Below are 115,343 nucleotides of genomic sequence, written 5' to 3' on the forward strand. Positions count from 1 at the left end.
CGCTACGGCGCTATTTGGGAGCGCGCGTCCGGGCGGCTTTGCTCCACCGAGCTACACCACCTCCGGGGACACGACCGGCAGTTGCGTGAGCAACTTGACTTCATCTGCGCCAAACCTAAGCCACAGGAGTTGGGCCATCACCCCCGAACACGCCAAACCGCGATTTTGGACGAGGATGCGAGTCCCAATGGCTCGAGAAATTCAGGAACTTCGCCTCGATCCAACAATGATTCTAAGCCATCCGGAGCGCGCTCAATAACGTTACGATTTGGAGATGTCCGACACGTGACCACATAATCGACGTGGTAATCTCGTAGCATCTGATGCGCGACCGGCGCTGGCGCAAGCATGAGCTTGAGCATCGCGAGATTGCCATCGTTGTTCCGGTGGTATGGGGCCGCAAACACGGCGTGTTTCGTCGCAGCCAATATGGCCGGGCCGAGATCGATCGGCGCCATGACGCTTCCTCTTGCCAATAGCCCCATAGGCTCGGCATCCGAAACACTTTGGCATCGGGACTCGTCAGGTTCAAATACCATTTCAGTCGGCTCTACCATCGAATCGATCAGTGGTTTCGCGCAATTTCCAAGTACTGCGAACATGACCGGAGACACGACGAACGCCACCAAAACGAGGCTGCTTGTCTGGGCAAGCGATGGCCAGATGAAGACAGCGGCTGCGGCGAATATTGGCGCTGCCGCCATGGCAGCCCCGCCTGTTCCGCGCATTTCCCACACGCTGATCGCAATCAACGTCGCGAGGGTAGCGACACCAACACCCCACCGAAATCGATCAACCGGGTTGGCTCGCAAAAATGCCGCTGCCGCAATTGCCATTGTTATAAGAGGAAACGCGTAAAAGCCGAGTACTTCCTCTGGACCGATCCGGATCATCTTCGCCAGGGATACGGTCTCCTGAACATGATCGAGCCATAGAGAAACGACCAGCGGATCAAGCTGCGAATACGGCAACACCAGCGATCCCGCAAAAAGCAGGACGAACGCACCGAGCAAGGCGATCACGGTTCCAGTCGCGGTAACAACACGCAGCCATAGCGCGGATCGGTAACGCTCAATTCCAACCATCAGCACCAGGCCAACGCCCCCGCCCACGGTCAACAAAAGCAGCGGGCCTCCGAGCGCGTCAAGCACGGGCAACGTTAGTTCCTCTGCCGGAACCAACGCAAATCCGAGAGCCGCCGATGATGCGGCTAGCGCGAGAGCAAAGGCCGAGACTTCGCGCGCAACCTCTCCACCACGCCAGACGAAAAGACCCGCCATGGCACCGCCTATCGTGACGATCACCGGCAAGATCTCAACCCCGATTGCGAGCGACACAGATCCGGTCAGCCCTGCGAGCGCAGCCCTGGTCGCGCTTCGATCGGCCTGGATCGCAAAGAGAAGCATCAGGAGCAATAGGTCGATTTGCACGTTGTGATGATCGATCGCGCCCGGCTTGAAGTGAATCAATGCTGGCGCTGCCAGCATAGCCAGCACAGCTGCGCCCAGCGGTGAGGCCGCGACGCCTTTGCTCATACGGTAGGCAATCGTCCCGACGAGCACGAGAGCCACAGCAAGCAGAAGTATTGGCCAGACGAACAGCGTTACCGCTTCCGCATGGAGCGGACCGACCAAAGGTTTCAGTGTCAGGATCGATATGGCTAGTGGCAGATCGACAATCCGCGACCAATGCATGAGCACGCCGGATGGACCCAGGCGGTATTGCCGGAGATCCCACCATGCCTGGCCGTCGAGAAAATCCCGGATTTCGACAAGACGCATCGTATCATCGGTCGACATGGCGTCGAAAACGCCGCCCCTGATCGAGAGCAGCTTGAACGCCATCGCCGCAGTAAGCCCCAGCACCAGGATCAGAACGCCGACGGCTCTTGCTCTGCCCTGGCTTGCAACCGAGCTTGAACCCGAAACGGCGTCTGACATGGTGAGCCCACTGGTTTCCGCAGCATCAACAACCGAGTTTAACTGGAGCAGCACGCACCGCGTCGAACTGCCCAACGTCTGCACAGCACTGAGCCCATCGGGTTCAAGTGTTCCGCGAGCTGCAGATATCGAGCCGATTCGTCGCTCCCGCCGGCCCCAACGCGGCCCATCTGGCAGCGCCACCAAGATGTGACCCGGATTTACTCCGACGAAGATCCTGCGTTTGGCACGTTTGGCATAGCGGACGGCCAATAAGCGGGCCATTGCGTGCGGCGCTGTGACCTGACAAATACAGATCTCAAGAAGTGCTTGACCATCACGATAGACCCGCCAGCCACAGCGGCGCCTCCGATGAGGTCGATGATGTAGTGCGCACCGATCAGGGGCGTCGCGGCAACCATCCAGGTATTGAGCGCGATCGACGCCGGCCGCAAAACTCGGATCGGCCACAAAGCCCAGATATAAAGAACTGCCGACGCCGTGTGGAAGCTTGGGAATGATACAATGCCCGCTAGCCTGAGCACGTCGAGCTGTCGTAACGACCCATCTCGTAACGCGAAAATATCCCGGAGCTGCGCCGCGTAATTTGCTGAGTCAACCTTCGGGAACTGCTCGCCCGGCGACAATCCCAGACCGTAGTAAGTCCCTATGGCCGGAATGAAGGCGGACACGACAATCGTTACAGCGAGTGCAACGCTCAACGTCAGCACGAATTGCTGAAGTCGCAAGAACCGCGCTCCCATCACCAAAATGATCGGGATCGCGAGCAGGGGCCACTTGATGAAGCCGTATGCAACTTTCAAGTAGTGCACGATCCAGCTGTGGGTGTTAAAAAACGCTGCAATCCCCTGGGGATCAAACCCAATTGCACGGTCGATCCACAATAGGCTCTGATCCTGTAGGGGCCAATTCATCGCGTTTGCGATATAACTAAGAGGGCCAGCGATCGCCGTGAGCAATATGATCTGAGCTGTGACACCAAACCAGAAGACAAGTTTAGGATCCGCGGAAGCCTGCCTGATGTGGGCATAACCATAGGCAATACTCGCAAGCGAAATCGCAATAGCAACGAGAACTCCGAAACCTATTGGCTCCAAGGAGAAGTCGGAGTACGTCAAGGCACTCAACAGCGCCGCGCCAAACAGAGCGATTGGCAGCCAATTGAGATTGAGTGTTTGCCACGCGAGGCTTTCTTCGTCGGTTTTCATGCCTGCAGGCCACCGTTTCCTTCAGCGAAGCTCTTTTGACGATCGCGAGCGCAACATCTGACGAAAGCACGGAACATTGGATCGCATTCCCAGGGAGCTGATCGCGGCACATCTCTCAAGCAGGGCTCTTTAACCCGGCGGCCAGTGGCCCGCAGATCACCCGATCTCTCACCCCGCAAAATTACGGGACAAAACTTAAGGTAGTGTGAAATGGGAGATCCTGAGATTCACGAGTCACAAACGAGGCGCGTTCTGAAGCCATTTGCAGAGCGGCCGGATTCATGCGAGGGCATTTTGGTAGATCTGGCTGGACACAATTCTCTCACCAGTTGCGTACCATTGTGGAACCTGTGCCGCGGCTTTTGCGCGGGGATATAACGCCGCGCGATCTCTAGGCTACGGCAGCAACGAAACCACGCTTTACAATCGTTTGGCCGGTGAGCGAGAGCCCTGGAATAGATCGGTGAAGCAGAGCGGGCGTTGGTGGAAACCTCGCCGTCAACTTTCTACGCAAATGCGCATGAGCTTCTGCCGCTCCGGGGGATGCAGTACCTGGCGATATCCCTCGGCGCCACGTCAGCGCGCGACAGCGGGCCTGACATAGACACTTTCGTACTTCCCGATATGGTCCTCAGTCCAGCCTCGCTTTCCTACGAGGAACTGCCTCAATTCATCATGCCCCCTAAGCCACAAGACGGCATCGATATGGTACTTCTCGAGCACCTCATCCCAGGCGGCTTCATCGACCTCCCAATGCACGAGCTTGAAGTAGTCGCGGAGCAACTCATCAGGATAAGCCGTGGCCGCTCGGCCGTCGACAAAGAGCCGGACTGATCCATGGGTAAGGAAGATCAGATATCCTCCAACATTCCAATGGTTAAGCACCCGCGCATGCGCAAGATGCTTCTCCAGGTATTCGGCGTCCTGCTCCGACAACATGTTTGGCAATGCCAAAGCCGGCTGTACTCGGATAAAAGTAACCGGAAGGACACATGCGCCAACGAGCGCTGCAGTCAGAAGCGCCCGCTGAATTTGCGGCTTGGGCAGCCGAGTGGGAAGAAGCCGATCGAGATGAAGAGCCACCGGCACCGTCGAAAAGATGAAAAAGAATGACATGTATCGAAACTGGGAAAGTCCGAGCGCGAGAAATGCCCAACACAGAATGCGGTGCTCAGCGCGGATTTTCGCCGTTACGCCGTACCGCAGTTCCAGCGCGATGAACGCAATAATGTAGGCCATTCCGGGAAGGCTGCCCGGAATTTCGACATTGTGAGAATAGGGAAGCCACTCTCCAATATGTCCCTGAACAAAGTGTCCCAAGGTAGCGGCCACGCCTTTGTAGATTTTCCAGCCGAGCGGATTGACGAAGGTAGCGGCTAGGCAGCCGCAACCAGCCACTACGATGGCCCTTAAGTCGTTCCAGTCACCTCGGAGAATGGCCCCGCCACCGAAGACAGCGAGGATCATGAAGCCAAGCACGAATCCACCGTGCAAATTCACCCAGAGCACCATCAGCAAGGGTAGCAACAACAGTTTGGTCGGCCGCAAACACTCCCGGTAGAAAACCACGCTGAATACCATGGTCGCGATGTTGGGAGATGCTGCGAGATAGCTGTTAGGCGCCGTATCGTAGGAGGGATACAGCAGGCAAACCGCAAATGTCCCGATGCAGGCGGCGAACGCGGAAGCGCCACTTCGCAAGCAAGCCGACGTGAGATATCCAGCGATCAGGATTCCGCACACCAAGACGAGGACAACAAGACCTGCGTATCCGCTGAACTTGAAGATTGTGCTGGCAACCACGTCCCATAGCCACGAGAGGTTGAACCACTGTTGGGTCCCGAGGGTGAACGACCAGGGATCCTGGAAGGGGATGCGCTCTTCCGCTCGAATCAAGTCGCCAGCGGCAAGATGCCAGCCAAGGTCGTAATGACTTAGGACGAGTGATGCGTTGGAAAGATAGAAGACGCTCAAAAGAGAGATCAGGAACGCGTAAGTCCCCAAAACCGGCGATGGCAGCCGGTCTGTCGCAGGGGAGTCGGTAAGCACGTCACGCCCGATAACGTTTGATCGTGCATCCTGCACTTCCGCCTCCGAACCATCGCGCACATGTTACTTCATTACCGATGCTGTGCGCGGACCCGTACCCCAATACGGGAAGGCGTCTAAAGCAGAGTAAACAACAAGTTCGTATCGATCCGCTCGGGCGGATAAATGGACGCTGGTTAACAAGCTGCAAACGGCAGCACTGTATGTGCCACGCCGCGCGTCTACGGGTCGCGTGGAACTTTCGGATTATGATGTCAGCTGCCGCCACAAAAAGCGCCAGAGTTGATAACTCGAACCCGCAACGAGTAGACCTGCCGTGCGGCAGGTACGGTTCATAGCGTCCACCGTGCCACCCGCCGGCCCGAGATTGAGGTGTCGGCAATCGCGCCCAGGCACTCCTTGGTGACGTCATCGACGATGTCAAGTTGAAGGCAATGCGCCGCCAACCTGGGGACGAACTTTTGCGCCAATCTGGCATGTACCAGATGCGGCGATCGCGGATGAGGGTTCGCGCGGCTCGTCGACGGCGTGACATGCTGTCCCTGCCGTCCTTGCCCTTCCAGAGGCGATGATCATGCGCTTGCTGTCCATATCGGAGTTATTGAGCGAGACGACCTCATTTGCAGGCGGGTCGGGACCCACAAGAGCGGCCCACGTTCAATGGGCGCGCTCTTGTGACCTCACATCTTTGAGAGTTCTGTGGCCCGGCCCTTAGGTCGTCGTCAGGCGTGCCAAGCCGCAGCTATCGATGCCTGCAATGCCGGGTCGTTAGGCAGGGCCGCATTGCCGGCACTTGTCGGGTCAAAGCCGGGATGGTTGGCCGAGTAACTCGCCATCGCCTGCACTAGCTGCGAGATCTGACTATCGATCTTGAGACCGCCCGAGGTGATCTCTTGCATCTCCCCTGCCGCACCGGAAAACCAGCTGCCGATCGTCACTTGGGTGCTGCTGCCCAATACGTCGATCTCGAGATCATTCCCTTTCTGAACAAACCATAGGTTTTGATCCGTCAGCCCACCAACGAAGTCCAGTTCGTTCCGAGACGGCCCGTAAGAGGGCAGATTAATCGCCGCCTGGGCTGTCGCCGTCGAGACCTGATAGACATTTTTCATCCGCCCGCCATTGGCGACTTCAGAGCCGGCTCCAAACTGGAAGACGTTCAGTCCATAGTCGTTGCCGGTCAGGACCCCGCTCGTCGCGCTGCCGACCCAGGTAAAGGTCTTCACCGCATCGGCAATAGCGGACCTGTTCCAGACCGTTCCATCGGCGAAGTTGATCGTCGTAAGTCCCTGGATCTGGCTTCCGTCACCCCAGAATTGGTAGTTGACCTTGAAAGAGTCTCCCGTCGTGGGGACCGAGATTAGCAGAGCGTCGCCCGATCTGGTGAGGCTCACCTCGTAAGAGTTGATGTTCACCAGCCGCAGCGTGTCGTTCCGGTTGTAGCCGGAGCCTGGATTGGTCAGCGTATCGTGGCCGTCACCTTTGGCAAAGACGATCAGATCGGACCCGTTGCCCGAGACGGTCAACGTATCGTCGCCTGCTCCGCCTGCGACGGTTGCCCCAGTGGCGGGTAAGGTGATCGAGTCATTTCCGGCAGAGCCGCGGATCCAGGCGTTGGCTGCGATTGTCGTTCGATCCCAGATCGTGCCGTCTGCAAAGAGGACCTGCTCAATACCGTTCGTACCATTGAACTGGTTTGTGATCCGCAGCATTTCGCCGGTTGCATTGACTTGAATGATCAGGTCATTGCTGCTTTGGCTGAAGACGACATCCGATGCGTTTAGCCTAGTCAGCCTCACGACATCCGCCCCAGCGTTGCTGCTCAGCTCATTGATCGTATCGTTGCCGGACCCTACGCCATAGACGTACGTATCGCTGCCGGCGCCGCCGGCCAGCACGTCATTGCCGGCCAGACCGTCGATGATGTCGTCGTTTGTCGTACCGTTTATTGTATCATTGCCCGGGGTACCGTAGATTGGTCCCACCGCCAGGATGTTCAGGATGTCCTGCTGACTCCAACTGACACCATCCGAGAACGTGATCGCCTTGAGGGGCCCGCCGTTGGCAAATTCGCGCTGGATGGTGACGCTCTTGCCGGTCGCCAGGACCGTCAACACGATGTCAGCACCACCATTCGGGCGCGATATCACGACACCCGTCGATGCAATGTCGGTAAACTGCAGCGTTCCCTTGAAGTTCTCGCTGTCGGCAACGATATCGTTGCCGCCGGCCGACGAATACACATAGGTATCGTTGCCGCCTTGACCGGCCATGTACTTGTCGCCGAGCCCGGCAACCAGCACGTCGTCGCGGCCGCCGTACCCCCAGATCGAGCCGCCGACGGCGGCGCTCTCCGTGTCCAGCAGGATCTGCTGCAGCTGAGCGTAGCTCCAGGTCACGCCATCGGAGAACGTGATCTGCTTCAGCGGACCGCCATTGGCGTATTCACGCTGCACAGTCACCGTCTTGCCGGTCGCCAGCACCTTGATCACGATATCCGTGCCACCGTTGGGACGCGACACCGTAACCCCGGTGGACGCGATGTCGGTGAACTGCAGTGTGCCCTTCAGGTTCTCGCTATCGGCAACAATATCATTGCCGCCGGCCGACGAATACACATAGGTATCGTTGCCGCCTTGACCGGCCATGTACTTGTCGCCGAGCCCTGCAACCAGCACGTCGTCGCGGCCGCCGTAACCCCAGATCGAGCCGCCAACGGCGGCGCTCTCCGTGTCCAGCAGGATCTGCTGCAGCTGAGCGTAGCTCCAGGTCACGCCATCGGAGAACGTGATCTGCTTCAGCGGACCGCCATTGGCGTATTCACGCTGCACAGTCACCGTCTTGCCGGTCGCCAGCACCTTGATCACGATATCCGTGCCACCGTTGGGACGCGACACCGTAACCCCGGTGGACGCGATGTCGGTGAACTGCAGTGTGCCCTTCAGGTTCTCGCTATCGGCAACAATATCATTGCCGCCGGCCGACGAATACACATAGGTATCGTTGCCGCCTTGCCCATAGAGCGACTTGTCGCCAAGCCCGGCAACGAGCACGTCGTCGCGGCCACCATAGCCCCAGACCGAACCACCAATTGCGGCACTCTCCGTGTCCAGCAGGATCTGCTGCAGCTGAGCATAGGACCAGGTCACACCGTCGGCAAAAACGATCGATTGCATCGAGCCGTCATGTGCGTACTCGCCCCGTACCGTTATGGTCTTACCGGTCAGTTTATTGGTGAACGCGACATCCGTGCCACCGTTCGGGCGCGACACCGATATATCCGTCGAGCGGATTCCGTTGAATACGAGAACTGATACGCCGCCGCCATTATTAGGATCGGTGATGGTTACGTTTCCGCCCGCCGGCGAATAGACATAGAAATCCGCTCCGCCGCTTCCGGAGACGGTTTTGTCGCCGGTCCCGATCAAGATCGCATCAACCGCGCCGGTCGCCCCGACAGTTCCCGTTGCCGCCCCTTCATCGACGATCGAGTTGATCCCATACGAAGCCAACTTGGCCTGGCGCTGCGCGGAACTATCCGTGAAGGCGGCAGCTGAGGCCAAATAGACGGCAGCTTCATTGCGGACCATCTGAGCGATCCCGGCGGCAGGCACCGACGTTCCATCAGCGAATTGAAGGAATTCAACACCGGTGTTGGAACCGAGAAAATGGTCTTTGACCTTGAGCGTTTCGCCACTTGAAAGGATACGGATCAGAAGGTCATTCCCGCTGCGCGTGACATCCACGTCACGTACGTTCAATCCAACCAGCTTTACGACATCATTTCCGCTGTTTGTGCCGGTTTCCTGGATAAGGTCATTTCCAGATCCAACCCGATAGATATAGATATCACCACCGCTCCCACCGTTGAGGATGTCGTCGCCCCCGAGGCCATCGATCGTCTCCGCATTGGGCGTACCGTTGATGCTGTCCACGCCATCGGTGCCGAGAATAAGAGTCTGGCTCGCGACGATATTGAGAATATCCTGCGAGCTCCAGCTAACCCCATCAGCAAAGGTCACAGTGGAAAGTGGGCTGTTGGTAAACTGCCCCTTCACAATGACCGTCTTGCCGGTCGACGTATTCTCGATCACGAGATCCGCGCCATTTCCCGGGCGGCTCAAGGCGACCGCCGTGGAGGCGATATCCTTCATCACGAGCGCATTGTTGCTGGTGCTATCTTCAATGACGTCGTTGCCGCCAGCAGAGCTGTAAATGTAGGTGTCGGCCCCTCCTTGGCCGTTCAGGTAACGATCTCCCAGACCAGCCACAATCGTGTCGGCCGTGTTGAAGCCGTAGATCGATGTGGCATTCGAGTTCGTCATCTGCTGCAGCACCAGCGCCCGCAGATCAGCCTGTTTCCAGACCGTGCCGTCATCGAACTCGACCTGTTCGATACCTTGACTGAACCAATCGTCGAGCGTCTGCTTGATCAGGACAGAGCCGCCATCACCAGCTCCGGGCGCGCTCTCGGCGATCACCAGCGTCAGGTCATTGCCGCTGCGGACGAAGCCGATGTCGGACGGCCGGATGCCGTGCAACTTCAGGGTGTCGTAGCTGGAGGCGTTGCCCACCGTTCCCTCGATGATGGTGTCGTTGCCATCACCGCGGTTGTAGACATAGGTGTCGTCGCCGCTCCCGCCCGACATCACGTCGTCGCCGCGGCCGCCGGTGATGACGTCGTTGGTGTTGAAGCCGTCGATGACGTCGTTGCCCGGCGTCGAATATTGCGCCAGCGCCTTCAGGCGCAGATCGTTCTGCGTCCAAACCGTGCCGTTGTCGAACACGACCCTTTCGATGCCCTGACTGAACCAGTCGTCCAGCGTCTGCTTGATCAGGATCGAGCCGCCGTCACCAGCGCCCGCCGCGCTCTCGGCAATCACCAGCGTGAGGTCGTTACCGTTGCGGACGAAGCTGATCGCTGCGGGATCGATACCCTGAAGTCGCAAGGTGTCGAAACTGGAGAAATTGCCGGCCGGCCCGTCGATAATCGTGTCGTTGCCGTCGCCGCGAGCATAGATATAGGTATCGTCGCCGGCGCCGCCGTTCAGTGTGTCGTTGCCGCGCCCGCCGATCAGGATGTCGTTGGTGTTGAAGCCGTTGATGACGTCGTCACCCGGCGTGAAGGCCTGCGACAGCGCCGTCGTGCGCAGATAATTCTGGTCCCAGGTCGTGCCATCGTCGAACACGATGTTCTCGACACCCTGGCTGAACCAGTCGCCGAGCTCGTCCTTGAGCAGGATCGAGCCGCCGTCATTGGCACCGGTCACACTTTCGTTGATGACGAGCGTGAGGTCGTTGCCGTTGCGGCTGAAAGAGATGCTGGCCGGGCTGATGCCCTTGAGCCTGAGCGTGTCGATCGTGCTGTAGTTGCCGCCGGCGACCTCGGTAATGACGTCGTGGCCGTCGCCGCGGTTGTATATGTAGGTGTCGTCGCCGGCGCCGCCGGCCAGCATGTCGTCGCCCTTGCCCCCCGTTATCACGTCGTTGGTGTTGTAGCCGACGATGATGTCGTTGCCATCGGTCGACGCCTGGGCCAGCAGCTTCAGGCGCAGATCGTTCTGAGTCCACACCGTGCCATCGTCGAACTTGACCTGCTCGATACCTTGCGCGAACCAGTCGTCGAGCTCGGCCTTGAGCAGCACCGAGCCGCCATCACCCGCACCGGCTGCGCTCTCAGCAAACACCAGGGCGACGTCGTTGCCGTTGCGAGCCAGTGAGACGTCAGCCGGGCGGATGCCGTGCAGCACCAGGGTGTCGAACTCCGGCCCTTGCGCATCGGCGAGCTCGTAAATCGTATCGTGACCGTCGCCGCGGTTATAGATGTAGGTATCGTTACCTTGGCCACCGTAAAGATCATCGTCACCCTTTCCGCCCTGTAGCACGTCGTCGTAGCCGAAGCCGTAAATGACGTCGTTACCCTCCGTGCCGGCGGCGGCATCGATCTGTTGCAGAATATCGTGCCAGCCGAGAACGGTGCCATCCGCGAACTTGAAGTTCTCGATCCGGTCGTCCTCGGTCTCGAGCAGGCCGTAGATAATCGAGAACTCACCGAGAATCGTCAGGCTGTCAGTGGTGCCGTTGATGGTGATTCGGAGATCGCTGGTGTTGCCGTCGTGATGGAACGTGAGGTCGCTGGCCGAGATCCCTTCCTTGAATTGGACCGTATCCTCGGCGCCGCTCAAGATCATACCGAGACGGTCCTCGATCGTGTCCGAGCCATCGCCGCGGCCGAACATGTAGGTGTCGTTGCCATTACCGCCGCTGAGAAAATCGTTGCCGGCGCCCCCGTCCAGAACGTCATCGTAGTTGAAGCCGTAGATCGTGTCGTTGCCATCCGTGCCCGCGTTCGCGTCGAGCATTTGGATAACGGATTCCCAGTTCGTGAAGTCGCCGTCGGCAAAACTGAAGATCTCAACCCGATTGACCATGGTATCGAGCCCGCCATAGGCGACGTCGAACTGCCCCTTGATCGTCAGGACATCATCGGTTCCGTTGATCAGGATATCCAGGTCACCCGAATTGCCGGTACGCCGGAACGTCACATCCGAACGCGAGATGCCTGATCCGAAGCGAACGGCATCCGGCGTCTCCATCCAGGTATAGGTCTCGTTCTCCTGGATCGTATCGTGGCCGTAACCGCGGCCGAAGACATAGACATCGCCGCCATCACCACCGCTCAGTGTGATGCCGCCAGCGCCGGCGCCGGGATCGAGGACATCATCGTCAGGGGTTCCGTCAAACTCGGTCGCGCCCGCTGCGAAATGCGAGACCTGCTTGGCGATCTCCTGCTTATCCCACACCACACCGTCGGCAAAGGCGATCTCGGCGACGCCGCGATCCGGGTTGACGTTGCCACCGAGGAGGCCCTGCCGGACGCCGGTGAACTCGCCGAGAATGGTGATGTCACGGTCCTCACCGTTGACATTGGCATGCAAGACAAGGTCGATACCGTTGCGAGTTGCCGTCACGTCGGTGGAGCGCAAGCTGGTCAGACGCAGCAGGTCGGCATTATTCCCCGTACCGCCGCCACCGCTATCGGTGTCGTCGATCGTGACGTGTGTGAACGAGCTGCCGACGAAGTAATTGTCCGCACCGACCCCACCCCGGCCCGTCTGGCTTCCGGACAGGACAATAAAATCAGGGTTGTTCGTCCCATCGACGACGGCTTCTGTTCCCGTGCGGATCACGCCGCTCGGAACACCGAGCGCCTCGCCAGCCTGCACCAGGCTTATCGGCAGGCCCACGGTCTCATAAGCCGCCATCGCGCTGGCGAAGGTCCAGCCATAGCTGACGGTGCCAGTCGCGCGTTCGAGATCTCCCGCAACGATGTTGAGCAGCGACCGCCAGCTCGCCAGCCACGCCGTTGCCCCCGCCGCATCGGCGGGCGCATGACTGAACACCTGCTCGAACATCGGGACGAGCTGGCGGTCGGTCGTGGTGTGGAACTTGTTGGATGCGACATCATAAGTCACGCCGACGAAATACGGCGCAAGCGATCCCTGCATCGCGAGGCGTACGGCCTGGAGGTCGACCGTCGCTGCCGATCCGCTGACGAACGACGCCATCGCGGAAATCATCGCGGCCGGCACTTTGCCGTCCGGTCCCGGGGTCACCGTATCGAAAGGCAGCGGCACGCCGAGATAGCGCTCTGCGAACGCGATCTGCTCGCCGGTCAGGAGCTCCCACTGCCCCTTCGCGCTCTGCTGCGCCAGAATCTGGTCTAGGGTCGGCTGGCCGATGACGTTGCCATTGGTATCCTTGACGTCGTCGCCGCTGGCGAGCTTCCAAAACGTCGCCCCACCCACGGTCACCTGATAAGCAAAGTCGTCGATCGACCCAGGCGAAGACGCCAGGGAGAGATATGCAATGCCTGCGTGCGAAAGCGGCGCCGCCGTGTGCCAGACTCCGTCCGCGTCACGTAGCGGCACGGCCGCGGCCCACGCCGTCAGGATTGGCATCGCCGCGTTGCGGAGGCTCGTCAGGTCTGGGCTGTTGAGGTTGCCGAGATTTGCGTTGACGACATCGATCAGGTGCGGATCGAGCGTCATCGCCACGTGAAGATCTGCAAGCGTGCCAAACCCCTTGAGGTTCGGCAGCGCGGCAGCCGCCTGGCTCACGCTGGCGTCGCCCGTGAACGTCGAATGATAGGGATCGGTGTTGAGCGACACGTCCGCCATCGCGCCGGTCGTGCCGTCGGTCCGGGTGAAGGTCCCGGTCGACAAGATCGAGTTGCCCGCGACGATGTCGGTGCTCGTCTGGCTCTGCAGGCTGATCGAAGCGACGCCTGCATCCGCAAGCGATTCCATTTCGCCCGCATCGACCACCGCATTGCCGTTGCGGTCGCGCCAGACCTGCAGCTGACCGAAGATCGCGTCGCTGGAATCGATCACGCCATCCTTGTTGAGATCATACTGTCCGAGGGCCGCGTAGCCGTCGACATCGCGACCGCCGAACAGCTCGGACGCGTTGTCCACCGCACCATTGCCGTTCTTGTCGTAGACGAGAATTCCGTCACCTCCGGACACCCATCCGGTGCGGACGAGGAAGCCGTCGACGTTCATGTCCAGCACAGGCGAGTCGGAACCGAGCGGCGTGAGCTTCACGCCGTTGCCGTCCAGATCCAGAATGAGCGGATCCCCGCCGAACAGCGGCTTCATGCCATTGACAAACAGGATGGCATTGGCCGCCTTGAAGTTGCCCGCGACCATCTGGTCGAACGTCCGGCCCATATGGAACAGGTCGGAGTAGCGGATTTCGATCGTAGCTACAAAGATGCCACCCGACTGCTGGGAGAAGGGAACGTCCGGTCCTCCCTTGTAGTCGGCGATATACATGATGTCGCCGAGCGAATCCCTGATGCCAAGCTGGCCCTCGGAATTGAGCCCGAACCAAAGGCCGCTCCCGCTAATCCATTGAGACTCGGTGTTAGGCGAACCAAGAGCGCCGTGGATCACCCGACCCGCCTTGTCGACGATGGTGTCGGACGGCTTCAGGCCATTGATGAGAACGTCGTCGGACAAGTAGATCGTCGCATGACCCGAACCGACATTGATCACCGATCCCCTGCCAGCGTGGAAAACTGTGTCGTCGCTTCCCTGCAGATTGATTGTGACGTTGATATTGCCCGACGAGATCCAGTTTTTTCCTCCACCAGTATTGATGGTGTGAAGGTATTCATCAGCATCCTTCGAGATGTCGATTCTGTCATCGCCGGCGCCGAGGTTGAGCGTGGTCATGCCGGTAAAGGAAAGGCCGGTGAATGCGGTCATACTCTTGTTGGAATACAATCCAGCGGCGTGCCCCTCTCCGCCGGAGGATGGCCTCGTCCCTAGATAGACCGCCTGTCCGTATTTGGCAAAATCTAGTGTGTCATTGCTCGAATAGGACGTCGCACCGAGATCGACGGTCGTATCATTTGCTGACGTGCGCTCACCACTACCGGATGATGATGCCTCGACGGCCAAAGTAACGTCGTTCCCGGCGAATTCCAATTTCTCAATCGACTGGAACTCGACCAAGTTTTCGCCGGCCGTAACCAGACCCCCAACCACTCCGTTCAACGATACAAAATTTCTGATTGTGCTCTGATTATAGGCCTGGCCAAATATAGCGCGGTCTACCCCCTCACCTCCTCCAACGAATTCGCGCCCACCACCTAAGTTTATAGTGTCGTTTCCTGTGCCTCCCGCAAGTAGCGCAACACCGGTCGAGGAAACACTTCCCGTGATCTCGTTGGCTTCGCTCCCGCCCCTGATATCAACCTGGACCTCTCCATTTGGCCCAACAACATCGACATTCTGACCGGATGAACCGATCTCCGTGTATTTTTGCGAAGCCGGAACTATGAAATCCCGGAACAGCTTTCCAAATTGCTGTTCCTCAAGATCGTCCAGGTACCCATACTGGTTTGGGTTGGAAGAAGCGTCCGCTGACCTAACAATCTTCCCACCTCGAACACCCACCTTCTCAAGCGGAGTGAAAATCTCCGAAACACCATCAACAACAATTATATTGGCTCCAACAGGATCGTAGTCGTAGAATCCACGAAGAACCCCATCGATAAAAATGCCGTACGGGGCGTTAGGCACAAGTATGGACGAGGTGTCACCCGCCAACGCCTTTTGGGAGAATCCCCCAGCGAGACCTGCGGTAGCTATCGCAAAATACTCAAACGGCGTTATCGCGCCGCCTAAAAGCAAGCTATTTAAAAAGTAGTTTCCAGTTAAGGCCGGAATACTGGCACCGGGCAGTATCTTAAGCGCGAGTTTGCGCTCGTCGTCTGAAGCGACAACAAAATTGTCGCCATGGCTAACTGCGTAGGCAAAGTCTTGAGTAATTGCAATTTCACCTTTGTCCTTTCCGGTCACCAACGGCCGCGTTGGATCCCAGGCCCCCACCTGGACCTGGGAGGAATGGGAATTTATCCAAGCATCGATTCTCGTGGCAGACGCGACTGCAACAGGATTTGATGAACTCAACACATCGGACACAACTTCACTATAAACTTCGTTATTAATAAGAATTTTTCGGTTGGCTCTCAGCAAAAAGTCTAGCATGCCAATGCGATCGAAATTGATCAGCATATTGGCATCAACCATCAAGAATCCGGAAGGACCACTTCCAGTAGTTACGATGTCAAAGGAGGCCGTATTCACAATGCTAGCGTTTGCCATCTGAATCCTCCCCAGAGCTCGTCAGCATTTCCATAAGAATCACGGTTATCCTTGCAGCATCCGCATGCGTTACAGCTGGATCGATCGTCTGCGCGCTTCGTTCTATTTGATCGATAAATTGGCTAGCCAGCTCCTTGTTCTCGGATCCGTGCACTGCCCGAAACTGGCGCACTACGGTTTGATCCTGAACAAGCTGGAGCGCTACAGGCATCAGCTCCTCGCGCGACCGAAGTGCCCTCCGCTGTACAATTTCCTGCCAACGATCCGTCGAATGTTCAGTCGAACCAGCCTCCGGACGGCCAGTCGTTATGTGGAGAACGTATTTTGGTTTTTCTTCTTCGGCCATTACGACCCCCATGTTATTCTAAGGAGCGAACTGATCGACTGCTCTAGCAGTTAAGCATCGGAAGAGAATAGCCCACTTTGAACTAATGGGCTATCTCTCCCTCAAGCTCTCTTGCCGGTACCTCAACAACGGCGACATCACGTACTCGATGATCCGTCTCGTCCCTGTCTTGATCTCCACCGTCACCGCCATGCCTGGTGTCAGCGCGACCATCTTGTCCTCCACCTGCATCTGCTTCTCGTCCAGCGAAACTCGGGCCGAATAGATGAATTCCTGCCCGGCGGGCTCGCTGGTCTCGGTCAGCGCGCCTGCCGTCTTACCACCATTTTGCTTGTCCGCCGGCTTCTCGCGCACGATCGAGTCCTGCGATACGCTCAGCACCTTGCCGTGGACGAGGCCGTAGCGGGTGAAGTTGAAGGTGTCGATCTTGATCTCGGCGGGCTGGCCGACATTGACGAAGCCGATGTCGCGGTTGGAGATCATGACCTCGGTCTCGAGCTGACTGTCGGCGGGGACGATGAGCATGAGTTGTTGCGCCGGTGTGACGACGCCGCCAACGGTGTGGAGTGCGAGCTGCTGCACGGTGCCGTCGATCGGCGCGCGCAGCACCTGCTCAGCGATCTTGCGCTCGGCCTTGACGAGATCCTGGGTGAGCTCGTCGGCCTTCTTCTCGGCGTCAGCAAGATCCGACAGCACTTGGCGCTCGAAGCCGGAGCGCGTCTGCGCGAGCTGCTGCTCCAGCGCAAGCCGCGCGGCCTCGATCTCGACCAGGCGCCGGGTCTGCACGACCCGCTCGTTCTGCTGGTCGATGAGCCGCGACTGCGCATCGATATAGGCGATCTGGTTGCCGTACTGGATCTCCTTGGCGTTGCGGCGGATCTCAGCCGTCTCCTGCAGGAACGGCAGCGTAGCGTCGATCTTCGCGATCGCCGCCTCGATCGACTGAGCCTCGGCGCGCTTCTGCGCGATCTGCTGCAGGTTTGACGCAAGCTTCGACAGCTGCTCGGCGGCCTGGGCCTGCAGCGCGGCGCGGGTCCGCGCAACGTCCGTTGGCGCTGCGCCGTCGGGCACCGCGAGCGGCCGCAGCTCGGCAAGATCAGCAAAGCTGTCACGGAGCACGCTGAGTCGTGCGACGTCGAGCTTCGCCTGCATTAGGCCCTGCGCGACGCGGCGGCGCTCGGCCTCGGTGACGGTGCGGTCGAGCTCGACCAGCACATCGCCGGCACGAACCTTGTCGCCATCCTGGACATGGATCGCCGCGACCACGCCCGCCTCCAGCGGCTGAATCGTCTTGGTGCGGCCGGTCGGCACGATCTTGCCCTGTGCCGAGGCGATGATGTCGACATGGCCCACGATCGACCAGCCGACCGCGATGGCAAAGAACAGGATGATGGTGCCGGCGACGGCGCGGCCCGCGGGCGAGGCCGGCGTCTCCACGATCTCCAGCGCTGCGGGCAGGAACTCGCGCGCGTCGTTGCGGCGCTTGCGGTGAGCGTCCAGCGAGATCGGGGCGTTGTCCTGGCGGTGCGCCTCAGCCGACGACATGGAGCCCCGCCTGGATCTGGTGCAGGGTCGCGTAGCGCCCGGCCCGCTTGATCAGCTCGTCATGGGTGCCGTCCTCGACCAGGCGGCCATTCTCGATCGTGATGATGCGGTCGGCGTTGCGCACGGCGGACAGCCGGTGTGCGATGATGAAGACGGTGCGTCCGGCGCAGATCTTGCGCATGTTGCGCTGGATGATGTTCTCGCTCTCATAATCCAGCGCCGAGGTCGCCTCGTCGAAGATGAGAATGCGCGGATTGGTGACCAGCGCACGCGCGATCGCGATGCGCTGGCGCTGGCCGCCGGAGAGACTCGCGCCGCGCTCGCCGACGACAGTGTCGTAGCCGTCGGGAAGCCCGAGGATGAAGTCATGGGCACCGGCGAGCTCGGCGGCCTGGATCACCCGCTCCATCGCCATGCCGGGATCGGCGAGCGCGATATTGTCGCGGATCGAGCGGTTGAACAGCACGTTCTCCTGCAGCACCGCGCCGATCTGCCGCCGCAGCCAGGTGACGTCGGCAACCGTCAGATCGACGCCGTCGATCAGGATCCGGCCGCTCTCCGGCACGTAGAGCCGCTGGATCAGCTTGGTCAGCGTCGACTTGCCCGAGCCGGAGGGACCGACGATGCCGACCACTTGGCCGACCGGCACCTTCAGGCTGACATCGTGCAGCGCCAGGGGGCCATCGACGCGATAGCGGAAATGGACGTGGTCGAACACGACCTCGCCGCGCACCGGCGGCAGCGCCGCGCGGCCGGGATTGAAGGCCGGCTCCGGCGTGGTGTTGAGGATGTCGCCGAGCCGGGCCACCGACAGCCGCGCCTGGTGGAAATCCTGCCACAGCTGCGCCAACCGCAGCACCGGCTGCGCCACCCGTCCGGCCAGCATGTTGAAGGCGATGAGCTCGCCGACGCTCAGGCTGCCTTCGATCACCAGATGCGCGCCGAAATACAGCGTCAGCGCGGTGACGATCTTGCTGATGAACTGCACCGACTGGCTGGCCCAATTGCCGAGCGACAGCACGTCGAAGCTGGCGCCGACGTAGCCCGCGAGCTGCTCCTCCCAGCGCCGCTGCATCTGCGGCTCGATCGCCATCGCCTTCAATGTCTGGATCGCGGTGACGGTCTCGACCAGGAAGGCCTGGTTCTCGGCGCCGCGGTTGAACTTGACGTCGAGGCGCTTGCGGAACAGCGGCGTCACGCCGGCCGACAGCGCGATGTAGAACGGGAACGAGCCGACCACGATCCAGGACAGGAACGGCGAGTAGTAGAACATCACCCCGAGGAAGACGAAGGTGAAAGCGAGGTCGATGACCAAGGTCAGCGCCGAGCTGGTGATGAAATTCCTGATGTTCTCGAGCTCGCGCACCCGTGCCACCGAGTCGCCCGCCCGCCGCGCCTCGAAATAGGCGATCGGCAGCGCAATAAGGTGGCGGAACAGCCTTGCGCCGAGCTCGACGTCGATGCGGTTGGTGGTGTGCGAGAACACGTACGTTCGAAGACCGCCCAGAGCGGTCTCGAAAATGGTGACGGTGATGAGGCCGAACACCAGCACGTCGAGCGTGGTGTAGCCGCGATGGGTCAGCACCTTGTCGGTGACGACCTGAAAGAACAGCGGCGTCACCAGCCCGAACAGCTGCAGGAAAAATGACGCCAGCAGCACCTCGCCGAGCAGCCCGCGATATTTGTGCATCGCCTGCAGAAACCACGTGATATCGAAGCGCCGCGCCAGATCAGACAGCGAGGCGCGGCGCGCCATCAGCACCACCGTGCCGGTCCAGTTGGCTTCGAACTCGGCGCGCCTGACACTCTGCGGCCGGTTGACGAGCGGATCCTGGATCAGCACGGCGTCAGCCGTGACCTGCCCCAGAATGACGAACGAGCCATCCGCCCGCGCCGCGATAGCCGGTAGCGACAGCTTCGGGAGACTTTCCCACGTCTGCCTGACTGCACGCGCCTTGAGATGTAACTGCTTGGCGCAGCGAAGCATCTCGGTCACGCCGACCGCCTCTCCTGCTAGCTGATGTGCAATCTGCGCCGGATCGACAGCGACCTGATGGAAACGCAGCAGCAATGTCAGGCAGTCAAGCCCCGTATCTCTCTGCCCCGCTTCCATCGCCCCTGCACTACCCTAAGTCGTGCAGGAATAATGTACCACAAGAAACGATTGGACAAGATCTGCCACGTTCCCGCCGAGGAAATTTTTTACCTGCGAGGGATCGCACGTTACATGCATTGCGTGCATTGGGTGCAGGCTTCACGCGTCTGCTGGACTAACCCGACAGCACCTCGCAACGCCCCGGACGGCTGAGGAACGAAGATTCTTGACTTACTCAGCTAGCTCCCTCACGGCAAACGCCTGAACTCCCGCGCGCCTGATGTTCCCCACTACAAACAAAGAACGACACAATCCCCGCGAATCACAAGCATCTGCGCGATGTTCGAGAGCTGGTGAATTCCGAATTGTCGAGGCGATAAACATCCGGCCACCCGAACAACCGACAATTTTGACAGCAAGGTGAAATCCGCACTCAAAACATCGCCGCGCAACGAGCAAGCCTACATAAGGACCCCCGTTGACACCGAAGCTGCGATGTCAGGCGATCATAGGCTCACGGCCAGTAGCTTTTGGACAGCGCAATCCCAGACCGATTCCAAGGGCACATCTCGCGATGCGCTAGAGATCTGTTAAGCATCTCAGCACGGTATCATGTTAAAATACACGTTGAGATTGCTCAGGCTCACGGTTTTTGCGTATGTAGGTACCGACCGAAATAATCTGAAACAGACTGACACGGGAGCGGACATCCATGTTGGAGCCCGCCACAGACACCCTATTGCCCGCATTCTTTCGTCGCCTCCGCTTCCTGATATCCGCAAGGACACAGATCGGGGAGATACACAGACCTAACGGCACGCAATCGCAGGATGGTAATTCGATCACTCCTGCTTCCCAGTCTTCGGGTCGCACGGCTTTCGCCTGGTCTTCTCAGGGAACGCATACGACCGGATATGTGGAAGCGAGCGTATGGGCCATTTGCTTTGTCGCGACCACGTTCGCGGCCTTCCTGACCCAGCGGTCGGCTATCATTGTTGATCTCGGCAGCCTCTTGGTTGCATTGACGATACTGGGCTTCCTCCTCACTGTTCACGTTGTCTATCGACGTTGGCGACCATCGCCGGTGCTCAGCAACTTGTGCGGAGCGCTCCTAGCAATGTTATTATCGGGCGCAGTGGCTGGAATCATCAGCCTTGTCGGGCTTCGGAATAACGCCCCATTCATCGATGCAGATCTTGCAAGATGGGATCGAGCGGCGGGCTTCGACTTGCCTGCTGTCATCGCTTGGGCAGCCGACAACCCCGCCTGGTCCCAGCTCCTGTCGGTCACCTACGACAGCTCATTCCCCCTGCTCTTCGGCCTTTCAGTGCTGCTCGCAATCGTTCGCCGTTTCGAGCATTTATGGATACTGACGTTCGTATTCGCCACCACGATTGTCGCATGCGCGAGCATTTCCGTGATCTGGCCAGCGAAAGGTGCCTTCGCGTTCTTTGGGTACCCAGCCAGCTTGCTTGAGCATCTCCCGACAGGCGCGGGCACGTATCACTTGTCGAAGTTGGAATACTTCCGCAATGAGGCCTCGCCGTTGCTGTCATTCGCCAATCTGCAGGGAGTTGTGACATTTCCGTCGTTCCATTGCTGCCTGGCGCTGATGATCATATCCGCGTCCCGGCACCTCAGGTGGCTATTCCCGATTTCATTGATCTGGAATTCCCTCGTGATCGCATCGACCGTGCCGATCGGTGGACATTATGCGATCGATCTTCCATGCGGCGCGGTCGTGTGGCTGGTCGCAACCGGAACTGCTATCGCCTTGATGTCATTGTCCTCGCGACGGGCGCAGGGATCATCTGGATTGCGAGCCGACGCTTCACACGACCGACTCACGCACGGAATGTGCCAAATCATGACCAGAGCGCAAGTCAGCGAATCCTGACACCGGCCCTGTAGCCCTGGTCTGCGATTTCCCGCGATGGCGTACACGCGTCCGTTCCGACACTAAAACGTACAGCCACCTGCGCCCCCCACTAGATCATAAGCGCCAAGGATATTCACTCTATCTAAAATTGTATTCATAATACTCATCTATTATAAGATGACGTCGGATATCCTTTTCTGGCGTGAAGGTGCGCCGATCTGGCCAACAGCAAAGAGGGTGTAATGCGGGTCAAAATGATGAGGTTCCTGCGTGACGAATCGGGAGCCACTGCAATCGAGTACGGATTGATTGCCGCCGGAATTTCACTTGCGATCATCGCAGCAGTCAACGGTCTGGGCAGCAAGATCAACACCTCGTTTGTCGACATCAATTCCTCCATCAACTAGTTCTGCGCAGTCCAGACGTTGGCGTTCTCAGGAGGCCCGAACCAATGCGTTCGAGTTTCTTGCTTCAAGGCCGCGGCGGCGCGGAATACTGGTCTAAGCTTCTGACGGAGGGTCCCCCGGCCATTTGGTGTTAGGATTGTGGCTGTCGAGTTCTACGTCTCCGATCATCCCGTCGTCCCGCCCGCGCCCTGGAACGTGCCAGGCACCGTATTCACATCGCCGCTGTCGGCCATGCTCGATGGAGTCGATGCATCCGAAAGCGACAGGCGGCGACGTTCCGGACTGCAATTGCAGCTGGCGGGAGAGCCCGTCGGCGTGCCCGAGATGCTTCGCCGTGCCAAGCAGCTGTAGCCGACAGGGCGTGCGGTTCGGGAGCTTGGGAGCTATCAAAGCTCCCGCTGCTCGCCATCGTATCGCGAGCCGACGGCTCCTTCGTCATCCTCGGCAGCTCACGTTGTCGAGCAACGGAAGCGCCCCACCAGATTTGGATTTGAGTGGCTGTAAAATATACCCAGTTGTTGCGGGGCGCGGAACTGCACTTGGCGAGCGACTGCATTCTCGATCTCGCGAGCGACTCCTCTGGCGATCAGAGCGTCAGATTGAGCAGCTCGGCAGCCCCAGTTCTCGGTGCGGCGACTCTTGTTCTTGTCACCATTGGCGATCTGGCACCGCACTATCTCATTCGGCGTTGCCTCCCCTTTTTGTCGGTCTCGCGGCCGATTTTGAGTATCCACCTCCCAGTCGTCGCTCCTTTCACTAGATCAAGGTCGAGGCACTGGAGAGGAAACCGCGCGCAATGGTCACCGGGTCGGGATCGTAGCCTATGATCCGCAAGATCTTAACGTAGACCGCGACGATCAGCGTTTCATTCCTTGGAGAAGGCAATCTAGTGTGGCGCCGAGATCGCCTGCGACGAGCGCCTGGGATGCCTCCGAGCGAAAAGGATCCTTCACTTTGGCCGGACTAGAATTGACCAGCGCCCTCGTCAGGAGGTCAATGACCCCGATGATCGTTCCCAAAGCGTCGACATGGCCTAAGACCCAGAAGCTCCTTGGATTGGAAGGGCTGCGCTTCCTCGCTACCGTCGCCGTGCTGCTGTGGCACTATCAGCACTTTGCCTTCGTCGGCGAGGAGCCGGTCGGTCTCGTGAGGAGCGAGCTGCCGTTCTACCGCGTTCTGTTCCCGTTTTATGAGAAGGGCAAGATTGGGGTCGAGATATTCTGGTGCATCTCCGGCTTCATCTTCTTCTGGAAGTATAGCGCGGCCATCGCCGACCGCACGATCAACGGATGGACCTTCTTCGTCTATCGGCTGGCGCGACTTTACCCGCTCCATCTCGCGACGTTGCTGTTGGTCATGATGCTCCAGCTGATGTATTTCGTTCAGCACAACTACTTCTTCGTCTTTCAACAAAACGACATCCCTCAATTCGTCAAGCAGCTGTTTATGGCCAGCGACTGGCTTCCGCCGCACGGCGTCAGCTTCAACGCACCAATCTGGTCAGTCTCAATCGAGATCGTGGTCTATGCGGCGTTTTTCCTGTCGCTGCGCGTCGTGCGTCCGTCCCCGCTCTTCAATCTAGCGGTGATCGTGATCTCGATCGCGACCGGTACGCTGATGTCAAAATGCTTCGCTTTCTTCTACGCTGGCGGCCTTGCCGCGATGGCAAGACAGGCTGTCGCCGGGGCTCGGCATCGGCCGAAGGTGGAAGCCTTGGCTGCGTGTGCGAGCATCGCGATGCCCGCGGCATTTTGGATGTTCGGCATGGACCTTGAGGCGCTCACTGCACCGCTTCTGCTGATCTATACGCCGATCCTGTTGTTCTGCTGCTCGAAGCCCATAGTCTTGCCGCGGCGCCTGGAGACCCTGGTGGAGACAGCCGGCAATACAACCTATTCCTGCTATCTGCTGCACTTTCCAATTCAACTTGCGATCGCGCTTGCTTTTTCGTCGATGCAGCGGCCCATCCCCTACCTCGATCCTCTGTTCTCGGCGGCTTTCGTGCTGTCCACGCTCGTCACCGCGCGCCTCACCTATTGCTGGTTTGAAGCGCCTGCTCAGCGGCTAGTCCGGACCCTTCTGCTGCGAAGGCAAGAGACTCGGCAGGCGAGTCCGGTCCTGCTTCAATGAAGGCAATCATCATGAAGGCGGAGATCTCGATCTAGTGTGCCTTACCCAACGCCAGTGGCCAATTTGGAAAGTCACAGTGACCGCTTTATCAAGAGCGAACGGCTCGGAGCTGGAGTAAGGCGGCAACCAAATCGCAATTTGTATGCCGATTGATCAATAGGGCTGCTGTCGAAGCGGCAGCTATTGGCCAACGTGCGATTGTCGGACATGAACGATTGTGCGTGTTGGCATCCTAGGCTCCATCTCGAACGCTTGTTTTCCCTTCGCGGCCCAAAGCTTACGTGCCCGTTCGCCCTCACCGCTTTTAAGCTTGTCAGCCATCCAAAGTAGCGCGCCGAAGATCGTGGAATGGTCGTCACCGGTCAGGTCCACGATACCGGCTTTGATCACGAGGCCGCCGAGTTCGATGAGGTGCCGGGTGCGCTTGCGGCGTTCGACCTGCCACGCGCACATGTCATGTCGCGCTTTTGCGGCTTGATGCCGGGTGCGCGCCGCCCGATTGCGCAGGAGCGCCGTCCGTGTTGCGGTCAGCTGCTGGTGCATTTCGCCGCGACCGGCTTTGAAAGAACGCGGCCCCGCGCTTCGCCCATGCCTCCATCTTTCCGGCCTCTTTCGTCTCGGCCAGCACGATCAGCGCACCGGCCAGTTCTTCCGCGGTGAGCGTGTCAGCTCCGGTGGCGATGACCAATTTGCCGAGCTGTCGCACCTTCCCGGTTTTCAGCTCGCGTGCCTTGTCGTCGAGCGCCTTCAGGTCCGCATCGAAGTCTCTTGGTTTGCGCATCGTAGTCTCCATGAGTGTCGATAGAGAAATGATAGGCGAGCACACGGAAGAATGCTGTAAGGTCATCAGGACGGCCTGAGACGGTGCGGTCCCTCCCGAGAATTTTTCGAGGGAGGGCGCGCTTATACGTCGTGCCGACGTACGCTTCGCTGTGTAGATGCTCTGGTCGCGATGGCGATCTATCATCTTCACGTCAAGGTCATCGGCCGGAAGGCCGGAAGCAGTGCGGTGGCATCGGCGGCCTACCGCTCAGCGTCGCGGCTGCGTGACGAGCGGGTGGGCCGTGAGCAGGATTTTTCTGCCAAGCGCGGCGTTGTCCATTCCGAGGTGATACTGCCGGAGAATGCGCCGGAGGCGTGGGGAGACCGCGAACGGCTTTGGAATAATGTCGAAGCACACGAGGTCCGCAAGGACGCGCAGCTGGCCCGCGAGGTGGAGTTTGCGATTCCGCGCGAGCTGAACGAGGCGCAGGGCATTGAGCTCGCCCGGGACTTCGTTCGCGGCGAGTTCGTCGGTCTCGGCATGATCGCCGATCTGAATGTGCATTGGGACATGGCCGAGGACGGACTGCCCAAACCTCATGCCCATGTCATGCTGACCATGCGCTCGGTCGACGAGAATGGCTTTGGCCGGAAGGTGCGGGACTGGAACCGCACCGAGATGGTCGAGCGCTGGCGCGAACGCTGGGCCGAGCTCGCCAATGAGCGGCTAGCCGAGCTCGACATCGATGCGCGGATCGACCATCGGAGTCTGGAGGCCCAGGGCATAGCACTGGAGCCGCAAAGCCAGATCGGCGCGCCCGCCAAACGCATCGAGGTTGGGGGGATTGATGGCGAACGGATGGAAGCCGACCGCGCCGAGATGCACCGCGAGATCGCACGGAACAATGGCGCGCGAATTATCGCCGATCCCTCGCTTGGACTGGACGCCATCACCCAGCAGCAATCGACCTTCACACGCCGCGACCTAGCAAGGTTTGCGCACCGGCACAGTGACGGACTCGACCAGTTCAACCAGGTCATGGGCGCAATGCAGAGAGCGCCGGATCTGGTCGAACTCGGCAGGGACGGCCGCGGCGAGCATCGGTTCACCACTCGCGGAATGATCGAAGCCGAACAGCGGATGCACCGGGCTGCTGAACGGATGGCGGAACGGGAGCGCCATCAGGTTCGCGACGTGAACCGCCGAACCGCTTTGGCGCGAGCGGAAGCGCGCGGCCTGGTGCTTTCGTCCGAGCAGGTCGACGCGCTGGCGCATGTCACAAAGGGACGCGATCTCCGCGTCGTGGTCGGCCATGCCGGGACGGGCAAGAGCGCGATGCTGGGCGTGGCGCGAGAGGCGTGGGAAGCGGCCGGCTTCGAGGTCCGGGGCGTGGCCCTATCCGGCATTGCCGCAGAAAACCTCGAAGGCGGAGCGGGCATTGTGTCGCGCACGATCGCCAGCCTGGAGCATGGCTGGGAACAGGGCCGAGATCTGCTCAGATCCAGTGATGTGCTGGTGATCGACGAGGCGGGGATGGTTGGCACACGCCAGCTCGAGCGCGTGCTGTCGCATGCTGCCGATGCTGGCGCAAAGGTGGTGCTGGTCGGCGATCCGCAACAATTGCAGGCCATCGAGGCGGGCGCGGCGTTCCGCTCCATCCATGAACGTCACGGTGGCGCCGAGATCGGCGAAGTGCGCCGTCAGCGGGAGCACTGGCAGCGCAAGGCCACGCGCGATCTGGCAGCCGGCAAAGTGGGCCATGCGCTCGGAGCCTACCGCGCTCACGGCATGGTGCACGAGGCCCAGACCCGCGAGCAGGCGCGCAGCGATTTGATCGAGCGCTGGGACCGCGACCGGCAGGCGTCGCCGGATCGGAGCCGGATCATCCTCACCCACACCAATGACGAAGTTCGGGCGCTGAACGAGGCCGCGCGCGGGCGGATGCGGGCCGCCGGCGATCTGGGCGATGATGTGAGTGTGGCGGTCGAGCGCGGCGCGAGACGCTTTGCCAGCGGGGACCACGTCATGTTCCTGCAGAACGAGCGCGGCCTTGGCGTGAAGAACGGCACGCTCGGGACGGTCGAACAGGTCAGCGCGCAATCCATGACCGTACAGGTCGACGATGGTCGGTCTGTGCGCTTCGACCTCAAGGATTACGACCGAATCGACCATGGCTATGCCGCGACGATCCACAAGGCACAGGGCATGACGATTGACCGCGTCCATGTGCTGGCGACGCCGGGCATGGACGCCCACAGCAGCTATGTCGCGCTGTCTCGGCACCGCGACAGCGTGGAGCTGCATTATGGCCGTGACGATTTTGCCAGTCAGGACCGGTTCGCCCGCACTCTCTCGCGCGATCGCGCCAAGGACATGGCCTCCGATTACGAGATTGCCGATCCGGTCCGGAACTACGCTGAGCGGCGCGGGATCACCTTCAGCGAGCGCGTGGCCGAGATCGTGCGCAAGATTGTGCCCGAGAAGCTCCGCGACATGTTCGACGGCCTGCGCTCTCCGGCCGATGTGCACGGACTGGACGGCGAACGGAGGCCCGAAGGGGCAACGCCGGAACGGGAAAGCAACGATCCCGCAGCCGACCGGCGTGGAGCCGAAGTGCCGGCCAGGAACGTGACGCAAGATCCCGAAGTGGAAGCGCGTCGCGTCCGGACCCGTGCTCTCGTGCGCCACGCCCGCGCGGTGGACGCGATCTTCGAGGCGCAGAAGACGGACGACAGGACCAGTCCCGAGCAGGTGAAAGAGCTGCAGAAGGCCCGCCAAGCCTTCAATGCGGTGCGCCCGTTTGGCTCGCACGATGCCGAGGCCGCCTACAAGAAGAACCCGGAGCTCGCCCGCGAAGCGGCGGACGGCCGGGTCAATCGCGCCATCCGCGCGCTCCAGCTCGAAACCGAACTCCGCAGCGATCCGGGCCGTCGCGCCGATCACTTCGTTGAGCGATGGCGGGAGCTCGACCAGACCAGCAGGCGCCTATATCAGGCGGGCGACTTGTCCGGCTACAAGGCCACGCGCTCGGCGATGGGCGACATGGCGAAGAGCCTCCAGCGCGACCCGCAACTGGAATCCATCCTTGCCGGCCGCAAGAACGATCTCGGCATTGCATTCGAATCGGGCCGCCGACTCGGCCAGGATCTGGCTTTCGTCCATGGCATCGATCTCGGCAGAGGCCGAGGCCTTGGAATTTGACCCATCCCGTTTGCCGCCGGCTCTACGCCACAGCTGGCAACGCGCGAACTCCTATTGTCCGCCTGCACCTGTTTGGCCTCTGGTCTCGCCGGACGTCAGAAGCAACCAGCGAGGGGCATCACGGCCATGCGCGAGCCAGACCGTATCATCAGGTTGAAAACCGTCCTTGCCAGGACCGGGCTGTCCCGATCCACCATCTACCGCAAGATCGCCGAAGGTACGTTCCCTACCCCACTCAAGATCAGCAGCAACGGAACTGGTTGGCATGAATCCGACATCAACCGGTGGATCGCAGATCCCGTAAGATGGCGTCCGCGGCGCGACCTCGATGAAATCTTGTAAGCTCTATGGCACAACGATCAGGGACGACGTTTCTGGAGGCGCTCTCCTGAACTATCCGACCCCATCCTTTTCTACGCCACGGCATCCCGCTTCAGGGACGGTCCCGCGAGATGCAGACGACGAGTTCGGACCAAGCTACATTGGAAATGCGCTTACGGCAGAGCGCGATGTCAACCGAAGGCGTTCCATGAGCCGGCGCCCCGCTCGATTTACCCAAGGCGAAGTGGAACGAGCGATCCGCGCTGCAAAAGCGGCCGGTGCTTCATCCATACGAATTAAGCCGGACGGCACGATCATCGTCGACCTGGTCAAATACAAGGAAGAGCGGGGCATCGATGAGACGGTTGAGCCCGAAGAGCATTTCGTGCTTTGATTCGCTTCATGCCCCGTCCTCGCAAGCCCTACCTTCACAAGGAAATCAACCGTCATGGCAGGACGGTCTGGTACGTTCGCAACAAGGACGTAGGCGGCAAACGCACTCGCATTCGCGGCGAGTACGGGTCCATAGAATTCAACCGCAACTACGACATCGCTGTAGCCGACATGTTCAATCGGCCACGCCTCGCAATCGATCCAAGCGAAGCCAGGGCGAAGGTCTTTGATGGTAGCCTCAAATGGCTATGGGAAGAATACAAGGCAAAAGCGCCTGATTGGCGCGAGATGAAGGCGAGCACTCACAAGCAGCGCAACAGCCTCATGATTCATGTTCTGGAGGCCAACGGCAACAAACGAGCCGCCGCCATCCAGAAGCAGCACATCCTGGACGGGCTTGGACGTCGCGCTCAGAACCCCTCCGCGGCCCGGCACTTTCTCACCACCATGAGGCGGATGTTCACCTGGGCGGTCGCGCAAAAGATCCTTGCGGCAGATCCAACCGAAGGGATCAAGACACCCAAGCCAGCGAAAACCGAAGGCTTTGTCACCTGGTCTGATGCCGACGTTCGGCGTTACTACAAGCGCTGGCCGCTCGGCACGCGAGAGCGCGTCATGATCGACGTCTACCTCTTCACCGGCTTTCGGCGGGGTGACGCAGCATCGTTCGGCCCTGCCGATGTGACCGAACAGGTGCAAGAGCGGATTGGGCCTGACGGAAAAATCGAGCAGATCTTCGTGCCGATCATCACGAAGCGCCTGGAAAAGGGGAGCGAGACCATTGAGGTCACCTTCCCGATGCTCGATGTCCTGCGCCGGACGTTGGAGGCAGGTCCGATCGGAACCGAGACCTACATCGCGACCCGGCAGGGCAAGCCGATGACCAAGGAGAGCTTAGGCAACGTGTTCAAGGAGAAGTGCGTCGCAGCTGGGTTGGCGAACCGATCAGCGCACGGCCTTCGCAAGGCGGCTGCAACCGTCGCCGCCGAAAACGGAGCAACGGAAGCCGAGCTGGATGCGATCTTCGGTTGGACCGATCGTCGGATGGCAAGCCATTACACGCGGAACGCCAATCGCAAGAAATTGGCGTATGGCGGCGTCGCCAAGCTCGAGCGAATGATCGGCTCCGTGGATCATAGAGCGAACGTCTATTCCCTCACCGACAAGCTAGGTGCGGGAAATCGAACAAAAAGCTCAATGAATTCAGCCGACGTCCGGAGGGGTGGTGGGCACGACAGGGATCGAACCTGTGACCCCTACCATGTCAAGGTAGTGCTCTCCCGCTGAGCTACGTGCCCTAATCCAATATCCGTTCGGGTGGGCGTCCCTATATCGGCTCCCACGCAGGCAGGCAAGGACGCAAAATGCCGAAATTGGGAATAATCCGCCAGTTCCGGAGGTCTGTCCCTGGCGGCTCAGGCCGCCAGCATCTTGTTGACCTCGCTGACGAGTTCGCGCAGGTGCACCGGCTTGGACAGCACCTTGGCGTTCTTAGGCGCCTCCGAATCGGAGTTCAAGGCGACCGCGGCGAAGCCGGTGATGAACATGATCTTGATGTCCGGGTCGAGCTCGGAGGCGCGGCGCGCCAGCTCGATGCCGTCCATCTCCGGCATCACGATGTCGGTCAAGAGCATCTCGAACGGCTCCTCGCGCAGCCGCTGGTAAGCCGACATGCCGTTGTCGTGGGGCGAGACCTGGAACCCGGCATTTTCCAATGCCTTGACCAGGAAGCGGCGCATGTCGTTGTCGTCTTCGGCGAGCAGGATTTTGTGCATGGCGAGGGGTTGTCTGGTCCGGGTGAGAGGCGGAGCGTTGCCGCCACTAAGCCTGACGGGCGGTAAATTTCGGGTGAAAGATTGCGCCTTTTGATCCGACATCGGCAAGGCATTTTGAGGGCTGAAGGTGCGGTCTTCGACCGAAGCAGCACGCCAGCTCAGAGTTGTTCCAAACGCGAGATGAACTTTTTCATTGCTTTTCGCTTGGCAGACCGGCTCGGATTATCGAAGATGCGCGTTGGCAAGAGCAGTGCCTGCGTTGTCCAGAACGACTCGGCCGGAGGATACCGGCGCATCAACGGACGTGACATCGACGCACGTGACCAAGGGGACGGCGCCCAGAGATGACGGACTTTGATGGCGAATTGCCGCCGTTCGAGATCATGGAGCCGACCGAATGGCGCGCGCCCATCATCTTCAATTCCCCTCACTCCGGATCGGCCTACCCCGACGATTTCCTGAGGGCGTCGCGAATCGATCTGCCGGCGCTGCGGCGCTCCGAAGATTCGTTCATGGACGAATTGATCGCCGATCTCCTGTCGCGCGGCTTTCCGGTCGTTCGCGTGCATTTCCCGCGCTGCTATGTCGACGTCAATCGCGAGCCCTATGAGCTCGATCCGCGGATGTTCACCGGGCGGCTGCCGAGCTTTGCCAACACCCGCTCGATGCGGGTGGCCGGCGGCCTCGGCACGATCCCGCGCGTGGTCGGCGACGGCCAGGAGATCTATCGCGACCGGCTGAGCGTCGACGAGGCGCTGCACCGGATCGAGACGCTGTACAAGCCGTATCACCGCGCGCTGCGCCGGCTGATCAACCGCGTGCACCAGCAGTTCGGCACCGTGGTGCTGGTCGACTGTCATTCGATGCCGTCGGTCGGCGTCTCGCGCGACGAGCCGCGCCGGCCCGACATGGTGATCGGCGACCGCTACGGCACGAGCTGCGCGTCGCTGCTGCCGGACCTGGTCGAGGACGTGCTCGGCCGGCTCGGCTATTCGGTCGGCCGCAACAAGCCCTATGCCGGCGGCTTCATCACCGAGCATTACGGCAATCCGGCCACGGGCTTGCATGCGATCCAGATCGAGCTCAACCGCGCGATCTACATGGACGAGCGCCGCAGGGAGCGCGGACCGCGCTTCGCCCAGGTCGCCTCCGATCTCGCCGTGCTCGCCGAGGTGCTGGCGACGGTGCCGCTCGGCGACCTCGGGCCGTTCCAGGCGGCGGCGGAATAGAGGACTGCGCGTTCGGTCCGAGCGATTTCGGCCGGTGGCGTCGGCGCAAAAAAAAGGGCCGCTTGAATGACAAGCGGCCCAAGTCTAGGGAGGAAACGCCCAAGGAGGGCAGCGATAACGCGAAGCGCTACCGCACCGCAACAATATGCAATCGCGCTGCACAAAGCGCAAGAGTTTTTCCGCCTTTCTCCATGCAAAAAAACATAGGCCGGGTTGCGTTCAGCGCGAAACAGCTCTTCTTTTCATCATAGAAGTCAATGGCTTGATTGGAGATTCCAAACGATCGGAGAGGGACGCCGGTTTCGCTTTCAGTTTCACATCAGGGGCCCACGACGGCTCAACCGCGCCCGGCCAGCGCGGCCGGACACCAAACGGTATCCATGATGCCACGCTGGTGTTCCATATCCGGATGCGCCCCCGACCGCTTTGAGCTAGGCATAACCGGCTTATTGCCACCCGATTCCCTCACCCAAGGACGCGTTGTGACGGTCATTGATTTCTCCGCCTTCATCGGTCGTCTGGCGACCGCGTCGGGCGAAACCATCCTGCCGTTCTTCCGGACCTCGCTGCTGGTCGACAACAAGAGCAGCCGGCACGATTTCGATCCGGTGACCGAGGCCGACCGGGCCGCCGAGGCCGTGATGCGCCGCCTGATCAAGGCGAACTTTCCTCAGCACGGCATCGTCGGCGAGGAGTTCGGCAATGAGCGCGAGGACGCCGACTACGTCTGGGTGCTCGATCCGATCGACGGCACCAAATCCTTCATTGCCGGTTTCCCGACCTGGGGCACGCTGATCGCGTTGCTGCACAAGGGCACGCCGGTGTTCGGCATGATGCACCAGCCCTTCATTGGCGAGCGCTTCGCCGGCGACAACGGCTCCGCCAATTACAAGAACGGCGGCGGCGAGCGCCGGCTCTCGGTCCGGCGCTGCGAGCGTCTCGGGGATGCGGTGTGCTATACGACGAGCCCGCTGCTGATGAACGAGGCCGATCGCGCCACCTTTGGCCGGGTCGAGGCCGAGACGCGGCTGTCGCGCTATGGCGGTGACTGCTACTCCTATTGCATGCTGGCCGCCGGCCATCTCGATCTCGTCATCGAGACCGAGCTCAAGCCCTATGACATCGCCGCCCTGATCCCGATCATCAACGGCGCCGGTGGCATCGTCACCGACTGGGAAGGCGGCCCGGCGCAGAACGGCGGCCGGATCGTCGCCGCCGGCGACAAGCGCGTCCACGAAGCGGCGCTGAAGCGGCTGGCTGCGGGCTGAGCCCGCCTCCACCGGCCTGGCTCCCCGCCTCTCGCGCGGAACGGAGACATCCGGCCGGTCGTCGGGCGCCTCACGCGGCGGCCCGGCGCAAATGCTCGACGAGCAGTTTCGCCGGACGCGGCAGCGCCTTGAAGCTGCGGGCGCAGATCACGAGCCGCCGATCGGCCCAGGCGTCGCGCAGCGCGACGAGGCTGATCGGCATCGACCGCGCGCAACGTCGCGCCGCCGCTTCCGGCACGACGGCAATGCCGATCCCGGCCGCCACCATCTGGCAGATCGCGTCGAAATCGCGCAGCCTGGCCCGTACGTGCTGGCGGATCCCGAGCCGCGCGGCGTGCCGGCCGATATGGACGTTGAGCGCCGTCCCCTGCGTGAGGCCGATGAAATCCTCCCCCGCGGTCTCGCTGAAGTCGATCTGTCGGCGCGCTGCGAGCGGGCTGCGCCGTCCGGCCACCAGGATCAGCCGGTCCTCGCCGAAGGCGAAGCGCTCGATCGTCTCGGGCAGCGCGTGCTCCGCCGCAAAGCCGAGATCCGCTCTGCCGGACACGATCGCCTCGGCGATCTCGGTGCTCTCGCGCTCCTCGACATCGACGTTGATGTCGGGATGCTCGCGCAGGAAGGCCGCCAGCGCCTTCGGCAGATGCTCGGCGAGGCCGACCGTGTTGGCGAGCAGCTGCACGTTGGCGCGACGGCCGGATGCGAAGCCCGAGAGCTCGCCCTGCATGGCCTCGGCATTGGCCATGATGATGCGGGCGTGATCGAGCAGGCTCTCGCCCGCCGCGGTCAGCTCCACGCCGCGCCGGCCGCGCTTGAACAGCTCGACGCCAAACGCGTCCTCCAGACCCTTGATCCGCGCGCTCGCCGAGGCCAGCGCCAGATGCGCCCGGTCGGCGCCGCCGGTGATGCTGCGGGCCTCGGCCACGGCAATGAACAGCCTGAGATCGACCAGATCGAAACGCATGGTCATCCTGCCTCAGCCTTGGACGAAGGCTTGCTCCGTAACCTCCACATTGTGTCGTCGGCGCAGTCTGGTCAATGTGCCGACCATGATCGACCCCATCCTCATCTTCATCGCCTTCGCGCTCACTTTGGCCGGCTTCGTCAAGGGCGCGCTCGGCCTCGGCCTGCCGACCATCTCGGTCGGACTGCTCGCGGTCGCCATGCCGCCGGGCCGGGCGCTCGCCATCGTCATCGTACCGGCCGTGATCACCAACATCTGGCAGACCTTCGCCGGCCCCTATCTGCGTGATATCGCCAGGCGCCTGTGGCCGCTGATGCTGGGGACCGCGATCGGCATCTGCCTCAACGCCGGCGCGCTCAGCCATGCCTCGACCCGCTGGGGCAACGTCGCGCTCGGCGTCTTGCTGATGCTCTATGCCCTGCTCGGTCTCACCAAGCTCGCCTTCAAGGTCGCGCCCCCGCACGAGAAATGGGTCGGCGGCATCGTCGGCCTCGTCACCGGGCTGATCTCGGCCGCCACCGGCGTGCAGGTCGTGCCCTCGGTACCGTACATGCAGGCGATCGGGCTCGAGAAGGACGAGCTGGTCCAGGCCCTCGGCGTGTTCTTCACGGTCGCCACGGTCACGCTGGCCTTCAACTTGACGAGCTCCGGCCTGCTCAGCACGGCCACCGCCCTGCCCGGCGCGGTCGCGATGGCCTGCGCCTTTGTCGGCATGTTCGCGGGCCAAGCGGCGCGATCCCGACTGCCGGCCGAGGCGTTCCGCCGTGTGTTCCTGATCGCCATGATCCTGCTCGGCCTGTATCTCGCCGGCACGGCAGTCATCGAGCTGCTCCGGTAAGTCAGCGCGCCTCGAGCATCGCGATCCGGACGCCGAGATAGATCAGCAGCCCGCCGATCGTGCGGTTGAGCCAGAGCAGCGCGGCGGACGAGTCGCGCACGCGGCGCGCTGCACGGGCCGCGACGACGGCGACGCCGAGACACCAGATCGTGCTGTTGACGATGAAGATCGTGCCGAGCAGCAGGAAGGCGATCGCCTTGTGCGGCGCCTCGGCTGCGACGAATTGCGGCAGGAAGGCGAGGAAGAACATCGCGACCTTCGGATTGAGGATGTTGGTGAGCGCGCCCTGCCAGAACGCTTGGCGCAGCGTCACCACCGGCATCGACGTCGCATCACTGGCCCTGGCGGCGTCCGGCCGCCGCGCCAGAAGCTGCGTGATGCCGAGATAGACCAGATAGGCCGCACCGGCCCATTTCACCGTCGCGAAGGCCGTCGCGGAGGCCGTGAGCAGCGCCGACAGCCCGATCGCACTTCCGAACACGTGAACCAGGCAGCCCGTGCTGATGCCGAAGGCGGCAGCGGCCCCGCCGCGCCAGCCCATCTGCGCGCTGCGGCCAACGATGTAGGCGGTGTCGGGACCCGGCGTGATGTTGAGCAGCAGCCCGGAGACGAGAAACAAAGGCAGATCGTGAATGCCGAGCATGATTGAACATTTCCTAACAATAACGGTCTAACCATACCTGGCCTCGGCATTGCCGTCTCGCGCCGCAGAGGCCGGCGCGGGGCCGCATGGCGAGGTGCCGCGATGGGTTCTGGAAAAGCGTTGGATTTGGCCGCCTCGGCCGTGGTATGCGCGAGGCGGGAGCACGATGTGATGGAAAGACGCCTCGCTGCCATCCTTTGCGCCGACGTCGCCGGCTATTCACGCATGATGGGGATTGACGAGGACGGCACGCACGCCGCCTTCAAGGCTCATCGCGGCGCCATCCATCCGATCATCCTCAACCACGCCGGCCGCATCGTCAAACACACCGGCGACGGCTTTCTGCTGGAATTCGCCAACGCCGCCAGCGCCATCCAGTTCGGGATCGAGATGCAGTCCCTGATGGCGGAGCGCAACGCCGATCTGCCGTCCGACCGCAACATGCGCTTCCGGCTGGGAATCCATCAGGGTGAGTTTACGGTCGATGACGGCGAGGCCTTCGGCGACGGCATCAATGTCGCCGTCAATCTGGAATCGATCGCCGTCCCGGGCGGTGTTGCCGTCTCGGCCAAGGCTTATGAGGAGGCCGGCCTGCAACTCCCCGTCAAGCTGACCAGCGCCGGAAGCTTTCAGTTCAAGAACCTGCGGGAGCCGGTGCAGGCGTGGACATGGGAGCCGGGTAGCGAGGCGGCGATCCGGGCCGGGACGAGCGTCACCGGCCTGCCGCCGCAATATCGCACCGCGATCGTCGGCGTGCTGCCATTCGTCAACCTCTCCGACGACGCCGACGCCTATCTCGCCGACGGGCTCGCGGACGACCTGATCCATGCGCTGTCGCTGCAATCGTTCTTTCGTGTCCTGAGCCGCACCTCGACGTTTCGCTTCAGGGACCGCGGCCTCAATCCCCGCCTGGTCGCACGCGAGATCGATGCGACCTACCTGATTCAGGGAACGGTGCGGCGCTCTCGTCACAAGCTCCGCGTGACGGCGGAGCTGATCGCGCCCGAGACCGGCGCTCAATTGTGGACCGGTCGCTATGACGGCGATGTCGGTGATCTCTTCGCGATGCAGGACGAGATCACCACCAGCCTATGCGCGGCGCTGATGCCGGAGATCTATCGTGTCGAAGCCTCGATTCCAGTCCGCGCGCCGGCGACCGACCCGACCGGATGGGACCGCTTCCTGCGCGGTCTGTCGCACTACTACCGACCGACCAAGGCCGACTACGAGATCTCCATCTCGCTGTTTCGGCAAGCCATTGCGCTCGATCCCACGCTCGGCCTCGCGCACGCTTATCTCGCGACCATTCTGATGCAGGGCATCAATTTCGGCTGGATCAAGGGCTCGCGCGAGCTCTGGCAGGAGGCGAAGAATCTGGCCTTGGACAGCGTGCGGCTCGACGCGCGCTCCTCGTTCGCCTATGCGATCCTGGCCTTCGTGCAGGCCATGCAGGGCGACCATGACGACGGCATGAAGGCGGCGCGCAAGGCGACCGAGCTCAATGCCTACGACATGGGCGCACGCGGCGTGCTCGGGCTCTGCCATATGGTCAACGGCGAGCACCAGCAGGCGATCGATCTGTTCTCGATCGCGGCCCAGCGCGGCAACAGCGATCCGCGCTACCAATGGCCGGCGCTGAATGCCTACAGCCACTACCTGCTCGGCCGCTATGAGGCGGCGTTGTCCTGGGCCCGCGAGGAGCTGTTTCTCTACCCGAACCATCTGCAGGCGCTGACGATCCGCGCGGCGACCCTGGCGCAGCTTGGTGCGACCGACCAGGCGGGCGACGCCGTCGACGTGCTGCACGCGCAATACCCCTGGCTCACGCTCGACCGCCACATCAAGAACATCCGATGGAAACGCCGGGACGACATCGACCACTACCGCGACGGACTGATCAAGGCCGGGCTGACCTGAGCCAATCGGGTCCAATGTCGCCGGCCCGCCACATGGCCTACACATTGCTTCCGCAAATTGATTGGATTCGACCGCTGTTGCCGTGGTATCGCCCTGAGTAGGAGCAAAGACGGAATGGAGAGACGGCTGGCCGCGATTGTCTGTGCCGATGTGGTCGGTTACTCGCGGATGATGGGCGCCGACGAGGCGGGAACCCATGCCGCGTTCAAGGCCCATCGCGGCGCCATCCACCCGATCATCCTCAATCACGGCGGCCGCATCGTGAAATACACAGGGGACGGGTTTCTCCTGGAATTTCCGAGCGTCGTCGGCGCCATCGCGGCCTCGGTCGAGGTGCAGAAGCTGATGGCCGAGCGCAATGCTCATTTGCCGGCCGACCGGGTGATGCAGTTTCGCCTCGGCCTCAACATGGGCGACGTCATCTTCGATGAGGACGAGGTGTTCGGCGACGGCGTCAACACCGCGGTGCGGCTTGAAGCCGCAGCACCGCCCGGCGGAATTGCCGTCTCCCACAAGGCCTACCAGGAAGCCAGCAAGCACCTCACGGTCACCTTCGTCGACCGCGGGCCGTTCCGCTTCAAGAACATCGAAGACACCATCAACGTCTGGACCTGGGATCCGTCCTCGCCGGAGAAGAGCCGCGAGCAGCGGTCCGCCACGACCCTGCCGGCGCAATACCGCACCGCCATCGTCGGCGTGCTGCCATTCGCCAATCTCAGCGGCGAGACCGACGAATACTTCTCGGACGGCCTGGCCGAAGACCTCATCCATGCGCTGTCGCTGCAGTCGTTCTTCCGGGTGCTCAGCCGCAACTCCACCTTCGCCTTCAAGCATGCCGGCATGAGTGCCCGCCTGATCGCGCGCGAGATCGATGCGACCTATCTCATCCAGGGCTCGGTGCGGCGCTCCGGCGACAAGATCAGAGTCACCGCCGAGCTGGTCGCGCCGGAGAACGGCGAGCAGCTCTGGGCCGGCCGCTACGACCGCGACATCGGCGACCTGTTTGCAGTGCAGGATGACATCACCGCCAACCTCTGCACCGCGCTGATCCCCGAGATCTATCGCGCCGAGGCGGCGGTGCCGGTGCGGTCCAAGACCACGGACCTCACGGCGTGGGATCGCTTCCTGCGCGGGCTGTCGCACTACTACCAGCCGACCAAGGCCGACTACGAGAGCTCGATCGCGCTGTTCCGCGAGGCGATCAGGATCGACCCAGGTCTTGCGATCGCCCACACCTATCTCGGCACCATCCTGCTGCAGGGCATCCATTTCGGCTGGATCAGGAACTCACGGGAGCTGTGGGACGAGGCAATGGCGCTGGCCGAGGCCGGCGTCCGGCTCGATTCTCGCTCGTCCTTCTCCTATTCGCTGCTGGCCTATGTCCATGCCATGCAGGGCCGGGTCGAGGCCGGGATGGAGGCGGCGCGCAAGTCGCTGCAGCTCAATCCCTATGACATGGGCGCGCGCGGCGTGCTCGGCGTCTGCCATCTCGTCGCCGGCGAGCACCGCCAGGCGATCGAGCTGTTCTCGGTGGCGGCCCAGCGCGGCAACAGCGATCCGCGCTATCAATGGTCGGTGCTGAGCGCGTTCAGCCATTACATGCTCGGCCAGTACGACGCCTCGCTGTCCTGGGCGCGAGAGTCGCACTATCAGAACCCGAACCATCTGCAGTGCCTCGCCATCCGCGCTGCCGCGCTGGCGCAGCTCGGACGCTCGGTCGAAGCCGGCGAGGCCGTGGCGGCGCTGCTGAGCCAACATCCGTGGATGACGATCGAGCGCCTCCTGAGCAACATCCGCTGGCGCAATCCCGCCGACATCGCGCATTATCGCGACGGCCTCACCAAGGCCGGCATCCCGTTGACCAAGCTCACCCTGGTGGACACCAAGGCCAAGTTCGCGGGCGAATAGCGCGATCGCGACTTGAGGTTGACACTTGGGCGGGTTGCGCCAATCATTCACGATTGCATTGTAGCGTTCAGACGGCGGCCGATCCGCCCGTTCCTCGGCGCAATTCGGCGTCGTCCTCGTTTGTTTGCGTGATTTCGTTTTCATCACTCAGGTGCTTTCCAAGGATGTTCTTCGATGCAAGAAGACAGCGCCCGCGCCCGTGACGCCCTGCCCGGACAGCTTCCGGTCTCGTCCGACAACCCGTGTCCCTTCCTGCGCGCGCTCGTCGCCGACGGCTTCGTCGACGGCCACAGCGTCCCCTTGAAGACCATCGGCGACCGGGTCGAGGCGGCGAGCGGCGAGACCGGCTTCAAGAAGCGGCTCGTCGGCATCGAGACCTTTGGCGTTGCGCTGATCGCCAACGGCCTGTCGCCGCTGCGGCTGCTGAAGAGCCTGTGGTCCGGCGCCGATCTCGACCAGTTGCGCAACGGCCCGCTCGACAAACATGGCGGCGGATCGCGCATTCTCGACGCCGAGGCCAAGGTTCATCCCGAGGAGATCGACCGGTTCGCGAGCTTCGGCAGCGACTATCCCGATCCCAACGGGGGCACCGAGCGCGGCCTCAACGCGGCGCAGATCCAGACTTTCATGAAGGCCAATCTGACGCGCGACGGCGACCGAGCGCGCTGGTACTTCCCCATTCTGATGCAGGGCGAATGGCCGGTGCTGCTCAACATCCTCGGCAAGGGCGAGGGCGACGGCCGCTATCTCTCCGTTGCCGAGGTCCGCACGCTGTTCGTCGACCGCCGCCTGCCGCAGCGTATCGCCGCGCGGCTGATGGCCAAGCCCAAGCCCGCGAACATCGTCTGGCACATCGGCAAGGCGCTCGTCGGCACGGCAGTGCTGGCCGGCGCCGCCGTGTTGCTCGCCTGGGTGGCCGCGCCCGACGCCGTCAGCGACAAGCTCGGCAAGGTTCTGCCGAAGAAAGTCGCGGCGTTGATTCCGCCCGCTTTGCCCGAGACCGAGCCGACCAGGGCGGCCTATTGGCTCGATCAGGGCTGGACCACGCAGGACCGGCACTGGTTTCACCACGTGACGCAGGGCACCGCGACCTTTCCGATTCCCTACGCCTGGTTCATGGCGATGGAGCAGCCTTATCTGACGCCGTTCGGCACGCCCGGCCTGATCTCCGACAGCGCCTATCTCGAACGTTTCGGCTTCATCCCGAGCCCGAAGAGCGTCGACGGCGACCCAAGCGTCCTTCGGCCGTTCGGCTACGCCGCGACGGCTGCCAAGACGGAGGTCGCAGCGCCGCTGCCCGCCGGCCTCAAGCCGACCCCGGCCGGCAACGAAGGCGGCCTGCCGGTCGGCTTTGCCCGGCTCACCGGCGCGACCGATCCCGCCACCGGCGCCGCGCAGTCCGACAAGATCGGCCTGACCTGCGCGGCCTGTCACTCCGGCAGCATCCACTACAAGGGTGTGAGCGTACGCTTCGACGGCGGCCCCGGCATGGTCGACCTGCGCAAGCTTGAAGAGGCCATGGGCTTTGCGATGATCTTCACGCAATACGTGCCCGGCCGCTTCACGCGCTTTGCCGATCGCGTGCTCGGGCCGAATGCGTCCGACGCCGATCGCGCGAGCCTGAAGAAGGGCCTGAAGGCCGCGATCGATTTCGCGCTCAACATGCAGGCCAACAACTACAAGACCACGATCGAAGCCAAGGGCCAGACCGAGACGGAGGAAGGCTTCGGCCGGCTCGACGCGCTGAACCGCATCGGCAACCAGGTATTCTACCTCGACATGGCCTCGAGCGGTCTGCCCAACATGCTCGACAACCAGGAGGCCATCGACGCGCCGGTGTCCTATCCGCCGATCTGGACCGTTCCGTGGTTCTCCTGGGCGCAATATGACGGATCGATCGCGCAGCCCCTGATCCGCAATGCCGGCGAGGCGCTCGGCGTCTCCGCACAGATCAACTTCTCGCCGAAGACCGCGAGCGACAGACTGTGGCGCTCGTCGATGGCGATCGATAACCTGCTCTACATCGAGAACATGCTGCGCGGTCCCGATCCGTTCGCGACCACGACGCCCGCGTTCGGCGGGCTGACCTCGCCGAAATGGCCGGAGAAGCTGTTCGCCGGCGACGACGCCTGGAAGATCGATCCGGTCCGCGTCGAACGCGGCCGTAAGCTCTATGCCGCTGTCTGTGTCGAGTGCCATCTCGGCCCGGTCGCCGACACCGTGTTCGACAAGACCTATCCGGACAAGAGCTTCTGGAAGATCAAGCCAGCCGATGACTGGGAGAGCAAGGGCTGGAACGCCAAGGGCCCGATCCTCGACCTCGTGCAGAAGCCCGTCGAGGCGATGCAGACCGACCCCGGACAGGCGAGCATTCTCGCCAACCGCAAGGTCAACGTGGCAGGCTTCCTCGAGGTCGATCCGGCCAAGGACCTGAAGGGCTGCAACCTGCCGCAGGGCTCGACCACGGAGATGCCCTATGCGCTGGCGCTGATGGCCGTCGTGCAGAAGGCCAGCGACAAATGGATGGAGGACCGCAAGATCTCCGAGGCGGAGCGGACCGCATTGTGGGGCGATCGCAGGAACTGCCCCAACCCGGCCGGCAAGAGCTATCGCGCCCGCCCGCTCAACGGCGTGTGGGCGACCGCACCCTATCTGCACAACGGCTCGGTGCCGTCGCTGTACTGGCTGCTGACGCCGGCTGCCGAGCGGCCGACGTCGTTCTGCCAGGGCGCGCGCGACTATGACCCGAAGTCGGTCGGCTTCGCAGTGCCGAAGGGCGGCGAGAGCACGTGCAAGGTCGGACAGACGCTGTTCGTGACCAGCGATTCCAGCGGCAAGCCGATCAAGGGCAACAGCACGCTCGGCCATTCCTTCGAAGGGCCGACGAAGCCCAACAAGGATTATCCGAACGGCATCATCGGCGGTGCCTTCTCGGAGGACGAGCGCTGGGACCTGATCGAGTACCTGAAGACGCTGTGAGGTCACGCGACGGTGCGGCCTGCTAATCATGGGGCGCACCGCAGGCTTCACGCCGCGGTCCAGCCGCCCGGAGGCACGCAACGCCGGATCGCTCCCTGCTCTCCGAGGGAATGCAAGATCACCCAGCCGTTGACGACGAGATCGCGCACGCCCTGGTGACGCTGCAGGACCTCGTCCATGGCGCTCTCCGGCGCGGCGATGAAGACGTTGAGCCTGATGGGTTCGTGGATGAAGCGCGTGCCGTCATGCACCGACTGCCAGGGCAGCCCGACACGCAAGTCGCCGGCGTTGCCCTCGAGCACGCCGAGCTGGCCGACGATGTTGTGCAACACCTTGTTGCCGCTGCCGAAGGCAGCGTTGTTCACGGTCGAGCCGTAATATTGCAGATTGATCCAGCTCGCGACCACCATCGGCGCCGTCATGATCAGCTCGAGGGTGCGATAGCCGTCGTCACGGGCGGCCTCGTAGGAGTGCAGGAAGGCGCGGCCGCCGAGGTCGAGGCCGCGGGTGAAGGCGCGCGGCGCGGCGATGAAGGCGGCGTTGCCGGCGAGCCCCCATTCGGGCCGCACCTGCGACCAGTCGCGGCTCCGGGCGATCACCGCGCCATCGATGTCGGATACGTCCTTGATGCCGAGCAGCGCGCTGCGCTCCTGCCGCGCCAGCCGTGCGGCGTCCGCCAGCCGTACCTTCAGCCGGGACAGATCCGGCGCGAGCGCGGCTGGAACGTCGTCCTCGTCGAACAAGGTCACCGCGTCGGTCGTGGTGTCGTGCAGCGCCCCGATGAACCAGCAATCGGCGGGGATGTCGATGCCCTTGGCGCGCAGACCTTCTCGCACACGCCAGTCGTTGAGAACGGCGGCGGCGACCCGCGCATTGGCCTCGCCGGTATGGCCCCCGCAGGCGCCGCAATCCAACCCCGACGCGTGCGGATTGTTGACGGTGGTGCTGCCGTGACCGGCTAGCAGCACGAGCCGCGCGAACGGCCCGGTCAGCGACATCGCCTTCAACACCGCCTCGGCCATCGCAACGCGCTGCGAATCGGTGAAGCCGGTGGCCCGTCCGCCGAGATCGCCCGGCGTCAGCCGCGGCTGGACGCGCGCGGCGATCTCCGGATCGAGGCCATCGATCACCGGCGACGGCACGGGACGCGTGACACCTGCGCTGTCGGTTGCGATCTTGGCGGCGAAGCCGAGGCCGGCGGTCTCGACGAAGGAGAACGACGAGACGGCCGAGACCTTGAACGACTTCCACGCCTTGGCCGCCCGCCGCCGCAGCAGCCGCAGACCCAGCACCTCGGCCGCCTCGACGTCATCGGCATGCTTGACGGCCTCGCAAACGATAAAGGCGGGCTTGAGCAGCACCGGGCATTGCGCGCCGCCCCTGGTATGGCCGATCGGGACGTATTCGATCGGGAAGCCGAAGAATCCGGCGAAGCCGATCGTCTCGGCTTCCGGATAAGCGGTCTCCAGCGCGCGACGGAAGATCTCCGAGCGCACGTCGATGCAGAACGCCGCCTGCACCGGCGGCCGCGCCGGCAGCCGCGGGATCGCCGCCTGGGTGCCGTGCTTGGCGAGCTGTGCGACGAGCTTGCCGCGGAATGCGATCTCATAAGCCTCGTGCAGGACGAGATCGATCGCAAGCTCCGGCGTCTCGTCGAGCCGCTGATCGGCCGGCAGCTTCGCCGCTTCCGCCATGGCCTCCGCCCAAGCCGCCTTGAAGGCGTCGTCGGTGCGCGCCTGATAGAGCGCGTAGCCCCAGGCGAGCCGGATCGCCAGCAGCTCCAGCAGGGTCTCGTCGCGCCGACCGTCGAGCTGCGCGTTCCAACCGATGTAGCGGGCATAGGCCGACCAGCCGCCGAGATCGAACAGCGCCCGCACCAGATAGTCCTCGACTGCCCGCTCGGGGATGCCGAGCCGGTCGACGATCAGACCGATCGCCTGCACCGGATCGGCCGGCAGCTCCGCGATCGCCTTGCGGAAGCCGGGGAGCCCCATCACCTCGGGATTGCGGTCATAGGCCGCGATCGTCCGCCACGCGGCATAGGGCTTCAGCTTGCGCACCGGGCTTGGCCAGCTCGCCTGGCCTTCGTCGAAATAGGTGGCGCAGAACGCCGAGATCTCGTCGATCATGAAGGCGACCAGCGAGACGTACCGATCGCCCTCGGCGAGCCGGTCGAGCACCTCGGCGACCGTCGCCACGACAGCGGGCGGCGACGACAGCCCGGCCTCGGCGCGCGCCTTCTGCTTGAGCGCGTCGACATCGAGCCCGGTCGAGGGATGCAGCGCGAGCGCCTGCGCCAGCGCTTCATCGTCGATCCGGCCGTCGTCGAGCGCCTGCCGGTAGTAGCCGCGCGGCATCAGCATCCGCGTCCGCACCACGCGCTCGAACGTCGCGGCGGTCGCGGCGAAGCTCTGCGAGGTAAAGCCGAGGAACGGATTGACGGCGACGAAGTGCTTCAGCGGCCACAACGGCGCGACCCGCTGGCAGGCGCTGTCGATGCGGGCCATCAGCCCGGCATCGGCGGTGGTGTCGATCGGGTCGGTCATGGACATGGCAAGGGCAGCCTGGGTCATCTTCATCTCCGGCTCACGGCTTGGACGGAAGGTGCGAGCTCGCGCTTCGCGGCCAAACCGTCAGCACGAGGCGGTTGGCGAGCGTGTTGAGATAGAGGCCGTTGCGCAGGTGGACGTAGGCCGCGATCCAGAACGGCGCGTCGGCGCGGCGCATCATCTGGTTCTGGAACACGGTCACCGCCGCGAACGAGACCACCACGGCCGCCGCGATCAGCATCGGCACGACACCATCGACCGGCCGCGATGCGGGAATGCTGCCGCCGACCAGCCAGGCCGTGCCGGCCTGCAGCGCGAAGTAGACGATCGCGACGCCCGCTGCGGTCACCGCGGCGCGGGCGATGACGAAGGCGTTCGGCCGCTCGTCGATCGCGTTGGCCATCAGGTGCACCAGCCCCATCAGCAGCACCGAGCCGAGCGCGATCTGCGCCGGGTTGCTGCGGAGCGTCATGCCGAAGGCGAGCCCCGTGAGCAGCGCGAGGCCGATTACCGCGACCAAGGCCAGGATCAGTCGTGCCGCGTGCGGCTGGCCGCCGGGGCTCGGCGTCCATGACGCGCGGGCGAGATCGATGATGCTGCCCGACGACAGGAAGGCGTGCGCCTTGTAGAGCGAATGCGCCACGATGTGCAGCAGCGCCGCGGAGAAGGCGCCGAGCCCGCATTGCAGCAGCATGAAGCCCATCTGCGCCACCGTCGAATAAGCGAGCTGAACCTTGACCGAGGTCTGCGTCAGCATCACCAGCGAGCCGAACAGCGCGGTGGCGCCACCGACGACCGCGAGGACGTCGAGCGCGGGCGTGGCCAGCAGCAGCACGTCGCTGAGCCTGAGCACCAGGAAGCCACCGGCATTGATGATGCCGGCATGCAGCAGGGCCGACACCGGGGTCGGCGTCTCCATCACCTCGATAAGCCAGCCATGCAGCGGCAGCTGCGCGGATTTCAGCATCGCGGTCGCGACGATCAGCAGCGCGGCGATCGTGACAATCGCCGATCCCGCCCCTTCTCCGCCGCGGGCCTGCGCAGCGAGGCTGGCGAGCTCCAGCGTGCCGAAGCGGAGGTAGAGAAGCAGCGCCGCGACCGCGAGGAAGGCATCGCCGAGCCGGCTCGCCACGAACTTCTTGCGCGAGGCGCGGACCGCGGCCGGACGGGTGTCGTAGAACAGCAGCAGCTTGCCGAGCGCCAGGCTGGTGCCGATCCAGGCCGCCAGCAGCAGCACCAGGTTTCCGGAGATCAGCAAGGTCAGCACCGCGGCCAGGGTGAGCAGCAGCCAGCGCGTGAACCTGACCTGGCCGGGATCGCCGTCGAGATAGTTGCGGCTGTAGCGCACGACGACGAAGCCGATGAAGCTGACCAGCATGATGAGGATGGCGCCGAGCGTATCGAGCTGCAGCGACAGCCCTAGGCCGTAGCCGCCGAGCAGTGGCGTCCGCCCTGCCCCCATGACCGCTGCGCCGAGGCTCGCGAGAGTGGCAAGGGCGAATGCGAGCGCGGCGGTCGCGATCGCGTTACGTGCGACGGTTCTGGCGCTGCCGCCGGTGCCGGCGAGTGCGACGACCGCGAGCGTGAGCGGCGCAAGCGCCGCAAGACAGGGAAGGAGCTGGTTCATGGCGGCCCGGTCGTTTGATCACAGGGGACGATCTCTCCCTCTTGCTTTACGGGCTGCAGTTCATTCCTAAAATTTCAATCATTGAACCTGATCGTTATAAAATATAGAATGATTGTGTGCCGCATCTGAATTACCACCACCTACGCTACTTCTGGATCATCGCCGGCGAAGGCAGCATGAGCCGCGCCGCGCAGCGCCTCAACGTCTCGCCCTCCTCGCTGTCGGTGCAGGTGAAGGCGCTGGAGGAGCAGCTCGGGCAGAAGCTGTTCGAGCGCATTGGACGCACCCTGCAGCTCACCGAGGCCGGGCGCATCGCGCTCGACTATGCCGGCAGCGTGTTCAAGTCCGGCCATGAGCTGATCGAGACCTTGTCGGGCCTGCGGCCGGGACGGCAGCTGCTGCGGGTCGGCGCCGCGGCGAACCTGTCGCGCAACTTCCAGATCGCGTTCCTGAAGCCCTTGATCGGGCGCGGCGACGTCGAGCTGATCATCCACACCGGTCAGTTCAGCGACCTGTTGGAGCAGCTCGACGCCCACAAGCTCGATCTCGTGCTCGCCAACCATCCGGCGGCGCCAGACATGCGCAGCAATTTCGACAACACGCTGATCGATGAGCAGCGCGTCAGCCTCGTTAGCCGCAAGCCGGCCAAGCCCGCGCGATTCCGATTCCCGCAGGACCTGGCAACGACGCCGGTGATCCTGCCCGGCCGAGGCAGCGCGCTGCGCTCGGCTTTCGATGCGCTGGTCGGATCCAGCGGGATCCGTCCGGTCATCGCCGCCGAGGTCGACGACATGGCGATGCTGCGCCTGATGGCCCGCGAGAGCGGCACCGTCACGTTGGTGCCGTCGATCGTCGTGATCGACGAGCTGCGTACCGGCGTGCTGGTTGAACGCGCCCGCCTGAGCGCGCTGAAGGAGCAGTTCTTCGCCGTGAGCCAGCAGCGCCGCTATCCCAATCCGCTCGTCGCCGAGCTGATCGGATCACGCGACAGGAAGAGCGGTTCACGGCCTGAATGACCTGTCCGTGGCACTTTGTCTTGAAATAGGTTGCAGGCAGCCCGCAAGACATCGGGACGGACCGGTCTTGCGGACCAACTCCCAGTTCGTTCCGAACTGGGGCAAGGTCAGCAGTCGTGAGCCGTCCGATCAGAACATCGCGGGCGGACTGACATTCACCCCGTGCTGGACCAGCACGAGAGAAGCGACCACGCCCGTCAATGAGAACATGGTCACCAGACCAAATCCGGAATTGAGCGCATGGGGACCAACCAGCTTCCGCACAATCATCATCATCAATGTCTCCTCCTGAATGTCGTTAGTGGACTTAACTAGAGGGACGGTGCGTTACCGGGGCGTTTCCAAATTTGGAGAGATCGGCGCGTGGTGAATGCATCCTTGAATGCACAGCATGCCCGGCATGAAGGCCGCTTAACACTGACGGCGGATTTGCAGTTGCATCGAGACGGGGGGAAGCGCCGACGCTCGAAAAAGTTGAATCTTCGTATTAGCTCGCCCTGAACGGAGCACGATGTCGACGACAAGGATGGACGACGGCCGCACGCGAGGCACGGTGGTTCGCGTCGCGCTGAGCGATCGCATCTATGCGCGGCGCGAGCAATTCGACGCTTCCCGTTTCCCAGCGGAAGCACATCGTCACCCCGAATGAAGGGGCCGCAGCCGTCAAGTGACCCTCGGTCATTCGGCTGGCGACATCCGGCTCGGAACGGATCACGAAGACGTTCGCGGTCTGCGTCCTGATATGATCCTACTTCGCCTCATTCATCGCCGTCGCTGCGAGCAGCGCCGCCTCGATCGTGTCCCGGGTCTTGTCGAGATGCGCCATCATGAGCGTCACCGCGCGCTCGGTGTCGCGCGCCAGCGCGGCCTCCATCAGTTCGCGATGCTCACGCGCGGCATCGCGGTTGCCACGATCGGTCTGGCGGGCGAGATCGAGATAGCGCTCGTTGTGTGCAAACAGGAGATCACGCACCCGCATCATCCAGGCGCTGCCACAGGCCTGGGCCAAGGCGGCATGGAATTCGGCATGCGCCAGCATCCAGGCCGGCGAGAAGCTGCCGTCATGGGCCGCGATCGGCGTCGCGGCCAGACGGTGATGCGCGGCAACGACCGCGGTCTCCCAGGCGAGATCACCGTTGGCGATGGCGCGGCGCAGGCACTTGGTCTCGATCTCGACGCGCATGTCGGTCAGATCGCGCAGATCGGCCACCGAGACCGGCGCCACGCGGAAGCCGCGCTGCGGCGTCGCCGTCACCAGCCCTTCCGCCGTGAGCCGCGCCAGCGCCTCGCGGATCGCCCCGGTGCTGACCGAGAAGGCTGATCCGAGCTCGCTGATCTTCAGCTTCTCCTCCGGACGATAGAGGCCGGCGAGCAGGCTGGCACGCAACTGCTCGTAGACGGTCTGGGTGGCGCTGCCGGACATCGACTCACTCTCGCGGGACAATCAATTCACACTAGCAAAGCCTAAAAGTATATTTTCATCAAAAAATATATTTTAATTGCACGGCCTCCGCCATCCCCCTATGCTCAACGCCAAAACGCCGCCGGCAGCGCGGCCCATCAGGGAGGTATCCATGCGAAGCACCATCGCAGCGGCAGGATTGCTCGTCGTCGCGTCCGTCCTCGCCGTACCCGCTCGGGCGGAGGATCAGCCGGGCATCACCGCCAGCGAGATCCGCATTGGACAGACCATGCCCTATAGCGGGCCAGTGTCCGCCTTCGGCATCCTCGGCAAGGGCGAGGTGGCCTATTTCAAGATGGTCAACGACCGCGGCGGCATCAACGGCCGCAAGGTCAACCTGATCTCGCTGGACGACAGCTACGTGCCGCCCAAGACCGTGGAGCAGACGCGACGGCTGGTCGAGAGCGACGAGGTGTCGTTCATCTTCTCGACCATGGGCACCGCGCACAACACCGCGATCGCCAAGTATCTCCAGGGCAAGAAGGTGCCGCAGCTGTTCGTGGCCTCGGGCGCCTCGAAGTTCGGCGACCCTGCGCAATTTCCGCTGGCCTTGATGGGCGTGATGGCGCCGTTCCGCAACGAAGCGCGGATGTATGCGCGCTACGCGCTGCAGAAGAAGCCGGATTCGACCTTTGCCATTCTCGCGCAGAACGACGATTTCGGCCGCGACTATCTCGCCGGGCTGAAGGACGTGCTCGGCGAGCGCTTCGACAGCACGGTGACCGTCGCAAGCTACGAGTCGACCGAGCCGACCATCGACTCGCAGATCGTGAAGCTGAAATCGACCGGCGCCGATGCGCTGATCATCGCCGCGACGCCGAAATTCGCCGCGCAGGCGATCCGCAAGACCTTCGAGATCAACTGGCGGCCGCTGACGTTCCTGACCAACGTCTCGGTGTGGATGTCATCGGTCATGGAGCCGGCGGGACTGGAGGCCGGCACCGGCATCATCTCGACAGCCTACGTCAAGGATCCGTTGGATCCCGCCTGGGCCAACGATGCCGGCGTCAAGGGCTGGCGCGACTATATGGCGAAATACGTGCCCGACGGCGACATCCGCGATTCCAACTACGTCAACGGCTACAACAACGGCATGGTAATGGAGCAAGTGCTGAAGGCGGCCGGCAACGATCTGTCGCGCGAGAACATTTTGCGGCAGGCGCTGTCGATCAAGGATCTCGAACTGCCGATGCTGCTGCCGGGCATCAAGGTCAACACGTCAGAGACCGACCACCTCCCGGTCGAGCAGGTGCAGTTCATGCGTTTCACCGGCAAGCAGTGGGAGCGGTTCGGCGAGGTGCTGTCGACCAAGTAGCGGCGGCTGCTCCGTGGATCGTCGGCGCGGCTCCGCGCTGACGACAGGCGCATGCATGGGCTGGCACGGTATTGGAGGACGGCACCTCTCTCTCGCCACGTAAACAAAATCGCAACAGTCGCCTGCGATGTTTCGTCGCAGGTCAACCGAAATCGCAATCGGCGTCCGCATACATCCACATGTGGTCCCGCGCGCGACGGCGTGACCCTCTGCTCACGGCCGGGGGAGCGGGCGGAGGGCGGGCTCGTGCCCGGTTCTCACCGCAGGTCTCCTTGAAGCAGTCGCGGAGATGATCGCCGCGGGGAACCGCCAACAAGGAAAAGAATACAGGTCCTCACCGCCCCAACGGGATCTTTTGAGGAAGAGCATGACGGACATCAGCCGACCAGCGAGCCGGGCGATCGCCGCCATCGCGCGCTTCTCCCGCGACAGCAAGGCCAATATCGCGGTCACATTCGCGCTGGCGCTGTTGCCGATTCTCACGGCGATCGGATGCGCGACCGACTACTCCATGGCCATGCGCATGAAGATCAGGCTCCAGTCTGCGGCCGATGCCGCGAGCATCGCCTCGATCTCGGTCAACTCGGCAGGCTATACAGCGGCGATGGCGATGACGTCGGACGGAACCGTTACCGCCGGGGTCTCGGAGGCGGACAACATCTTCAAGGGCAACGCCTCTACCTTTCAAGGCTACACATTGACGTCCGAGACCAGCACCGTCACCAAGAGCGGGTCCACACTGACGTCGCAGGTGCAATTCACCGCCAACGTGCCGGCCACGTTCCTGACGGTGATCGGCTATCAGAATCTGACGGTCAGCGGCCAATCGTCCTCCTCCGTCACGTTGCCACTCTATCTCGACTTCTATTTGACGCTGGACGTCTCGGGCTCGATGGGCCTCCCGTCGACATCGTCCGAAGCACAGCGCATGCAGGCCATCAGCCCGGACAACTACAGGCAATACCCCACGGGATGCACGCTGGCGTGCCATTTTTCGCCGCAGAATAGCGCTTGCACCGATTCAGGGACCCAGGGATATCCCACGAACAATTATTGCCTGGGCTATGCGATCTCGCGCGTCAGCCAGAGCGGTTACAAGAACCTGCTGACCACCAACAAGAACTACCCCATGGGCGTTCAACTGCCGTCGTCGATCGTGTCCGGCCTGCCGAACTCACTGTACAAGAACCTGGCGACCGTTGCGAACTGCCCGACCGATGGGACGGATGCATGCATCCAGCTGCGGCTGGATGCCGTGGGCTATGCCGTGAACCAGCTGTTTGTCACAGCGAACAACACCAAGAAGGTCAACAACCAGTTCCGGATCGGCCTCTACCCCTTCATCCGATATCTCTATTCCTACTTTCCGCTCACCAGCAGCATCAACGGCTCGACGACGGATTCGACCACCATCAACTATGCGGCGGCCAACCTTGCGACGCTGCTCGACACCAACACCAACGCATCTCTCGGCTCGGGCGGAACGCATATCGACACGGCCCTGTCCAGCGTCAACAACCTGATCGTCAATGTCGGGAACGGCAGCGCCTCGACCAATACCCTGCCCTACGTGTTCCTGGTCACCGACGGCGCGCAAGACCCGCAAGTGAAGGGCGTGCCCAATGGCTCATGGTCCGGCAGCAATCATGCCACCGTGATCGATCCGAACACCTCCTGCACACCGCTGAAGAACCGCGGCATCATCATCTCAGTTCTCTACATTCCCTATCAGGTGATCAATCCGGTGAACGCATCCTTCGCCGGTGACGAAGACGACTATGCCAACAGCAACATTCCTTCGATTCCGCCGAGCCTGAAGGCCTGCGCCTCGCCGGGATTCTTCTATACGGCGAACGCGCCCGCCGACATCACGTCGGCGCTGAACGCGATGTTCAATCATGCGGTGTCCGAGGCGCATCTGACGAGATAGAGCAGAGACAAGCCCAGGCTCGGCCGTTGGACTTTCGGCGCCGAAGGCGTAGACCTCTACCGTCGACCACGAAAGAGCCGCGGCGCCCATGTCCGAGACTGATCCGCTCACGCTGAAATTTCGCTGTCCGAAGGAGCTGGAAGGCCTCATTCCGCGGCCGGTGCCGGCGCCGATGGGCGTTCCCGACTGGGTCAAGACGATGCCGGCCACCGCGTTCAGCGCGCTCAACCAGGCCGAGGAGCAGACCGTCAAGCGTTGCCCGCCGTTCATCGACGCGATGACGACGGGCTTCCTCATTCCGCTGGTCTGTGACCTCACGGTCGAGGATGGCGGGATCAGTTGGGACAACGAGCTGCCGCCGGGCGGTGCGATCGATTTTCCGCGCTCGCCGATCAGCTTCCACGACGTCGCGCAGGTCACGGGCTCGCCGCTGTTCGAGGCCGACCGCTTCCTGCTCAAGTTTCACAATCTCTGGACGATCGAGGCGCCGGAGGGCTGGGCATTGCTGTTCACGCATCCCGTCAACCGCTTCGACCTGCCCTTCACCACCGTGACCGGACTGGTCGACAGCGACCGCTTTCACGATAGCTTCGTGCATTTTCCGGCGCATTGGCACGACACGTCGTTCCGCGGCGTGCTGCCAAAGGGCACGCCGGTCGCGCAATGCATTCCGGTGAAGCGGCAGGCGTGGACGATGCAGACCTCGGCCTTCACCGAAGAGGAAATCGCGGAGATTCACGAGGTGCGCGAGGCGCTGAAGCGCGAGACCGGCGTCTATCGCAAGCGGTTCAGGGCTTGAGGGCGGCCACGCCGTCGACCTGAAGGAACTTCGCCGCATCGCTCGGCCGGAAAAAGAAGCGGCCATGCGAGCTAACGACCATCGTATAGGCCGCGCGGCTCAACAGATGCGGCCGGCCGCGCACCACCGTGCGCAGCGCCGCCTCGGCCCCGGCGCGGTCGCCCATCTCCATCAGGCACATAGCGAGGTTGGCGCGGGTCTGCGTGTCCTCAGGCCGCAGGCCGAGCGCATGGCGGTAGGTGCCGGCGGCCTCGGCATAGTCGCCGTCGAGGAACTGCACCCAGGCGAGCTCGATCAGGATGTCGGGCCGTCCCGGGGCGGCCTCGCGCGCCGCCAACAGGTGGTTGCGGGCACGAACGCGGTCATTGGCCTGAAGAGAGAGGCGTCCGAGATCGAGCTGGAGGTCGACGCTGTCGGGTGACAGCGTCAGCGCCTCCTCGATCACGGCGATGGCTTCACCAAGCTGTCCCGACTTGGCAAGCCGCCCCGCCAGCTCCTGGAACGCCGGCAGAAAAGCCGGCCGCCGCGCCGCAGTCTTGCGCAACTGCGCGATGCCGTCGGCGGCGCGTCTGGATTCGCACAAGGCAGCGCCGAGCAGTGTCTCGAGGTCCGGATCGCTGCCGCGGAGCGCCGCCTTCTCGAGCGCCGCGATCGCTTCGCTCGCGCGCTGTTGGCCGAGCAGCGCATGGGCCTGGACGAGCAGCGCGGCGCGGTCGGTCCTGGCCGTGCGCAGAATCGAGGCGGCGATCTGCTCGGCGCGCGCGAACTGCCGCGCGCGCAGCGCGTGGATCGCCTCCTGCAGCGCCTGCGCCTGCAATCTGTTCTGCGCCTTGCTCACGACCAGCCGTCACAACGCGAGGGGGTTGGCCGGTAGCTCTAGCCCGCAGGACCCAGGGGTGTCCAGCGGACGGCAGGACGGCTCACCCGAACAGCGGCGTGCCCGGCACGAAGGCGTCGAACGCGGCCCAGAACTGCGAGCGGTAGCGGTCCTGCTCCTGCAGGATCTCGTGCTTGGCACCGGCGATGACGAGATGCGAGCCGGCGCGCAGATGATAGGCGAACTCCTCGATCGCCGCGGTCGACACCACGGTGTCGCTGGACGCCGCCAGCATCAGGATCGGCTGGCGGATCTGGGAGGGATAGGTCATGCCGCGGAAGGTCATCATCGCCGAGAAGGCGGAATCGGCCCAGGCCACCGTCGGCGAGGCGATGCCGAGCGTCGGATCTTCTTCGAGGATCGCGGCGTTGCGGGCATAGCGGACCGGATCGGAGGTCAGAGGATTGTTGACGAACGGCGCCAGCCCGCTGATCTCGTCGTTGCCGCCCGGCACGTAGCGGCCGCCCTGTCCGGCGATGCGCATCGCCCGCAGCAATAGCCGCGCCGGCAGCGCGGTGCGGCTGTCCGGAAGGTCGATCATCGGCGCCGACAGCACGACGCGATCGAACCAGCGCTTGCCGGCATGCGCGAGCCGCAGCAGCACCGTGCCGCCCATCGAATGCGCCAGCGCGAAATAAGGCGGCGGACAATCCGGCAGCACGACTTGCGTGACGAAGGTCTCCACGTCGGTCTCGTAGTCGGAGAACGAGCGCACATAGCCCTTGCGGGAATCGCGCAGGCGCCGCGACGAATGGCCCTGGCCGCGCCAGTCGATGATGGCGACCGCAAAGCCGCGATCGCGCAGATCGCGCACCGTCTCGAAATACTTCTCGATCATCTCGCTGCGGCCGGTGAACACGCACACCGTGCCCTTGCGCCCGGCCGGCGGCGCCCAGCGCGCAAAGCGCAGCTCGGCGCCATCAGGGGTCTTGATGGTGCCGGCAGTGACGTTTTCGGGAACGGGATTGGCGGGAATCGAGACGAGCGTCATGAGGCGCCCATCGAATAGGTGAAAGGCAGCGGGAATCAAGGGGTGGAACGGCAAAAAGAGCAGGTCTTGGGCGCCCTTGAAGGTCGAAACGTCCGGCCCATATCGAGATCGTGCAGGCCGCGTCAGGCTGCACGACAGCCCGGCCCGATGGCGGGCGGGTTTGCCCAACAGTCGCTCAATGGAGGACTTTGACCATGCGTACCTACGACCTCACCCCGTTCTATCGTTCCACCGTCGGTTTCGACCGTCTGTTCTCGCTGCTCGACCAGGCCACCGCCGAGCCCACCCCCGGCTATCCGCCCTACAACATCGAGCGCACCGGTGAGAACGCTTACCGCATCACCGTCGCCGTCTCCGGCTTTGGTAAGGATGAGCTCTCCCTCGTCGCGAAGGAAAACACGCTGACGATCAAGGGCGAGAAGGCCGCCAACGAGAACGGCAAAAAGGCCGAGGTGCTGTATCGCGGCATCGCCGCCCGGGCCTTTGAGCGCTCGTTCCAGCTCGCCGACCACGTGGTGGTGAAGAACGCCAGCCTCGAAAACGGCCTGCTCCACGTCGACCTCGTACGCGAGATTCCGGAAGCGAAGAAGCCCCGCTCGATTCCGATCTCGACCGGCGCGCAGGCCGCCGAGCAGCCGGTGATCGAAGGCTCGGCCGAGAAGGCCGCCGCATAACAGCACATCCTCATTCTGGAATAGGAGCGCCCCGGGCAACCGGGGCGTTTTTTTCATGCCTTGCTGCAGTGCAGTCAAACGATCGTGACCACTGGTAACGGCCTGCTCTCAGCTCGCGAAGACGCCAATGATCGCCTCGCGTCAACCGGGCTTGGAGCCGTGACATGGACCTTCTTCGCACCCTCACCTGCGCCGCCGCGCTGCTGATCTCCGCAGGCCCCGCCCTCGCCGAGCCCGCGCAGCCGCCCAAGGTCCACAACGTCGTGCTGGTGCACGGCGCCTGGGCCGATGGCTCGAGCTGGGCCAAGGTCATCCCCTATCTGCAGGCGGCCGGCCTCAAGGTCACGGCCGTGCAGAATCCGCTGACCTCGCTGGCGGATTCTGCGGCCGCCACCCGCCGCGCCCTGGCCGAGCAGGATGGGCCGGCCGTGCTGGTCGGCCATTCCTGGGGCGGCACGGTCGTGAGCGATGTCGGCACCGATCCAAAGGTCAGCGCGCTGGTCTATGTCGCGGCCCGGGCCCCCGATGCGGGCGAGGATTTCGTCAAGCTCGCCGGGCAATATCCGACACCGCCGGCACGCGCCGGCATCGTCGACCACGACGGCGAGACCAAGCTCAACGAGGACGCCTTCCTGAAGGACTTCGCCAATGGTGTCGATGCGACGACGGCGAAGGAGCTCTATGCGGTGCAATGGCCGACCGCGGCGACGATCTTCGGCAACCGCACCACCCAGGCGGCGTGGCACGACAAGCCGTCATTCTATGCGGTGTCGAAGCAGGACAAGACGATCGATCCGGATTTCGAGCGCTTCCTGGCCCACCGCATGAAGGCGACGACGATCGAGCTGGACGCCGGCACCTGTCGCTGGTGTCGCATCCGAAGGAGATCGCTGATCTGATCCTGAAGGCCGCCGGTCAGCGCGAGTAGTGCGACCGATCGCGCTGGGATCTCATCGGCCGCTCCAAACGACCTGTCATGCCCGCGAAAGCGGGCATCCAGGTCGCCGTGGCAGTCGTGACTGACCGAGATGCCGGGGTTACGTTATCGCCCGGTCGAGCCGGGCGATGACAGCTTTGGTGGTGGCAAGCGGCCGGGCAGACCGTCTGACTGCCTCTATTCCAAACCCTGTACAGCCGGCATCTTTGCCGTCGGCAGGATCTGGGGCACCGGCTTCGCCGTGGGCGCTGCGACGGAGCCGGTCGTCTGCGGCGCGGCCGCGGCCGATTGCACCGGCTTCGGCTCAGAGGGTTTTGCGTCTGAAGCCTTAGCTTCTGAAGCCTTGGCTTCTGAAGGCTTGGCTTCTGAAGGCTTGGCCTCTGAAGCCTTGGCCTCGGCCGGCTTGATGTCCGCGGGGCTGGGCGCGACCGGCTTGACCGCCTCGGCCGGCTTCGGATTGAGCGCGGCGGTCTGCGGTGCCGGAGCACTCGGCCGTGCGGCAGGCGTCGGCACCTTCGGCTGGACCGGCACCGCGGTGGCAACGCGCGGCGCAGCCGGCATCGGCGGCACCAGGCGCGGATCGGCCCGGATCACGCTCGGCGGCGGCAGGCGGTCGAGGCCGCCGCGCGGGCTCGGCTCATAGCGCATCCGCTCGTACTCCTCGCCCCATTGGAACGCCGGCACGAAGCGGAGGATGCGGCCGGAGCGAGCATCGACCACGAGCTTGCCGTCCTCGCCCTGGCGATCGAGCACCGCCACGACCCAGACATTGCCGCGCTGGCGCGGTGCGCCGAGCGGCGAGAAACCGTTGTCGCGCAGAATCGCATAGACCTCATGCACCGGCAGGAACGCCGGTGCATAGCCATACTCCTGCTGGTAGCCGTCCTGACGGTAGACCGGCGCCGGCGGCACATAGCGCTCGTCGCGGTAGCCGTAGTCAGGGCCCGGCCGGTAGCCGTAACGCGGCGGCGGTGCGGGCACGACGGCCGGCGGCGGCAGATCCGAATAAGGCGTATCGAAATCGGAGACCACCGTGTAGGGCGCACGGACGCCCTGTGGCGGCAACGGCTCGGCCTGCGCGGCAAACGGCGCGATCAACGCGGCCGAGACGACTCCAACTAGCAACTTCATGGCTCAAAGCTCCTGCATGCCCCCGCACGTGAAGCCGTTCGCTTCTTCTCAAGTGCCGCGGAAGTTCTGCCGTGATTCCGGCGGTCCTGGGTCGGCGAGAGGGCGGGATCGGGGCGTTAGGTTTCAAAATCGAGCGCGGCGCGTGATCGCCGGCCCGGCCGGATCGATCGGTCAGTGGCAGAAGCGGAAGATTTACCGGGGAATGAGCGTGTGCGGCGCCCGGACCTCAGGACTCCGCAGTGCTTGTGTGATAGGTTAAAGTTTGGCATCTTGCGGTTTAGGACAGAAATGCTGTCTAAAATTTCGTTGCAAAGGTGACCGAGACTTTGCAATGATGTTACGGCGCCTGAGGGCGCTGCGACATGAACAGGCCGCGGTCGTCCAGCGGGGACATGGTCCCCCGGACACTGGCCTGAATTCTGCAAATGCGGCTCGCTGAGAAGGACGAGCGTTGGCTCCGGAGAGGGGCCCGCGCAGCGCCCGGGGTGCGCCGGACGGACTGTACCGGACTGTGGTGAAGGCCCTGACCAATAATTTATGGGGACGGATATGAGCGGATCGAAGGTCGAGCACGGAATTTTGGGCGGCGCGGTGCTGGCTGTGGATTCGCATGAGAAACCGGCCGAGATCACCCGCGAGCTGCATACGTGGCGTCCTGAAGCCGAAGGTCTGTACGACCCGAGCCAGGAGAAGGATTCCTGCGGCGTCGGCTTCATCGCCAACATCAAGGGCCAGAAGTCGCATCAGATCGTCGCGGACGCGCTCAGCATCCTCTGCAATCTGGAGCACCGCGGCGCCGTCGGCGCCGACCCGCGCTTCGGCGACGGCGCCGGCATCCTGGTGCAGATCCCGCACGCCTTCTTTTCGCGCAAGGCGAAGGAGCTCGGCTTCACGCTGCCCGCACCCGGCGAATACGCCATCGGCGCGCTGTTCATGCCGCGCGACGAAGCCTGGCGGAACGTCATCAAGAGCATCATCGCCGACCAGATCGAGGACGAAGGCCTGGTGCTGCTCGGCTGGCGCGACGTGCCGACCGACAACTCCTCGCTGGGGGTGACCGTCAAGCCGACCGAGCCGCGCAGCATGCAGGTGTTCATCGGCCGCAACGGCGCCGCCAAGACCGAGGACGAGTTCGAGCGCAAGCTCTACATCCTCCGCAAGTCGATCTCGCAGGCGATCTATCAGCGCCGCGACCGCGGCATGTCGGGCTATTATCCGTGCTCGATGTCGTGCCGGACCGTGATCTACAAGGGCATGTTCCTGGCCGACCAGCTCGGCAAGTACTACGCCGACCTGCACGAGCCGGACTTCGAGAGCGCGCTGGCGCTGGTGCATCAGCGCTTCTCGACCAACACCTTCCCGACCTGGTCGCTGGCTCACCCGTACCGAATGATCGCGCATAATGGCGAGATCAACACCCTGCGCGGCAACGTCAACTGGATGGCGGCGCGCCAGGCGTCGGTGTCATCGGAGCTGTTCGGCAAGGACATCAGCCGGCTCTGGCCGATCTCCTATGAGGGCCAGTCCGATACCGCCTGCTTCGACAACGCGCTGGAGTTCCTGGTGCAGGGCGGCTACTCGCTGCCGCACGCGGTCATGATGATGATCCCGGAAGCCTGGGCCGGCAATCCGTTGATGAGCGAGGAGCGCCGCTCGTTCTACGAATATCACGCCGCGCTGATGGAGCCGTGGGACGGCCCGGCCGCGATCGCCTTCACCGACGGCCGCCAGATCGGTGCCACGCTCGACCGCAACGGCCTGCGGCCGGCGCGCTATCTCGTCACCAAGGACGACCGCATCGTGATGGCGTCCGAAATGGGCGTCTTGAAGATTCCGGAGGAGCAGATCGTCACCAAATGGCGGCTGCAGCCGGGCAAGATGCTGCTCGTCGATCTCGAGGAGGGTCGCCTGATCCCGGACGACGAGATCAAGGCGCAGCTCGCCGCCAGCCATCCCTACACCGAGTGGCTCGCGCGCACACAGATCCAGGTCGAGAAGCTGCCGGACGCGCCGACCACTGGCGCGCGCACCAACCTGCCGCTGTTGGACCGGCAGCAGGCGTTCGGCTACAGCCAGGAAGACATCGCGATCCTGATGACGCCGATGGCGGCGACCGGCGAGGAGGCCACGGGCTCGATGGGCAACGACACGCCGATCTCGGCGCTGTCGGACAAGCCGAAGCTGCTCTTCACCTACTTCAAGCAGAACTTCGCCCAGGTCACCAACCCGCCGATCGACCCGATCCGCGAGGAGCTGGTGATGAGCCTGGTCTCGATCATCGGTCCGCGGCCGAACCTGTTCGACCTCGAAGGCGTCGCTTCGACCAAGCGGCTCGAGGTGCATCAGCCGATCCTGACCGATGCGGACCTCGAGAAGATCCGCTCGATCTCGCAAGTGTCCGACAGCCACTTCGTCTCGCGCACGCTCGACACCACCTTCGATGCGAGCCTGGGCGCGGCCGGCTTCGAGCAGGTGCTCGACGATCTCTGCGGCCGCGCCGAAGCCGCGGTGCGCGAGGGCGTCAACATCATCATCCTGTCCGACCGCATGGTCTCGGCCGACCGGATTCCGATCCCGTCGCTGCTCGCCTGCGCCGCCGTGCATCATCACCTGATCCGCACCGGCCTGCGCACGTCGGTGGGTCTCGTGGTGGAGTCGGGCGAGCCGCGCGAGGTGCATCACTTCGCCTGCCTGGCCGGCTACGGCGCAGAGGCGATCAATCCTTATCTCGCCTTCGAGACCATCATCGCGCTCAAGGACAAGCTGCCGGGCGCGCTGAGCGACTACGAGGTCGTCAAGCGCTACATCAAGTCGATCGGCAAGGGCCTGCTCAAGGTCATGTCGAAGATGGGCATCTCGACCTACCAGTCCTATTGCGGCGCGCAGATCTTCGACGCGGTCGGCCTGAAGGCCGAGTTCGTGCAGAAGTTCTTCTACGGCACCCACACCCGCATCGAAGGCGTCGGTCTGGCCGAGATCGCCGAGGAGACCACGCGCCGCCACCGCGACGCGTTCGGCGACGCGCTGGTCTACAAGACCGCGCTCGATGTCGGCGGCGAATATGCCTTCCGCACCCGCGGCGAGGACCATGCGTGGACCGCGGAGTCGGTCGCGACGCTGCAGCACGCCGTGCGCGGCAATTCCAGGGAGCGCTACCAGGCGTTCGCGAGGCTGCTCAACGAGCAGTCCGAGCGGCTTCTGACCCTGCGCGGTCTGTTCCGGATCAAGTCGGCCGAGGACGACAAGCGCAAGCCGGTCCCGCTCGACGAGGTCGAGCCGGCCAAGGAGATCGTCAAGCGCTTCGCCACCGGCGCGATGAGCTTCGGCTCGATCTCGCGCGAGGCGCACACCACGCTCGCGATCGCCATGAACCGGATCGGCGGCAAGTCGAACACCGGCGAGGGCGGCGAGGAAGCCGACCGTTTCAAGCCGATGCCGAACGGCGATTCCATGCGCTCGGCGATCAAGCAGGTCGCCTCGGGCCGGTTCGGCGTGACGACGGAATATCTCGTCAACTCCGACATGATGCAGATCAAGATGGCGCAGGGTGCCAAGCCCGGCGAAGGCGGCCAGCTGCCCGGCCACAAGGTCGACGCCACCATCGCCAAGGTGCGTCACTCGACGCCGGGTGTCGGCCTGATCTCGCCGCCGCCGCATCACGACATCTACTCGATCGAGGATCTCGCGCAGCTGATCTACGACCTGAAGAACGTCAATCCCGACGGCCAGGTCTCGGTGAAGCTCGTCTCCGAAGTCGGCGTCGGCACGGTTGCCGCCGGCGTCGCCAAGGCGCGCGCCGACCATGTGACGATCGCCGGCTTCGAGGGCGGCACCGGTGCCTCTCCCCTCACCTCGATCAAGCATGCGGGCTCGCCGTGGGAGATCGGCCTTGCCGAAACGCACCAGACGCTGGTGCGCGAGCGGCTGCGCAGCCGCATCGTGGTCCAGGTCGACGGCGGCTTCCGCACCGGTCGTGACGTCGTCATCGGCGCCCTGCTCGGCGCCGACGAATTCGGCTTCGCCACCGCCCCCTTGATCGCCGCCGGCTGCATCATGATGCGCAAGTGCCATCTCAACACCTGCCCTGTCGGCGTCGCCACCCAGGACCCGGTGCTGCGCAAGCGCTTCACCGGTCAGCCCGAGCACGTGATCAACTTCTTCTTCTTCGTCGCCGAGGAAGTCCGCGAGATCATGGCGAGCCTCGGCTATCGCTCCTTCAATGAGATGGTCGGCCAGACCCAGATGCTCGACCAGTCCCGCCTGGTGGCGCATTGGAAAGCCAAGGGCCTCGACTTCTCCAAGCTGTTCGTCAAGCAGAAGGAGGCGCCGGGCCAGAAGATCCATCACGCCGAGGCGCAGGACCATCACCTCGAGGCCGTGCTCGACCGCAAGCTGATCGAGCAGGCCAAGCCAGCGCTCGACCGTGGCGCGCCGGTCAAGATCGAGGCCGAGATCAACAACACCGACCGTTCGGCGGGCGCGATGCTGTCCGGCGCGGTGGCCAAGATCTACGGCCATGCCGGCCTGCCGCAGGACACCATCCATGTCAGCCTGAAGGGCACCGCCGGCCAGGCCTTCGGCGCCTGGCTCGCCCAAGGCGTCACCTTCGAGCTCGAAGGCGAAGGCAACGACTACGTCGGCAAGGGCCTGTCGGGCGGCCGCATCATCGTCAAGCCGCCGCGCAACTCCGGCATCGTGCCGGAGGAATCGATCATCGTCGGCAACACCGTGATGTACGGCGCGATCTCCGGCGAGTGCTTCTTCCGCGGCATCGCCGGCGAGCGCTTCGCGGTCCGCAACTCCGGCGCGGTCGCCGTGGTCGAGGGCGCGGGCGATCATTGCTGCGAATACATGACCGGCGGCATCGTCGTCGTGCTCGGCAAGACCGGGCGCAACTTCGCGGCCGGCATGTCGGGCGGCGTCGCCTATGTGCTCGATGAGGCCGGTGACTTCGACAAGCACTGCAACATGGCGATGGTCGAGCTCGAGCCGGTGCTGTCCGAGGAGATGATCGCAGAGGACACCTATCACCAGATGGGCGACCTCGAGGCGCATGGCCGGGTCGACGTGTTCAAGAACCTGCTGGCGTCCGACGTCGAGCGGCTGCACGTGCTGATCTCGCGCCACGCCAAGGCGACCGGCTCCAAGCGCGCCGCCGACATCCTGGCGAACTGGAAGGACTATGCGCCGAAGTTCCGCAAGGTGATGCCGGTCGAATACCGCCGTGCCCTGAAGGAGCTCGCCGCCAACGCCGACGCCGAGCCCAAGATCGCGATCGGGGCCTGAGGCGCAGGCCACAACCAAGGCGTCATTGCGAGCGTAGCGACTTGTCCGCCGAAGCCCCTTGGGGCGTAGGCGGAAGCAATCCAGGACCAAAAAGAAAGTCTGGATTGCTTCGTCGCTGACACTCCTCGCAATGACGGAGCGAATGAGAGACGGCGTCATTCCGGGGCGCGCGAAGCGCGAACCCGGAATCTCGCCCCACAACTTCGAGATTCCGGGTCCGGCGCTAACGCGCCGTCCCGGAATGACGGAAACGATGACAAGGGACGTCGTAGGTCATGGGCAAGGTCACAGGTTTTCTCGAAATCGAGCGTCACGATCGCAAGTACGCGCCGGTTGCCGAGCGTCTGAAGAACTTCAACGAGTTCGTGGTACCGCTCTCCGAGAAGGAGCTGCGCGACCAGGCGGCGCGCTGCATGAATTGCGGCATTCCCTATTGCCACGGCACCGGCTCGGCCGCGCCGGGCACCACCGGCTGTCCAGTCAACAACCAGATCCCGGACTGGAACGACCTCGTCTACAACGGCAATTGGGAAGAGGCGTCGCGAAATCTGCACTCGACCAACAACTTCCCCGAGTTCACGGGCCGCATCTGCCCGGCCCCGTGCGAGGCGTCGTGCACGCTGAACATCGACGACAATCCGGTGACCATCAAGACGATCGAATGCGCCATCGTCGACAAGGCCTGGGAGAACGGCTGGCTGAAGCCGGAGCCGGCCGCTGTGAAAACCGGCAAGAAGATTGCGGTCGTCGGCGCCGGCCCCGCCGGCATGGCCTGCGCCCAGCAACTGGCGCGCGCCGGTCACGACGTCCATGTCTTTGAGAAGCACGCCAAGGCCGGCGGCCTGCTGCGCTATGGCATTCCCGACTTCAAAATGGAGAAGGGCATCATCGACCGCCGCATCACCCAGATGGAAGGCGAGGGCGTTACCTTCCACTATGGCGTCAATGTCGGCGGCAAGGACGGCCTCGATGCGACGTCGCTGCTGAAGGATTACGACGCGGTGGCGCTGACCGGCGGCGCGGAAGCCCCGCGCGACCTGCCGATTCCCGGCCGCGATCTCACCGGTATCCATTACGCGATGGACTTCCTGCCGCAGCAGAACCGCCGAGTCGGCAACGAGCCCGTGAACGCGACCGACATCCTGGCCGGCGGCAAGCATGTCGTCGTGATCGGCGGCGGCGACACCGGCAGCGACTGCATCGGCACCTCGCTGCGCCAGGGCGCGCTGTCGGTGACCCAGCTCGAGATCATGCCGGCGCCGCCGGAGCGTGAGAACAAGGCGCTGACCTGGCCGAACTGGCCGCTGAAGATGCGGACGTCGTCGAGCCAGGCCGAAGGCGCGGCGCGCGAGTTCGCGGTGCTGACCCAGAAGTTCGAAGGCGAGAAGGGCGCGGTCAAGAAGCTGCATTGCGTCCGCGTCGACGCGCAGTTCAAGCCGATTCCCGGCACCGAGTTCGTGCTCGCGGCCGATCTGGTGCTGCTGGCGATGGGCTTCGTCCATCCGGTGCATGAGGGCCTGCTCAAGAACCTCGGCGTCGATCTCGACCCGCGCGGCAACGTCAAGGCCAACCTGACGGAATACCAGACCTCGCTGCCGAAGGTCTTCTCCGCCGGCGATATGCGCCGCGGCCAGTCCCTGGTGGTGTGGGCGATCCGCGAGGGCCGCCTGTGCGCCCAGGCCGTCGACAAGTTCCTGATGGGCAAGACCGAGCTGCCGCGCTGAGCCGTGGCGTGAACACCCTGTTTCGCTAACTGGACGGGCCTTGCACCGACTGTTGGATCAAGATCGCGTCCAGTCAGCGGAACGTGAAACAAAAAGGGGTGGGGGCTTCCTCGACATGAATCTCCGTACGGCCTGAAGTGGCAGGTCAGGTCGACGGTCCATGATCGATCGGATGAGCGTCGAAGCGTCAGGGTCGACGTGTCACCGTGAAGCCCCCACCCGTCCTGGCCATCGGGCCAGCTCGGATGAGCCGCGCCTCGCGCGGCTCCGATGTCAGGCGGGATGAGGCCGCGTGCAGCGACAGCGGCCCGGCTCGGCAGCGGGCGTGCCTTCGAGGATTGCGCGCACCGCGAGCATCACGATGTCAGCCATGTGGACGGTCCCCACTGTTCGACGGCAGGACGCCGCGAGCCCCTTGGTTCCCGCAACCTAAAGCTGCGACTCTTAAGATAAGCACAATGGCCGCGGCGGCATTCCATTCAAATGCAGTTCGCGCGTGATCATGTCCGCGCTGATCACGCGAATACGCGTTTTGACTCGCGTCATCGGAGAGTGATCAGGCCTTGGTCCTTGCCCAGATGTCTTCGACCGGCACCGGCGGCGTCACCCGGAATATCTCGTCGATGACGCGGCCGAGTTCGGCAGCGCTCTCGATCACACGCTCCTCGACGACTTCGCCATCGCGCGCCTGCCGCTGATAGCGGCGGGTGACCAGCTTGTGACGTATGCCGGGCTCGACACGCTCCATCATCAGCGTATGCGTGGCCGGCACGTTCGGGCTGGTCGAGGTGTACCAGCTGCCGAGCACATAATCGGCATGGATCTGCGGCGCGAGGTCGAACGCATACATCATGCGCCAGCCCGTCGGCTGCTTCGCGCTGACCGTATAGAGCCCGTCCCACGTGCCGACGCGGAACGTTCCCATCGGCGTCTGCTGCTCGGGTCCGAGCTCGAGACGAATGGGCGCATCCATCATGCAGATGCCGAAGCCGACATCGACGAGATACGGGCGGCCATCGACCTCGACCAGCAGCATCATGTGCTGGCGCGGCCCGAGCGGATCGGTCGGCGCCGAGCGCCAGCGCACCCGGCCGGCCAGGCCGGTGGTCTTGAATCCGATCGCCTCAAGCACCGCCTGGAACAGCACGTTCTGCTCGAAGCAGTAGCCGCCGCGGCGGCCGAGCACGAGCTTCTGTTGCACGGACCGCAGGTCGACATGGACGGGACGGCCCATCAGCGGATCGAGCGCCTCGAACGGCAGCGCGTCGACATGCGCGGCCTGCAGCGCTGCGAGCGTCGACAGGTCGGGCGCGAGCGGCCCGCGATAGTCGATGCGGGCGAGATAGGAATCCAGTTGAAGCTCGCAGGCCATCGCAACGCTTTCCCGTCAGCTCTCGATGCGCTTCCAGATCACATCGACGGGCACCGGCAGCGTGAGCCCGAACACCTCCTCGATGACGCTGCGCAGCGTCTCGGGCGTTTCGATGATCTGTTCGCTCCTCACCTCGCCATCGCGCGCTTCGATGACCAGGCGGCGATTGACCAGCTTGTAGCGCGCCTCACGCGTCAACCGCTCCAGGATCAGCATCGAGGTGAACGGCGTCAACGGGCTGGTCGAGGTGAACCAGTTGCCGAGCACATAGTCGGCATGAATCTGCGGCACCAGATCAAACACATACATCGTGCGCCAGCCGGCCGGCTGCTTCGCCGCGAGCCAATACAGCCCATCAGACAGCGTCAGACGGAACGTACCCATCGCGGTCGGCTGCTCGATGTCGGCAACCATCTGCAGCGGCGTATCGAGCAGGCAGGAGCCGAAACCGACATCGGCGAGATGAGGCCCCTCCGGCAGGTCCACCTTCAGCATCATGTGCGTGCGCGGCGTCAGCGGCGCATCGGCATCGAGCCGCCAGCGCACCCGCGCCGAGAGCGGCGTCACCGCAAAGCCGATCACCTGCAGCGCCGCTTTCAAGAGCGCATTCTGCTCGAAGCAATAGCCGCCGCGGCGGCCGTCGACGATCTTGGCCTGGACCGAGGCGAGATCGATGTTCACGGGCCGGCCGAGCAGCGGATCGATGCCTTCGAAGGCGATCGCATCGACATGGGCGGCCTGCAATCCGGCCAGCGTCTCGAGCGTCGGCGCCAGCGGCCCGCGATAGCCGATGCGCACGAGATATTTATCCAGATCGAATGCGCCCAGCATCGGCTCTGCTCCCTGTCTCGGACGAGCCCATAGCACGACGCCGCCGTGCCCGGCCAGAACGGGACCGCGCACGTGCCCAAGCTCGGCTCATCCCGTCTGCCGGCTCCAGCGCTCGGCAAAGCGATGCAGCGGCAGGAAGGTCTCCAACAGCTCGCGCCCCAATGGCGTCAGCTCGTAGCCGCTGTCGCCCAGCACGATGAAGCCCGCCTCGCGCAGCTCGTCCAGCCGCGCCTGCAACACGGTCGGCGAGGCCTCGTCGCAGGCCGCGCGCAGCGCCCGGGAGGTCAAGGCGTCGTCGCGCAGCTCCCAGACGATGCGCAGGCACCAGCGCCGGCCCAACAGATCGAGCAGCGCCATGACCGGCCGGCCCGAGCGCGAGCCGCGCACCCGGCGCGGTTGAACGTCTTTCGGCACGAAAACTCTCCAACAGCTTGCCAAGCGCTACGGAAAGCGTAGCATACTGCTACAGTAAATGTAGCACCGCACAGGAGGAACCGCCATGCCCCGGATCGCCCCGCAGCAGCCGCCCTACCCGGCCGACATCCAGGCGCAATTCGACCAGATCATGCGCGGGGCGCCGCCCTTGATGCTGTTCCGGGTGATGGCCGGCCATGCGCGCGCCTGGACCAAATTTCGCGGCGGCAGCCTGCTCGACCGCGGCCCGCTGTCCCTGCGTCAGCGCGAGATCGTCATCGATCGGACCTGCGCGCTGAATGCGTGCGAGTACGAATGGGGCGTGCACGTCCGCATCTTTGGCTCAGACGCCGGCCTGACGGCGCAACAGATCGACGCCACCGTGAATGCACCGGCCGACGCGGCGTGCTGGTCGGCCCCCGAACAGGCCCTGATCGCTGCGGTCGATGCCTTGCACCAACGGTCGACCTTGAGCGACGACGAATTCGCCCGCCTCCGCCTGCATCATGATGAGGATCAGGTGCTGGAAATCATCCTGCTGTGCGGCTTCTATCGCACCGTGTCGTATGTCGCGAACGCACTGCAGCTGCCGCTGGAGGCCGATGCGGCACGATTCAACGCAGGCTGACCGGTTTTCCCAAGTGCGCGGCAGCCGGGCGCCCGCAAACGACGCTTCGAGCTAGGCCACCCCGGCCCGCAACAGATCGTGCATGTGCAGGATGCCGACTGGCTTCAAGCCATCCGTCACGATGAGCGTCGTGATCTTGGCGGAGTTCAGGATCTCCAGCGCCTCGGAGGCCAGCGCCTCGCGGCGCACGGTGCGCGGGTTCGCGGTCATGATCTCGTCGACCGAGGCGGACAAGAGATCGGCGCGCATCTTCCGGCGGAGGTCGCCGTCGGTGATGATGCCGGCGACGTGACCACGAGCATCGACGATGACCACGCAGCCGAGCCCCTTGGCCGACATCTCGGCCAGCGCATCCGGCATGCCGGTGCCGAGCGGCTTCAGCGGCACCGCGTCGCCCGAGCGCATCAGGTCCGAGATGTGCTTGAGCATGGCGCCGAGCTTGCCGCCCGGATGGAAATTGGCGAACTCCAGCGCGGTGAAGCCGCGGCCTTCGAGCAGCGCGATCGCGAGCGCATCGCCGATCGCGGCCTGCATCAGGGTCGAGGTGGTCGGCGCCAGATTGTGCGGGCAGGCCTCGCGCGCCTTCGGCAGCTCCAGCACGATGCGCGCCGCCTGCCCCAGCGACGATTGCGCATTCGAGGTGACCGCGATCAGCGGGATGGCGAAGCGCTTGGTATAGTTGACCAGCGTCTTCATCTCCGGCTGCTCGCCGGACCACGACAGCGCGATGACGACGTCGTCGGAGGTGATCATGCCGAGATCGCCATGGCCAGCCTCGGCGGAATGCACGAAGAACGCGGGCGTTCCGGTCGAGGCGAGCGTGGCGGCCATCTTGCGGGCGACGTGGCCGGACTTGCCGAGACCGGTGAGGATCGCCCGGCCCTTCGCCTGGCGGATCAGTTCGACGGCGGCGGCGAAGGCCGCTCCCAGAGGTCCCGACAGCGCCGCGGAGATCGCGGCAATGCCGTTGCTGCCGGCATCGAGCGTGCGCAGTGCCGACTGGATATCTGCGTTGGCGGGAGCGGTGTCGGGCAACGGCTTCGATCTCGGCATGCGGACTTCCAAGGCTGAACAGTCAGGCGCCGCTCTTTAGCATGGGTAAGGCAGCAAGGCGCCATCAACAGCCCATTAACCATATTTGTTTTTACTCCCTTAACGACGCGGTTTGCCGGGCGGTGCGGGTGTCCCGACGACGCAATTGATTTTGTTGGAGTATTTTCATCGTGGGGTGGAGGCCTGACAGCGGCCGCGCGAGGCGCGCGCGAAGGCGCGCGGTGTGGCGCGGCGCCTCCGCCGCATGCCTGCTGCTCGGCGCGCTCGGCCCCGATGCGGCCCACTCCCAGACCATCGACGTGTTCCGGCCGGTGCGCGACGGCTTCCTGGCTCCGCAGGACTCCCCGTTGCGGCGGACCGTGGTCAGCGGCCTGACCGATGCCGTCCCGACGCCAGGGCTGCCCGCGACGCCTGCGCCGACCAGCTCGGCCGCACGACGAAATCTGGTCCCCCTGCCCGGTGTACCCGCGGCCAGCGGCGCATCCGATGTCGGCTATGATTCGCTGAATCGCACGCGCAAGAAGCCGAGATACTATCCCGCCCAGGCGCGGCCCAAGCCGGCGCCGGGCCCCGGCACGCGGCCGTCCGGCGAGCTCACCGGCCAGTTGCGCCCGACCCTGCCGCCCTCGGCCTCCGCCAACCGGCAGCCGCTCCCGCCTGCCATGGCCGGCACCGTGCCCGGCCAGCCGCCGCGCAAGCGCCTCAGAATCGACGACGACCCGTTCGGCGCGGTCGGCGACTACGCCGGGCCGTTCCTGATCAAGGGCGCGGTGGAGCTCTCGGCCGGCTATGACAGCAACCCGGCCCGCCTCGCCAAGCCGCGCGGCATGCCGGCCTGGGTGATCGCGCCGGAATTCCTGGCGGTGTCGAACTGGGAGCGTCACGCCCTCGTCGCCGACCTGCGGGGCTCCTTCACCGGCTATGGCAGCACCCTGCCGGCTATCATGGATGGCGGCATCAATTCGGCGCCGACCACGCTCGACCGCCCCGACTTCACCGGCCATGTCGACGGCCGCCTCGACGTCAGCCGCGACACCTCGGTCGGCGCCCAGCTCCGGCTGCGTGCCGCGACCGACAATCCCGGCAGTCCCAGCGTGCAAGCTGGATTGGCGCGCTATCCGGTCTACACCACGCTCGGCACCACCGTCGGCATCGACCAGCGCTTCAACCGGCTGCAGATTTCGGCGGGCGCCACCGCCGATCGCACCAGCTATCAGCAGAGCAAGCTGACCGACGGCACGATGACGTCGAACGACGACCGCAACTACAACCAGTTCGGCGGCATCGGCCGGGTGTCCTACGAGGTCATGCCCGGCCTGAAGCCGTTCGCCGAGATCCAGGGCGACAGCCGCGTGCACGACCAGCGGGTCGATCGCTCGGGCTATCAGCGCGACTCCTCGGGCGGCTATGCCAAGGCCGGCACCTCGTTCGAGTTCACCCGGCTCCTGACCGGCGAGGTCTCGATGGGCTATGCCACGCGCAGCTATGTCGACCCGCGGCTCAACCGGCTGCAGGGCTTCCTCACCACGGCCTCGCTGGTGTGGTCGGCGACGCCGCTGACCACCGCGCGGTTTCTCTCCGACACGCAGCTCGCAGAAACGACGGTGGCCGGCGCCTCCGGCGTGCTGGTGCGCACCTACACGGTGCAGGTCGACCACGATTTCCGCCGCTGGCTGACCGGCATCGGCAAGTTCAGCTTCGGCACGCTCGACTATCAGGGCTACGGCCGCAGCGACCGCACCTATTCGGCCGAAGGCAACCTCGTCTACAAGATGTCGCGGAACGTCTGGGTCAAGGGCACGCTGCGCTACGACAAGCTGGATTCGAACATCACCGGCGCCGGCTCATCGGGCACGGTGGTGATGCTGGGTGTGCGACTGCAGAATTAAGTCCCGCTCTTTCCCGGTCATTGCGAGCAGCGCAGCGACGAAGCAATCCAGGGCGCCGCGCGCGACTCTGGATTGCTTCGCTGCTGTTCAGCCCGGAGACATAGCTTACACCTGTTCGGGGACATAGTTGACAGTTTTGGGGTCGCGCAGATCAATCGCTGCGATCTGATGTGCGGCAAAGAAAATTCCGAACTTTCCGTCGGCACTGAGTGGCCGGATAGCCAGCCGCTCACCTCGGAAGGCTTGCGGGACTTTCCAGAGCCGCCCCTCGAAACTGACGTAGGCCTTCGTGCTCGACACGGAACGGATGCTCTCACCCTCGTCGTATTCGACGATCGGAAGCCGGTCTGGCATCGCACGTTGGCTCGGTTGATAGCGGCTTGCCGGCACGTCGAAGTTCAAGGCCTCGTGCGGCCGGTCGAGATTGTAGACGGAGCGCCATCCGTCGAGTGCCCGCTGGACATCGGGAAGATCACGGTAGCGCCTGAAGGCAAACACCTCGGCCTTCAGACTACGGTGGAAGCGTTCGTTCTTGCCGCGGCTCTGAGGATGGTAGGGCCGGCTGTGGATCGTTCGAACGCCGAGCTTCAGAAGCCAGACCGTCAACGCGGTCCAGGGGTCTTCGAGGGTAAATCCCCAGGGGCCACCATTGTCGACGAACATCGCATCCGGCAGTCCATAACGGCGGAACGTCGTCTCCAAATGTCCTTTGACCGTAGAGCCGCGCTCGTTGTCACAAGCCGCCAGGCACAACGAGAAGCGGGAGTGATCGTCCAACGCTGTCAGCGGATGACAGGACACACCATTCTCCAGCGCACTGTGCCCCTTGAAGTCCATCTGCCACAGCTGATTGGGCGCATCCTTCTCGAACCGCGTGTAGGGCTGTCCGGGCGTGCCTGCAGGCTCGACCACTCGATCGTAGCGGCGCAGGATGGTGTGCACGGTAGATATCGCCGGGACAGCTTGACCATCACGCTCAAGACACCGTGCAAGCTTGCGCGCGCCCCAGGCCGGGTGAGCATCGCGCAATGCGACAATCTGCTGCTCGGTCGCAGCCGCGGTGCGCTCCGGACTTCGATGAGGCCGCCGCGACCGATCCGCCAGCGCCGTGTCCCCAGCGTCGTGCCGCTGGATCCATTTGTAGCCCGTCTGAGGGCTGATGCCGAACCGCCGACACAGCTCCCGCCGGTTCGCCCCTTCCTGCTTGGCAAGCATCACAAACTCTCGTCGCTGGTCCATGACAGACACCTCTCGCCACGGCATCGCTCGCCCCTCTGCTTGACGAATCGAGCCGATTTTGAAGTGTCAACCATCTCCCCGAACACCCGTCAGCTATGTCCCCGGGCTGAACACTTCGCTCGCAATGACGCGGTGAGGCCGTCGGATCATACTAAGGGCATCACCCGCAGCACTACGCCACGGCTACAGTGAGCTGCGCGCCGTCCGCCTGCACGATACGGACGCGGCTGCCGGCCGGCGTGTCCGGGCCCGCCACGCGCCACACCGTGTCGTCGATACGCACGGTGCCGTTGCCACCGACGATCGGCTTCTCCAGGGTGAACTCGCGACCGACCAGGGCCGCCGAGCGGCGGTTGAGGAATGGATTGTCCTGCGACGGCGCCGCGCTCGCCCGCGCGAGGCGCCGCCACAGCGGCACGGCGGCGAGCGCGAACAGCGCGAACAGCAGGATCTGCAGTTGCCATCCCGGCGCAAACGCAAACGACAGCAGCCCGACCAGCAGCGCCGCGAGTCCCAGCCAGAACAGGAAGATGCCCGGCGCGAGCAGCTCCAGCGCCATCAGGATGATGCCGAAGATCAGCCAGTTCCAGGTGCCGAGCGTCACGAACATGTCGCTCATCAGTGTCCTCCCCTGCGTCAAGCCTGCGGCGGCGTCGGCGGTTTCGGCGCCGTCCCCGCTGACGGCACCGAGCCGCCGCGGCGCGCGGCTGCCACGGCCGAAGCCGCGCTCTCGCCGAACGTCGCCTTGGCGATCTCGCCGATGCCGGCGAGCGAGGCCAGCATGCCCGTTGCCTCCAGCGGCAGCATGATCACCTTCTGGTTCGGCGAGTCGGCGAGCTGGCCGAACGCCTTGATGTACTTGTCGGCGATGAAGTAGTTGAGCGCGGCGACGTCGCCCTTGGAGATCGCGTCCGACACCATCTGCGTCGCCTTGGCCTCGGCCTCCGCGGCGCGCTCGCGCGCCTGGGCATCGAGAAAGGCCGATTCGCGGCGGCCCTCGGCCTGCAGGATCTGGCTCTGCTTGGCGCCTTCCGCGCGCAGGATCTCCGACTGCCGCTGGCCCTCGGCCTGCAGGATGTCGGCGCGCTTGACGCGCTCGGCCTTCATCTGCCGGCCCATCGCCTCGACCAGATCGGCTGGCGGCACGATGTCCTTGATCTCGATGCGGTTGACCTTGAGGCCCCATGGCGACACCGCGGCGTCGACGACGCGCAGCAGCCGCTCGTTGATCTCGTCGCGATGCGACAGCACCTGGTCGAGATCCATCGCGCCCATCACCGAGCGGATGTTGGTCATGGTCAGCGTGACGATCGCCTGGTTGAGGTTCGACACCTCGTAGCTCGCCTTGGCGGCGTCGAACACCTGGTAGAAGGCGACGCCGTCGACCGTCACGGTGGCGTTGTCCTTGGTGATGACCTCCTGCTCGGGGATGTCGATCACCTGCTCCATCATGTTGATCTTGCGCCCGATGCGATCGAAGAAGGGCACGATGATGTTGAGGCCCGGCGACAAGGTGCGGGTGTATTTGCCGAACCGTTCGACGGTCCAGTCGAACCCCTGTGGCACGGTCTTCACGCCGGAATACAGCGTGAAGATGACCAGCAGCACCAGCGCTATGGCGAAAATGTCGAAACCGCTCATGGATCCTCCAAGGGAGGAGACGATCGTCCCCTCACCAGCCTCTGCGGCCATCACAATCTAGGGATTACTGCATGATTTGGTCGGGGGTCCGCTAGGCGCGGTTCAGGAAAGTATTTTCGACGGGCGGCCGGCCGTCCGCCTTGCGCCGGCGGGCGGCTCACCTAGCGGGCCGGCAATACCGCCGACGGCTCAGAGCCAGCCTTTTACAACCAGCCCTGCAGCTCGCGCAGCACGAGCTGCCGCAGCACCTCCATGCCGGGCGCGCTGTCGTTCAGGCACGGCACGGCGGAGAACTCCTCGCCGCCATTGTGCTTGAAGATCTCGCAGTTCTCGCCGGAGATCTCCTCCAGCGTCTCCAGGCAGTCGGCGGCAAAGCCGGGCATCACCACGGCGATGCGCTTGACGCCGTCCTTGGCGAGCTTCTCGATGGTCTTGTCGGTATAGGGCTGCAGCCACTCCGAGAAGCCGAAGCGCGACTGGAAGGTCAGCAGCAGCTTGGTGTCGTCCATGCCGAGCCGCTTGCGCAGCAGCTCGGTGGTGGCGACGCACTGCTCGCGATAGGGATCGCCCTTGTCGACATATTCCTTGGGCATGCCGTGGAACGAGGCCACGATCAGCTCGGGCTTGTACGCCAGCGTCTTCAGATGATCCTCGATCGAGACGGCCAGCGCCTCGATGTAGAAGTCGTCGTTGTAATAAGGCGGCGTCACTCGCAGCGTCGGCTGCGCGCGCAGCTCGGTCAGCACACGGAACGCCTCGTCGCACACGGTCGCCGAGGTCGCGGCTGAATATTGCGGATAGAGCGGCACCACCAGGATGCGGTCGCAGCCCTGGGCCATGAGACCATCGACGCCAGCCTTGATCGACGGATTGCCGTAGCGCATCGCCCAGCCGACGATGACGAGGCTGCGGTCGGTCAGGCTCGCGGCCAGCTTCTCGCTCTGCGCGCGGGTGATCGTCTTCAGCGGCGATTCGTTCTTCTCGGTGTTCCAGATCGACTGGTAGTCTTTCGCCTTCTTGCGCGGCCGGACATTGAGGATGATCCCGTTGAGGATGATCTTCCACAACAGGCCCTGGTCCTCGATGACGCGGCGGTCGGACAGGAACTCCTTCAGATACACCCGCACGCCGGCGGCGTCGGCCGTATCCGGCGTCCCGAGATTGACCAGCAGCACGCCGACGCGGGACGTGCTCGCGGACGGCAACGGCCTGACGTCGACAGGCCTGGCATTGTCCAGAGAGATGGCGGCGGTCATGATGCCCGTGACTGCTGAAGGGCGTGGCTTGGCGGCTTGTTTCGACATTGTCAAGATAAGGGCCATTTCACTGTTGTCATCGGGCTGGAGGAGCCATGACGATTGCCGAATTGTGCATTTTCGCCAGCGTAATGCTCTATCTCTTAACGATCGTGCCGGCGAAATGGATCAGCGTCGACGGTGGCGGGCGCTATGACAACGCCCGGCCGCGAGATCCCGCCTTCTACGCCGGCGGCATCCGCGAGCGGGCGCTGGGCGCCCATCAGAACGGCATCGAGGCGTTCCCGTTCTTTGCCGCGGCGGTGCTGCTGGCCGAGTTCCGCGGCGCGCCGCAGAACCTGATCAACGAGCTGTCGGTGCTGTTCGTGATCGTGCGCACCGCCTATGTGCTGACCTACGTCGGCAACCGGCCGTCGCTGCGCTCGATCCTGTGGGCGATCGGGTTTCTGATCACCGTCGCGATCTTCTTCCTGCCCCTGCTGCGCCAATACCTGCCGGTTTGAGCGGGCCCAGTTTCCGGGCGTGAGAAGCGTCACATCTCCATGCCCATCCGGATGCTAACCAAAACGGCCATGCGGCGTCCGTCTGTACGCTTTTTGTTTCTCCTTTGATCCGGTCTGCTGCGGCCAGTTGATTGGATTTGACGGCGAAATTCCCTATAGGCGGAGTGAATTGGACTGCCGCAGCGGCACTGTGAGGCCGCCAGAGGGATCGTGATGACTTTGACCAGCTCGGCCCCCGCGCGCGCGCCGCGCGACCCGGGAAATTACCAGACCGCCCTGCAATCGACGGTGCGGGCGGCCGCGGACTGGCTGATCGCCAACCAGAAGCCCGACGGTCATTGGGTCGGCCGCGCCGAATCCAACGCCTGCATGGAGGCGCAATGGTGCCTGGCGCTGTGGTTCATGGGGCTCGAGGAGCATCCGCTGCGCAAGCGCCTGGGCCAGTCGCTGCTCGACAGCCAGCGCCCGGACGGCGCCTGGCAGGTCTATTTCGGCGCCCCCAATGGCGACATCAACGCGACCGTCGAGGCCTATGCCGCGCTGCGCTCGCTCGGCTTCCGCGACGACGAGCCGCCGGTGCGCCGCGCCCGCGAATGGATCGAAGCCAAGGGGGGCCTGCGCAACATTCGCGTATTCACGCGCTATTGGCTGGCGCTGATCGGCGAATGGCCGTGGGAGAAGACCCCCAACATCCCGCCCGAGGTGATCTGGTTTCCGCTCTGGTTTCCGTTCTCGATCTATAATTTTGCGCAATGGGCACGCGCAACCCTGATGCCGATCGCGGTGCTGTCGGCGCGGCGGCCGAGCCGGCCGCTGCCGCCCGAGAACCGGCTGGACGCGCTGTTTCCACATGGGCGCAACGCGTTCGATTATGACCTGCCGGTCAAGGCCAATGCCGGCGGCTGGGACAGGTTCTTCCGCGGCGCCGACAAGGTGCTGCATGCCCTGCAGAACCTCGGCAACAAGCTCAATCTCGGCCTGTTCCGCCCGGCGGCGACCAGCCGCGTGCTGGAATGGATGATCCGCCACCAGGATTTCGACGGCGCCTGGGGCGGCATCCAGCCGCCCTGGATCTACGGCCTGATGGCGCTCTACGCCGAGGGCTATCCGCTCAATCATCCCGTTCTCGCCAAGGGCCTCGATGCCCTGAACGATCCCGGCTGGCGAGTCGATGTCGGCGACGCCACCTACATCCAGGCGACCAACAGTCCAGTGTGGGACACGATCCTGACGCTGCTCGCCTTCGACGATGCCGGCGTGCTCGGCGATTACCCCGAGGCCGTCGACAAGGCGGTCGACTGGGTGCTCGACCGCCAGGTCCGCGTGCCCGGCGACTGGTCGATGAAGCTACCGCACGTCAAGCCGGGCGGCTGGGCGTTCGAATACGCCAACAACTATTATCCCGACACGGACGACACCGCCGTGGCGTTGATCGCGCTGGCGCCGCTGCGGCATGATCCGAAGTGGCAAGCCAAGGGCATCGACGAGGCGATTCAGCTTGGCGTCGACTGGCTGATCGGCATGCAGAGCCAGGGCGGCGGCTGGGGCGCGTTCGACAAGGACAACAACCAGCAGATCCTGACCAAGATTCCGTTCTGCGACTACGGCGAGGCGCTCGATCCGCCGTCGGTCGACGTCACCGCCCACATCGTCGAGGCGTTCGGCAAGCTCGGCATCTCGCGCAATCATCCGGCCATGGTGCGCGCGCTCGACTACATCCGACGGGAGCAGGAGCCGAGCGGCCCGTGGTTCGGCCGCTGGGGTGTCAACTACGTCTACGGCACCGGCGCGGTGCTGCCGGCGCTGGCCGCGATCGGCGAGGACATGACGCAACCCTATATCGGCCGCGCCTGCGACTGGCTCGTCGCGCATCAGCAGCCGGACGGCGGCTGGGGCGAGAGCTGCGCCTCCTACATGGATGTCAGCGCGGTCGGCCGCGGCACCACCACGGCGTCACAGACGGCGTGGGCGCTGATGGCCCTGCTCGCCGCCAACCGTCCTGATGACAAGGAGGCGATCGAGCGCGGCTGCATGTGGCTGGTCGAGCGCCAGTCGGCCGGCACCTGGGACGAGCCGGAATTCACCGGCACCGGCTTCCCCGGCTACGGCGTCGGCCAGACCATCAAGCTGACCGATCCCTCTTTGCAGGAGCGGCTGATGCAGGGCCCGGAGCTGTCCCGCGCCTTCATGCTCCGCTACGGCATGTACCGCCACTACTTCCCGCTGATGGCCTTGGGCCGCGCGCTGCGGCCACAGGGGCACTAACAACTCATCGCCTCCGCGCGTGCCCGTGAATGCGCCCTCCCCCCTTGTGGGAGAGGGCATGTAGGACAGCGCGCTGCAGGGACTGGCCGCGGCATCGGGGTAAACATAGGGGACGGAAGCGAACAGCTCAGCCGCGCCCGCTCAGAAGCAGGTCGTGCGTTCCGCCGCGATGTAGCCCAGCAACAAGCCCGCGCCGAACAGCAGCACCAGACCGGCGGCGCCGAATTCCAGGCCGCGCATGATCAGGGCGCCGCCGCCCTCGCGGCCGGCGCTGAGCCGGCGCGCGACGTCCTTGGCGGCGACGGCGAGCACCGCGATGGTCGCGACGGTCACCGCCGTGCCCATGCCCATCACGAAGGTCGCGGCGACGCCGGCCCAGAACATGCCCTGGGCCAAGGCGAACACCAGCACGAGGATCGCGCCCGAGCACGGGCGGATGCCGGCGGCGAAGATCGCCTGAAAGCCGCGCTGCCAGCCGCCGGGACCGGCGAGTTCGCTCGGCGCGGGCCCGTGGGAATGGCCGCAACCGCAATCATCGCCGTGAACGTGATCGTGGTGGACGTGATCGTGAGCGGCGGAACCATGCGCCGCCGCAGCATGGGCGTGCGCATGATCGTGGTGATGATGATCGTGGCCGTGGTGGTCGTGACCATGATGGTCATGACCGTGATGATCATGATGAGGCGCGCGATGCTGGTGATCATGCGCATGGCTATGATCATGGGTCGACGGCGCAACCGCGGCCGCGGGTGCACTGGCGAGCGCCAATGCCGGCGCCGCCGGCTGCCAGGTGCGCAGGAACGCCGCGCCCTTGACCCAGACCAGGCGCGCGCCGAGCAGCGCGATCAGCCCGTAGCTCGCGATCTCCACCACCTTCTCGGCGCTGCACATCGTGGCCGCGGTGGCATTGAGCACCACGGCGCCGATGCCGACGATGACGACCGCGACCAGCGCCTGCATCAGGCCCGAGGCGAACGACAGCACGATGCCGCGCTTCGCCGTCTCCTGGTTGGCGACGAGATAGGACGCGATCACCGCCTTGCCGTGGCCGGGGCCCGCAGCATGAAAGATGCCGTAGGCGAACGAGATCGCCAGCAGCCACCACACCGCCGAGCCATCTTGCTTGGCCGAGCGGATCGCTCCCGACATCTGCCGGTAGAACTCCGACTGCTTGGCGAGCAGCCAGCCGACGATGCCGCCGACCTGCGGCTCGGCCGGCGCGCCGAACGGCGATTTGGCGAGCAGCACATGCGAGGCGGCGTCGGCGGCCAAGAGCGCGGAAACGAGCGCGGCGACGATCGCGGCGCAGGTGAGGAGCGGTCGGGCAGAGCTGGGGCGAGGCGTCATGGACATTCCACTGAGATCTTGTTGGCGAAATTCATTCCGAAATTGGCGTTCGCCCCGCCGCTCAGGAATGTCTGTTCGTTCATGGTCTGCGCGACGGAGCCGCCGTCGCTCGGTCTCACCAGGCCGAACTTGCAGCCCGAGGGAGCGCTGACCAGCGTGACGGGATCCTTCTCCGCCATCTGGAAATCGATGAAATAGCTGGGATCGTAGACCTCGACTTGGAGCTGCTTCGTCTTCACCGGCGCCTTCAGCGGCAGGGTGAAGTGCAGGGTCAGCTTGGTGTCCTTGTATTCGAGGTAATAGTCGACCGGGTCCTCGAGCTTCTGCTTGCGCCCGTCGGCCTTGAGGAAGGTGAAGTAGGCATATTCCTTCAGCGACTCGGCGTTGGTCTGCGCCAACGGCGCCAGCTCCTCGCGGGTGTAGACGCCCTTCTGCTTGGTCTCGAGGCCCTGCAGCGCATAGGTCGCGAACATGTCGTCGAAGGTCCAGGCGTGCCGCACGCCGGTCACCGAGCCATCGGCCGCATAGAGCAGCTGGCTGGTCGCGGTGACCCAGACATGCGGATGGGCGTGGGCCGCGCTCGCGCCAAGCACGAGCGCCAGCGCGGCGAAAAGAGTGCGCAGCATCGTCATCACCTCAGGCCCGTCTCAAGCCGCCTTGGCAACGTCGAGCAGGCCGCGCCGGCGCAGCAGCGCGTCGGGCTCGGGCTCGCGGCCGCGGAAGGCGATGTAGGCCGCTTCCGGATCGAGCGAGCCGCCGGAGGCGTAGACATTGTCGTGGAGCCGCTTGGCGACCGCCGGATCGAAGATGTTGCCGGCTTCCTCGAAGGCACCGAAGGCATCCGCATCCATCACCTCCGACCACATGTAGCTGTAATAGCCCGCCGCATAATGGTCTCCCGAGAAGATGTGGCCGAATTGGGTCGGCCGGTGGCGCAGCGCGATCTCCCGGGGCATGCCGATCTTGTCCAGCTCGGCCTTTTCGAACGCGCGGACATCCTGCGAAGCCGCCGCCGGCTGGGTGTGGAACTCGAGATCGATCAGCGCCGAGGAGACAAACTCCACGGTGGCAAAGCCCTGGTTGAAGCGACGTGCCGCCAGGAAGCGCTCGAGCAAATCCTGCGGCAGCGCCTCGCCGGTCTGGTAGTGGCGCGCGAAGGTCTGCAGCACCTCGGGTCGCTCCTGCCAGTGCTCGTAGAGCTGCGACGGCAGCTCGACGAAATCGGTGAACACCGAGGTGCCCGACAGCGACGGATAGGTCACGTTGGACAGGATGCCGTGCAGGCCGTGGCCGAACTCGTGGAACAGCGTGCGCGCATCATCCGGCGACAGCAGCGACGGCTGGCCGTCGGCGCCCTTGGCGAAATTGCAGACGTTGATGATCAAGGGCGCGGTGTCGCCGTCGAGCTTCTGCTGGTCGCGCAGCGAGGTCATCCAGGCGCCGGAGCGCTTCGACGAGCGGGCAAAGTAGTCGCCATAGAACAGCGCCTTGTGGCGGCCTCCCGCGTCCTTGATCTCCCAGACCCGGACGTCCGGATGCCAGACCGGGATGTCCTTGCGCTCGGCGAAGGTGATGCCGAACAGCCGGGTGGCGCAATCGAAGGCGGCCGCGATCATGTTGTCGAGCGAGAGATACGGCTTGATCGCGGCGTCGTCGAAGTTGGCCTTCGCCTGGCGCAGCTTCTCGGCGTAATAGCGCCAGTCCCAGGCCTCGAGCTTGAAGTTGCCGCCCTCCGCCGTGATCATCTCCTGCAGCTGGTCGCGATCGGCCAGCGCCTTGGCGCGCGCCGGCTTCCAGACGCGCTCCAGCAGCCCGCGCACGGCCTCCGGCGTCTTCGCCATGGAATCCTCGAGGCGATAGGCGGCGAAGTTGGGAAAGCCCATGATCCTGGCGGCCTGCTCGCGCAAGGACAGGATCTCGCCGATGACGGCGTTGTTGTCGTTGGAATTGCCATTGTCGCCCCGCGCGGTGAAGGCCTTGAACACCTTCTCGCGCAGGTCGCGCCTGCCTGAGCTCTGCAGGAACGGCTCGACCGACGAGCGCGACAGGGTCACGATCGCCTTGCCGGGCATGCCGCGCTCATCCGCCGCAGCCTTGGCGGCAGCCACGAAGCTCTCGGACAGGCCGGCGCGGTCGTCCTCGCCGAGCTCGAGGTACCAGTCCTGCTCGTCGCCGAGCACATGGTGGCTGAAGGTGGTGCCGAGCTGGGCGAGCTTCTCGTTGATCTCGGCCATCCGCACCTTGTCGTCGTCCGAGAGGCCGGCGCCGGCACGGCGGAAGCGGGTATAGGTGCGCTCCAGCAGCCGCTGCTCCTCGCCGGTGAGCTTGAGGTCCTTGCGGTTGTCGTAGAGCAGCGCGATGCGGCCAAACAGCACGGCATTCATCATGATCGGGTTCCAGTGCCGCGCCATCCGCAGCGACACGTCCTTGTCGATCTCCAGAATCGCCGGGTTCGAATGCGCCGACACCAGATCGTAGAAGACAGCCGCGACCTTCGACAGCAGCTTGCCCGAGCGCTCCAGCGCCGTGATGGTGTTGGCGAAGTCCGGCTCGGCCGGATCATGGGTAATCGCGGTGATTTCGGCGGCGTGGTCGGCGAAGGCGCGCTCGAAGGCCGGCAGGAAGTGCTCGGGTTTGATCGCGTCGAAGGGCGGTGTCTGGTGCGGGGTCTCCCAGGCCACGAGCAGCGGATTGGTCTGGGCGTCGATCACAGCGGTGGTGTCTGACATCGGCTGGGGTCCGTCCTCTCCCGGAAGTTCGATGCGCCCCTCATATCATGGAGCTGGCTCTTTTTGGGTCATTTCCCCTTGAAGGGCCGGGCCTTTTCGGAGAGATTGCGGCCCGCAACAGGACCCTGGACCATGAACGCAGAGACCACCTCCAAAGCCGGCCGCCAGATCGCCTGGCCGACCGTGATCACCGTCATCTCGGCGGCGATCCTGATCGGTGCCGAAGTGTTCGGTGCGGCCTTCGCCGGCGGCTGGGCGCTCGCGATTCTGTTCGGGCTCGGCGACGGCGGCGCGCACATCGTTCAGGCCGTGCTGTTCGCGATCGGCGTGTTCGTGATGATCGGCTTCATCCGCGGCGCGCAGCGCATCGAGCCGTTCACCAGGCGCGCGTAAACAGCGTAAAAACACTGTCCTGCAAGCGTGAGCGCGTTACGAAAGTTTAAGCTCGCTTAACGTTCGTTCAGAGATCAGCGCAGCATGTGTGTCGCGTAAGCACAGATTAGGGAAATCTTTCCCGGCGCCCAAAAATTCCTTGCGAACGAAATTCAAAACGCTTATTTCCGCTTCTGCCCAATTTCGCACGTGCCTGTGGTCGTGTGTCAGTCGGTAGGTATCCGGACAAGAGGCCGGACAGCCGCCAAGGGATGAGGAACCGAGGGGCCCTCGGATCGTTGCGATCAAGATCACCATGATCGAGATCGTCATGCTCCAGAGCCCAGCATCTCTCTCAAGAGATGCCGCTGAAGGTCACCTCGTCTTTTGCAACCGTGACTGGCAGCCGGAGGCGAACCGGCGCACCCCGCTCTCAACGGGGGACGCGACTTAAAGCAACGACGGATCGGGCTTTTTTGGTCTCTACCGGCAGTCCAAAGCCGGCGCGGGCTACTGAAAAGGCTTGTCCTTCATTGCCAGGTGTGCGGGCGGGAAATTCCCAACCAATCCACGGCAGCACAATTCGGCTACGGGTTCGAGGTTTTGTCGCCTTTCCATCGGGCGGCAACGCCAAGGCACCCGTGTCGGGATCATTTTGAACGGGTCTCCGTCGCTGGGGCCGTTTGGAGGGTGCTATGACCGAACGTATCCGGGAATTCCTGCGCAACCGCCGCGAGGAAGGTCTGGACCACGAGCCCTGTCTCGTCGTCGACCTCGAGATCGTGCGCGACAACTACATGAGCTTCGCTCGCGCGCTGCCGGACAGCCGCGTGTTCTATGCGGTCAAGGCCAACCCGGCGCCGGAAGTGCTGTCGCTGCTCGCCTCGCTCGGCTCGTCCTTCGACACGGCGACGGTCGCCGAGATCGAGATGGCGCTCGCCGCCGGCGCGACGCCTGACCGCATCTCCTATGGCAACACCATTAAGAAGGAGCGGGACATCGCGCGCGCCTATGCGCTCGGCATCCGCCTGTTCGCGGTCGACTGCGCCGCCGAGGTCGAGAAGATCGCGCGCGCAGCGCCCGGCGCCAAGGTGTTCTGCCGCATCCTGTACGATTGCGCCGGCGCCGAATGGCCGCTGTCGCGCAAGTTCGGCTGCGATCCGGAGATGGCGGTCGAGGTGCTGGACCTGGCCAAGCGGCTGGGCCTGGAGCCGTGCGGCATCTCGTTCCATGTCGGCTCGCAGCAGCGCAAGGTGAAGGCGTGGGACCGCGCGCTGGCGATGGCCTCGACGGTGTTCCGCGACTGCGCCGAGCGCGGCATCAACCTGACCATGGTCAACATGGGCGGGGGCTTCCCGACCAAGTACCTGAAGGACGTGCCGCCGGTCGTGCAGTACGGCCGCTCGATCTTCCGCGCGCTGCGCAAGCATTTCGGCAACCAGATCCCGGAGACGATCATCGAGCCGGGCCGTGGCATGGTCGGCAACGCGGGGATCATCGAGTCGGAAGTGGTGCTGATCTCGAAGAAGAGCGACGAGGACGAGCTGCGCTGGGTCTATCTCGACATCGGCAAGTTCGGCGGCCTCGCCGAGACGATGGACGAGTCGATCCGCTACGCGATCCGCACCCCGCATGAGGGCGCGGAGATGACCCCGTGCGTGCTCGCCGGCCCGACCTGCGATTCGGCCGACGTGATGTACGAGAAGCTGCCGTATCCGCTGCCGGTGACGCTTTCGATCGGCGACAAGGTGCTGATCGAGGGGACCGGGGCCTATACGTCGACCTATGCGTCGGTGGCCTTCAACGGCATCCCCCCGCTGAAGACCTATCACATCTGACCTGGCTGCCCTCGCCACCCGAGCGCGGGTGAGACCGGCAAGAGCCTCGGGTGGGGCTTTCCCCACCCCGACCCTCCCCCGCAAGCGGGGGAGGGAGCGATAGACCGTCACCTTCAACCTGACATCACGTGTTTGCGCGCGGGCGAAGGCTTGCCGCGCAGGCCGAGGACTGACGTGCCATGACCGCTTTTCGCATCCCTTCGACTGCGCCCTCTCGGACTGCCGCTCCGTTCGTGATCCGCAGCGAACGTGCCTCCGACGTCGCGGCGCGCGAGACGCTGCTCGACCTGTGCTTTGGCGACAACCGCCATGAGCGCACCTGCCAGCGCCTGCGCGACGGACGCGTGCCCGCCGCGGGCCTCGCTTTGTCGGCGGTGCGCGGCGGCGCGCTGGTGGGAACGCTGCGGTTGTGGCACGTCAGCGCCGGCGGACGCGACGCGCTGATGCTGGGGCCGCTGGCGGTCGCGGCCGAGGCGCGCAGCCTCGGCGTTGGCGCTGCGCTGATGAATGCCGCGCTGATGATCGCGGCGTCGCGCGGCCATGGCGCCGTGATCCTGCTCGGCGATGCGCCCTATTACGCCCGCTTCGGCTTCTCGGTCGCGCAGACCGCCGCGCTGGAGCTGCCCGGCTCGTTCGCGCGCGAGCGCCTGCTCGGGCTCGAACTGGTCGAAGGCGCGCTGGACGGCGCGTCGGGCATGATCGTCGCGACCGGCGCTGCCGAACGCAAGGCCCGCCGCTCGCGTCGCGAGCGGCCGATGCGATGCGCAGCGTGAAGGCCAGGGCGGCGACAGCGCCGCAGCGGCGGACACTGCTACCGTCGCTCCTGCTGATCCTGCTCGGGATCATGATCGTCCGCGACATCGTGGTCAGGCGCTGGTCCAGCACGCCGCCCGCCGGACCTGACGTCACCCGCCCGCGTTAGGCATGCCGGCAGGCCGCGTCCTGCCCGCCCCGCCAGGGGTTGCGCAGGTGCAGCAAAAGCTCTTTAACCCCCGAAAATCCCCCCACGAGGTCCGCCATGTCCCGCCGCCTGATCTCTACCGGATCACCGTTCGAGAAGACCGCCGGCTACAGCCGCGCCGTCATCGATGGCGACTTCGCCTTCGTCGCCGGCACCACCGGCTATGACTACACCACCATGACGATGCCGGCCGATGTCACGAGCCAGTCACGCAACTGCTTCAAGACCATCGCCGCTGCCCTGCAGGAGGGCGGCTTCGAGATGGCCGATATCGTCCGCGCGACCTACTACCTCACCGACGTCAACGACGCCGATGCCCATTTTGCGGTCTGCGGCGAAGTCCTCGGCGACATCCGCCCCGCCGCAACGCTGCTGGTCGTCGCGGCGCTGCTCAAGCCGGAGATGAAGGTGGAAATCGAAGTCACCGCCAAGCGCCGCAGCCGCTAACGCGGCGCGGCATCCGAGGGCGGCGCGCCGCCTGAATCCATCCATCCCACGCACCTTTCGCGGAGAACCATTCATGAGCTCGCAGATCCACGCGAAGATCACCGGCCCCATCGTGATGATCGGCTTCGGCTCGATCGGCAAGGGCACCCTGCCCCTGATCGAACGCCATTTCGACTACGACAAGAGCCGCTTCGTCATCATCGATCCGCATGACGACGGCGCGCTGGCGAAGAAGCACGGCGTCCGCTTCATCCAGCAGGGCGTGACCCGCGACAATTACCGCGAGCTGCTGGTGCCGTTGCTGACCGCGGGCGGCGGCCAGGGCTTCTGCGTGAACCTGTCGGTCGACACCTCCTCGGTCGACCTCATGACCATGTGCCGCGAGATCGGCGCGCTCTACATCGACACCGTCGTCGAGCCGTGGGCCGGCTTCTATTTCGACAAGCAGATGGGCGTCGAGCAGCGCTCCAACTACGCGCTGCGCGAGACGCTGCTCGCCGCCCGCCGCAAGAGCCCCGGCGGCACCACCGCCGTCTCGACCTGCGGCGCCAATCCCGGCATGGTGTCCTGGTTCGTCAAGCAGGCGCTGCTCGACATCGCCAAGGACACCAAGACCGAGATCGTCGAGCCGAAGAGCCGCGAGGGCTGGGCGCAGCTGATGCAGAAACTCGGCGTCAAGGGCGTCCACATCGCGGAGCGTGACACGCAGCGCTCCAGGAATCCGAAGCCGATGGACGTGTTCGTCAACACCTGGTCGGTCGAGGGCTTCGTCTCGGAGGGCATGCAGCCGGCCGAGCTCGGCTGGGGCACGCACGAGACATGGATGCCGGAGAACGGCCGCCGCCACAGCGAAGGCTGCGGTGCCGCGATCTATCTGCTGCAGCCGGGCGCCAATACCCGCGTGCGCTCGTGGTGTCCAACGCCGGGCGCGCAATACGGCTTCCTGGTGACCCACAACGAGTCGATCTCGATCGCCGACTACTACACCGTGCGCGACGGCGACAAGGTGGTGTACCGCCCGACCTGCCACTACGCCTATCACCCGGCCAATGACGCGGTGCTGTCGCTACACGAGATCTTCGGCGCCACCGGCAAGATGCAGGGGAAGTGGCACATCCTCGACGAGAACGAGATCGTCGACGGCATCGACGAACTCGGCGTGCTGCTCTACGGCCACGGCAAGAACGCCTATTGGTACGGCTCGCAGCTCTCGATCGAGGAGACCCGCCGCATCGCGCCGTACCAGAACGCGACCGGCATGCAGGTGTCATCCGCCGTGCTCGCCGGCATGGTGTGGGCGCTGGAAAACCCGACCGCCGGCATCGTCGAGGCCGACGAGATGGACTTCCGCCGCTGCCTCGAGATCCAGTCGCCCTATCTCGGCCCGGTGAAGGGCTACTACACGGATTGGACCCCGCTGAACGACCGCCCGGGGCTTTTCCCGGAGGATATCGACACGTCCGATCCGTGGCAGTTCCGCAACATCCTGGTGCGGTGACTGGCTGGGCCGCACTCTCTCCTCCGTCATGGCCGGGCTTGACCTGGCCATCCACGAAGCCGCGCAGTTGAACGACGTGGATGCCCGGGGCAAGCCCGGGCATGACGACGTGGAAGCAGCACGCGAACTCTCTCGCGCTCTGCCGTTGCTACAGCGAGCTACTTCCGCTCCATCGTCGGCGCGATCTTCTCGGCCGGGGCCGGCGGCAGCGCCGGCTTGGCGCCTTCCTTTTGAGCTTCCACGTCAGGGCGCGCGGGCTCTGGCGCCGGCGTCGTCGGGCGCGTGCCGCCGGGCTTGGACTCGGCCGGGGTCGCTGACGGTTCAGGCGAGGCCGAGGGCGTCGCCTGCGCAACCTGGTCGAGGTGATTGGCCTTGATCTCGGTCAGCGAGACCACGGCCACGAGCACGCCGAGGACGAACAGGCCCGCCGCCAGCAGCATGTCCCGGCGCAACGTCTGTTTGCTGTTGATCGAGGCCATGGCTTGTCATCCGCATCCTATGTGTGCGGAACAACGGTCACGCGCCTGCGAGGTTCCATCGGGGTCTGCGCCCCAGTGCCTCATCAGAGCCGCAGCAGCCCGGCCTCGCCGCTTTCATCGGAGAAAGCGAGCCACGTTCCCGCGGCATTCCAGCCCAGCGCCACGATCGGCGGCGTCTCGTTCCGCCGCACCAGGATCTCGGCGCCGTCCTGCATCCGCACCATCAGCACGGTGCCGTCCTCGTAGCCGCAGGCCAGGATGTCCTGCTTGGGATGGCAGGCGACCGCGGTGACCTTGGCCTTCATCGGCGCCAGCATCGCCGGCTCCTTGCCCATCGGGCCGTCCTTGCCGACGAACGGCCAGAGGATGACCATGTCGGCACCCGAGGTCGCCAGGAAACGGCCGCCGCTGCCCCAGGACATCGACTTCACCCGCGAGGGGTAGCCGGTCATCCGCATGTGCCTGCTATCAGCGAGCCGCCAGCCATGCAGCGCCGGCTCGTGCATCGCGGTGACCAGGAACTTGTTGTCCGGGCTGAAGGTGACGGCGTGATGCGAGCCGGCCCAGCCTAAAAATTCCGGCTCGCCCGCCATGTTGGGAAACCACAAGGTGGCGCCGTTGTAGTGCGCGATCGCGAGCCGCAGGCCCTTCGGCGCGAACGCAAGTCCGCCCGCGGTCGACGGCACCTCGAGCGACTTCTCCTCGCCCTTGGGCTGACGCACGAACGCGGTCTTGCCGACCGACCAGGCGATCGCACCGTCCGGATGAAGGGCGACGTTGTCGATCCAGCGCCGCTTCGGATCGGTCACGAGCACGCTGACGCTGCCCGCCTTGTCGAGCGACGAGACCTTGCCGTCATCGCCGCCGATCAGGATGCGCGATCCGTCCGACACCGCCGACAGGATGCCGCCGCCGGTGACATCCACCTTGCTGATCTCGCCGTCGCCGTCGACGACAGCGACACTCTCCTCGGTGCCGACGAAGGCGGCGCGATCGCCGAGATAGTGCACGGCCGTGACGGCCATGCCGAGCGAGACCGGCTTCACCTTGTCGGCGACGGAGACGATCGATGCGGCCTCGCCGCCCTGGTCGAACGACGTCATCAGGTCACGATGCAGCGTTCGAAGCCTTCGCGGATGGCGTCTTCCGGCAGCTCGCGGCCGATGAAGACGACGCGGCTCTGGCGCGCCTCGTCGGGCTTCCACTTCCGCTGATGATCGCCTTCGAGCATCATGTGCACGCCCTGGAAGACGTAGCGGTCGTCATCGTCCTGGAACGACAGGATGCCCTTGGAGCGCAGGATCTTGCCGCCCTCGGTCTGCACCAGGTTCTGCAGCCAGGGCATGAATTTCGACGGATCGAGCGGCTTGTCGGAGCGCAGCGACAGCGACTGCATCTCCTCGTCGTGATAGTGCTTCAGGCCGTGATCGTGATGATGATGGTGATCATGGCCGTGGTCGTGATCATGGTGGTGATGATCGTGATCGTCGCCCGCTTCGAGGAATTGCGGCTCGATCTCGAGAATGCGGTCGAGATCGAACGCGCCGCGCTCCAGCACATCCGCGATCGCGATCTGGCAGCGCTCGGTGCGATGCAGCTTTGCGTAGGGGTTGATGGCGCGGATGCGCGCCTCGACCTCGGCGAGCTCCGGCTTGGTGACGAGGTCTGTCTTGTTGAGCACGATGACGTCGGCAAACGCGATCTGGTTCTTCGCCTCCGGCGCATCCTTGAGCCGGTCCGAGAGCCACTTCGCGTCGGCCACCGTCACGACCGCGTCGAGCCGCGCGTTCTTCTGCACGTCCTCGTCGACGAAGAAGGTCTGCGCCACCGGCGCCGGATCGGCGAGCCCCGTGGTCTCGACGATGATCGCGTCGAACTTGCCCTTGCGGCGCATCAGGCCGGAGATGATGCGCACGAGATCGCCGCGCACGGTGCAGCAGATGCAGCCATTGTTCATCTCGAACACTTCCTCATCGGCGCCGACGATGAGGTCGTTGTCGATGCCGATCTCGCCGAATTCGTTGACGATGACGGCGTACTTCTTGCCGTGGTCTTCCGAGAGGATGCGGTTCAGAAGCGTGGTCTTGCCGGCCCCGAGATAGCCGGTCAGGACCGTCACTGGTGTCTTGCTCGCGTCGGACATGCTCACTCCGAAAACCTCAGATCGCGTCGAAAATGGCTCAAAAGCGCACTACCGCGAGGGCTCGAGAACCCTAATGGACCAGCGCGCTCGTCAGGGCCCTTATATTGTGCCTGACCATGGCAATGTAAGTGGGAACGGGGCCCTTTTCCTCGCTCAGGGCATCGGAATACAGCGTGCCGCCGATCTTCGCGCCGGTCTCGGCGGCGATCCGGCCGACCAGCCGGTCGTCGTTGAAATTCTCCAGGAAGACGGCCGGAATCCCCGCTTTTTTCACTTGGCGGATGATCTCGGCGACGTCGCGGGCCGACGGCTCGGTCTCGGTGGAGACGCCGAGCGGGGCGATGAACTGGACGCCATAGGCATCGGCGAAATAACCGAAGGCGTCATGGGTCGAGATCACCTTGCGCCGCTCGGCCGGGATCTTGTCGATCTCGGCGCGGACCTCGCGGTCGAGTGCATCGAGCTCGCCGAGATAGCGTTCCGCATTGGCCTTGAAGACCTCCGCGTCTGCGGGGGCGGCCGCGACCAGCGCATCGCGGATGTTCTTGACATAGACCTTGGCATTGCCGACCGACTGCCAGGCATGCGGATCGGCATCCGAGCCGCGCTTGCGTGGGGTGATGCCCTGAGTGGCGACGACGATCGGCGCCTTGCTGCCGGAGGCCTGCTGCAGCCGCGGCAGCCAGCCCTCCAGCCCGAGGCCGTTGACGATCAGGAGCTGCGCGGCGCCGACATCCTTCGCATCATGCGGCGTCGGCGTGTAGACGTGCACGTCGCTGTCCGGCCCGACCAGCGAGGCGACATTGACCTTGTCGCCGCCGACCTGGCGGACGAAGTCGGCGAGGATCGAGAAGCTGGTGACGACGTTCAGCCGGGTCTCGGCCGATGCGGGGACGATCAGAACAAGGCCAAACAGCAGGCTCAGCGCGGACAACAGGCGTTTCATGGGCATCGACTTCAGGCTTCGAGGTGGCGTCCCGGAAACAGTTGCGGAAGCACGCCGCCCACGCGTCCGAACAGCACCGAGGCGAGATAGAGCAAGGACGCGACCAGGATGATCGCAGGCCCCGAGGGAATGCGGGTCTGGAACGACAGCACCAGCCCGACATAGCCGGAGACGATCGCAGAGGCGACCGCGATGCAGATCATCGGCGTGACGTCGCGCGACCAGAACCGGGCGATCCCCGCCGGCAGGATCATCAGGCCGACCGCAAGCAAGGTGCCGAGCGCCTGGAAGCCGTTGACGAGGTTGACGACGATCAGGGCGAGGAAGATCAGATGCGCCGGCGCACCGGCGCGGCTCACGGTGCGCAGGAACAAGGGATCGACGCTCTCGACGACCAGCGGGCGGTAGATCACGGCGAGCACGACGAGCGTGATGGTGGCGTTGGTCGCGACCATCAGCAAGGTCGGGTCGTCCATCGCCAGGATGTTGCCGAACAGCACGTGCAAGAGATCGACGTTGGTGCCCTTGACCGAGACGATGGTGACGCCGATCGCCAGTGACGCCAGATAGAAGGTCGCGAGCGACGCGTCCTCCTTCAGCCCGGTCGAGCGCGAGACGAGGCCCGACAGCAGCGCCACGGCAAAGCCGGCGATCAGGCCGCCGGTCGTCATCGCAAACAAATTAAGACCCGACAGCAGGAAACCGATCGCCGCGCCGGGAAGAATCGCATGTGCCATGGCGTCGCCGACCAGGCTCATGCGCCTGAGCATCAGGAAGACGCCGATCGGTCCGGAGCCGAGCGACAGTGCGATGACCGCGGCGAGCGCGCGGCGCATGAACTCGAAATCCGAGAACGGAGCGAACAGCACCTCGCGCAGCATCATGCCGCCTTGGAGGCTTGCGCGGGCACGCAGGGCGCGGCGGCATCGTCGAACGCCTCGCACATCCGACGCGCCTGCGACAGGTTATCGGCGGTCAGCACGTCCGCCGTCGGTCCCCAGGCCACGGCCTCGCGCGCCAGCAGCAGGGTCTGCGGGAAATGCGCGCGCACCATGTCCATGTCGTGCAGCGCCGCGAGCACGGTGCGCCGCTCGCCATGCCAGTGCTCGATCAGTTGCAGAAGGTCGGCCGAGGTCTTCGTGTCCATCGCATTGAACGGCTCGTCGAGCACGATCACGCGGGCATCCTGCAGCAGCACGCGCGCGAACAGCATGCGCTGCATCTGGCCGCCCGAGAGCGTGCCGATGCCGCGACCCTCGAAGCCGGTGAGGCCAACGGCCGCGATCGCCTGCGCGATCCTCTCGCGCGCGGCCGCGCCGATGCCGCCGAACATGCCGGTGCTGCGCCACAGTCCGGTGCTGACGAAATCGAACACCGAGATCGGGAAGGAGCGGTCGATATCGGCGATCTGCGGCAGATAGGCGATTTCGCGCGGCTTCAGGCCGGCCGCGGCGATGGTGCCGGCGAGCGGCTTCAACAGGCCGACGATGCCGCGAAACAGCGTCGACTTGCCGGCGCCGTTGGGGCCGACCACGGCAAGCAGCGCCCCCGTCGCGACCTCACCGGTAAGGTGATGCACGGCGGGGTGGCGGTCGTAGCCCAGAGTCACGTCGCGGAATTGCAGCTGGACCATGACCGTCATCACCGCATCGCCAGCCAGACGATCAGCCAGAGCACCGCGCTCGCCGCCAGCGCCGCGCCGAGCCGCGTCGTTACCGGCATGCGCAGGATCGACCACGGCGCCGGCTGCGCCGGATGCGGCGCCGCGGGACCGTGGCTGTGGGCATGACCGTGACCATGGCTGTGCCCGTGCGCATGCGAATGGCCGTGGCTATCGAGGGCAGACTGCGTCATTTCGTCATGATGTTACATTATAACATCACCGCTGTCCACCGCAGGCGGGGCGTTTGTGGCATCGGAGGTCGTGGTTCTCACCCCGTCATTGCGAGCGCAGCGAAGCAATCCAGGCTGCCCAAGCGGAGGGATTCTGGATTGCTTCGCTGCGCTCGCAATGACGGCGGAGAGAGACCGCCTCCCGTCAACCAGCGCGTCAGCTGAAATACCGCACCAGGGCCAGGCCGGCGAACAGGCCGGCGATGGAGATCCCCACTGAGCCCAGCACATAGACCGCGGCCAGTCCCAACGCGCCCCGCTCATACAGCAGCGCGGTGTCGAGCGAGAACGCCGAGAACGTGGTGTAGCCGCCAAGAATGCCGGTCATCAGGAACAGCCGCCAATGCTGGGTCGCGCCGCCCTTGAAGGCGAGATACCCGGCGATCAGACCCATCACGGTCGAGCCGGTGATGTTGATGATGAAGGTGCCGTACGGGAAGTCCGTCCCGAATGCCTTGGCGCTGACCATGTTGATCGCGTGCCGTAGCGAGGCGCCGCAGCCGCCGCCGAAGAAGACGAGAAAGAATCCGACCAGTTGATTCACGGGACCTTACCTGCAGACCGCATCGAGAGACGGAATGCCCTGCCCTCGTCGCGAATGGAGCAAAACTCTTGCCGCAAGGGCGCCGCTCTTGCAAGGATCGCCCTCGTCAAAAGCCTTGCCATGAAAAAGGGCGGCGAGCCGAAGCCGCCGCCCTGGTCACTTGCTTGCGTCAGCGATCAGATCGCCTTGCCGTAGAGCTCGTCGACGTAATCCCAGTTGATCAGGTTCTCGACGAACGCCTTCAGATAGTCGGGACGGCGGTTGCGATAGTCGATGTAGTAGGAGTGCTCCCAGACGTCGCAGCCGAGGATCGGGGTCGCGCCGTGCACCAGCGGGTTCTCGCCGTTCGGGGTCTTGGAGATTTCGAGCTTGCCGTTCTTGACCGAGAGCCAGCACCAGCCCGAGCCGAACTGGCCGACGCCGGCGGCCGCGAAGTCGGCCTTGAACTTCTCGAAGCCGCCGAGATCCTCGTCGATCTTCTTCTCGAGCCGGCCGGGCAGCTTGGAGCCGCCGCCGTTCGGCTTCATCCAGGACCAGAAATGGATGTGGTTGAAATGCTGGCCGGCATTGTTGAACACGGCGGGGTTCTTGCCGAACGAGCCCTTGACGATCTCCTCGAGGGACTTGCCTTCGAATTCGGTCCCCTTGATCGCATTGTTGCCGTTGGTCACATAGGCCTGGTGATGCTTGTCGTGGTGGTACTCGAGCGTCTCCTTGGACATGTAGGGGCCGAGGGCTTCGTAGGCGTAGGGCAGAGGGGGGAGCGTAAAGGTCATGGGGTCGGTTCCGCAACTTGTGAGAAGACGGGATTTAACGGGACCTCCTTATAGAAGGTTCCGACGCCGTAAAACACCGTGATTCTGGAAAAAGCGAGCCGATTTGATGAGCATCGAGATCGAGGTCCTGAATGGAGACACGTCCTGGCCGCTGGCGAAGCCGCTGTATGACGCGATCTGGCCGCCCGAGGTGGTCGCGAGCCTACCCTGGGCAGGTATCACTTTTGCGCATGCCGATCTGCGCGTGCTGGTGCAAGACGAGAGCGGCGACCTGCTCTGCCACGTCGGCATCTATCGCCGCCTGGTGAAATGGAACGGGCAGAACGTCAACATCGGCGGCATCGGCGGCGTTTTGACGCGCGCGGACGTGCGCAATCGTGGCCTGGCCACCGTGGGACTCAACGCCGCGATCCAGACCCTGCGGCACGAAGACTCGATCAACTACGCCGTGCTGTTCTGCGCGCCGGATCGCATCGCCTTCTACGGCGCAAGGGGCTTCATCCCGTTCGACGGCGACGTCTACGCCGAGCAGCCCGACCAGGGCCGCATCCGCTTCGACACGCTGTCTGCGCTCGTGCACGACGTCAAGCGCACTGCGCCGACCCGCGGCACCATCGACCTCTGCGGATTGCCGTGGTGAGGCCGCTCTCCCCTGTCGTCCCGGACAAGCGCGCGGTACGCGCGCGCAGATCCGGGACGACCTACCCCCAGGCAGACGTTTGAGGCACGCTGGTCATGGCACTTTGCCCATGATGTCCGCTGCGGAGGATGGGTCCCCGCTCGAGGCCGGGACGACAGCGGATCACATGGCCCGTATTCCGAAAAAAATAATTCTCTTGCGTTTTTCAAGAAATCATGCTTGTATCCCGGCATCCCGCCTCACCGCAGAGGGGCGTAGCGCGCGATCGTCACGACACGCGAGGTGGGGATGCGATGGCCGCGTTGCTGCCGCAGCATGCTTATCGGCGTGCGGACGAACGGTAGCACGCGGACGTGAAGTCGCAGCGTCCTGACACCCCGAAGCTGGTGTCAACCTGGCGCAATGCTCACGCATGGCGCTGGGGATGGTGGCCAACAAGCCCGGCGCACCAGGGAGACTGCGTATAAGCGTGAAGACCGTCGCGCAGGGAATGCCGGTTGAATCGGCTTTGCCTGTGGTACCTGCCGCCTGCATTCTTTTCGCAGGCGGGCCATGGGTGAGGCCTTCACCCGGCATTCCCTGCGCCCTCTGCATTTCGAGAGGGACGAACTGATCGCAGACCTCGGGCGCGATGCGCCGCGAGACTGCAAAGCCATGTCCATCGCTGTTTGAACCGTGAAACCGCCTCACCCGCCGTCGTCGTCCCGGACAAGCCGTGACGCGCGCCAGCGCGGCATGGCGCCGATCCAGGACCCATACGCGGCGGCGACGCGAGATGCGAAAAGCCAATCGCCGGCGCGTTTCGAACCGCTCCCTGGGGGTATGGATCCCGGTTCAAGGGCCGGGACGACAGCCGAGTTTGTTGCCGCAATCAAAACCATTTCCCGGCACATGCATGAGACAACCGAACAAGGAATTGAGACGGCTCGGCAGCCATGCACCTGATCGTGATGATCCCGCTTTGGACAACCGCTCCTCTGCGATTGCAACTGCGCCGTTTGCTGTTATGGAAACGCGGCTTCAACGGGGGGGTAAGATGATTTGGAAATTGCGTTTGGCTGGTCTTGCGCTGGCGACCGTCGTGATGGCGCAGCCCGCTTTGGCCGCCGATGATCCGACCGGCACCTGGCTGACCCAGGCGGGCGACGCCAGGATCAAGGTCGCCAAATGCGGCGCCAATCTCTGCGGCACCGTCGTGTGGCTGAAGGAGCCGATGGACACCGACACCGGCAAGCCGGCCGTCGACAACAAGAATCCCAATCGCGCGCTGGCCAACCGCCCGATCATCGGCCTGCAATTGTTCGAAGGCGTTCACTCGGAGGGGCCGAACAAATGGTCCGGCAAGATCTACAACGCCGATGACGGCCAGAGCTACACCAGCCACATCTCCGTCTCCGGCCCGGATACGCTGAAGGTGGAAGGCTGCGTCGGATCGCTGTGCGGCGGCGAGACCTGGACCCGCGCGCGCTGATCACTCTCAGGCGACCGCGGCCTTCAACGCGGTCGCAGCCGATGCATAGCCGCCTCGCGCGCCGTCGATGAAGTGGACGTGATCCGGCCGGATCGCGGACGGCGTGAAGCAGGTCATCATCGCGGCATCTTGCCGATGCAGCCCGTAGCGGACGATGGCACGCGAAGCCGCCGCGCCGAGCCGGCGCTCCAGCTCCTGCGCGAGCTCGTCGGTGCAGTCGAGGATCATGCGCAACGCATCGTCATATTTGCGGAAGTCGGAATTCTCGACCACCTGCTGCTTGTAGAGATCCGGCACGAAGCCGCCGATGCTGATGTTGAACCGCATCACGGCATAGACGAACAGCGTACGTCCGAGCACGCGGGCCCAGCGCGACAACAGCGGTCCGCGCGCGGCGCGGACCTCGTAGCCAAATCCCTGCGGCGGCCATCGCAACGCCGGCGCGCCGGCCGGCACCGGCCGCCCGGCATCGGGGCTGCGCTCGGTGAGGGTGATGATCTCCTCGATCACCTTGCGATAGGCCTGCGCATCCGCGCCGGGAGCCGGCAGCACCAGCACCGACAGGATGACCCCGCGCGCCGCCGGAATCTCCTCGAAGCGGCACGAGAGTCCGGACAGATCGGGCTGCGCACCGGACGGCGCCGGGGGAATCGCGAACTCGCCCCGCTTCATCGCGGCCTCGGCCCAGCCCACTCCGCCGCCCGCGAACATCGCATAGGACAGATTGGCCGACGGACCGTAGCGCGCCACGCGGACATCGAGCCCCTGCGCGCGGATCGCCGTCACGGGCACCAGCGCGACGCGCATCGCGAGAGCGAGATCCTCCCTGACCCAGGTCGCGGTGGCGGCAAGGGCTTCGCGCGCGGCCGCTTCGTCATCCGGGCTGACGGCGAAGCTGGCGCCGTCACCGCCGAACACGAACGGGAATTCGCGCCCCTCCAAGGCATTGGTGACCGCGGCGATGACCGCCGCCCCGGCCATGTTGACCGCCTTGTAGCGCCTGTCGGCGATCGCCTTGGTCGACTCGACGATGTCGGCCGTGCCGATCAGCCAGTCGTCCGGCACCGGCTGGTAGAGCTGCGGCTCCATCAGGCGCGCGAAGCCGCGAAACACCGGGATCGAGGCATAGTAGTCCGCAGCACTGGTCTTCGACATCGAGAGGCATCCATCCGGGGTGCGCGTCCAATGAGGAGCTACGTTCCTTCCTGTCAAGCGGGTTCAGGCAGCGATATTCGGCAACGGACGTGTCGCCAGGCTTGCGCCGCGTTATCGTTCTGTCGGGCTCGACGTGCTAGCCTTTCACCATCATGGCCGACTCCTCCCCCGTTCCACAACTCGCCGCCCGCGCGCTCCAGATCGCGGACCGCATCAATACCGCCGGCTTCGAAGGCCAGGTGCTGTCGGCGACGCCGCTCGCGGTCCGCATCGGCGAGACGGGAGTCGCCGTGGTCTTCCGCTACGGCGTCGTCGTCTTCATCGGCCTGTCGGTGGCCGAGGAGATCAACTTCCTCGACCGGCTGAGCGCGCGGCTGTTCGGCCCGATCGCCCCCCACGAGGAAGAGACGGCCAAGGTCCAGGTCGCGCGCGAATCCGACGAGCCGATCCCGGTCGGCGGCCCGGTCCTGGTCAAGGAATTGTCGCTGGAGCGGCTGCTCATCGTCGCCGATGCGCTGGCGAAGAGCGTCGTGCTCGGCCGCAGCGAGCGCGAGATCGCCAACGTGTTCGACACCATCGAGCCGTTCGCGCGCGAGCTGGCGATGCTGGGACGAACATCGAAGAGCCGGGTGGCGATGCTCAAGCTGCTCGGCGAGGCGCTGCTGGTGCAGCACCGCGTCTCCGGCCGCGTGGCCGTCGGCGAAAAGCCGGACGTGTTGTGGGACCGGCCAGATCTGGAGCGGCTCTATGCGCGGCTCGAGGACGAGTATGAGCTGAAAGAGCGCGAGGACACCCTCAACCGCAAGCTCGCGGTGATCGCCGAGACGGCGACCACGCTCGCCGACATCATCGACACCAAGCGCTCGCTGCGGCTCGAGGTCATCGTCGTCATCCTGATCGCCTGCGAGATCGTGCTCGGCTTCTACGAGATCTTCGCCCGCGGCGGGCACTGACGATGGAGCTGCCGCACGCCTGACGACTGACGGCGCTGCATTCAGCGATGGTTCAGGCGCGACATGGAACTTTCGCATGGGCGCGATGAGCGATGCAGGGGATATCGAACCATGACGTGGGTGGGGAGCTTGCCACGGCCGCCGGCGGCCGGCAGCCACGAGGTGTGGCGAGCGCCCCGCCGCCGGTGCGGCGATGCTGGTCCGGCAATGCCGTCACACCAGCGCCCTGACGTTCCAGGTCGCATGACGGACCCCGGCGAGCTTCGCCAGCTCGGACACGACGCGGTCGAGATCGACCGTATCGACCGCGAGCGGCACCAGCGTCGCGACGATCTCGACGATGTCCTCGGAGCGATAGACGACCTCGGTCTCCCGCACCGGGTATTTGGCCGCCTCCAGCCGCTCGTCGAGCGCCTCGCGCAGCTCGGCGGCGCGCAGCCCGTCGGTGGTCAGGACGATCTCGTAGTGCGCCTCCGACGTCTGCGCATTGAGCGGGATGCGATCGATCGCGTTGACCAGCGGCCGCAGCAGCGTGTTGCCGGCCAGCACGAACACGGTCAGCGCCACCGATTGCGCGATCAGGTCGGCGCCGGCGCAGGCGCCGACCGCGGCGGACGCCCACAGCGTCGCCGCGGTGTTGAGCCCGCGGACGTTCATGCCCTCCTTCATGATCGTGCCGGCGCCGAGGAAGCCGATGCCCGACACCACATAGGCGATGATCCGCACCGCGCCGTCGGCGCCGGTCAGGCGGTTGCCGAGATCGACGAAGGCGGCCGCGCCGACGGCGACCAGCACGTTGGTGCGCAGGCCGGCGCTGCGCTGCCGGTATTGCCGCTCGGCGCCGATCAGCGTGGCCAGCACGAAAGCTGCGAACAGGCTGACGAGCGTATCGAGGAAATCATAGACTTGGAAAGTGTGGAGGAATCGCATGGGCTTGCTGACTGTCTGCAGTATTAAGCTCCGTGGCCTGCCTGGCAGCAGCGACACGCGTGGCATCCGGCGGCGGAACCGCCGCGAGAGGCCGCTTTCTTAGGACGTCCTTGATCGAAATCAAATCCCAGTCCCTCCCGCATACTTTAGGCTGATATGATCAACAGGCAGATGACGTCCGGCAAACACATGACGCCATTCTCCGACGTCCGCAGGGATCACAGCCCGGCCGTCCGGCTGGGACATGATGCGGTGAGTGCGGTGAAGCTGTCCCAGGAGCTCACCGCCGAGATCGACGCCTGGGCGGAGGCTCACCAGATGACACGCTCCGACGCCATCGGCCAGTTGCTCACGATCGGCCTGCATGCATCGCGGCCGGCAGCAGCCGGGCAGCCCACGTCGCGGGATCCCGTCGCCATCGAGCAGAATGCGATCCGGCTGATCGATCGGATGCTCGATCCGAGTCTGTCGGCCGAGGAGCGCCAGCGGCGGATCCGCCGCCTGATCGAAGGTCCTGCGGAATTCGCCAACGAACGGATCGACCTGCCGCGGCATCCGGGCTGACGCGAACGGTTCAGGCGGCCGAGCGCGCCACCACGGCCTCATAGATGTCGTCCTCCTGCGCCGTGTGCATGCGCACCAGCGTCTCGATCGCCTCGATCACCCGTTGCGCATCGCGGATCAGATAGCGGTCCACATGCTCGGACGGCAGATCCTCGACCAGCCGGCCGAGCAGGCGCGCCAGATGCAGGATCTCGCGATGCGCCCGGCTCATCGCCGACAGGCCATGGCTCTCCTGCAGGAGCCGCGCGAGCTTCGGATAGACCGATCCTTCGTCGTCGCGCTCATGCGCCACGACCTTGTCCTGCACCAAGCCGTTTGCCTCCATGATCAGCGCCACGGCGCCGTCCGGCGAGGCTTCGTCGAGCGCATCGACGATCGAGCGCAGGCGGTCGAGGCCGCGCAGCAGCGCCTGGTGATCATGCCTGAGCCCTCGGCCGTCTTCGGCCGTGATCCGGCCGGCCTTGCTGCGTCCAGCCGGGAACAGAGCGCGGAGCGCGTTCAGGATGACGGCGACGTCGATGGCCTCCTGGACCAGGGCCGCAGGTACCGGCTGCAGCAGCCCGAAGGCGGCGGCCCCCATCGCGACGAACGACAGGCCCATGCCGGCGAAGATGCTCTCCAGGGCGACGCGTCGGGCGCGCTGCGCGATCACGATCGCCTCGCCGACCCGATCGAGCCGATCGGCCAGAATGACCACGTCGGCGGCTTCCGACGAGGCGCTGGCGCCGCGGGCGCCGAGCGCGATGCCGACATCGGCGCAGGCCAGCGCCGGGGCGTCGTTGATGCCGTCGCCGACCATGATCGTGGGATGCAGCCGCTGCTCGGTCCTGACCGCCTCCACCTTGTCGGAGGGAACACGGTCCGCCAGCACGGCGTCGAGGTCGAGCGCCGCGCCGATCGCCTGTGCGGCCGCGGCGCGGTCCCCGGTCACCATGACCATGCGCGCGATGCCGGCCTCGCGCAGCCAGCGGATCGCCCGCGGCGTGTCCGCGCGCAGCTCGTCCGCCAGCAGCAGCGCCCCGATCGGGCGCCCCTCGATCGCAACGAAAACGATCAGGGCCGAACGCCATGACGCCCGGCGGATCGCGCGCGCCGCCCAAGCCGGCGGCGTGTGGCTGCCGAGCACGAGGTCGCGCGAGCCGGCCATCACAGGGCGGCCATCGATGAGACCTTCGAGGCCCGAGCCCATGGTCTCCCTGACGTGTTCGGGCACCTTCAGCTTCAGCCCGCGGGCCTGGCCGGCCTGAACGATCGCGTGCGCCACCACGTGGTGCGAGGCCTGCTCGAGCGATGCGCAGAGCAGCAGCACCGCATCGGCGTCCTCGCCCGGTGCCGCGTCGACCGAGAGCAGCCGCGCGCCGCCGACGGTCAGCGTGCCCGTCTTGTCGAACAGCACGGTATGGGCACGCGCGAGCGCCTCGAGCTTGCCGCCGCCTTTGACCAGAATGCCGCTTCGGGCCGCCTGCGCCACGCCCGCAATGAAAGCGACGGGTGCGGCGAGAATCAGCGGGCACGGCGTTGCCGCCACCAGCACGGCAAGACTCCGGATCAGATCGCCCGAGGCCAAATAGGCGGCCCCCGCAATAGCGAGGCTTACGGGCAGGAAGATCAGCGCGTAGCGGTCGGCAAGCCGCACGAACGGCGCTTTCGCGGTCTGGGCCGTCGTCACCAGCTTGACGATGCCGGCATAGGTGCTTTCGCCCGCGGTCGCCGTGACGGCCATTTCGAACGTGTCGCCGGCGTTCACCGATCCCGACAGGATCGCCATCCCGCGCGTCTTCATCACCGGGATGGGCTCGCCCGTGAGCGCCGACTCGTCGACGACGGCGATGGTTGTTTCGACCATGCCGTCGACCGGGACGATCTCGCCGGCGCGGACCATCAGGCGATCACCGACCGCGACGCTGGCGATCGGAACGTTGTCGATCTCGTCGCCACGACGGCGATGCGCCTCGCGCGGCGCGCGATCGACCAACGCGCGCAGATCGTGCTCGGCGCGGGCGACAGCAATGTCCTCCAGCACGTTGCCGCCGGAATACATGAGCGCCACGACAGCGCCGGCCAGCGGCTCGCCGAGGATGATCGCCGCGCTCATCGACACCAGCGCGATCGCGTCGACGCCGATGCGGCCGGCCAGAAAATCGCGGACGATCGAGACGATCAGCCCCAGGATGACAGGAACGGTCGAGGCCGTGAACGCGATCCCGGCAAGATCGGGGCGACCGAGCACATGCGCGAGGCCGCCCGCGGCGAGGCCCGCGATTGCGATCACGACGAGGGTCCACCGCAGAATGCGCTCGAACATGGATACCGGTTCCGGATTGCGCCGGCACTATCGCTGCTGCCGCCCGTCGGACGCTTGAGCGAAATCAACGGCGAGAGCGACCGATCGCCGCAAATGGCCTCAGGCGGTATTGCCTGCGTCGACCGTCAGCACGGTGCCGGTAACATTGCGCCCGCCGTCGCCGAGCAGGAATTCAACCATCGCGGCCACGTCATGCGTCTCCGGCAGCCGCCGCAACGCGCTGCGGCCGGCGATGCGCCGCTGCTGCTCCTCGTCCATGCTCTGCGTCAGCTCGGTGGCGATGAAGCCCGGCGCGATCGCGTTCACGGTGATGCCGACCTTGCCGACCTCGCGCGCCAGCGAGCGCGTGAAGCCGTTGGCGGCCGCCTTGGTCGCGCCATAGACGGACAGGCCGTTATAGCCGGTAGAGGCGATGATCGAGGAGATGTTGATCACCCGGCCCTCGCCCGCGGCCATCATGTGACGAACGACGTATTTCGTCAGGATCATCGGCGCCAGCACGTTGAGCCGCACCAGTGCCTCGATCTCCGAATTGTGCATGGTCGCGAGCAGGCCCTCGGTGCCGAGACCGGCATTGTTGACGAGACCATAGAGCGGACCGAACTCGTCGCGCACCGACTTCACGAAGGCCGGTAGTTCATCAACGACGCTGAGGTCGCAGGCGCGGAAATGAATGCCGGCGCTGCTGGCGCTGAACTCGGCCATCGCGGCGCGCAGTTCGTCGCTCTCCCGGCGGGCCACCGCGATGACGTCATAGCCCGCTCCCGCGAGCCTGCGCGCGATGGCGAGCCCGATGCCACGGCTGCCGCCGGTGACGAGAACATTATGCATCGGCGCGCGCCAGCTTGCCGGCCGGAGTGACGTCGAGCGCTGGCACGACGCGGATCATCGCCGGCACCTTGTGGGCCGCGAGACGCGCGCGACACGCGGCGAGGATCTCATTGCGGACCGTCTCACTCCGTACCGGATCGGCATCCGCCGTCAGCACGACCTCGGCGACGACGATGCCGCCGGTGATCGGGCTGCGCCGCGACTTGGCGCGCGACATCCGCACCTCGGGATGGCCATTGATCACGGCTTCGATCTCTTCGGGATGGACCTTGAGCCCGCCGACATTGATGATGCCGTTGCGGCGTCCGACGAAGTAGTAGCGATCGCCGCGCAGCTCGACCATGTCGCCGGTGTCGACATAACCATCCGTGTCGGTCAGGGCGGCGGCAGAGCGTCCGACATAGGCGTGCGCCGCGCGCCTGGAGCGGATGCGCAGCGAGCCGTCGACGACCTTCATGTCGACGGCCCCGCGGCCCTCGCCGAGCAGCGTCGCAGGAAAACCCTCCAGCCCATCATTGACCGCGAAGCCGACGCCGGCCTCCGTCGAGGCGTAGGCATGACCGATCGAAGCGCCGGGAAATGCCAGCTTCAATCCGTCGAGCACAGCCTGGTCGGCGATCTCGCCGGAGAGACGTACATAGCGCGGCGTAAAGCCTTCGACCGATCCGCTCATCAGCAGCTTGCGCCAATGCGACGGCGTTCCGGACATGTGAGTGACGCCGCGCGCGTTGAGACGCGCGATGTGGTCCGCGAGCCCCTCGCCCGGATCCGACAGCACCATCGAGCCGCCGCCGACGATGGCACGCAGGAAGATCTGCAGGCCGCCATAGCGGCGAATGTCGTAGAAGGTCGCCCACACCGGCATCGCTTCGCCAGGTACGGGGCGGTCGCCGATGATGGCGCCGCACAGGCCCTCGAGCGTATGCCCGACAATCTTCGGCACGCCCGACGTGCCTGATGTCAGCATCAGCCATTCGGTGGCACGCGCCGTCTGCACCACCTCGGCAGAAGGCTGCGGCAAGGCGACCTCGATCACGAGATCCGCGCCGCAGGCGTCGAAACGCTGGACCTCATCGGTCACGATGACGTCGATGTCAGCATCGGCGATGATGCTGGCGAGATGCTCGCCCTTGAGATCCGGCGGAGACAACAACAGGCGCCGTGCGACGCCGTCGATCTCGATCAGCGCCAAGCCGGCGAGCAACTGACCGGACGTCGCCAGCAGCACCGAACGTCCGTTGAGCTCTGCGCTGCGGCCGCCGAGGCAGCTTCCACGCGACAGCTCGGCGAGCGATAGGAGGTGACGCGGATCGGAGATCGTCCGCTCGGTCAGCGCCGCCCCGAGATGGTCGCGAAGGGCGAAGATCTCACGCGGGGACATTCTCATAGGCCCCGATGAAGTCGCCTATCGTGTTGGGGAACGTCACATCCTCGGACAGGGTGAACGGATCGACGCCGAGATCGTCCTCGAGACGGGCGACCAGGATGGCGAAAGCGAGCGAGTCGAAGCCGGTCTCGTGCAACGTCAGCTCGTCGGTCAGCGGCGGCAGCTTGACCTTCTGCTCGTCCGCAATCTGCTTGATCGCTGCAATAATTCTTAACCGTACCGACATGGGCCAATCCGCTCACTGTTCAAACGATGAAACCGACCATAGGACGAGAAGGTGAAGGAAGCCGGACTTGCCAGCCATCTTTCGGGACCGTTGGTAAATACCCATCATGGCCTATGATTAAAATCATCTACAAACGAACCTCGCCGGCGAGGATCCGCGCATGGAGATCCCGATCGAGCAGGCAATAGGCACCCGTCCCGGCGTCGCGCACGTAGAGCGGCTCATGCACGATCGACGGATCGAAGCCGTCGCGCATCAGCGCCTGCTTCTTCTGCTTGAATGTTTCGGTCGACTGCAGCGACGACGTGATGCGGAGCGCCACCGGCCGCGCATAGGGCGGCAATCGGCGGGCAAGTTCTAGAGAGAGGCGACCGAGATCGAAGCTGTCGCCGACGACGAGCGCAGCCATGCCGGCGCGTCCGTCCCTGCCGGGCACGACGACACCATAGGTCGATGCTTCCAACACGCCGGGACATTGCAGGATCGCCTCGTTCACCTCGCTGGTCGCGACGTTCTCGCCCTTCCAGCGGAAGGTGTCGCCGAGACGATCGACGAAATAGAAGAAGCCCTGGTCGTCCTGGCGCATCAGGTCACCGGTGCGGAACCAGGCATCGCCCTTGGCGAAGACGTCGCGCAGGATCTTCTTCTCGGTCTCGCCCGTATCGGTATAGCCTTCGAAGCGGCCGCCTCCCTGGTCCGCCGTACCGATGCGGCCAATGGCCTCGCCGATCTCGCCGCGCGCGCAGACCAGGCACCGCCCGTCGGGTCCGCGCAAGGGTGCGCGCTGGTCGGCATCCAGCTTGATGATTTCGGCGGGAAAGCGATGCGCAAGCAGCGACGGCACGCGCCCGATCGATCCCACCCTGCCCTCGACATTGTAGAGTGAGAAGTTGCCTTCGGTCGCGGCATAGAATTCCAGCACCTGGGGGATGGCGAAGCGCGCCTGGAACGCCTCCCAGACGTCGCCGCGCATTCCGTTGCCGCAGGCGAGCCGCAGCCGATGGGCGCGGTCGAAATCGCATGGCGCGGCGGCCAGCAGATAGCGGCAGAGCTCGCCGATATATTGCACCAGCGTGCAATCGTGACGGACGATGTCGCGCCAGAAATTGCTCGCCGAGAATTTCTCCGCGAGCACCGCCGCACCGCCGGCGCGCAGCATGCTACAGGGCGCGACGATGCCGCCGACGGAATGATAGACCGGCAGACAGTCATAGAGGCGATCGTCGGGACCTGCGCCGGTGAGGCCGGCAAACCAGCCGCCCCAGTTCATGATGCGGCGATGGCTGATACTGGCGGCCTTGGGCAGGCCCGTCGTGCCGGAGGTGTAGATCAGCAGCGCGCGGTCGTTGATCGTCACGGCGCGGCGCTCGGTTGCGTCGAGCGCCTGCGTATCCATCGCGGCGATCGCGACGTCGAGATCGCCGCCGTCGGCAACCCAGACACGCGGCCCGCCCGCGATCAACGGCGCAACCTCCGTATAGGCTTCATGGAAGTCCTTGGAGACGATCACATGGACTGGCCGAGCCACATTGATGCAATGCGCAAGCGACGGTCCGATGAGATTGGCATTGATGAGCGCAACCACACCGCCGACGCGACTGATCCCAAGCCAGGCGGCCAGGTAGTCGGGCCGGCTCGGCATCATCAAAGCGATCGTGTGGCCAGGCCCGATGCCGTTGGCCAGCGCCCAGCGGGCGTATCGGTTGATGCGCCCGGACAGGGCGGAATAGCTCAGCGTCTCGCGATCGGAGACCAGCGCCGGCCGTTCGGGCTGCTTCGCGGCCCAGTCGTCCACCACGTCGGCGAACAGCCGCGCCGGCTCTGCCTCGATGCGCGAGGTCAGCTCGATCGCCTTCAGCCAGATCTTCGCCGCCGACGGCTTCCGAGGGGCCGTGCTGAGTTCCACAGATCGATCCGACTGCCCGGAGTTCATGAACGCCCTCACCCCAATTCGGCGTGCTTATAGGCCGGGTGGCCTGACCGGCCGTTAAGCGGGAGGGTTAACCGGCCGAGAGTGCGTCGCTGTTGATGCGAATGCGATCCTTTACGAAGTTCTCGGAAATGCCGGTTATCCTACCGCTCCCAGAACATGCCAACGCGAAGGCCGGCATGCCCAAGGACACGATGACACGACGCGCATTGCTGCGCTGCGCCGCCTGGAGCAGCGTTGCAGCCATGACTTCGACCACGGCGTTCGCCGGAGTTGATGCGCCCTATCCGGCTCAGCCCGTCACCTGGGTCATTCCGTTTGCCCCGGGCGGAGCCACCGGCCGGCTGTCGCTCCTGATCTGCGACCGGCTGACCCGCCGACTGGGCCAGCCCTTCGTGCTCGATCACCGGCCGGGTGCGGGCGGCGCGACCGCCACCAAGAGCGTCGCGAGCGCCGCGCCGGACGGCTACACGATCCTTGCGACCTCGACCGCCAACGTCATTACGGCCTCGACCGACGGCTCGCCCGGCGCCGAGGGCGATCTCATCCCCGTCGCCGGCATGGCGCGCATGCCGCTGCTGCTGCTGGTCAGCCGGCAGCTGCCGGTCGAGACGCTGCCCGAATTCCTGGCCTATGCCAAGGCCAACCCGGGCAAGCTCAGCGTCGGCTCCGCCGGTCCTGGCACCGTCCAGCTGCTGTCGGCCGAGCTGTTCCGGACGCTCGGCGGCATCACCTGGTCCGTCGTGCATTATCGTGGCTCGGGGCCGGCCCTGACCGACCTCGCCTCCGGCCATATCCACGCGATGTTCGACAACGCCGCTTCCGCCGCCGACCTCCTGCGCAGCGGCAAGGTCCGGGCGCTGGCCGTCACGACGCGCGAGCATACCGCCGCCTTCCCCGATCTGCCGCCGGTCGCCGACGTGCTGCCGGCGTTCGAAACCTCCGGCTTCTATGGCGTCGCGGTGCCGCACGGCACGCCGAAAGCCATCGTCGAGCTGCTCAACCGCGAGATCAACGCCGCGCTGGCCGATCCCGACATCAACAGGCAGTTCGCGGAGGTCGGCGCCACGCCGCTCACCGGCGACGTCGGCGTCTATGCCGCGACCTACCGCGCCGAGATCATGCACTGGCGCAAGCTGGTCCCGCAGGTGAGCGCGAAGAACTGACCTCCGCGCCCGGCGACCCGCCTGCCTCAGGCCCCCGCGACGCCCTGCAGCACCAGCCGGTTGAGACGGGCCGCGAAGGCGGCCGGATCCTCCGGCAGTTCGCCGTCGAGGATCTGCGCCTGCTCGAGCAGCAGGAACGACAGATCGTCGACCTTGGCCTTGTCGGCGGCGGCCTTGGCGACGGCGACGACCAGCGGATGGCGCAGATTGATCTCGAGGATCGGCTTGGTGCGCGCCCCGCGCGCCTGCTGCGACAGGATGCGCTCCAACTCGCGATCCGGACCATGGCTGCCGGCCACCAGGCACGACGCGCTGGTGGTAAGCCGGGTCGAGACCTTCACGTCGGTGACGTGGTCGCCGAGACTTGCCTTGATCAGCGCGATCGTATTGGCCTCGTCGGCCGCCGGCTGTGCCTCGTCCTCGGGCTTCGGCTCGGTCACCGGGATCGGATCGAAGTTGATGTCGCCCTGGCTCAGCGACTTCAGCGGCTTGCCGTCGAACTCCAGCCGTGCCGAGGTCCAAAACGCATCGACCGGATCGGTGAGCAGCAGCACCTCGACGCCGCGCGCCTTGGCGGCTTCGAGCCGCGGATTGGACTTCAGCCGCTCGATGCTGTCACCAACCAGGAAATAGATCTCGGTCTGGTTCTCCTTGAGACCTTCGACATATTGCTTCAGCGAGCGCCGCTCGCCCGATGTCGTGGTGAAGCGCGACAGCGCCAGCAGCTTGTCGCGGCGCTCGAAATCCTCGTACAGGCCTTCCTTGATCACGGCGCCGAACGAATCCCAGATCTTGTCGAAGTTTTCGGCATCCTTGTCGGCGAGCTGCTCCAGCTCGCCGATCACGCGCGTGGTCACGGCCTTGCGGATCTGCGCCAGCTGCGGATTGTTCTGCAGCATCTCGCGCGACAAATTGAGCGGCAGGTCCTCGCTGTCGATCACGCCGCGGATGAAGCGCAGATAGGCCGGCATCAGGTCGGCGTCATCGGTGATGAAGACGCGGCGGACATAGAGCTTGACCTTGCCCTTGCGCGCCGGCTCGAACAGGTCGAACGGCTTGGTCGACGGCGCGAACAGCAGCACCGCGTAGGAATAGCGGCCCTCGGCCCGGTAGTGCAGCGTCATCGCCGGCTCGTCGAACGCGTGCGCAATCGACTTGTAGGCCTTGCTGTAGTCGTCGGACGTCAGCTCGGACTTCGAGCGCTGCCACAGCGCGCTGGCGGAGTTGATCTGGCGCGGCTCGCCCTCCTCCGGCACCAGCATGATCGGAAACTGGATGTTGTCGGAATAGGCGGTGACAATGCGCTCGATCTCATAGGTTTCGAGATATTTCTTGGCGTCGTCCTTGAGGTGCAGCACGATCTCGGTGCCGCGCGTCACCCGCTTGGCATCCTCCTCGGACGCGGGCGCCACCTCGAAGCCCGCGCCGCCCGACGAGGTCCAGGTCCAGACCTCGCTGCCGCCGGCGCGCCGGCTGATCACGACGATGCGGTCGGCGACCATGAAGGCCGAGTAGAAGCCGACGCCGAACTGGCCGATCAGGCCGGTGCCGTCCTTGGCCTCGGCCAGCTTCTGCACGAACGCCTTGGTGCCGGAGCGGGCGATGGTGCCGAGATGGTCGATCAGTTCCTGGCGCTCCATGCCGATGCCGCTGTCGGCGATGGTCAGCGTATCAGCGGCCTTGTTCGGGATGATGCGGATCTGCGGCGCCTCGCCGTCGCCGATCAGATCGGGTCTGGCGATCGCCTCGTAACGCAGCTTGTCACAGGCGTCCGAGGCGTTCGAAATCAGCTCGCGCAGGAAAATGTCGGTCTCGGAGTAGACCGAATGCACCATCAGATGGAGCAGCTCGGAGACTTCGGCCTGGAAGGAATGGCTAACGGTGGCGGTGTCGGTCATCGTCGTACGTTGGCCCATGCTATCAGGGGTGGAGAGAGACCGTCGATATAGCGCGGCGGCGGCACCGATCAAGCCTTTCGGCCGGGAGGATCATCGAGCGATCGTTCGGCGGCCGCGAGCAGTTTGTCGATGACCGTGTCGAGGGTCGCGATCTCGGCGGCCGAAAGCACGCTCAGCAGCTCGGCCTCGCGCGCCAGCGCATGGGGCACGATCCTGCGGTACAGCGCCCGCCCGGCGGCCGTCAGCGCCACGATCCGCTCGCGGCCGTCCTCGGGATCGCGGCTGCGGCTGACGATCCCGCGTGCCTCCAGGCTCTGCATGGCGCGGCTGACGTTCATCTTGTCGAGCGTCGTCAGCCGGCCGATCTCCTTGGTCGGCAGCCGCGGCTGCTCGCCGAGCGCCGCGAGGATCCGCCATTCCTGGCGCGACAGCGCGAAGCGGTCGGCATAGACCTCCGCCACCGCCAGCGACACCTGTTCGGCGAGCCGGGCCAGCCGGTAGGGAAAATAGCGCTGCAATCGGAGCTCGCGCTCCGTGGCCGCCTCGCCCTGCTTGCGGTCGCGCATGTCGGTGGCCGGCTTCGTCATTGCGTCTCGGTCCTCGTCCTTCCAGCCCCTGGCGACCTCGATCCGATCCCGGTCGGGTTGATCTGGATCAATGCCGCACAATCGTATCATTCGTTACTATCCTGGCAACAACGGGAGGACAATCATGCAGATCGAGAAGATCCATCACGTCGCCTATCGCTGCGTCGACGCCAAGGCCACGGTCGAGTTCTACAAGAAGGTCCTCAACATGGACCTGCTCGGCGCCATCGCCGAGGACAAGGTGCCCTCGACCAAGGCGCCCGATCCGTACATGCACATCTTCCTGGATGCGGGAAACGGCAACATCCTCGCCTTCTTCGAGCTGCCGAACTCGCCGCCGATGGGGCGCGATCCGAACACCCCGGAATGGACCCAGCACATCGCCTTCCAGGTCAAGGACATGGAGGAGCTGGAAGAAGCCAAGGCGCGCGCCGAGGCCGCCGGCCTCGACGTCGTCGGGATCACCGACCACACCATCTTCAAGTCGATCTATTTCCATGATCCGAGCGGCCATCGGCTGGAGATCGCGGCCTGGACTGCAACGCCCGAGCAGATCGCGCGGATGAAGTCGGTCGCCCACGCCATGGTCGACGAATGGGCGACCACCAAGAAGCCGCCGCGGCACACCGCCTGGATGCACGAGAAGGAATTCGCAGGCAGCGACTGAGCGATTGCTCGTCCCGACAGTCCCGACCGCAACGCGCCAGGCGAGGCAGCCATGAGCAACTATGTCTATCCGCGATTTCCCTATGTCTGCTCGGCGGAGCAGCGCAGCGGCGAGACCCGCCGCCATCCGATCGTCGTGATCGGCGCCGGGCCGATCGGCCTGACAGCGGCGCTCGATCTCGCCGCCCGCGGCCAGCCCGTGGTCGTGCTCGACGACAACGATACCGTCAGCATCGGCTCCCGCGCCGTGTGCTACGCCAAGCGCCCGCTCGAGATCTGGGATCGGCTCGGCTGCGCCGCGCCGATGGTGGAAAAGGGCGTGAGCTGGAACATCGGCAAGGTGTTCTTCCGCGACCAGCTCTCTTATCAATTCGATTTGCTGCCCGAGCCCGACCATCGCTGGCCGGCAATGATCAACCTGCAACAATACTATCTCGAGGAGATTCTGGTCGATGCCTGCAACAGGACTCCGCTGATCGATCTGCGCTGGAAGCATCGGCTCGTCAGCCTCAAGCAGACCGACGACTTCGCGCAGCTCGCGGTGGAGACGCCGGACGGCATCTTCACCATGGAGGCGCAGTGGGTGATCGCCTGCGACGGCGCCAATTCCGATACGCGGCGCATGGTCGGCGCCGAGTTCACGGGTCAGTTCTTTCAGGACCGCTTCCTGATCGCCGACGTCAGGATGAAGGCGGAGTATCCGACCGAGCGCTGGTTCTGGTTCGATCCGCCGTTTCATCCGGGACAGTCGGTGCTGCTGCATCGCCAGTCCGACAACATCTGGCGCATCGACTTCCAGCTCGGCTGGGACGCCAATCCGGACGAGGAGAAGAAGCCCGAGCGCGTGATCCCACGCATCCGGGCCATGCTCGGCGAGAGCACCGAATTTGAGCTCGAATGGGTGTCGATCTATCAGTTCGCCTGCCGCCGGATCGACAATTTCCGTCACGGCCGCGTCCTCTTCGCGGGCGACGCGGCGCACCAGGTGTCGCCGTTCGGCGCCCGCGGCGCCAACACCGGCGTGCAGGACATCGACAACCTCGCCTGGAAGCTGGCAATGGTGCTGCGCGGCGAGGCGCCGGAGAGCCTGATCGACAGCTATCACGAGGAGCGCGCCTTTGCCGCCGACGACAACATCCTGAACTCGACGCGCGCGACCGACTTCATCACGCCGAAGACGCAGGCCAGTCGCCTTTACCGCGACGCCGTGCTCGACCTCGCACAGAACCACAGCTTTGCGCGGCCGCTGGTCAACAGCGGCCGGCTGTCGACGCCGACGCCCTATGTCGCGTCGTCGTTGAATACGCCTGACGGCGGCAACGTCCCCGGCGCGATGACGCCTGGCACCAATGCCGCCGATGCACCGGTGACGATCGCGGGCGAGCCCGGCTGGTTGCTGAACTGTCTCGGCTCCAGCTTCACCGTGGTCACGTTCGACCCCGCCGTGACGGCCGAGCAGCTCACCATCGACGGCATCACGGCGCGGGTGATCGTCGTCGGTCGCGACATCGCCGATGCCACGGGCCTGCTCGCGGCACGATACGGCGCCTCGCCCGGCACGACCTATCTGTTCCGTCCCGATCAATATGTCACCGCCCGCTGGCCGCAGTTCGACGGGGACGCGATCACGGACGCGGTCCGGCGCGCCTGCGGCAGGCGCGGCGCGGTCCAGCAGGAGCTTGCGGCATGAGCCTGACCCTCACCCCGAACATCAGCGATCCCGACGACTTCTATGCCGAGCTGATCGGCGGCCAGCGCGACCTCAGCGAGGACGAGGCGCTGCGCATGAACGCCAGGCTGGTGCTGCTGCTCGCCAACCATATCGGTGACCGGGCGATCCTGAGCGAGGCGATCCGGCTGGCAAGGTCGCCCGCCGGCTGACGCAGGCCGCAACACGTCACATCGGCAGCCGGCTTTGATCCGGATCAAAGCCGTTTCTCCGCATTTTGCGGCAGACAGAGAGACCAGCCGGCGAGTCGTGCGCCGGCGCAGAGTCCGCTCGCTTGCGCACATTGCGGCTCCCGATCCGATCCCGGTCGGTTTCATTGTGACAACATCATAATGTCACGCCACCTTCACCGAGGCCCTCTACGTCTTCGCCTCGTTCCACAACGGCACGGGGATTCGCATGTCGCGCTACTACAAGACGCTGCAGACGCAGCGCTTCGACGACTATCGCTACTATCATCAGAGCCGGATCAATCAGACGCTGCACCTGGTCAGCGCCGTGATCTTCCTCCTGTGCTATGCGCTGCTGTTCAAGGATCCGGCGATGGCCGGCCTGGTCGGCTGGCTCGCGATGCTGACGCGGCAGACCGGGCACTTCTTCTTCGAACCGAACGGCTATGACCACGTCAACGGCGTCAGCAACGACTACAAGGAGGCGGTCAAGGTCGGCTACAATCAGACCCGCAAGATCGTGCTGCTGACGGTGTGGGGCCTGGTGCCGGTGGCGCTGTTCGCGTTTCCGACGCTGTTCGGCCTGTTCGCCGAGCCGACCGGCCGGATGGACTTCGTCCGCAACGTCGGCCTGCTCTGGCTCGCGGTCGGCATCGGCGGCGGCCTGTTTCGCGTCATCCAGCTGTTTGCAATGCAGGATGTCTCGACGGGCCTGATCTGGGCCTTCAAGGTGCTGACCGACCCGTTCCACAACATCGCGCTGTATTGGAAGTCGCCGCTGGCGCTGCTGCGCGGCGAGCTGATCGATCCGACCATCAAGGACGCCTCGCATTGGGGCGCCGCCGAGGACGAGGCCGAAGAAGCTGCGCATCTCACCTGATCGCGAGTTCCCGCCGCCGGCCGGTCCCGCGGCGGGAGTCCTCGAACAGACGGGCTGCAACAACATGGAACAACTCTCCTGCTACGCCGTTGCGGCCTCAGTGCTGGCGGCCTTCAGGAGCTCCCCATGTGTGACTACAGCCTCCATACTGTTGCTTCCCGCGATGCCAAAACTGCCGACGTGCTGGTCTCCTGTCGATTTCCCGGCACGGAGACCCGCGGCTTCTGCACCAAGGACGACCCGTTGACCGCCGTCTGCCTGCGGCCGGGCACGGAGCTCGCCTTCGAAGACGATGTCCGCATCAAGGGCTTCTTCTTCCGGCGCAAGGTCGGCGCCCATCTCGCCCGCTTCCGCCAAGTCGACACCAACAAGCCGACCGAACATCACGATGCGCTCGAATTCTCCAATGGCCGAATCGTCAAGGTCACCGACCTCGCCACCGGCCAGCGCGCCCGCGTGCTGCAGATGCCGGCCGATCCGGCCGCCAAGCGCACGACCGTACCGCTCACGATCGAGCTGCGGGCGACGCAGCTCTGAAAACGTCGACATGGCCGGCGTCAGCGCCGCGGCGGCGCTGGCGTCGGGCATGGCCAGCTGAAGACAATGCGCGTCGTCGGAGGCTGCGGGCCCGCCCCCTGATGCCATCCTGAACATGTGATCTTGCATGCGTGTTCGCGATCCCGCGGCACGATCGGTGCCCGAGTGATGCGGCAGTCGTCCCTCTCGACAACGAGAGGGCGCGGGGAAGGCCGGGTGCTGACCGCGGCCCATGGCCCGCCTGCAACAAGAAAGCAGGCGGCAGTCACCACAGGTCGGGCCTGACAACCGGCCTCCCCCGCGCGATCGGTTTTAACGGTGTCCTTCGTGCTCTCCCTGGGGATCGGCGTTCTTGCCCCCATCGCCCGCCCCGAGCCGTCACAGCATCGAAAGCGAACTTGACCTCAGCGTCGAGAGGCCAGGACCACACGACTTCGCCGTCCGCGCCGGACTGCGCTCGTCTGGCGCAGCCGTCACGTCCATCGCAGCCCACCTCCACGTTCGTGACGACGCGTACGTCCCTCTGCACGAGGCGGGATGGGGAGAGAAAAACATGATTTCGGAAAAATAGCAAGAGCAATTTCGCAAAATCCGCAGATCACGGGGCGGCGGCGGTGCGCTCCCCTCCCCCTTGCGGGGAGGGGAAAGGAGAGAGCGGTGGTGTCGATGGAAAATGCTGACACGCTTCAATGCAGAACGCCGATGAATGCCTGCTTCAATCAATCAGGCAGGTTGGTAAACCTCGGCCGCCAGACGCCGAGGATGACGTTGACGGTGGCGACGCCGAGCATGACCCAGATGGCGCCCTGCTCGGTGCCGAAGTTGGGCGCAAGCGTCGCCGGATCGATCTGGCCGGCGACGGCGCGCGCGGCCTCCTCGGCGGCCTCCTGCATCGGTCCCTGCACGGCGGCAAAGCCCCATTCGAAGACGAGGATGCCGGAAGCGAGCTTGGCGAGCGCCCAGCCGGCACTGTGCAGTGCGCGGTTGACGGCGATGGCAAGCAGGCCGGCGACCAGGGTCAGGCCGAGCGAGGGGAAGAACACGTAGCGCACGATGGCGCCCATCGCCGCGCGCATCTCGGCATAGTGCGCCAGCGACACCGACGGCTGCGGGATGAGGCCGAGCAGCACGACGAGGCAGGCCATCGCGCCCATCATGCCGATCGCGCCCATCGTGTGCAGGAACTTCATCAACCGTCGCATGGCATTCCCCCCGGCGTCGTGAAGATGAGATCTGATGCGGCGGGGATTGCGGCCCCAGCCAAGTCAGGCCGCGCTGCATGCGCAGGCTGCCGTCACCATTCATCCATACGATCAGGATCGGCGACCGGATCATGCATCCGGACGGATGCCTGTCTACCAGTGCCGCGTACCCGGCCCGCCCTTGAACGGTCCGACGACACGAGAGGTGATCCAGCCGCCGTAGAAATCGCCCTGTTGCGCGGCAACGCGCTCGTCGCCGACGA

The 115,343-nt window shown here is 64.5% G+C and carries 89 protein-coding genes, 1 tRNA gene and 2 pseudogenes (1 of these 92 running past the window's edge); 41 read left to right on the forward strand and 51 right to left on the reverse strand.

Going from position 1 to position 115,343, the window contains the following annotated elements:
- Positions 1-137: 137 nt before the first annotated feature.
- The 7 genes from QX041_RS31990 to QX041_RS32020 all read right to left on the reverse strand — a co-directional run bounded on the left by QX041_RS31990 (position 138) and on the right by QX041_RS32020 (position 19,877).
- Positions 138-1,994, reverse strand: coding sequence for a hypothetical protein (locus tag QX041_RS31990; RefSeq protein WP_316167825.1), 1,857 nt, complete (start codon positions 1,992-1,994; stop codon positions 138-140).
- A 146-nt stretch (positions 1,995-2,140) separates the two neighbouring features.
- The gene (locus QX041_RS31995) at positions 2,141-3,148 is read right to left on the reverse strand and encodes a phosphatase PAP2 family protein (RefSeq protein ID WP_316167826.1); all 1,008 of its coding nucleotides are present in this window, start codon (positions 3,146-3,148) and stop codon (positions 2,141-2,143) included.
- Between the two features lie 576 nt (positions 3,149-3,724).
- Entirely contained in the window at positions 3,725-5,257 is a 1,533-nt protein-coding gene (locus QX041_RS32000; RefSeq protein ID WP_316167828.1) for a hypothetical protein, read from the reverse strand.
- Positions 5,258-5,919: 662 nt separating this feature from the next.
- Positions 5,920-15,798, reverse strand: a complete 9,879-nt coding sequence (locus QX041_RS32005; protein ID WP_316167829.1) for a calcium-binding protein — start codon at positions 15,796-15,798, stop codon at positions 5,920-5,922.
- A 61-nt stretch (positions 15,799-15,859) separates the two neighbouring features.
- A complete protein-coding gene (locus QX041_RS32010; RefSeq protein ID WP_316167831.1) occupies positions 15,860-16,219 on the reverse strand; it encodes a hypothetical protein in 360 nt (119 codons plus the stop codon).
- A 90-nt stretch (positions 16,220-16,309) separates the two neighbouring features.
- Positions 16,310-17,764: an HlyD family type I secretion periplasmic adaptor subunit gene (locus QX041_RS32015; RefSeq protein WP_316167832.1), complete on the reverse strand. Its 1,455-nt coding sequence runs from the start codon at positions 17,762-17,764 to the stop codon at positions 16,310-16,312.
- Positions 17,751-19,877, reverse strand: a complete 2,127-nt coding sequence (locus QX041_RS32020) for a type I secretion system permease/ATPase (protein ID WP_316167834.1) — start codon at positions 19,875-19,877, stop codon at positions 17,751-17,753. Before QX041_RS32020 ends, QX041_RS32015 begins: the two co-directional genes overlap by 14 nt.
- A gap of 694 nt (positions 19,878-20,571) precedes the next feature.
- Here QX041_RS32020 and QX041_RS32025 point away from each other — a divergent pair.
- The 3 genes from QX041_RS32025 (at position 20,572) to QX041_RS32035 (ending at position 24,275) form a co-directional block, all read left to right on the forward strand.
- Positions 20,572-21,756, forward strand: coding sequence for a phosphatase PAP2 family protein (locus tag QX041_RS32025; protein ID WP_316167836.1), 1,185 nt, complete (start codon positions 20,572-20,574; stop codon positions 21,754-21,756).
- A 224-nt stretch (positions 21,757-21,980) separates the two neighbouring features.
- Positions 21,981-22,145 carry a Flp family type IVb pilin gene (locus QX041_RS32030; protein ID WP_315753307.1) on the forward strand — a complete coding sequence of 55 codons (165 nt, stop codon included), beginning with the start codon at positions 21,981-21,983 and terminating at the stop codon, positions 22,143-22,145.
- 996 nt (positions 22,146-23,141) lie between these two features.
- Positions 23,142-24,275 (forward strand): acyltransferase, encoded by a 1,134-nt coding sequence (locus QX041_RS32035; protein ID WP_316167838.1) that lies wholly within the window; start codon positions 23,142-23,144, stop codon positions 24,273-24,275.
- A gap of 180 nt (positions 24,276-24,455) precedes the next feature.
- On the opposite strand, the gene QX041_RS32040 is transcribed toward QX041_RS32035, so the two are convergent.
- Positions 24,456-24,728, reverse strand: a complete 273-nt coding sequence (locus QX041_RS32040) for a conjugal transfer protein TraD (protein WP_316167839.1) — start codon at positions 24,726-24,728, stop codon at positions 24,456-24,458.
- 1 nt (position 24,729) lies between these two features.
- Positions 24,730-25,056 (reverse strand): conjugal transfer protein TraD, encoded by a 327-nt coding sequence (locus QX041_RS32045; RefSeq protein WP_316167840.1) that lies wholly within the window; start codon positions 25,054-25,056, stop codon positions 24,730-24,732.
- 171 nt (positions 25,057-25,227) lie between these two features.
- Between QX041_RS32045 and traA the strand changes: the two genes are divergently transcribed.
- The 4 genes and pseudogenes from traA to QX041_RS34445 all read left to right on the forward strand — a co-directional run.
- The gene (gene traA / locus QX041_RS32050) at positions 25,228-28,239 is read left to right on the forward strand and encodes a Ti-type conjugative transfer relaxase TraA (RefSeq protein ID WP_316167841.1); all 3,012 of its coding nucleotides are present in this window, start codon (positions 25,228-25,230) and stop codon (positions 28,237-28,239) included.
- A 126-nt stretch (positions 28,240-28,365) separates the two neighbouring features.
- The gene (locus QX041_RS32055) at positions 28,366-28,581 is read left to right on the forward strand and encodes an AlpA family transcriptional regulator (RefSeq protein ID WP_315716577.1); all 216 of its coding nucleotides are present in this window, start codon (positions 28,366-28,368) and stop codon (positions 28,579-28,581) included.
- A gap of 187 nt (positions 28,582-28,768) precedes the next feature.
- A complete protein-coding gene (locus QX041_RS32060) occupies positions 28,769-28,954 on the forward strand; it encodes a hypothetical protein (protein WP_316167843.1) in 186 nt (61 codons plus the stop codon).
- 287 nt (positions 28,955-29,241) lie between these two features.
- A pseudogene (locus QX041_RS34445) lies at positions 29,242-29,967 on the forward strand (tyrosine-type recombinase/integrase); the annotation flags it as partial.
- Between the two features lie 209 nt (positions 29,968-30,176).
- Here QX041_RS34445 and QX041_RS32070 read toward each other — a convergent pair.
- Both QX041_RS32070 and cpdR read right to left on the reverse strand, forming a co-directional pair.
- A tRNA-Val gene (locus QX041_RS32070) sits at positions 30,177-30,251 on the reverse strand.
- A 117-nt stretch (positions 30,252-30,368) separates the two neighbouring features.
- A complete protein-coding gene (gene cpdR, locus QX041_RS32075) occupies positions 30,369-30,728 on the reverse strand; it encodes a cell cycle two-component system response regulator CpdR (protein ID WP_006610087.1) in 360 nt (119 codons plus the stop codon).
- 344 nt (positions 30,729-31,072) lie between these two features.
- Here cpdR and QX041_RS32080 point away from each other — a divergent pair, with 344 nt between their 5' ends.
- The gene (locus tag QX041_RS32080) at positions 31,073-31,957 is read left to right on the forward strand and encodes an N-formylglutamate amidohydrolase (protein WP_315801832.1); all 885 of its coding nucleotides are present in this window, start codon (positions 31,073-31,075) and stop codon (positions 31,955-31,957) included.
- 482 nt (positions 31,958-32,439) lie between these two features.
- The gene (gene hisN / locus QX041_RS32085) at positions 32,440-33,225 is read left to right on the forward strand and encodes a histidinol-phosphatase (protein WP_315716573.1); all 786 of its coding nucleotides are present in this window, start codon (positions 32,440-32,442) and stop codon (positions 33,223-33,225) included.
- 70 nt (positions 33,226-33,295) lie between these two features.
- Here the strand turns inward: hisN and QX041_RS32090 are convergent, their stop codons facing one another.
- Positions 33,296-34,186, reverse strand: coding sequence for a LysR substrate-binding domain-containing protein (locus QX041_RS32090; RefSeq protein ID WP_316167928.1), 891 nt, complete (start codon positions 34,184-34,186; stop codon positions 33,296-33,298).
- An 85-nt stretch (positions 34,187-34,271) separates the two neighbouring features.
- Here QX041_RS32090 and QX041_RS32095 point away from each other — a divergent pair, with 85 nt between their 5' ends.
- Positions 34,272-35,024 (forward strand): sulfite exporter TauE/SafE family protein, encoded by a 753-nt coding sequence (locus QX041_RS32095; RefSeq protein WP_316167846.1) that lies wholly within the window; start codon positions 34,272-34,274, stop codon positions 35,022-35,024.
- Between the two features lies 1 nt (position 35,025).
- Here the strand turns inward: QX041_RS32095 and QX041_RS32100 are convergent, their stop codons facing one another.
- Positions 35,026-35,667, reverse strand: coding sequence for a LysE family translocator (locus QX041_RS32100; protein WP_316167848.1), 642 nt, complete (start codon positions 35,665-35,667; stop codon positions 35,026-35,028).
- Positions 35,668-35,838: 171 nt separating this feature from the next.
- Between QX041_RS32100 and QX041_RS32105 the strand changes: the two genes are divergently transcribed.
- The 3 genes from QX041_RS32105 (at position 35,839) to QX041_RS32115 (ending at position 42,471) form a co-directional block, all read left to right on the forward strand.
- Positions 35,839-37,584 carry an adenylate/guanylate cyclase domain-containing protein gene (locus QX041_RS32105; protein ID WP_316167849.1) on the forward strand — a complete coding sequence of 582 codons (1,746 nt, stop codon included), beginning with the start codon at positions 35,839-35,841 and terminating at the stop codon, positions 37,582-37,584.
- A 114-nt stretch (positions 37,585-37,698) separates the two neighbouring features.
- Positions 37,699-39,492: an adenylate/guanylate cyclase domain-containing protein gene (locus QX041_RS32110; protein WP_315716569.1), complete on the forward strand. Its 1,794-nt coding sequence runs from the start codon at positions 37,699-37,701 to the stop codon at positions 39,490-39,492.
- 174 nt (positions 39,493-39,666) lie between these two features.
- Positions 39,667-42,471 (forward strand): di-heme-cytochrome C peroxidase, encoded by a 2,805-nt coding sequence (locus QX041_RS32115; protein WP_316167851.1) that lies wholly within the window; start codon positions 39,667-39,669, stop codon positions 42,469-42,471.
- Between the two features lie 47 nt (positions 42,472-42,518).
- On the opposite strand, the gene QX041_RS32120 is transcribed toward QX041_RS32115, so the two are convergent.
- Together QX041_RS32120 and QX041_RS32125 are read right to left on the reverse strand one after the other, a co-directional pair.
- A complete protein-coding gene (locus tag QX041_RS32120; protein WP_316167853.1) occupies positions 42,519-45,044 on the reverse strand; it encodes a DUF2309 domain-containing protein in 2,526 nt (841 codons plus the stop codon).
- A 13-nt stretch (positions 45,045-45,057) separates the two neighbouring features.
- Complete coding sequence (locus QX041_RS32125; protein ID WP_315825437.1) at positions 45,058-46,647, reverse strand: NADH-quinone oxidoreductase subunit L; 1,590 nt, start codon at positions 46,645-46,647, stop codon at positions 45,058-45,060.
- A gap of 116 nt (positions 46,648-46,763) precedes the next feature.
- Here QX041_RS32125 and QX041_RS32130 point away from each other — a divergent pair, with 116 nt between their 5' ends.
- Positions 46,764-47,663, forward strand: coding sequence for a LysR family transcriptional regulator (locus QX041_RS32130; RefSeq protein WP_316167855.1), 900 nt, complete (start codon positions 46,764-46,766; stop codon positions 47,661-47,663).
- Positions 47,664-47,792: 129 nt separating this feature from the next.
- Here QX041_RS32130 and QX041_RS32135 read toward each other — a convergent pair whose 3' ends face one another.
- Together QX041_RS32135 and QX041_RS32140 are read right to left on the reverse strand one after the other, a co-directional pair.
- Entirely contained in the window at positions 47,793-47,939 is a 147-nt protein-coding gene (locus QX041_RS32135) for a hypothetical protein (RefSeq protein WP_315716719.1), read from the reverse strand.
- 472 nt (positions 47,940-48,411) lie between these two features.
- Positions 48,412-49,086 carry a GntR family transcriptional regulator gene (locus tag QX041_RS32140; RefSeq protein WP_316167857.1) on the reverse strand — a complete coding sequence of 225 codons (675 nt, stop codon included), beginning with the start codon at positions 49,084-49,086 and terminating at the stop codon, positions 48,412-48,414.
- A 151-nt stretch (positions 49,087-49,237) separates the two neighbouring features.
- On the opposite strand from QX041_RS32140, the gene QX041_RS32145 reads away from it, so the two are divergent.
- From QX041_RS32145 to QX041_RS32155, 3 genes are all read left to right on the forward strand, one after another.
- Positions 49,238-50,440 carry an ABC transporter substrate-binding protein gene (locus QX041_RS32145; protein WP_316167859.1) on the forward strand — a complete coding sequence of 401 codons (1,203 nt, stop codon included), beginning with the start codon at positions 49,238-49,240 and terminating at the stop codon, positions 50,438-50,440.
- Between the two features lie 367 nt (positions 50,441-50,807).
- Positions 50,808-52,370, forward strand: a complete 1,563-nt coding sequence (locus QX041_RS32150; protein ID WP_316167860.1) for a TadE/TadG family type IV pilus assembly protein — start codon at positions 50,808-50,810, stop codon at positions 52,368-52,370.
- An 88-nt stretch (positions 52,371-52,458) separates the two neighbouring features.
- The gene (locus QX041_RS32155) at positions 52,459-53,169 is read left to right on the forward strand and encodes a hypothetical protein (protein WP_315825440.1); all 711 of its coding nucleotides are present in this window, start codon (positions 52,459-52,461) and stop codon (positions 53,167-53,169) included.
- Here QX041_RS32155 and QX041_RS32160 read toward each other — a convergent pair.
- On the reverse strand, positions 53,159-54,007 hold the full coding sequence (locus QX041_RS32160; protein ID WP_316167862.1) for a tetratricopeptide repeat protein: 849 nt from the start codon (positions 54,005-54,007) through the stop codon (positions 53,159-53,161). The two genes, QX041_RS32155 and QX041_RS32160, sit on opposite strands and share 11 nt — an antisense overlap.
- A gap of 82 nt (positions 54,008-54,089) precedes the next feature.
- Positions 54,090-55,037, reverse strand: a complete 948-nt coding sequence (locus QX041_RS32165; protein ID WP_315716559.1) for an alpha/beta hydrolase — start codon at positions 55,035-55,037, stop codon at positions 54,090-54,092.
- A gap of 194 nt (positions 55,038-55,231) precedes the next feature.
- Between QX041_RS32165 and QX041_RS32170 the strand changes: the two genes are divergently transcribed.
- Positions 55,232-55,711, forward strand: a complete 480-nt coding sequence (locus QX041_RS32170) for an Hsp20 family protein (RefSeq protein ID WP_315716558.1) — start codon at positions 55,232-55,234, stop codon at positions 55,709-55,711.
- Positions 55,712-55,875: 164 nt separating this feature from the next.
- Positions 55,876-56,639, forward strand: a pseudogene (locus tag QX041_RS32175) (alpha/beta fold hydrolase).
- 186 nt (positions 56,640-56,825) lie between these two features.
- Here the strand turns inward: QX041_RS32175 and QX041_RS32180 are convergent.
- Positions 56,826-57,779, reverse strand: a complete 954-nt coding sequence (locus tag QX041_RS32180; RefSeq protein ID WP_316167864.1) for a hypothetical protein — start codon at positions 57,777-57,779, stop codon at positions 56,826-56,828.
- Positions 57,780-58,328: 549 nt separating this feature from the next.
- On the opposite strand from QX041_RS32180, the gene gltB reads away from it, so the two are divergent.
- On the forward strand, positions 58,329-63,065 hold the full coding sequence (gltB, locus tag QX041_RS32185) for a glutamate synthase large subunit (RefSeq protein WP_316167866.1): 4,737 nt from the start codon (positions 58,329-58,331) through the stop codon (positions 63,063-63,065).
- A 275-nt stretch (positions 63,066-63,340) separates the two neighbouring features.
- The gene (locus QX041_RS32190) at positions 63,341-64,789 is read left to right on the forward strand and encodes a glutamate synthase subunit beta (protein ID WP_316167868.1); all 1,449 of its coding nucleotides are present in this window, start codon (positions 63,341-63,343) and stop codon (positions 64,787-64,789) included.
- A gap of 556 nt (positions 64,790-65,345) precedes the next feature.
- Here QX041_RS32190 and QX041_RS32195 read toward each other — a convergent pair.
- The 3 genes from QX041_RS32195 to QX041_RS32205 all read right to left on the reverse strand — a co-directional run bounded on the left by QX041_RS32195 (position 65,346) and on the right by QX041_RS32205 (position 67,349).
- Positions 65,346-66,161 (reverse strand): arylamine N-acetyltransferase, encoded by an 816-nt coding sequence (locus QX041_RS32195; RefSeq protein ID WP_315753662.1) that lies wholly within the window; start codon positions 66,159-66,161, stop codon positions 65,346-65,348.
- 15 nt (positions 66,162-66,176) lie between these two features.
- On the reverse strand, positions 66,177-66,992 hold the full coding sequence (locus QX041_RS32200; RefSeq protein ID WP_316167870.1) for an arylamine N-acetyltransferase: 816 nt from the start codon (positions 66,990-66,992) through the stop codon (positions 66,177-66,179).
- Between the two features lie 87 nt (positions 66,993-67,079).
- Positions 67,080-67,349 (reverse strand): winged helix-turn-helix transcriptional regulator, encoded by a 270-nt coding sequence (locus QX041_RS32205; protein ID WP_315716709.1) that lies wholly within the window; start codon positions 67,347-67,349, stop codon positions 67,080-67,082.
- A gap of 142 nt (positions 67,350-67,491) precedes the next feature.
- Between QX041_RS32205 and QX041_RS32210 the strand changes: the two genes are divergently transcribed.
- Positions 67,492-68,034 (forward strand): carboxymuconolactone decarboxylase family protein, encoded by a 543-nt coding sequence (locus QX041_RS32210; protein WP_316167872.1) that lies wholly within the window; start codon positions 67,492-67,494, stop codon positions 68,032-68,034.
- 51 nt (positions 68,035-68,085) lie between these two features.
- On the opposite strand, the gene QX041_RS32215 is transcribed toward QX041_RS32210, so the two are convergent.
- Positions 68,086-69,087, reverse strand: coding sequence for a KpsF/GutQ family sugar-phosphate isomerase (locus QX041_RS32215; RefSeq protein ID WP_316167874.1), 1,002 nt, complete (start codon positions 69,085-69,087; stop codon positions 68,086-68,088).
- 170 nt (positions 69,088-69,257) lie between these two features.
- Here QX041_RS32215 and QX041_RS32220 point away from each other — a divergent pair, with 170 nt between their 5' ends.
- A complete protein-coding gene (locus QX041_RS32220) occupies positions 69,258-70,976 on the forward strand; it encodes an outer membrane beta-barrel protein (protein ID WP_315716549.1) in 1,719 nt (572 codons plus the stop codon).
- Between the two features lie 105 nt (positions 70,977-71,081).
- Here QX041_RS32220 and QX041_RS32225 read toward each other — a convergent pair whose 3' ends face one another.
- The 4 genes from QX041_RS32225 to hemH form a co-directional block, all read right to left on the reverse strand.
- On the reverse strand, positions 71,082-72,239 hold the full coding sequence (locus QX041_RS32225; protein ID WP_315759740.1) for an IS481 family transposase: 1,158 nt from the start codon (positions 72,237-72,239) through the stop codon (positions 71,082-71,084).
- Between the two features lie 148 nt (positions 72,240-72,387).
- Positions 72,388-72,834, reverse strand: a complete 447-nt coding sequence (locus tag QX041_RS32230) for an NfeD family protein (protein ID WP_316167876.1) — start codon at positions 72,832-72,834, stop codon at positions 72,388-72,390.
- A 17-nt stretch (positions 72,835-72,851) separates the two neighbouring features.
- Complete coding sequence (locus tag QX041_RS32235) at positions 72,852-73,856, reverse strand: SPFH domain-containing protein (RefSeq protein WP_315716547.1); 1,005 nt, start codon at positions 73,854-73,856, stop codon at positions 72,852-72,854.
- 203 nt (positions 73,857-74,059) lie between these two features.
- On the reverse strand, positions 74,060-75,112 hold the full coding sequence (gene hemH / locus QX041_RS32240) for a ferrochelatase (protein WP_316167877.1): 1,053 nt from the start codon (positions 75,110-75,112) through the stop codon (positions 74,060-74,062).
- A gap of 95 nt (positions 75,113-75,207) precedes the next feature.
- On the opposite strand from hemH, the gene QX041_RS32245 reads away from it, so the two are divergent.
- Both QX041_RS32245 and shc read left to right on the forward strand, forming a co-directional pair.
- Positions 75,208-75,615 (forward strand): MAPEG family protein, encoded by a 408-nt coding sequence (locus tag QX041_RS32245; protein WP_315716545.1) that lies wholly within the window; start codon positions 75,208-75,210, stop codon positions 75,613-75,615.
- 213 nt (positions 75,616-75,828) lie between these two features.
- Positions 75,829-77,880: a squalene--hopene cyclase gene (gene shc, locus QX041_RS32250; protein WP_316167878.1), complete on the forward strand. Its 2,052-nt coding sequence runs from the start codon at positions 75,829-75,831 to the stop codon at positions 77,878-77,880.
- A gap of 141 nt (positions 77,881-78,021) precedes the next feature.
- Here the strand turns inward: shc and QX041_RS32255 are convergent, their stop codons facing one another.
- The 3 genes from QX041_RS32255 to QX041_RS32265 are packed head-to-tail and all read right to left on the reverse strand — an operon-like array spanning position 78,022 to position 81,956.
- The gene (locus QX041_RS32255) at positions 78,022-79,227 is read right to left on the reverse strand and encodes a nickel/cobalt transporter (RefSeq protein ID WP_316167880.1); all 1,206 of its coding nucleotides are present in this window, start codon (positions 79,225-79,227) and stop codon (positions 78,022-78,024) included.
- Positions 79,224-79,853 (reverse strand): DUF1007 family protein, encoded by a 630-nt coding sequence (locus QX041_RS32260; RefSeq protein WP_410051235.1) that lies wholly within the window; start codon positions 79,851-79,853, stop codon positions 79,224-79,226. The genes QX041_RS32255 and QX041_RS32260 overlap by 4 nt, the downstream gene beginning before the upstream one ends.
- Positions 79,854-79,874: 21 nt before the next feature.
- Positions 79,875-81,956, reverse strand: a complete 2,082-nt coding sequence (locus tag QX041_RS32265) for a M3 family metallopeptidase (RefSeq protein ID WP_316167883.1) — start codon at positions 81,954-81,956, stop codon at positions 79,875-79,877.
- A 132-nt stretch (positions 81,957-82,088) separates the two neighbouring features.
- Between QX041_RS32265 and QX041_RS32270 the strand changes: the two genes are divergently transcribed.
- The 6 genes from QX041_RS32270 (at position 82,089) to QX041_RS32295 (ending at position 87,072) form a co-directional block, all read left to right on the forward strand.
- Positions 82,089-82,349: a hypothetical protein gene (locus tag QX041_RS32270; protein WP_315716541.1), complete on the forward strand. Its 261-nt coding sequence runs from the start codon at positions 82,089-82,091 to the stop codon at positions 82,347-82,349.
- Positions 82,350-83,023: 674 nt separating this feature from the next.
- A complete protein-coding gene (locus QX041_RS32275; RefSeq protein ID WP_315716540.1) occupies positions 83,024-84,166 on the forward strand; it encodes a type III PLP-dependent enzyme in 1,143 nt (380 codons plus the stop codon).
- Between the two features lie 179 nt (positions 84,167-84,345).
- Positions 84,346-84,939: an N-acetyltransferase gene (locus QX041_RS32280; RefSeq protein WP_316167884.1), complete on the forward strand. Its 594-nt coding sequence runs from the start codon at positions 84,346-84,348 to the stop codon at positions 84,937-84,939.
- Positions 84,927-85,088 carry a hypothetical protein gene (locus QX041_RS32285; protein WP_316167885.1) on the forward strand — a complete coding sequence of 54 codons (162 nt, stop codon included), beginning with the start codon at positions 84,927-84,929 and terminating at the stop codon, positions 85,086-85,088. The genes QX041_RS32280 and QX041_RS32285 overlap by 13 nt, the downstream gene beginning before the upstream one ends.
- Before the next feature lie 96 nt (positions 85,089-85,184).
- Positions 85,185-85,574, forward strand: coding sequence for a RidA family protein (locus tag QX041_RS32290; protein WP_315716538.1), 390 nt, complete (start codon positions 85,185-85,187; stop codon positions 85,572-85,574).
- Positions 85,575-85,647: 73 nt separating this feature from the next.
- Positions 85,648-87,072 (forward strand): homospermidine synthase, encoded by a 1,425-nt coding sequence (locus tag QX041_RS32295; protein WP_315716537.1) that lies wholly within the window; start codon positions 85,648-85,650, stop codon positions 87,070-87,072.
- Positions 87,073-87,230: 158 nt separating this feature from the next.
- Here the strand turns inward: QX041_RS32295 and QX041_RS32300 are convergent, their stop codons facing one another.
- From QX041_RS32300 to QX041_RS32340, 9 genes are all read right to left on the reverse strand, one after another.
- The gene (locus QX041_RS32300; RefSeq protein ID WP_315716536.1) at positions 87,231-87,551 is read right to left on the reverse strand and encodes a hypothetical protein; all 321 of its coding nucleotides are present in this window, start codon (positions 87,549-87,551) and stop codon (positions 87,231-87,233) included.
- A gap of 83 nt (positions 87,552-87,634) precedes the next feature.
- On the reverse strand, positions 87,635-88,654 hold the full coding sequence (locus QX041_RS32305; RefSeq protein WP_316167886.1) for a WD40 repeat domain-containing protein: 1,020 nt from the start codon (positions 88,652-88,654) through the stop codon (positions 87,635-87,637).
- Positions 88,654-89,694, reverse strand: a complete 1,041-nt coding sequence (locus QX041_RS32310; RefSeq protein WP_409977974.1) for a CobW family GTP-binding protein — start codon at positions 89,692-89,694, stop codon at positions 88,654-88,656. Before QX041_RS32310 ends, QX041_RS32305 begins: the two co-directional genes overlap by 1 nt.
- Positions 89,695-89,764: 70 nt before the next feature.
- Complete coding sequence (locus tag QX041_RS32315; RefSeq protein ID WP_316167887.1) at positions 89,765-90,640, reverse strand: metal ABC transporter substrate-binding protein; 876 nt, start codon at positions 90,638-90,640, stop codon at positions 89,765-89,767.
- A gap of 11 nt (positions 90,641-90,651) precedes the next feature.
- Positions 90,652-91,524 carry a metal ABC transporter permease gene (locus tag QX041_RS32320; protein WP_409977973.1) on the reverse strand — a complete coding sequence of 291 codons (873 nt, stop codon included), beginning with the start codon at positions 91,522-91,524 and terminating at the stop codon, positions 90,652-90,654.
- Positions 91,521-92,282 (reverse strand): ABC transporter ATP-binding protein, encoded by a 762-nt coding sequence (locus QX041_RS32325; RefSeq protein WP_316167889.1) that lies wholly within the window; start codon positions 92,280-92,282, stop codon positions 91,521-91,523. Before QX041_RS32325 ends, QX041_RS32320 begins: the two co-directional genes overlap by 4 nt.
- Positions 92,282-92,494 carry a hypothetical protein gene (locus QX041_RS32330; protein ID WP_315753695.1) on the reverse strand — a complete coding sequence of 71 codons (213 nt, stop codon included), beginning with the start codon at positions 92,492-92,494 and terminating at the stop codon, positions 92,282-92,284. Before QX041_RS32330 ends, QX041_RS32325 begins: the two co-directional genes overlap by 1 nt.
- Positions 92,495-92,690: 196 nt before the next feature.
- Positions 92,691-93,077 carry a fluoride efflux transporter CrcB gene (gene crcB, locus QX041_RS32335; RefSeq protein ID WP_315769269.1) on the reverse strand — a complete coding sequence of 129 codons (387 nt, stop codon included), beginning with the start codon at positions 93,075-93,077 and terminating at the stop codon, positions 92,691-92,693.
- Positions 93,078-93,253: 176 nt separating this feature from the next.
- Positions 93,254-93,853, reverse strand: a complete 600-nt coding sequence (locus QX041_RS32340; protein WP_315753699.1) for a superoxide dismutase — start codon at positions 93,851-93,853, stop codon at positions 93,254-93,256.
- 106 nt (positions 93,854-93,959) lie between these two features.
- Between QX041_RS32340 and QX041_RS32345 the strand changes: the two genes are divergently transcribed.
- Together QX041_RS32345 and QX041_RS32350 are read left to right on the forward strand one after the other, a co-directional pair.
- Entirely contained in the window at positions 93,960-94,493 is a 534-nt protein-coding gene (locus QX041_RS32345; protein ID WP_315753701.1) for a GNAT family N-acetyltransferase, read from the forward strand.
- Positions 94,494-95,529: 1,036 nt separating this feature from the next.
- Complete coding sequence (locus tag QX041_RS32350) at positions 95,530-95,964, forward strand: DUF2147 domain-containing protein (RefSeq protein WP_315716527.1); 435 nt, start codon at positions 95,530-95,532, stop codon at positions 95,962-95,964.
- 6 nt (positions 95,965-95,970) lie between these two features.
- Here QX041_RS32350 and QX041_RS32355 read toward each other — a convergent pair whose 3' ends face one another.
- Complete coding sequence (locus QX041_RS32355; RefSeq protein WP_315769953.1) at positions 95,971-97,119, reverse strand: DUF3095 domain-containing protein; 1,149 nt, start codon at positions 97,117-97,119, stop codon at positions 95,971-95,973.
- A gap of 152 nt (positions 97,120-97,271) precedes the next feature.
- Here QX041_RS32355 and QX041_RS32360 point away from each other — a divergent pair, with 152 nt between their 5' ends.
- Positions 97,272-98,072 (forward strand): RMD1 family protein, encoded by an 801-nt coding sequence (locus QX041_RS32360; protein ID WP_409977997.1) that lies wholly within the window; start codon positions 97,272-97,274, stop codon positions 98,070-98,072.
- A gap of 213 nt (positions 98,073-98,285) precedes the next feature.
- On the opposite strand, the gene QX041_RS32365 is transcribed toward QX041_RS32360, so the two are convergent.
- Positions 98,286-99,002 (reverse strand): MgtC/SapB family protein, encoded by a 717-nt coding sequence (locus QX041_RS32365; RefSeq protein WP_315716525.1) that lies wholly within the window; start codon positions 99,000-99,002, stop codon positions 98,286-98,288.
- A gap of 156 nt (positions 99,003-99,158) precedes the next feature.
- On the opposite strand from QX041_RS32365, the gene QX041_RS32370 reads away from it, so the two are divergent.
- Positions 99,159-99,566, forward strand: coding sequence for a hypothetical protein (locus tag QX041_RS32370; RefSeq protein ID WP_315716524.1), 408 nt, complete (start codon positions 99,159-99,161; stop codon positions 99,564-99,566).
- 10 nt (positions 99,567-99,576) lie between these two features.
- Here the strand turns inward: QX041_RS32370 and QX041_RS32375 are convergent, their stop codons facing one another.
- From QX041_RS32375 to QX041_RS32395, 5 genes are all read right to left on the reverse strand, one after another.
- Positions 99,577-101,871: a heavy metal translocating P-type ATPase gene (locus tag QX041_RS32375; protein WP_316167892.1), complete on the reverse strand. Its 2,295-nt coding sequence runs from the start codon at positions 101,869-101,871 to the stop codon at positions 99,577-99,579.
- A gap of 99 nt (positions 101,872-101,970) precedes the next feature.
- Positions 101,971-102,702 (reverse strand): SDR family NAD(P)-dependent oxidoreductase, encoded by a 732-nt coding sequence (locus QX041_RS32380; protein ID WP_315828458.1) that lies wholly within the window; start codon positions 102,700-102,702, stop codon positions 101,971-101,973.
- Positions 102,695-104,083 carry an AMP-binding protein gene (locus QX041_RS32385; protein WP_316167894.1) on the reverse strand — a complete coding sequence of 463 codons (1,389 nt, stop codon included), beginning with the start codon at positions 104,081-104,083 and terminating at the stop codon, positions 102,695-102,697. The genes QX041_RS32380 and QX041_RS32385 overlap by 8 nt, the downstream gene beginning before the upstream one ends.
- Positions 104,070-104,315 carry an acyl carrier protein gene (locus tag QX041_RS32390; protein ID WP_315716519.1) on the reverse strand — a complete coding sequence of 82 codons (246 nt, stop codon included), beginning with the start codon at positions 104,313-104,315 and terminating at the stop codon, positions 104,070-104,072. The genes QX041_RS32385 and QX041_RS32390 overlap by 14 nt, the downstream gene beginning before the upstream one ends.
- A gap of 127 nt (positions 104,316-104,442) precedes the next feature.
- Positions 104,443-106,248 (reverse strand): long-chain-acyl-CoA synthetase, encoded by a 1,806-nt coding sequence (locus QX041_RS32395; protein WP_316167896.1) that lies wholly within the window; start codon positions 106,246-106,248, stop codon positions 104,443-104,445.
- A 176-nt stretch (positions 106,249-106,424) separates the two neighbouring features.
- Here QX041_RS32395 and QX041_RS32400 point away from each other — a divergent pair, with 176 nt between their 5' ends.
- Positions 106,425-107,411: a tripartite tricarboxylate transporter substrate binding protein gene (locus QX041_RS32400; RefSeq protein WP_316167898.1), complete on the forward strand. Its 987-nt coding sequence runs from the start codon at positions 106,425-106,427 to the stop codon at positions 107,409-107,411.
- 26 nt (positions 107,412-107,437) lie between these two features.
- Here the strand turns inward: QX041_RS32400 and htpG are convergent, their stop codons facing one another.
- Both htpG and QX041_RS32410 read right to left on the reverse strand, forming a co-directional pair.
- The gene (gene htpG / locus QX041_RS32405) at positions 107,438-109,309 is read right to left on the reverse strand and encodes a molecular chaperone HtpG (protein WP_315753715.1); all 1,872 of its coding nucleotides are present in this window, start codon (positions 109,307-109,309) and stop codon (positions 107,438-107,440) included.
- 68 nt (positions 109,310-109,377) lie between these two features.
- Entirely contained in the window at positions 109,378-109,896 is a 519-nt protein-coding gene (locus QX041_RS32410) for a MarR family transcriptional regulator (RefSeq protein WP_316167899.1), read from the reverse strand.
- A gap of 124 nt (positions 109,897-110,020) precedes the next feature.
- Here QX041_RS32410 and QX041_RS32415 point away from each other — a divergent pair, with 124 nt between their 5' ends.
- From QX041_RS32415 to QX041_RS32435, 5 genes are all read left to right on the forward strand, one after another.
- Positions 110,021-110,563 (forward strand): VOC family protein, encoded by a 543-nt coding sequence (locus QX041_RS32415; protein ID WP_315716514.1) that lies wholly within the window; start codon positions 110,021-110,023, stop codon positions 110,561-110,563.
- A 51-nt stretch (positions 110,564-110,614) separates the two neighbouring features.
- On the forward strand, positions 110,615-112,252 hold the full coding sequence (locus QX041_RS32420; RefSeq protein WP_316167901.1) for an FAD-dependent oxidoreductase: 1,638 nt from the start codon (positions 110,615-110,617) through the stop codon (positions 112,250-112,252).
- Complete coding sequence (locus QX041_RS32425; RefSeq protein WP_315736424.1) at positions 112,249-112,443, forward strand: DUF2783 domain-containing protein; 195 nt, start codon at positions 112,249-112,251, stop codon at positions 112,441-112,443. Before QX041_RS32420 ends, QX041_RS32425 begins: the two co-directional genes overlap by 4 nt.
- 247 nt (positions 112,444-112,690) lie before the next feature.
- Positions 112,691-113,341 (forward strand): Mpo1-like protein, encoded by a 651-nt coding sequence (locus tag QX041_RS32430; RefSeq protein ID WP_316167903.1) that lies wholly within the window; start codon positions 112,691-112,693, stop codon positions 113,339-113,341.
- A gap of 126 nt (positions 113,342-113,467) precedes the next feature.
- Positions 113,468-113,878, forward strand: coding sequence for a hypothetical protein (locus QX041_RS32435; protein ID WP_315753724.1), 411 nt, complete (start codon positions 113,468-113,470; stop codon positions 113,876-113,878).
- 719 nt (positions 113,879-114,597) lie between these two features.
- Here the strand turns inward: QX041_RS32435 and QX041_RS32440 are convergent.
- On the reverse strand, positions 114,598-115,080 hold the full coding sequence (locus QX041_RS32440) for a hypothetical protein (RefSeq protein ID WP_315716506.1): 483 nt from the start codon (positions 115,078-115,080) through the stop codon (positions 114,598-114,600).
- 153 nt (positions 115,081-115,233) lie between these two features.
- A protein-coding gene (locus tag QX041_RS32445; protein ID WP_316167904.1) for a DUF427 domain-containing protein crosses the window boundary here: on the reverse strand, positions 115,234-115,343 show its final stretch. It continues 379 nt past the right edge of the window; only the last 110 of its 489 coding nucleotides appear in the window; the start codon falls outside the window, past its right edge; it ends in the stop codon at positions 115,234-115,236.

Source organism: Bradyrhizobium sp. SZCCHNRI2009 (assembly GCF_032485115.1).
Lineage (GTDB): Bacteria > Pseudomonadota > Alphaproteobacteria > Rhizobiales > Xanthobacteraceae > Bradyrhizobium.

Coding starts and splice junctions, on each gene's coding strand:
- QX041_RS31995 (WP_316167826.1), bottom strand. CDS start 3,148: ATGAAAACCGACGAAGAAAGCCTCGCGTGGCAAACACTCAATCTCAAT.
- QX041_RS32005 (WP_316167829.1), bottom strand. CDS start 15,798: ATGGTTGATGCCAATATGCTGATCAATTTCGATCGCATTGGCATGCTA.
- QX041_RS32010 (WP_316167831.1), bottom strand. CDS start 16,219: ATGGCCGAAGAAGAAAAACCAAAATACGTTCTCCACATAACGACTGGC.
- QX041_RS32015 (WP_316167832.1), bottom strand. CDS start 17,764: ATGTCGTCGGCTGAGGCGCACCGCCAGGACAACGCCCCGATCTCGCTG.
- QX041_RS32020 (WP_316167834.1), bottom strand. CDS start 19,877: ATGGAAGCGGGGCAGAGAGATACGGGGCTTGACTGCCTGACATTGCTG.
- QX041_RS32025 (WP_316167836.1), top strand. CDS start 20,572: ATGTTGGAGCCCGCCACAGACACCCTATTGCCCGCATTCTTTCGTCGC.
- QX041_RS32030 (WP_315753307.1), top strand. CDS start 21,981: ATGCGGGTCAAAATGATGAGGTTCCTGCGTGACGAATCGGGAGCCACT.
- QX041_RS32035 (WP_316167838.1), top strand. CDS start 23,142: ATGACCCCGATGATCGTTCCCAAAGCGTCGACATGGCCTAAGACCCAG.
- QX041_RS32040 (WP_316167839.1), bottom strand. CDS start 24,728: ATGTGCGCGTGGCAGGTCGAACGCCGCAAGCGCACCCGGCACCTCATC.
- QX041_RS32045 (WP_316167840.1), bottom strand. CDS start 25,056: ATGCGCAAACCAAGAGACTTCGATGCGGACCTGAAGGCGCTCGACGAC.
- traA (WP_316167841.1), top strand. CDS start 25,228: ATGGCGATCTATCATCTTCACGTCAAGGTCATCGGCCGGAAGGCCGGA.
- QX041_RS32055 (WP_315716577.1), top strand. CDS start 28,366: ATGCGCGAGCCAGACCGTATCATCAGGTTGAAAACCGTCCTTGCCAGG.
- QX041_RS32060 (WP_316167843.1), top strand. CDS start 28,769: ATGAGCCGGCGCCCCGCTCGATTTACCCAAGGCGAAGTGGAACGAGCG.
- cpdR (WP_006610087.1), bottom strand. CDS start 30,728: ATGCACAAAATCCTGCTCGCCGAAGACGACAACGACATGCGCCGCTTC.
- QX041_RS32080 (WP_315801832.1), top strand. CDS start 31,073: ATGACGGACTTTGATGGCGAATTGCCGCCGTTCGAGATCATGGAGCCG.
- QX041_RS32090 (WP_316167928.1), bottom strand. CDS start 34,186: ATGCGTTTCGATCTGGTCGATCTCAGGCTGTTCATTGCCGTGGCCGAG.
- QX041_RS32095 (WP_316167846.1), top strand. CDS start 34,272: ATGATCGACCCCATCCTCATCTTCATCGCCTTCGCGCTCACTTTGGCC.
- QX041_RS32100 (WP_316167848.1), bottom strand. CDS start 35,667: ATGCTCGGCATTCACGATCTGCCTTTGTTTCTCGTCTCCGGGCTGCTG.
- QX041_RS32105 (WP_316167849.1), top strand. CDS start 35,839: ATGGAAAGACGCCTCGCTGCCATCCTTTGCGCCGACGTCGCCGGCTAT.
- QX041_RS32110 (WP_315716569.1), top strand. CDS start 37,699: ATGGAGAGACGGCTGGCCGCGATTGTCTGTGCCGATGTGGTCGGTTAC.
- QX041_RS32115 (WP_316167851.1), top strand. CDS start 39,667: ATGCAAGAAGACAGCGCCCGCGCCCGTGACGCCCTGCCCGGACAGCTT.
- QX041_RS32120 (WP_316167853.1), bottom strand. CDS start 45,044: ATGACCCAGGCTGCCCTTGCCATGTCCATGACCGACCCGATCGACACC.
- QX041_RS32125 (WP_315825437.1), bottom strand. CDS start 46,647: ATGAACCAGCTCCTTCCCTGTCTTGCGGCGCTTGCGCCGCTCACGCTC.
- QX041_RS32135 (WP_315716719.1), bottom strand. CDS start 47,939: ATGATGATGATTGTGCGGAAGCTGGTTGGTCCCCATGCGCTCAATTCC.
- QX041_RS32140 (WP_316167857.1), bottom strand. CDS start 49,086: ATGTCCGGCAGCGCCACCCAGACCGTCTACGAGCAGTTGCGTGCCAGC.
- QX041_RS32145 (WP_316167859.1), top strand. CDS start 49,238: ATGCGAAGCACCATCGCAGCGGCAGGATTGCTCGTCGTCGCGTCCGTC.
- QX041_RS32150 (WP_316167860.1), top strand. CDS start 50,808: ATGACGGACATCAGCCGACCAGCGAGCCGGGCGATCGCCGCCATCGCG.
- QX041_RS32155 (WP_315825440.1), top strand. CDS start 52,459: ATGTCCGAGACTGATCCGCTCACGCTGAAATTTCGCTGTCCGAAGGAG.
- QX041_RS32165 (WP_315716559.1), bottom strand. CDS start 55,037: ATGACGCTCGTCTCGATTCCCGCCAATCCCGTTCCCGAAAACGTCACT.
- QX041_RS32170 (WP_315716558.1), top strand. CDS start 55,232: ATGCGTACCTACGACCTCACCCCGTTCTATCGTTCCACCGTCGGTTTC.
- QX041_RS32180 (WP_316167864.1), bottom strand. CDS start 57,779: ATGAAGTTGCTAGTTGGAGTCGTCTCGGCCGCGTTGATCGCGCCGTTT.
- gltB (WP_316167866.1), top strand. CDS start 58,329: ATGAGCGGATCGAAGGTCGAGCACGGAATTTTGGGCGGCGCGGTGCTG.
- QX041_RS32190 (WP_316167868.1), top strand. CDS start 63,341: ATGGGCAAGGTCACAGGTTTTCTCGAAATCGAGCGTCACGATCGCAAG.
- QX041_RS32195 (WP_315753662.1), bottom strand. CDS start 66,161: ATGGCCTGCGAGCTTCAACTGGATTCCTATCTCGCCCGCATCGACTAT.
- QX041_RS32200 (WP_316167870.1), bottom strand. CDS start 66,992: ATGCTGGGCGCATTCGATCTGGATAAATATCTCGTGCGCATCGGCTAT.
- QX041_RS32205 (WP_315716709.1), bottom strand. CDS start 67,349: ATGGCGCTGCTCGATCTGTTGGGCCGGCGCTGGTGCCTGCGCATCGTC.
- QX041_RS32210 (WP_316167872.1), top strand. CDS start 67,492: ATGCCCCGGATCGCCCCGCAGCAGCCGCCCTACCCGGCCGACATCCAG.
- QX041_RS32215 (WP_316167874.1), bottom strand. CDS start 69,087: ATGCCGAGATCGAAGCCGTTGCCCGACACCGCTCCCGCCAACGCAGAT.
- QX041_RS32225 (WP_315759740.1), bottom strand. CDS start 72,239: ATGCCGTGGCGAGAGGTGTCTGTCATGGACCAGCGACGAGAGTTTGTG.
- QX041_RS32230 (WP_316167876.1), bottom strand. CDS start 72,834: ATGAGCGACATGTTCGTGACGCTCGGCACCTGGAACTGGCTGATCTTC.
- QX041_RS32235 (WP_315716547.1), bottom strand. CDS start 73,856: ATGAGCGGTTTCGACATTTTCGCCATAGCGCTGGTGCTGCTGGTCATC.
- hemH (WP_316167877.1), bottom strand. CDS start 75,112: ATGACCGCCGCCATCTCTCTGGACAATGCCAGGCCTGTCGACGTCAGG.
- QX041_RS32245 (WP_315716545.1), top strand. CDS start 75,208: ATGACGATTGCCGAATTGTGCATTTTCGCCAGCGTAATGCTCTATCTC.
- shc (WP_316167878.1), top strand. CDS start 75,829: ATGACTTTGACCAGCTCGGCCCCCGCGCGCGCGCCGCGCGACCCGGGA.
- QX041_RS32255 (WP_316167880.1), bottom strand. CDS start 79,227: ATGACGCCTCGCCCCAGCTCTGCCCGACCGCTCCTCACCTGCGCCGCG.
- QX041_RS32260 (WP_410051235.1), bottom strand. CDS start 79,853: ATGCTGCGCACTCTTTTCGCCGCGCTGGCGCTCGTGCTTGGCGCGAGC.
- QX041_RS32265 (WP_316167883.1), bottom strand. CDS start 81,956: ATGTCAGACACCACCGCTGTGATCGACGCCCAGACCAATCCGCTGCTC.
- QX041_RS32270 (WP_315716541.1), top strand. CDS start 82,089: ATGAACGCAGAGACCACCTCCAAAGCCGGCCGCCAGATCGCCTGGCCG.
- QX041_RS32275 (WP_315716540.1), top strand. CDS start 83,024: ATGACCGAACGTATCCGGGAATTCCTGCGCAACCGCCGCGAGGAAGGT.
- QX041_RS32280 (WP_316167884.1), top strand. CDS start 84,346: ATGACCGCTTTTCGCATCCCTTCGACTGCGCCCTCTCGGACTGCCGCT.
- QX041_RS32285 (WP_316167885.1), top strand. CDS start 84,927: ATGCGCAGCGTGAAGGCCAGGGCGGCGACAGCGCCGCAGCGGCGGACA.
- QX041_RS32290 (WP_315716538.1), top strand. CDS start 85,185: ATGTCCCGCCGCCTGATCTCTACCGGATCACCGTTCGAGAAGACCGCC.
- QX041_RS32295 (WP_315716537.1), top strand. CDS start 85,648: ATGAGCTCGCAGATCCACGCGAAGATCACCGGCCCCATCGTGATGATC.
- QX041_RS32300 (WP_315716536.1), bottom strand. CDS start 87,551: ATGGCCTCGATCAACAGCAAACAGACGTTGCGCCGGGACATGCTGCTG.
- QX041_RS32305 (WP_316167886.1), bottom strand. CDS start 88,654: ATGACGTCGTTCGACCAGGGCGGCGAGGCCGCATCGATCGTCTCCGTC.
- QX041_RS32310 (WP_409977974.1), bottom strand. CDS start 89,694: ATGTCCGACGCGAGCAAGACACCAGTGACGGTCCTGACCGGCTATCTC.
- QX041_RS32315 (WP_316167887.1), bottom strand. CDS start 90,640: ATGAAACGCCTGTTGTCCGCGCTGAGCCTGCTGTTTGGCCTTGTTCTG.
- QX041_RS32320 (WP_409977973.1), bottom strand. CDS start 91,524: ATGATGCTGCGCGAGGTGCTGTTCGCTCCGTTCTCGGATTTCGAGTTC.
- QX041_RS32325 (WP_316167889.1), bottom strand. CDS start 92,282: ATGACGGTCATGGTCCAGCTGCAATTCCGCGACGTGACTCTGGGCTAC.
- QX041_RS32330 (WP_315753695.1), bottom strand. CDS start 92,494: ATGACGCAGTCTGCCCTCGATAGCCACGGCCATTCGCATGCGCACGGG.
- QX041_RS32340 (WP_315753699.1), bottom strand. CDS start 93,853: ATGACCTTTACGCTCCCCCCTCTGCCCTACGCCTACGAAGCCCTCGGC.
- QX041_RS32345 (WP_315753701.1), top strand. CDS start 93,960: ATGAGCATCGAGATCGAGGTCCTGAATGGAGACACGTCCTGGCCGCTG.
- QX041_RS32350 (WP_315716527.1), top strand. CDS start 95,530: ATGATTTGGAAATTGCGTTTGGCTGGTCTTGCGCTGGCGACCGTCGTG.
- QX041_RS32355 (WP_315769953.1), bottom strand. CDS start 97,119: ATGTCGAAGACCAGTGCTGCGGACTACTATGCCTCGATCCCGGTGTTT.
- QX041_RS32360 (WP_409977997.1), top strand. CDS start 97,272: ATGGCCGACTCCTCCCCCGTTCCACAACTCGCCGCCCGCGCGCTCCAG.
- QX041_RS32365 (WP_315716525.1), bottom strand. CDS start 99,002: ATGCGATTCCTCCACACTTTCCAAGTCTATGATTTCCTCGATACGCTC.
- QX041_RS32370 (WP_315716524.1), top strand. CDS start 99,159: ATGATCAACAGGCAGATGACGTCCGGCAAACACATGACGCCATTCTCC.
- QX041_RS32375 (WP_316167892.1), bottom strand. CDS start 101,871: ATGTTCGAGCGCATTCTGCGGTGGACCCTCGTCGTGATCGCAATCGCG.
- QX041_RS32380 (WP_315828458.1), bottom strand. CDS start 102,702: ATGCATAATGTTCTCGTCACCGGCGGCAGCCGTGGCATCGGGCTCGCC.
- QX041_RS32385 (WP_316167894.1), bottom strand. CDS start 104,083: ATGTCCCCGCGTGAGATCTTCGCCCTTCGCGACCATCTCGGGGCGGCG.
- QX041_RS32390 (WP_315716519.1), bottom strand. CDS start 104,315: ATGTCGGTACGGTTAAGAATTATTGCAGCGATCAAGCAGATTGCGGAC.
- QX041_RS32395 (WP_316167896.1), bottom strand. CDS start 106,248: ATGAACTCCGGGCAGTCGGATCGATCTGTGGAACTCAGCACGGCCCCT.
- QX041_RS32400 (WP_316167898.1), top strand. CDS start 106,425: ATGCCCAAGGACACGATGACACGACGCGCATTGCTGCGCTGCGCCGCC.
- htpG (WP_315753715.1), bottom strand. CDS start 109,309: ATGACCGACACCGCCACCGTTAGCCATTCCTTCCAGGCCGAAGTCTCC.
- QX041_RS32410 (WP_316167899.1), bottom strand. CDS start 109,896: ATGACGAAGCCGGCCACCGACATGCGCGACCGCAAGCAGGGCGAGGCG.
- QX041_RS32415 (WP_315716514.1), top strand. CDS start 110,021: ATGCAGATCGAGAAGATCCATCACGTCGCCTATCGCTGCGTCGACGCC.
- QX041_RS32420 (WP_316167901.1), top strand. CDS start 110,615: ATGAGCAACTATGTCTATCCGCGATTTCCCTATGTCTGCTCGGCGGAG.
- QX041_RS32425 (WP_315736424.1), top strand. CDS start 112,249: ATGAGCCTGACCCTCACCCCGAACATCAGCGATCCCGACGACTTCTAT.
- QX041_RS32430 (WP_316167903.1), top strand. CDS start 112,691: ATGTCGCGCTACTACAAGACGCTGCAGACGCAGCGCTTCGACGACTAT.
- QX041_RS32435 (WP_315753724.1), top strand. CDS start 113,468: ATGTGTGACTACAGCCTCCATACTGTTGCTTCCCGCGATGCCAAAACT.
- QX041_RS32440 (WP_315716506.1), bottom strand. CDS start 115,080: ATGCGACGGTTGATGAAGTTCCTGCACACGATGGGCGCGATCGGCATG.